This window comes from Pseudomonas sp. KB_12, from assembly GCF_052114545.1.
Taxonomy (GTDB): Bacteria; Pseudomonadota; Gammaproteobacteria; order Pseudomonadales; family Pseudomonadaceae; genus Aquipseudomonas; species Aquipseudomonas brassicacearum.
The window spans coordinates 1-110718 of sequence record NZ_JBFREY010000010.1 but is presented as its reverse complement, the minus strand read 5'-3'; the positions used below and the strand labels follow the sequence as shown (position 1 = coordinate 110718).

General features: G+C 60.9%; 111 protein-coding genes, 2 tRNA genes, 1 rRNA gene and 2 pseudogenes. 60 read left to right on the top strand and 56 right to left on the bottom strand.

What is annotated here, in order from left to right; all coding sequences use genetic code 11:
* Positions 1–123 precede the first annotated feature (123 nt).
* Positions 124–1143 (bottom strand): Glu/Leu/Phe/Val dehydrogenase family protein, encoded by a 1020-nt coding sequence (locus AB4Z20_RS10760; RefSeq protein WP_003205422.1) that lies wholly within the window; start codon positions 1141–1143, stop codon positions 124–126.
* Positions 1144–1330: 187 nt separating this feature from the next.
* On the opposite strand from AB4Z20_RS10760, the gene AB4Z20_RS10755 reads away from it, so the two are divergent.
* Positions 1331–2134, top strand: coding sequence for a SirB1 family protein (locus tag AB4Z20_RS10755; RefSeq protein ID WP_214512500.1), 804 nt, complete (start codon positions 1331–1333; stop codon positions 2132–2134).
* Between the two features lie 83 nt (positions 2135–2217).
* Here the strand turns inward: AB4Z20_RS10755 and maiA are convergent, their stop codons facing one another.
* The 3 genes from maiA to hmgA are packed head-to-tail and all read right to left on the bottom strand — an operon-like array spanning position 2218 to position 5476.
* Entirely contained in the window at positions 2218–2853 is a 636-nt protein-coding gene (maiA, locus tag AB4Z20_RS10750; RefSeq protein WP_258689324.1) for a maleylacetoacetate isomerase, read from the bottom strand.
* Between the two features lie 10 nt (positions 2854–2863).
* A complete protein-coding gene (gene fahA, locus AB4Z20_RS10745; protein WP_253478026.1) occupies positions 2864–4168 on the bottom strand; it encodes a fumarylacetoacetase in 1305 nt (434 codons plus the stop codon).
* Between the two features lie 3 nt (positions 4169–4171).
* On the bottom strand, positions 4172–5476 hold the full coding sequence (gene hmgA / locus AB4Z20_RS10740) for a homogentisate 1,2-dioxygenase (RefSeq protein WP_253478029.1): 1305 nt from the start codon (positions 5474–5476) through the stop codon (positions 4172–4174).
* Positions 5477–5627: 151 nt separating this feature from the next.
* Between hmgA and AB4Z20_RS10735 the strand changes: the two genes are divergently transcribed.
* Complete coding sequence (locus tag AB4Z20_RS10735) at positions 5628–6425, top strand: IclR family transcriptional regulator (protein ID WP_320389423.1); 798 nt, start codon at positions 5628–5630, stop codon at positions 6423–6425.
* 62 nt (positions 6426–6487) lie between these two features.
* Here AB4Z20_RS10735 and AB4Z20_RS10730 read toward each other — a convergent pair whose 3' ends face one another.
* The 3 genes from AB4Z20_RS10730 to AB4Z20_RS10720 all read right to left on the bottom strand — a co-directional run bounded on the left by AB4Z20_RS10730 (position 6488) and on the right by AB4Z20_RS10720 (position 12517).
* On the bottom strand, positions 6488–9037 hold the full coding sequence (locus tag AB4Z20_RS10730) for a LuxR C-terminal-related transcriptional regulator (protein WP_320389424.1): 2550 nt from the start codon (positions 9035–9037) through the stop codon (positions 6488–6490).
* A gap of 296 nt (positions 9038–9333) precedes the next feature.
* Positions 9334–10701 (bottom strand): DUF1329 domain-containing protein, encoded by a 1368-nt coding sequence (locus AB4Z20_RS10725; RefSeq protein ID WP_253478038.1) that lies wholly within the window; start codon positions 10699–10701, stop codon positions 9334–9336.
* Between the two features lie 22 nt (positions 10702–10723).
* Positions 10724–12517, bottom strand: coding sequence for a DUF1302 domain-containing protein (locus tag AB4Z20_RS10720; protein WP_253478041.1), 1794 nt, complete (start codon positions 12515–12517; stop codon positions 10724–10726).
* Positions 12518–13151: 634 nt separating this feature from the next.
* Here AB4Z20_RS10720 and AB4Z20_RS10715 point away from each other — a divergent pair.
* The 3 genes from AB4Z20_RS10715 to AB4Z20_RS10705 all read left to right on the top strand — a co-directional run bounded on the left by AB4Z20_RS10715 (position 13152) and on the right by AB4Z20_RS10705 (position 16409).
* On the top strand, positions 13152–15110 hold the full coding sequence (locus AB4Z20_RS10715) for an S-type pyocin domain-containing protein (RefSeq protein ID WP_442089864.1): 1959 nt from the start codon (positions 13152–13154) through the stop codon (positions 15108–15110).
* Entirely contained in the window at positions 15110–15376 is a 267-nt protein-coding gene (locus AB4Z20_RS10710) for an immunity protein (RefSeq protein WP_442089863.1), read from the top strand. The genes AB4Z20_RS10715 and AB4Z20_RS10710 overlap by 1 nt, the downstream gene beginning before the upstream one ends.
* Positions 15377–15644: 268 nt before the next feature.
* Positions 15645–16409, top strand: a complete 765-nt coding sequence (locus tag AB4Z20_RS10705) for an N-acetylmuramoyl-L-alanine amidase (protein ID WP_442089862.1) — start codon at positions 15645–15647, stop codon at positions 16407–16409.
* Positions 16410–16453: 44 nt separating this feature from the next.
* Here the strand turns inward: AB4Z20_RS10705 and AB4Z20_RS10700 are convergent, their stop codons facing one another.
* The 4 genes from AB4Z20_RS10700 to AB4Z20_RS10685 form a co-directional block, all read right to left on the bottom strand.
* The gene (locus AB4Z20_RS10700; RefSeq protein WP_427002419.1) at positions 16454–17365 is read right to left on the bottom strand and encodes an SDR family oxidoreductase; all 912 of its coding nucleotides are present in this window, start codon (positions 17363–17365) and stop codon (positions 16454–16456) included.
* A gap of 250 nt (positions 17366–17615) precedes the next feature.
* Complete coding sequence (locus tag AB4Z20_RS10695) at positions 17616–18518, bottom strand: alpha/beta fold hydrolase (protein ID WP_442089861.1); 903 nt, start codon at positions 18516–18518, stop codon at positions 17616–17618.
* Entirely contained in the window at positions 18518–19300 is a 783-nt protein-coding gene (locus tag AB4Z20_RS10690) for a class II aldolase/adducin family protein (RefSeq protein WP_320389427.1), read from the bottom strand. The genes AB4Z20_RS10695 and AB4Z20_RS10690 overlap by 1 nt, the downstream gene beginning before the upstream one ends.
* Before the next feature lie 136 nt (positions 19301–19436).
* Positions 19437–19892, bottom strand: coding sequence for a flavodoxin (locus AB4Z20_RS10685; protein ID WP_442089860.1), 456 nt, complete (start codon positions 19890–19892; stop codon positions 19437–19439).
* Positions 19893–20045: 153 nt separating this feature from the next.
* Here AB4Z20_RS10685 and AB4Z20_RS10680 point away from each other — a divergent pair, with 153 nt between their 5' ends.
* Positions 20046–20519 carry a PAS domain-containing protein gene (locus AB4Z20_RS10680; RefSeq protein ID WP_253478063.1) on the top strand — a complete coding sequence of 158 codons (474 nt, stop codon included), beginning with the start codon at positions 20046–20048 and terminating at the stop codon, positions 20517–20519.
* 54 nt (positions 20520–20573) lie between these two features.
* A complete protein-coding gene (locus tag AB4Z20_RS10675; RefSeq protein ID WP_018604184.1) occupies positions 20574–21179 on the top strand; it encodes a hypothetical protein in 606 nt (201 codons plus the stop codon).
* Here the strand turns inward: AB4Z20_RS10675 and AB4Z20_RS10670 are convergent.
* The gene (locus tag AB4Z20_RS10670; protein WP_258689341.1) at positions 21176–22135 is read right to left on the bottom strand and encodes a MerR family transcriptional regulator; all 960 of its coding nucleotides are present in this window, start codon (positions 22133–22135) and stop codon (positions 21176–21178) included. The genes AB4Z20_RS10675 and AB4Z20_RS10670 overlap by 4 nt on opposite strands.
* A gap of 220 nt (positions 22136–22355) precedes the next feature.
* Here AB4Z20_RS10670 and AB4Z20_RS10665 point away from each other — a divergent pair, with 220 nt between their 5' ends.
* The 7 genes from AB4Z20_RS10665 (at position 22356) to AB4Z20_RS10635 (ending at position 27084) form a co-directional block, all read left to right on the top strand.
* Entirely contained in the window at positions 22356–22916 is a 561-nt protein-coding gene (locus AB4Z20_RS10665) for an antibiotic biosynthesis monooxygenase (RefSeq protein WP_442089859.1), read from the top strand.
* Positions 22917–23133: 217 nt separating this feature from the next.
* Positions 23134–23844, top strand: coding sequence for a dihydromonapterin reductase (folM, locus tag AB4Z20_RS10660; protein ID WP_442089858.1), 711 nt, complete (start codon positions 23134–23136; stop codon positions 23842–23844).
* 20 nt (positions 23845–23864) lie between these two features.
* Positions 23865–24425 (top strand): GTP cyclohydrolase I FolE, encoded by a 561-nt coding sequence (gene folE / locus AB4Z20_RS10655; RefSeq protein ID WP_003205453.1) that lies wholly within the window; start codon positions 23865–23867, stop codon positions 24423–24425.
* Positions 24426–24806: a dihydroneopterin triphosphate 2'-epimerase gene (folX, locus tag AB4Z20_RS10650; RefSeq protein WP_014340149.1), complete on the top strand. Its 381-nt coding sequence runs from the start codon at positions 24426–24428 to the stop codon at positions 24804–24806.
* A 97-nt stretch (positions 24807–24903) separates the two neighbouring features.
* Entirely contained in the window at positions 24904–25200 is a 297-nt protein-coding gene (locus tag AB4Z20_RS10645; protein ID WP_003205454.1) for a DUF1244 domain-containing protein, read from the top strand.
* The gene (locus AB4Z20_RS10640; protein ID WP_442089857.1) at positions 25193–25531 is read left to right on the top strand and encodes a HopJ type III effector protein; all 339 of its coding nucleotides are present in this window, start codon (positions 25193–25195) and stop codon (positions 25529–25531) included. Before AB4Z20_RS10645 ends, AB4Z20_RS10640 begins: the two co-directional genes overlap by 8 nt.
* 302 nt (positions 25532–25833) lie before the next feature.
* Entirely contained in the window at positions 25834–27084 is a 1251-nt protein-coding gene (locus AB4Z20_RS10635; RefSeq protein WP_442089856.1) for a 2-aminoadipate transaminase, read from the top strand.
* 185 nt (positions 27085–27269) lie between these two features.
* Here the strand turns inward: AB4Z20_RS10635 and trxB are convergent, their stop codons facing one another.
* Positions 27270–28232, bottom strand: a complete 963-nt coding sequence (trxB, locus tag AB4Z20_RS10630; protein WP_003205459.1) for a thioredoxin-disulfide reductase — start codon at positions 28230–28232, stop codon at positions 27270–27272.
* A 311-nt stretch (positions 28233–28543) separates the two neighbouring features.
* Between trxB and cysZ the strand changes: the two genes are divergently transcribed.
* Positions 28544–29299, top strand: coding sequence for a sulfate transporter CysZ (gene cysZ, locus AB4Z20_RS10625; RefSeq protein ID WP_214512479.1), 756 nt, complete (start codon positions 28544–28546; stop codon positions 29297–29299).
* 40 nt (positions 29300–29339) lie between these two features.
* Positions 29340–30539 carry a glycosyltransferase family 4 protein gene (locus AB4Z20_RS10620; RefSeq protein ID WP_442089855.1) on the top strand — a complete coding sequence of 400 codons (1200 nt, stop codon included), beginning with the start codon at positions 29340–29342 and terminating at the stop codon, positions 30537–30539.
* A 137-nt stretch (positions 30540–30676) separates the two neighbouring features.
* Here the strand turns inward: AB4Z20_RS10620 and AB4Z20_RS10615 are convergent, their stop codons facing one another.
* The 3 genes from AB4Z20_RS10615 to AB4Z20_RS10605 all read right to left on the bottom strand — a co-directional run bounded on the left by AB4Z20_RS10615 (position 30677) and on the right by AB4Z20_RS10605 (position 33130).
* On the bottom strand, positions 30677–31780 hold the full coding sequence (locus AB4Z20_RS10615; RefSeq protein ID WP_442089854.1) for an NADH:flavin oxidoreductase: 1104 nt from the start codon (positions 31778–31780) through the stop codon (positions 30677–30679).
* Between the two features lie 260 nt (positions 31781–32040).
* Entirely contained in the window at positions 32041–32523 is a 483-nt protein-coding gene (locus AB4Z20_RS10610; protein WP_442089853.1) for a glutathione peroxidase, read from the bottom strand.
* Between the two features lie 121 nt (positions 32524–32644).
* Positions 32645–33130 (bottom strand): FKBP-type peptidyl-prolyl cis-trans isomerase, encoded by a 486-nt coding sequence (locus AB4Z20_RS10605; protein ID WP_018612607.1) that lies wholly within the window; start codon positions 33128–33130, stop codon positions 32645–32647.
* Here AB4Z20_RS10605 and AB4Z20_RS10600 point away from each other — a divergent pair.
* Genes AB4Z20_RS10600 through AB4Z20_RS10590 form a run of 3 tightly spaced genes read left to right on the top strand, consistent with a single transcriptional unit; the run spans position 33099 to position 36506 of the window.
* Positions 33099–33437 (top strand): DUF3565 domain-containing protein, encoded by a 339-nt coding sequence (locus AB4Z20_RS10600; RefSeq protein WP_018612608.1) that lies wholly within the window; start codon positions 33099–33101, stop codon positions 33435–33437. The two genes, AB4Z20_RS10605 and AB4Z20_RS10600, sit on opposite strands and share 32 nt — an antisense overlap.
* A 60-nt stretch (positions 33438–33497) precedes the next feature.
* Entirely contained in the window at positions 33498–35597 is a 2100-nt protein-coding gene (gene pta / locus AB4Z20_RS10595; protein WP_214512476.1) for a phosphate acetyltransferase, read from the top strand.
* Positions 35598–36506, top strand: coding sequence for an acyltransferase (locus tag AB4Z20_RS10590; protein ID WP_320389430.1), 909 nt, complete (start codon positions 35598–35600; stop codon positions 36504–36506).
* A gap of 162 nt (positions 36507–36668) precedes the next feature.
* On the opposite strand, the gene cysN is transcribed toward AB4Z20_RS10590, so the two are convergent.
* From cysN to AB4Z20_RS10575, 3 genes are all read right to left on the bottom strand, one after another.
* Entirely contained in the window at positions 36669–38567 is a 1899-nt protein-coding gene (gene cysN / locus AB4Z20_RS10585; protein ID WP_214512474.1) for a sulfate adenylyltransferase subunit CysN, read from the bottom strand.
* Between the two features lie 9 nt (positions 38568–38576).
* Entirely contained in the window at positions 38577–39494 is a 918-nt protein-coding gene (cysD, locus tag AB4Z20_RS10580) for a sulfate adenylyltransferase subunit CysD (protein ID WP_003178041.1), read from the bottom strand.
* Positions 39495–39764: 270 nt separating this feature from the next.
* A complete protein-coding gene (locus AB4Z20_RS10575) occupies positions 39765–40523 on the bottom strand; it encodes a Nif3-like dinuclear metal center hexameric protein (RefSeq protein WP_442089852.1) in 759 nt (252 codons plus the stop codon).
* 104 nt (positions 40524–40627) lie between these two features.
* Between AB4Z20_RS10575 and algW the strand changes: the two genes are divergently transcribed.
* From algW to AB4Z20_RS10560, 3 genes are all read left to right on the top strand, one after another.
* A complete protein-coding gene (gene algW / locus AB4Z20_RS10570) occupies positions 40628–41788 on the top strand; it encodes a Do family serine endopeptidase AlgW (protein ID WP_072344423.1) in 1161 nt (386 codons plus the stop codon).
* A gap of 144 nt (positions 41789–41932) precedes the next feature.
* Positions 41933–44038, top strand: a complete 2106-nt coding sequence (locus AB4Z20_RS10565) for a TonB-dependent siderophore receptor (protein WP_442089851.1) — start codon at positions 41933–41935, stop codon at positions 44036–44038.
* A gap of 13 nt (positions 44039–44051) precedes the next feature.
* Complete coding sequence (locus AB4Z20_RS10560; protein ID WP_057451817.1) at positions 44052–44771, top strand: DUF4198 domain-containing protein; 720 nt, start codon at positions 44052–44054, stop codon at positions 44769–44771.
* A 63-nt stretch (positions 44772–44834) separates the two neighbouring features.
* Here AB4Z20_RS10560 and AB4Z20_RS10555 read toward each other — a convergent pair whose 3' ends face one another.
* The 3 genes from AB4Z20_RS10555 to AB4Z20_RS10545 are packed head-to-tail and all read right to left on the bottom strand — an operon-like array spanning position 44835 to position 45952.
* On the bottom strand, positions 44835–45458 hold the full coding sequence (locus tag AB4Z20_RS10555; protein WP_214512471.1) for an SOS response-associated peptidase: 624 nt from the start codon (positions 45456–45458) through the stop codon (positions 44835–44837).
* Between the two features lie 39 nt (positions 45459–45497).
* Complete coding sequence (locus AB4Z20_RS10550; protein WP_253478109.1) at positions 45498–45758, bottom strand: putative signal transducing protein; 261 nt, start codon at positions 45756–45758, stop codon at positions 45498–45500.
* Between the two features lie 11 nt (positions 45759–45769).
* Positions 45770–45952, bottom strand: coding sequence for a CPXCG motif-containing cysteine-rich protein (locus tag AB4Z20_RS10545; protein WP_053181855.1), 183 nt, complete (start codon positions 45950–45952; stop codon positions 45770–45772).
* A 139-nt stretch (positions 45953–46091) separates the two neighbouring features.
* On the opposite strand from AB4Z20_RS10545, the gene AB4Z20_RS10540 reads away from it, so the two are divergent.
* Positions 46092–47258, top strand: coding sequence for a 1-acyl-sn-glycerol-3-phosphate acyltransferase (locus AB4Z20_RS10540; RefSeq protein WP_214512469.1), 1167 nt, complete (start codon positions 46092–46094; stop codon positions 47256–47258).
* A gap of 221 nt (positions 47259–47479) precedes the next feature.
* Here the strand turns inward: AB4Z20_RS10540 and AB4Z20_RS10535 are convergent, their stop codons facing one another.
* Positions 47480–47761, bottom strand: coding sequence for a hypothetical protein (locus AB4Z20_RS10535; RefSeq protein ID WP_253478112.1), 282 nt, complete (start codon positions 47759–47761; stop codon positions 47480–47482).
* A gap of 230 nt (positions 47762–47991) precedes the next feature.
* Between AB4Z20_RS10535 and AB4Z20_RS10530 the strand changes: the two genes are divergently transcribed.
* Complete coding sequence (locus tag AB4Z20_RS10530) at positions 47992–48198, top strand: hypothetical protein (protein WP_003185312.1); 207 nt, start codon at positions 47992–47994, stop codon at positions 48196–48198.
* 116 nt (positions 48199–48314) lie between these two features.
* Here AB4Z20_RS10530 and AB4Z20_RS10525 read toward each other — a convergent pair whose 3' ends face one another.
* The gene (locus tag AB4Z20_RS10525) at positions 48315–48899 is read right to left on the bottom strand and encodes a YajG family lipoprotein (RefSeq protein WP_003185314.1); all 585 of its coding nucleotides are present in this window, start codon (positions 48897–48899) and stop codon (positions 48315–48317) included.
* Positions 48900–49104: 205 nt separating this feature from the next.
* Between AB4Z20_RS10525 and AB4Z20_RS10520 the strand changes: the two genes are divergently transcribed.
* Complete coding sequence (locus AB4Z20_RS10520; RefSeq protein WP_072344449.1) at positions 49105–49338, top strand: hypothetical protein; 234 nt, start codon at positions 49105–49107, stop codon at positions 49336–49338.
* A gap of 738 nt (positions 49339–50076) precedes the next feature.
* The gene (mqo, locus tag AB4Z20_RS10515) at positions 50077–51585 is read left to right on the top strand and encodes a malate dehydrogenase (quinone) (protein ID WP_258689349.1); all 1509 of its coding nucleotides are present in this window, start codon (positions 50077–50079) and stop codon (positions 51583–51585) included.
* Positions 51586–51701: 116 nt separating this feature from the next.
* Here mqo and AB4Z20_RS10510 read toward each other — a convergent pair whose 3' ends face one another.
* Positions 51702–51989, bottom strand: coding sequence for a PA4642 family protein (locus AB4Z20_RS10510; protein ID WP_014340173.1), 288 nt, complete (start codon positions 51987–51989; stop codon positions 51702–51704).
* Between the two features lie 61 nt (positions 51990–52050).
* Entirely contained in the window at positions 52051–52536 is a 486-nt protein-coding gene (locus tag AB4Z20_RS10505; protein WP_442089849.1) for a hypothetical protein, read from the bottom strand.
* Between the two features lie 342 nt (positions 52537–52878).
* Here AB4Z20_RS10505 and dauA point away from each other — a divergent pair, with 342 nt between their 5' ends.
* Positions 52879–54621, top strand: a complete 1743-nt coding sequence (dauA, locus tag AB4Z20_RS10500) for a C4-dicarboxylic acid transporter DauA (RefSeq protein WP_442089848.1) — start codon at positions 52879–52881, stop codon at positions 54619–54621.
* A gap of 149 nt (positions 54622–54770) precedes the next feature.
* Here the strand turns inward: dauA and AB4Z20_RS10495 are convergent, their stop codons facing one another.
* Together AB4Z20_RS10495 and AB4Z20_RS10490 are read right to left on the bottom strand one after the other, a co-directional pair.
* Positions 54771–55244 (bottom strand): WbuC family cupin fold metalloprotein, encoded by a 474-nt coding sequence (locus AB4Z20_RS10495; protein ID WP_214512464.1) that lies wholly within the window; start codon positions 55242–55244, stop codon positions 54771–54773.
* Positions 55245–55247: 3 nt separating this feature from the next.
* A complete protein-coding gene (locus AB4Z20_RS10490) occupies positions 55248–55805 on the bottom strand; it encodes a hypoxanthine-guanine phosphoribosyltransferase (protein ID WP_053125250.1) in 558 nt (185 codons plus the stop codon).
* Between the two features lie 176 nt (positions 55806–55981).
* On the opposite strand from AB4Z20_RS10490, the gene upp reads away from it, so the two are divergent.
* Complete coding sequence (upp, locus tag AB4Z20_RS10485) at positions 55982–56620, top strand: uracil phosphoribosyltransferase (protein WP_018606486.1); 639 nt, start codon at positions 55982–55984, stop codon at positions 56618–56620.
* 2 nt (positions 56621–56622) lie between these two features.
* On the top strand, positions 56623–57897 hold the full coding sequence (locus AB4Z20_RS10480; protein ID WP_214512462.1) for a uracil-xanthine permease family protein: 1275 nt from the start codon (positions 56623–56625) through the stop codon (positions 57895–57897).
* Between the two features lie 134 nt (positions 57898–58031).
* Here the strand turns inward: AB4Z20_RS10480 and hemH are convergent, their stop codons facing one another.
* Together hemH and AB4Z20_RS10470 are read right to left on the bottom strand one after the other, a co-directional pair.
* Positions 58032–59057, bottom strand: a complete 1026-nt coding sequence (gene hemH, locus AB4Z20_RS10475; RefSeq protein ID WP_442089847.1) for a ferrochelatase — start codon at positions 59055–59057, stop codon at positions 58032–58034.
* Between the two features lie 13 nt (positions 59058–59070).
* Positions 59071–59970, bottom strand: coding sequence for a TIGR01777 family oxidoreductase (locus tag AB4Z20_RS10470; protein WP_442089846.1), 900 nt, complete (start codon positions 59968–59970; stop codon positions 59071–59073).
* A gap of 196 nt (positions 59971–60166) precedes the next feature.
* Between AB4Z20_RS10470 and AB4Z20_RS10465 the strand changes: the two genes are divergently transcribed.
* From AB4Z20_RS10465 to AB4Z20_RS10440, 6 genes are all read left to right on the top strand, one after another.
* A complete protein-coding gene (locus AB4Z20_RS10465) occupies positions 60167–61153 on the top strand; it encodes an NAD(P)/FAD-dependent oxidoreductase (RefSeq protein WP_063324394.1) in 987 nt (328 codons plus the stop codon).
* A 173-nt stretch (positions 61154–61326) separates the two neighbouring features.
* Entirely contained in the window at positions 61327–62289 is a 963-nt protein-coding gene (locus AB4Z20_RS10460; RefSeq protein WP_214512459.1) for a YbgA family protein, read from the top strand.
* The gene (locus tag AB4Z20_RS10455; RefSeq protein WP_320389433.1) at positions 62289–63236 is read left to right on the top strand and encodes a MerR family transcriptional regulator; all 948 of its coding nucleotides are present in this window, start codon (positions 62289–62291) and stop codon (positions 63234–63236) included. The genes AB4Z20_RS10460 and AB4Z20_RS10455 overlap by 1 nt, the downstream gene beginning before the upstream one ends.
* 12 nt (positions 63237–63248) lie before the next feature.
* Complete coding sequence (gene phrB, locus AB4Z20_RS10450; protein ID WP_442089845.1) at positions 63249–64700, top strand: deoxyribodipyrimidine photo-lyase; 1452 nt, start codon at positions 63249–63251, stop codon at positions 64698–64700.
* A 123-nt stretch (positions 64701–64823) separates the two neighbouring features.
* A complete protein-coding gene (locus tag AB4Z20_RS10445) occupies positions 64824–65597 on the top strand; it encodes an SDR family NAD(P)-dependent oxidoreductase (RefSeq protein WP_258689356.1) in 774 nt (257 codons plus the stop codon).
* 27 nt (positions 65598–65624) lie between these two features.
* A complete protein-coding gene (locus tag AB4Z20_RS10440) occupies positions 65625–65930 on the top strand; it encodes a YkgJ family cysteine cluster protein (protein WP_258689357.1) in 306 nt (101 codons plus the stop codon).
* Between the two features lie 63 nt (positions 65931–65993).
* On the opposite strand, the gene AB4Z20_RS10435 is transcribed toward AB4Z20_RS10440, so the two are convergent.
* The 6 genes from AB4Z20_RS10435 to hemA all read right to left on the bottom strand — a co-directional run bounded on the left by AB4Z20_RS10435 (position 65994) and on the right by hemA (position 71373).
* Entirely contained in the window at positions 65994–66512 is a 519-nt protein-coding gene (locus AB4Z20_RS10435; RefSeq protein ID WP_092149578.1) for an acyloxyacyl hydrolase, read from the bottom strand.
* A 114-nt stretch (positions 66513–66626) separates the two neighbouring features.
* A complete protein-coding gene (gene murI, locus AB4Z20_RS10430; protein WP_092149581.1) occupies positions 66627–67418 on the bottom strand; it encodes a glutamate racemase in 792 nt (263 codons plus the stop codon).
* Positions 67411–68166 (bottom strand): molybdopterin-synthase adenylyltransferase MoeB, encoded by a 756-nt coding sequence (locus tag AB4Z20_RS10425; RefSeq protein WP_003205517.1) that lies wholly within the window; start codon positions 68164–68166, stop codon positions 67411–67413. Before AB4Z20_RS10425 ends, murI begins: the two co-directional genes overlap by 8 nt.
* Entirely contained in the window at positions 68160–68990 is an 831-nt protein-coding gene (gene prmC, locus AB4Z20_RS10420; protein WP_258689359.1) for a peptide chain release factor N(5)-glutamine methyltransferase, read from the bottom strand. Before prmC ends, AB4Z20_RS10425 begins: the two co-directional genes overlap by 7 nt.
* A gap of 14 nt (positions 68991–69004) precedes the next feature.
* A complete protein-coding gene (gene prfA / locus AB4Z20_RS10415) occupies positions 69005–70087 on the bottom strand; it encodes a peptide chain release factor 1 (protein WP_018606464.1) in 1083 nt (360 codons plus the stop codon).
* Positions 70084–71373, bottom strand: a complete 1290-nt coding sequence (hemA, locus tag AB4Z20_RS10410) for a glutamyl-tRNA reductase (RefSeq protein ID WP_214512453.1) — start codon at positions 71371–71373, stop codon at positions 70084–70086. Before hemA ends, prfA begins: the two co-directional genes overlap by 4 nt.
* A gap of 172 nt (positions 71374–71545) precedes the next feature.
* On the opposite strand from hemA, the gene AB4Z20_RS10405 reads away from it, so the two are divergent.
* The 9 genes from AB4Z20_RS10405 (at position 71546) to AB4Z20_RS10365 (ending at position 78869) form a co-directional block, all read left to right on the top strand.
* Positions 71546–73270 (top strand): tetratricopeptide repeat protein, encoded by a 1725-nt coding sequence (locus tag AB4Z20_RS10405; RefSeq protein ID WP_442089844.1) that lies wholly within the window; start codon positions 71546–71548, stop codon positions 73268–73270.
* A gap of 4 nt (positions 73271–73274) precedes the next feature.
* Positions 73275–73892: a lipoprotein insertase outer membrane protein LolB gene (gene lolB, locus AB4Z20_RS10400; RefSeq protein ID WP_003205525.1), complete on the top strand. Its 618-nt coding sequence runs from the start codon at positions 73275–73277 to the stop codon at positions 73890–73892.
* Position 73893: 1 nt separating this feature from the next.
* Positions 73894–74745, top strand: a complete 852-nt coding sequence (gene ispE, locus AB4Z20_RS10395; RefSeq protein ID WP_253478150.1) for a 4-(cytidine 5'-diphospho)-2-C-methyl-D-erythritol kinase — start codon at positions 73894–73896, stop codon at positions 74743–74745.
* A 36-nt stretch (positions 74746–74781) separates the two neighbouring features.
* Positions 74782–74856, top strand: a tRNA-Gln gene (locus tag AB4Z20_RS10390).
* Positions 74857–74903: 47 nt separating this feature from the next.
* Positions 74904–75845, top strand: coding sequence for a ribose-phosphate pyrophosphokinase (locus AB4Z20_RS10385; protein ID WP_003205529.1), 942 nt, complete (start codon positions 74904–74906; stop codon positions 75843–75845).
* Between the two features lie 140 nt (positions 75846–75985).
* The gene (locus tag AB4Z20_RS10380) at positions 75986–76588 is read left to right on the top strand and encodes a 50S ribosomal protein L25/general stress protein Ctc (protein WP_018606432.1); all 603 of its coding nucleotides are present in this window, start codon (positions 75986–75988) and stop codon (positions 76586–76588) included.
* Positions 76589–76754: 166 nt separating this feature from the next.
* Positions 76755–77339: an aminoacyl-tRNA hydrolase gene (gene pth / locus AB4Z20_RS10375; RefSeq protein WP_003205533.1), complete on the top strand. Its 585-nt coding sequence runs from the start codon at positions 76755–76757 to the stop codon at positions 77337–77339.
* A gap of 22 nt (positions 77340–77361) precedes the next feature.
* A complete protein-coding gene (gene ychF / locus AB4Z20_RS10370; protein WP_060740647.1) occupies positions 77362–78462 on the top strand; it encodes a redox-regulated ATPase YchF in 1101 nt (366 codons plus the stop codon).
* A 173-nt stretch (positions 78463–78635) separates the two neighbouring features.
* Entirely contained in the window at positions 78636–78869 is a 234-nt protein-coding gene (locus AB4Z20_RS10365) for a GNAT family N-acetyltransferase (protein WP_442089843.1), read from the top strand.
* A 13-nt stretch (positions 78870–78882) separates the two neighbouring features.
* Here AB4Z20_RS10365 and AB4Z20_RS10360 read toward each other — a convergent pair whose 3' ends face one another.
* From AB4Z20_RS10360 to AB4Z20_RS10345, 4 genes are read right to left on the bottom strand one after another with little or no spacing between them, the layout of a single operon-like run.
* Positions 78883–79212: a hypothetical protein gene (locus tag AB4Z20_RS10360; protein ID WP_442089841.1), complete on the bottom strand. Its 330-nt coding sequence runs from the start codon at positions 79210–79212 to the stop codon at positions 78883–78885.
* A 24-nt stretch (positions 79213–79236) separates the two neighbouring features.
* Complete coding sequence (locus AB4Z20_RS10355) at positions 79237–79701, bottom strand: MarR family winged helix-turn-helix transcriptional regulator (protein ID WP_053180418.1); 465 nt, start codon at positions 79699–79701, stop codon at positions 79237–79239.
* On the bottom strand, positions 79698–80135 hold the full coding sequence (locus tag AB4Z20_RS10350; protein WP_253478156.1) for an EVE domain-containing protein: 438 nt from the start codon (positions 80133–80135) through the stop codon (positions 79698–79700). Before AB4Z20_RS10350 ends, AB4Z20_RS10355 begins: the two co-directional genes overlap by 4 nt.
* Positions 80132–80563 (bottom strand): SRPBCC family protein, encoded by a 432-nt coding sequence (locus AB4Z20_RS10345; RefSeq protein WP_320389437.1) that lies wholly within the window; start codon positions 80561–80563, stop codon positions 80132–80134. Before AB4Z20_RS10345 ends, AB4Z20_RS10350 begins: the two co-directional genes overlap by 4 nt.
* Before the next feature lie 312 nt (positions 80564–80875).
* Here AB4Z20_RS10345 and AB4Z20_RS10340 point away from each other — a divergent pair, with 312 nt between their 5' ends.
* The 6 genes from AB4Z20_RS10340 to AB4Z20_RS10315 all read left to right on the top strand — a co-directional run bounded on the left by AB4Z20_RS10340 (position 80876) and on the right by AB4Z20_RS10315 (position 84595).
* Positions 80876–81592 (top strand): TetR/AcrR family transcriptional regulator, encoded by a 717-nt coding sequence (locus AB4Z20_RS10340; protein WP_283552639.1) that lies wholly within the window; start codon positions 80876–80878, stop codon positions 81590–81592.
* Positions 81593–81597: 5 nt separating this feature from the next.
* Positions 81598–82044 (top strand): hypothetical protein, encoded by a 447-nt coding sequence (locus AB4Z20_RS10335; RefSeq protein WP_320389438.1) that lies wholly within the window; start codon positions 81598–81600, stop codon positions 82042–82044.
* A 45-nt stretch (positions 82045–82089) separates the two neighbouring features.
* Entirely contained in the window at positions 82090–83442 is a 1353-nt protein-coding gene (locus tag AB4Z20_RS10330; protein WP_442089840.1) for an ABC1 kinase family protein, read from the top strand.
* Positions 83435–83839, top strand: a complete 405-nt coding sequence (locus AB4Z20_RS10325) for a DUF6463 family protein (protein ID WP_258689368.1) — start codon at positions 83435–83437, stop codon at positions 83837–83839. The genes AB4Z20_RS10330 and AB4Z20_RS10325 overlap by 8 nt, the downstream gene beginning before the upstream one ends.
* Before the next feature lie 54 nt (positions 83840–83893).
* Positions 83894–84193 (top strand): antibiotic biosynthesis monooxygenase family protein, encoded by a 300-nt coding sequence (locus AB4Z20_RS10320; protein WP_258689369.1) that lies wholly within the window; start codon positions 83894–83896, stop codon positions 84191–84193.
* Positions 84194–84433: 240 nt separating this feature from the next.
* The gene (locus AB4Z20_RS10315; RefSeq protein ID WP_442089879.1) at positions 84434–84595 is read left to right on the top strand and encodes a DUF3224 domain-containing protein; all 162 of its coding nucleotides are present in this window, start codon (positions 84434–84436) and stop codon (positions 84593–84595) included.
* A 425-nt stretch (positions 84596–85020) separates the two neighbouring features.
* Here AB4Z20_RS10315 and AB4Z20_RS10310 read toward each other — a convergent pair whose 3' ends face one another.
* From AB4Z20_RS10310 to AB4Z20_RS10285, 6 genes are all read right to left on the bottom strand, one after another.
* Positions 85021–85161 (bottom strand): hypothetical protein, encoded by a 141-nt coding sequence (locus AB4Z20_RS10310; RefSeq protein WP_258691288.1) that lies wholly within the window; start codon positions 85159–85161, stop codon positions 85021–85023.
* 199 nt (positions 85162–85360) lie between these two features.
* Positions 85361–85738, bottom strand: a complete 378-nt coding sequence (locus AB4Z20_RS10305) for a c-type cytochrome (protein ID WP_253478176.1) — start codon at positions 85736–85738, stop codon at positions 85361–85363.
* Positions 85739–85844: 106 nt separating this feature from the next.
* Positions 85845–86432: a hypothetical protein gene (locus AB4Z20_RS10300; protein ID WP_214512448.1), complete on the bottom strand. Its 588-nt coding sequence runs from the start codon at positions 86430–86432 to the stop codon at positions 85845–85847.
* Between the two features lie 4 nt (positions 86433–86436).
* Positions 86437–86880, bottom strand: coding sequence for a DUF3592 domain-containing protein (locus AB4Z20_RS10295; protein ID WP_214512447.1), 444 nt, complete (start codon positions 86878–86880; stop codon positions 86437–86439).
* A 190-nt stretch (positions 86881–87070) separates the two neighbouring features.
* Complete coding sequence (locus tag AB4Z20_RS10290; RefSeq protein WP_442089839.1) at positions 87071–88132, bottom strand: ankyrin repeat domain-containing protein; 1062 nt, start codon at positions 88130–88132, stop codon at positions 87071–87073.
* Between the two features lie 79 nt (positions 88133–88211).
* Positions 88212–89429 (bottom strand): MFS transporter, encoded by a 1218-nt coding sequence (locus tag AB4Z20_RS10285; protein ID WP_442089838.1) that lies wholly within the window; start codon positions 89427–89429, stop codon positions 88212–88214.
* Between the two features lie 331 nt (positions 89430–89760).
* Here AB4Z20_RS10285 and AB4Z20_RS10280 point away from each other — a divergent pair, with 331 nt between their 5' ends.
* The 3 genes from AB4Z20_RS10280 (at position 89761) to ggt (ending at position 94021) form a co-directional block, all read left to right on the top strand.
* A complete protein-coding gene (locus AB4Z20_RS10280; protein ID WP_253478187.1) occupies positions 89761–91818 on the top strand; it encodes a methyl-accepting chemotaxis protein in 2058 nt (685 codons plus the stop codon).
* Positions 91819–91921: 103 nt separating this feature from the next.
* Positions 91922–91998 (top strand) — tRNA-Met (locus AB4Z20_RS10275).
* A 178-nt stretch (positions 91999–92176) separates the two neighbouring features.
* On the top strand, positions 92177–94021 hold the full coding sequence (ggt, locus tag AB4Z20_RS10270; RefSeq protein WP_442089837.1) for a gamma-glutamyltransferase: 1845 nt from the start codon (positions 92177–92179) through the stop codon (positions 94019–94021).
* A gap of 170 nt (positions 94022–94191) precedes the next feature.
* On the opposite strand, the pseudogene AB4Z20_RS10265 reads toward ggt, so the two are convergent.
* Both AB4Z20_RS10265 and AB4Z20_RS10260 read right to left on the bottom strand, forming a co-directional pair.
* Positions 94192–94626: pseudogene (locus AB4Z20_RS10265) on the bottom strand (methyl-accepting chemotaxis protein); the annotation flags it as partial.
* A 105-nt stretch (positions 94627–94731) separates the two neighbouring features.
* Positions 94732–95418 (bottom strand): annotated as a pseudogene (locus AB4Z20_RS10260) (PAS domain-containing protein); the annotation flags it as partial.
* Positions 95419–95725: 307 nt separating this feature from the next.
* On the opposite strand from AB4Z20_RS10260, the gene AB4Z20_RS10255 reads away from it, so the two are divergent.
* The 3 genes from AB4Z20_RS10255 to AB4Z20_RS10245 all read left to right on the top strand — a co-directional run bounded on the left by AB4Z20_RS10255 (position 95726) and on the right by AB4Z20_RS10245 (position 99124).
* Positions 95726–97144, top strand: coding sequence for a short-chain fatty acid transporter (locus AB4Z20_RS10255; protein ID WP_258691271.1), 1419 nt, complete (start codon positions 95726–95728; stop codon positions 97142–97144).
* Positions 97145–97256: 112 nt separating this feature from the next.
* A complete protein-coding gene (locus tag AB4Z20_RS10250; RefSeq protein ID WP_442089835.1) occupies positions 97257–98417 on the top strand; it encodes a hypothetical protein in 1161 nt (386 codons plus the stop codon).
* A gap of 179 nt (positions 98418–98596) precedes the next feature.
* Positions 98597–99124, top strand: coding sequence for a lysine methyltransferase (locus tag AB4Z20_RS10245; protein WP_253478211.1), 528 nt, complete (start codon positions 98597–98599; stop codon positions 99122–99124).
* 10 nt (positions 99125–99134) lie between these two features.
* On the opposite strand, the gene can is transcribed toward AB4Z20_RS10245, so the two are convergent.
* Positions 99135–99779: a carbonate dehydratase gene (gene can / locus AB4Z20_RS10240; protein WP_058546018.1), complete on the bottom strand. Its 645-nt coding sequence runs from the start codon at positions 99777–99779 to the stop codon at positions 99135–99137.
* A gap of 5 nt (positions 99780–99784) precedes the next feature.
* The gene (locus AB4Z20_RS10235) at positions 99785–99913 is read right to left on the bottom strand and encodes a hypothetical protein (protein ID WP_258689375.1); all 129 of its coding nucleotides are present in this window, start codon (positions 99911–99913) and stop codon (positions 99785–99787) included.
* On the opposite strand from AB4Z20_RS10235, the gene AB4Z20_RS10230 reads away from it, so the two are divergent.
* Entirely contained in the window at positions 99912–100316 is a 405-nt protein-coding gene (locus tag AB4Z20_RS10230) for a hypothetical protein (RefSeq protein WP_058546017.1), read from the top strand. The genes AB4Z20_RS10235 and AB4Z20_RS10230 overlap by 2 nt on opposite strands.
* 187 nt (positions 100317–100503) lie before the next feature.
* On the opposite strand, the gene rimI is transcribed toward AB4Z20_RS10230, so the two are convergent.
* Both rimI and AB4Z20_RS10220 read right to left on the bottom strand, forming a co-directional pair.
* Entirely contained in the window at positions 100504–100956 is a 453-nt protein-coding gene (gene rimI / locus AB4Z20_RS10225) for a ribosomal protein S18-alanine N-acetyltransferase (RefSeq protein WP_214512436.1), read from the bottom strand.
* Positions 100949–101728, bottom strand: coding sequence for a hypothetical protein (locus AB4Z20_RS10220; protein ID WP_018604593.1), 780 nt, complete (start codon positions 101726–101728; stop codon positions 100949–100951). The genes rimI and AB4Z20_RS10220 overlap by 8 nt, the downstream gene beginning before the upstream one ends.
* Positions 101729–101909: 181 nt before the next feature.
* On the opposite strand from AB4Z20_RS10220, the gene mksB reads away from it, so the two are divergent.
* The 3 genes from mksB to mksF are packed head-to-tail and all read left to right on the top strand — an operon-like array spanning position 101910 to position 106718.
* Complete coding sequence (gene mksB, locus AB4Z20_RS10215) at positions 101910–103190, top strand: Mks condensin complex protein MksB (RefSeq protein ID WP_063325220.1); 1281 nt, start codon at positions 101910–101912, stop codon at positions 103188–103190.
* Entirely contained in the window at positions 103180–103881 is a 702-nt protein-coding gene (gene mksE / locus AB4Z20_RS10210; protein ID WP_024618905.1) for an Mks condensin complex protein MksE, read from the top strand. Before mksB ends, mksE begins: the two co-directional genes overlap by 11 nt.
* Positions 103878–106718, top strand: a complete 2841-nt coding sequence (mksF, locus tag AB4Z20_RS10205; RefSeq protein WP_258689376.1) for an Mks condensin complex protein MksF — start codon at positions 103878–103880, stop codon at positions 106716–106718. The genes mksE and mksF overlap by 4 nt, the downstream gene beginning before the upstream one ends.
* 184 nt (positions 106719–106902) lie before the next feature.
* Here the strand turns inward: mksF and AB4Z20_RS10200 are convergent, their stop codons facing one another.
* The 4 genes from AB4Z20_RS10200 to rrf all read right to left on the bottom strand — a co-directional run.
* The gene (locus tag AB4Z20_RS10200; protein WP_320389458.1) at positions 106903–109209 is read right to left on the bottom strand and encodes a PqiB family protein; all 2307 of its coding nucleotides are present in this window, start codon (positions 109207–109209) and stop codon (positions 106903–106905) included.
* The gene (locus AB4Z20_RS10195) at positions 109202–109825 is read right to left on the bottom strand and encodes a paraquat-inducible protein A (RefSeq protein WP_253478274.1); all 624 of its coding nucleotides are present in this window, start codon (positions 109823–109825) and stop codon (positions 109202–109204) included. Before AB4Z20_RS10195 ends, AB4Z20_RS10200 begins: the two co-directional genes overlap by 8 nt.
* Positions 109812–110471, bottom strand: coding sequence for a paraquat-inducible protein A (locus AB4Z20_RS10190; RefSeq protein ID WP_253478277.1), 660 nt, complete (start codon positions 110469–110471; stop codon positions 109812–109814). The genes AB4Z20_RS10195 and AB4Z20_RS10190 overlap by 14 nt, the downstream gene beginning before the upstream one ends.
* A 148-nt stretch (positions 110472–110619) precedes the next feature.
* A 5S ribosomal RNA gene (gene rrf, locus AB4Z20_RS10185) occupies positions 110620–110718 on the bottom strand; the annotation flags it as partial.

The window sequence follows — 110718 nt, the reverse complement described above, 5'->3', positions numbered from 1 at the left end:
CAGTCTGTGAGCACCAGAAAAACCTGTGGGAGCGAGCTTGCTCGCGATAGCGGTGTGACAGTCGATGAAGACATTGAATGTACGGCCGCTATCGCGAGCAAGCTCGCTCCCACAATTGGATTTTCAGCGGTACAACAAACGCTCCGCCAGCTCATCGGCCACCCGGGCCGGTGAGCGCTTCTCCGCCTGGGCGTGAGCGAATACTTCTGTGAGCCGGGCACCGATCTTCGACAGGTGCGCGGTGATCGTCGACAGTTCTTCGCCGCGATGCTTCAGGGCGACGTAGATCAGCCCGCCAGAGTTGATCACATAATCCGGCGCATAGAGAATTCCCCGTCTTTCCAACTGGTCGGCCACTTGCAGGTTGCTCAACTGATTATGGGCCGAGCCGGCAACGGCCGAGCAGCGCAGTTGTGCCACGCTTTGGCTGTTGAGCACCCCACCCAGCCCGCAAGGAGCAAGGATGTCGCAGGGCGTGCTGAGCAACGCGTCGTTGGCGATCGGATGGGCGCCCAGTTGCTCCATCGCCAATTGCACCTTGCCAGGGTCGATGTCGCTGACCAGCAACTCGGCACCGGCCGCATGCAGTTGTTCGGCCAGGGCATAACCGACATTGCCCAGGCCCTGGATGGCCACCCGCAGGCTTTCGAGGTTATCGCTGCCCAGGCGGGCCATGGCGGTGGCACGGATGCCGGCAAAAACCCCCATTGCCGCGTGCGGTGCGGGGTCTCCCGAGGCGGTGGTGCTGGTGACATGACGAGTCTGCTGGGCGATGCAATCCATGTCGGCCACCGACGTGCCGCTGTCGATGGCCGTGATATAGCGACCGTCCAACTGCTCGATACAGCGACCAAAGGCTTCGAACAACGCGGCCCGACTCTCGACATGGGCCGGGCGCATGATCACCGCCACCCCGCCGCCCACGGGCAAGCCGGCCAGCGCCGCCTTGTAGCTCATGCCTTGGGCCAGGCGTACGGCATCGGCCACGGCACTTTCGTCGTCGGGGTAGGCAAGATAACGACAGCCCCCCAGGGCGGGCCCCGGACGACTGCAATGAATGGCAATCACCGCCTTCAACCCGGTTGCCGGGTCTACGCTTAGGTGCAGCGATTCAAGGCGGGAGCTTTGCATGAGAGCAAACATCGAAAGGCTCCCGAATCACTTTGGTTTGTTTCGCCAGTATAGGCGTGCAGTCGAAATTTGCTGGAGCACGCCGGAATAAGTCGCCGGGGTGGTCAGTCTTTTTCGGCATAACCTGTTACCGCCTCTGTCCGAGACTGGACGAAAATCCACGGCAGAGCTAAAACGGGAGCATAGCCCGGAGAGTTTGATGAAACCGCGCCAAGCCTTTTTTGATTGTCTGCACCGCTCGCCACCGGCGCTGTTCGAAGCGGCGCTGTGGATCGCTGCCGAACATGATCGCGAGGTCGACGTACCGGCCTTGCTGAAAGATTTCAAGGAGCTGCAACAGCGGGTCAGCCATGGCCTGCCGATGCTGCCTGTCAGCGAACTGGGCCAGCCCTTGCTGCGACGGCTCAATGACTTGGGCTTCGCCCAGGACGACTTCACGCCTCTGCGACCACGAGCAGCGTTGCTGGACAAGGTCCTGGCACGCAAACGCGGGCAGCCCCTGGCCCTCGGCCTGATTGCCCTGGAACTGGCCCGAGGCCTGGAAATTCCGATGGTCGGTGTCAATTTCCCCGGGCATTTCCTGTTGAAGGTGCCCGGCGCCGATCACCTGCTCGATCCGTGCGGCGGCCGCCGGTTGTACCCCAATGACTGCCGGGAACTGCTACAGCGCCAATACGGCGCGAACATGCCGCTCAAGGCTGAACACCTGGTCAATGCCGAGCCGATGCAGATGCTGCAGCGCCTGTCGCGCAACCTGCGTCAACTGCATCTGGCGAACGACGATTACATCTCGGCCTTGATCGACGCCGAACGGGTACTGGAACTGGGCAACGCCAGCGCCGCCGACTACCTGGCTCGCGCCAGCCTGTATCAGCGACTCGATTGCCCCAACGCTGAACGCTTCGACCTGGAGCATGCCCTGATGCTCAGCGACGATCCGATCCAGCGGATCCGGCTGACGGAGCGGCTGGGGCATTTGCCGCCAAATTCGATTGTGCATTGAGCTGTCGTAGGGCTGCACATCGTTGTCGACGGTGAATCGCCTTCGCGAGCAAGCTCGCTCCCACAGGGACAAGTGACGAGCCCTTATGGAGTATCCGGCTGCTTCGCCGGGTGCGCCTGTTGGAACGCCGCATGCCCGGCCGCCAACGCCGCAACGCGACGGATCCGCGGATACGCCAGCAACGAAACATTAAATCGCTCGGCCGCGTACAACTGCGGGATCAGGTACACATCCGCCAGCCCCGGCGCTGCACCGAAGCAATAGCCGTCGTCGCCAATCAACTGCTCCACCGCCGCCAATCCCTGGCTGATCCAGTGCCCGATCCACTCCGCCACCTGCGTTTCATCGTGGCCCCACTGCCGCAATTTGTTGAGCACGCTGACGTTATGCAGGGGATGAATATCACAACCGATCAGCGCGGCGACGCCACGCTCATGGGCGCGTACCGCCAGGTCGGCGCTGAGCAGCCGCACCTGTGGATAACGTTCTTCCAGGTATTCGATGATGGCGGGCGATTGCACCAGCAGCGCGCCCTCATCGGTACGCAACGTCGGTACCCGACCCTGGGGGTTGATCGCCAGGTAGGCCGGCTGGCGATGCTCGCCCCCGGGCGCAGCGATCAGGTTGACGGGCAAGGCCTGGTAATCCAGCCCCTTGAGCGCCAACGCAATGCGCACCCGATAGGACGAGGTGGAGCGGTAATAGGTATAAAGTTCCATGCCCTGCCCCTCAACGCGCCGGCAGGATCTTGCCCCGGCACTCGCCGAAGCCGATGGACGCGAAACCTTCGCGGCGGCAACGGGCCCGCAAGATGATTTCGTCACCGTCCTCGAGGAATCGGCGCACTTCGCCAGACGCCAGTTCGATCGGTTTTTTACCGCCTTCGGTGATTTCCAGCAGACTGCCGAATTGATGGCTTTCAGGGCCCGACAGGGTGCCCGAGCCAAACAGGTCGCCGGCCTGCAACTGGCAACCGTTGACGCTGTGGTGCGCAACCATTTGCGCCACGGTCCAGTACATGTACTGGGTGTTGCTCAGGGTCAGGCGCTGGGCCGGCAGGTTTTGCTCGCCCATGGCCTCGGTCAGCAACAGGACTTCCAGTTCGATGTCGAAGGCACCGCCGGCCTGGTCACGCTTGTCCAGCAGATACGGCAGCGGTTGCGGATCGCCTTGCGGGCGTGCCGGTTGCGGACGACGGAACGGTTCCAGGGCTTCGGCCGTCACCACCCACGGCGAAATACTGGTCAGGAAACTCTTCGACAGAAATGGTCCCAAGGGCTGGTATTCCCACGCCTGGATATCCCGGGCCGACCAGTCGTTGAGCAGGCAGAACCCGCCAATGTGCTCGGCGGCATCGCCGATGGGGATCGGGTCGCCCAGGGCATTGCCCTTGCCGATCCAGATGCCCAGCTCCAGCTCATAGTCCAGCCGCGCACACGGGCCGAAGGTCGGCTCGGTCTGGCCGGCCGGCAGGGTCTGGCCCTTGGGGCGGCGCACGTCGGTGCCGGACGGGCGAATGGTCGAGGCGCGACCGTGGTAACCGATGGGGACGTATTTGTAGTTGGGCAGCAACGGATTGTCGGGGCGGAACAGCTTGCCCACATTCTGCGCGTGCTCGATACCGACGTAGAAGTCGGTGTAGTCGTTGATCCTGGCCGGCAGGTGCATCTGGCAGTCGGCAGCGAGGATCAACAGTTTCGCGCCCTGGGCTTCGACCTTGCCCCGCAGGGGGCTGTCCTCGCGCAGCAGTTCCAGCAGTCGTTCACGCAGGGCAACCCGGGCGTCTCGGCCCAGGTCGAAAAATGCATTCAACTGGCCGTCGGCCATGGCTTCGACAGCCTGGCGTGCCGCACCGTCAAACAAGCCCGCGTGCAGCGCCGCCTGCAGATCGAAAATCCGCTCGCCAATCGCCACGCCACTGCGCAGGGCACCGCCATCGACACTGAAGATACCCAAAGGCAGGTTCTGCAACGGGAAGTCCGTATGGCCGTTGGCGCAGGCGACCCAGCTACGGGCAGGGGAAAGTTGAGTCATGGGTTATCTCCGGGTCGGGTCGAACGTGACAGGCAGCGAGGCCCAACATGCATCGTAGTCGGTTTGCAGTTGCGGGCAGTCCAGGGCGAAACGGCTTGGACGCAGCACCTGGCTGGTCTCGAACATGAACGCCATGGTGTTGTCGATTTTCGCCGGCTGCAGTTCAGCGTTGATCGCCTTGGTACAAGTCTCGCCGTCCGGGCCATGGGCACTCATGCAGCTGTGCAAGGACGCGCCGCCCGGCAGGAAACCTTCGGCCTTGGCATCGTAGGCACCCTGGATCAGGCCCATGAATTCGTTCATCAGGTTGCGGTGGAACCACGGTGGACGGAAGGTGTTCTCTGCCACCATCCAGCGTGGCGGGAAAATCACGAAATCGAGGTTGGCCAGGCCGTGGACGCTGGTGGGCGAGGTCAACACGGTGAAAATCGACGGGTCCGGGTGATCGAAGCTGACCGTGCCGATGGTGTTGAAGCGGCGCAGATCATATTTATACGGCACGTTGTTGCCGTGCCAGGCCACCACGTCGAGGGGCGAATGATCCAGCTCGCAACCCCACAACTCGCCGAGAAATTTCTGCACCAGCGGGGTCGGTTGCGCGAGGTTCTCGTAATGGGCGACCGGCGTCAGGAAGTCGCGCGGGTTCGCCAGGCCATTGCTGCCGATGGGCCCGAGATCCGGCAGGCGCAGCGGCGCGCCATGGTTTTCGGCGAGGTAACCACGGGCCTGCGGGTCGAGCAGTTCAATGCGAAATTTCAGGCCCCGGGGCAGCACGACGATTTCCAGCGGTGCCAGTTCCAGCACGCCCAACTCCGTGATGATCCGCAGCCGTCCCAGTTGCGGCACGATCAGCCATTCACCGTCGGCATTGAAAAACACCCGCTCCATGGAGCGGTTGGTCCGATACTGATAAAGGCTGATGCCGGCCGGTTTGTCCGCACCGGCATTGGCCGCCATGCACACCAGCCCGTCGATGAAATCGGTGGGCTCGGCGGGGATCTCCAGCGGGTTCCAACGCAGGCGATTGGGCGTGACGTCGCCCAATGGGCCCCCCGCCAGTTGCCGTTCGAGCTTGGTGAAGGCCGGGTGATTGGCCGACGGCCGGATGCGATACATCCAGGTGCGCCGCGCTTCGCTGCGGGCCATGGTGAACGCCGTGCCGGAGAACAACTCGGCATAGAGACCGTACGGGGCTTTCTGCGGCGAGTTCTGGCCGACGGGCAGTGCGCCGGGTAAGGCTTCGCTGGCAAATTCGTTGCCCAAGCCTGATTGGTAAGCCAGGTCCGACGCTGGGGAATCGAGGTTCATGGAGCCTCCAGGAATGCGGCCCGTCACTCAACGGAGTGGTTGAGGCGCACCGGGTTATTTTTATCGTAATTCGATTACGCATAACGTAATTTGCTCGACAGCGACCGTCAAGCTATAAAGACGCCCATTCGCCTCTGGACCCAGCGCCTCCATGGAAACCCCGCTCAGCAACGGTAAACAGAAAGTCCGCTCGGCCGAAGTTGGCACCGACATACTCAAGGCCCTGGCCGAACTGTCGCCCTCCACGTCGCTGTCGCGGCTGGCCGAACACGTGCAAATGCCGGCGAGCAAGGTTCATCGGTATCTGCAGGCCTTGATCGCCAGCGGGTTTGCCGAGCAGAACGCCGCCACCAACCACTACGGCCTGGGCCGCGAGGCCCTGCGCGTAGGCCTGGCAGCGCTCAACGGCATGGACGTGCTGCAAGTGGCCGCCCTGCCCCTGGCCGAATTGCGCGACGACTTGAACGAAACCTGCTTCCTGGCGGTGTGGGGCAACCATGGCGCGACCGTGGTGCGCATCGAACCCGCGGTGCGGGCCGTGACCGTGGTGACGCAACTGGGCTCGGTATTGCCACTGCTCAGTTCGTCCACCGGGCTGGTATTCAGCGCTTATCTGCCGGAGCGCGAGACCATCGGCTTGCGCGAGCAGGAAGTACAAGGCAGCGAGCACCACGCCCTCGCCGATGACCGCGCTTATGCCGCGTTGTGCGAGCAGATTCGCAGTCGCGGCCTGCACCATGTACATGGTTTGCTGATGCCGGGCGTGGATGCCTTGTCCGCTCCGGTATTCAATGCCGTCGGTGAGGTGAAAGCGGTGATGACCATCGTTGGTCCGACCTCGCTGTTCCACGCCGACGAAAACGGCCCGGCGGCGCAACGCCTGTTGACGGCGACCCGGGCCGTGAGTTGGCGGATGGGGTATGAAGCGGGTCCGGGATCAGCCCAGTAAATCCGGGACAATCCTGATCACTAAATCATTGAGATGAGGGTGATCAGTTGCCGATGGGGACATTAGCCCATCACCCCCATGACCTTGGCTTTTGCCACCGCCTGCGTACGCCGCTGCACCCCCAATTTGCTGTGGATTCGCCGCGCATGGGTTTTCACCGTGTGCAACGAAATGAACAGTCGTTCGGCAATCTGTTGGTTTGAATGACCTTGCGCAATCAGCTCCAGGACCTCCAGTTCGCGATGACTGAGCAAGGTGTCCTCGGCGCAGGCAGGCGGCTCGACCTGCTCTGCCGATTGCGCCCAACGCACCAACTCGGGCTGGCGCAAGCGCAGCTCGCACAAGGCTTGCTGGGCCCGCCAGCAAGTGACTCGCTTGAGCCCTTCTTGCAGGAGTGTCCGGGCCTGGGAACGATCGCCGGACAACCAGACAACCTCCGTCAACACCAGGTGCAGTTCGGTTTCCAGGCTGTGCATTTCACTCTGCTGCGCCCGGGTGATCATGGCTTGCAGGCACGCCTGCGGCTCCTGTGCCCGTTGCAGGTAGACCTCAGCCAGCACCAGTAGGTATTCAAGTCGCGCAATCAATTCCAGCGTCGCGGGAGGCGCGTGCTTGGCCTGCGGCCCGCGAAAATGGCGCAAGACACGGGTCAAGGCTTCATGGGCCAGTTCCGCCCGCCCCTGTTGCAACCAGAACTGACAGCTGGTTTGCAGCAACACGCCACGGTAAACGGTGTCGGGGATGTGCCGCTGCTGCATGATCCGTTCGGCATCGCGCAGTTGCATGAAGGCCTCGCCATAGTCGCCCTGGTTGGCAGCCAGGCTGGCCTTGCCGAGAAATCCGTAGAGCACCTGTTTGTCCAGGCTGTGCAGGCCCGTTTCCAGACCCGCTTGAAACTGCTCGGCGGCGCGCTCTTCAAACCCCATGCGCAATGCCAGGCGCCCGCGCCGCAGGGCAATACGCCCCAACAACGGGGAAAAGTCCTGGCCTGGTTTATCCAGCAGCGCCTGGACGGCGGCCAGCAGATGATCGGCCCGGTGAGGCGCGCCACGTTGCTCCAGGACTTGGGCGTGGTCCAGTTCCAGCAATCCTTCGAATACCAGCGAACCCTGCGCACGCGCCAGGCACAGTGCCTGGCGGTTGATCCGATGCGCAGAAGCCAGTTCGCCTGCAAGCAGCGCCTGCTGCGTCAGCCCACCCAGGCACAGCACCCGTTGGGCCCAGGCCTCAGGGTCCAGGCTGGCCTGGGCCTGGAGGAAGTGCTCGCGCGCCTGTTCGCCATCGCCCGAGAGGTGCAGCAACCAGCCTTGCAAGACCTGCCACCTGGCCAGCACCTGTCGCTGCCGGCAGGCCGAAGGCTGCGGCATGAACCTGGCCAACTGCTCAATGCATGTCGACGCCTGGTCGAAGCGTCCGGCGAACAACAGCGCAGCGGTGACCAACCCCACCGATTGCGGCGTACAGAGGGTCAGCGCTTCGCCTTGTTGATCGTGCAGGCCCAGCAACAGCACCACGTTGCGACGCTGCAAGACGTGCTCGAAGCTCAAATGCTGCAGGAAACTCACGGCAGTCTCGAACTCCTCGGCCAACATGGCTTGCTCGAACGCCATTTGCCAGTCCTGCTCGGCAGCAAACCACTGGCAGGCCCGTCGATGCCAGGAACGCCCCTGCGGCCAGGGCTCTTCACGTACCAGCCGGGCCAGGGCCGGAAAAATCTGCAACCAGTCCGACGTCTGCTCCCATGGCTCGATGAAACATCCCAGGTCCAGCAGCAAGGGCAGGCATTGCACGCCCACGGTGTCGCCGAACAGGTGCTCGCATAGCCGGGCATTGAAGCGCGGCAGGTGCGCCAGCACACGCCAGGCCTGCGCCAGGTCTGGCGTCAGCGTGCTGAACAGTTCGTACTCCAGGTAGTCGACCAAGGTCCCCGGCCGTCCCGGCGTTGCATGACTGCGCGCCCATTCGCAACGCTCCAGCAGCGTGATGCGCACCCCGGCACACCAGCCGCCACTGCGCTGGATCACCTCGTGGGCAGTGCGGGCAGCCTGGGGACCGGGCAGGTGACGCAGCAATGGCAGGACATCGTCAGGGGTGAAGAACAACGCCTGCGCATCGAACTCGTGCAGCTCGTCATCGAGCAACAGCCGCGGCCAGTTGCAGTGGGGACGGCGGCGGCTATTCAGCCACAGGTGCAACGCTGGACTGCTGGTGTTCAACAGACGGTCGAGCAACTGGTCCAGTTCGGGATTCGGCACCCGGCAGTAGTCATCCAGGAACAACCACGTGGGTGTCTGCAAACGCGCCAGGTGGGCCAGCAGTCCCGCTTCATCGAGCATCGGCAACCCGAGGGCCTGGGCCAGGCGCTCGCACATTTGCACCGCGCTCAACGCCGCGCCGCCCAATGGCAACCAATGCAGCCGACACCCGGCGGGAGCCTGCAGGAAGCACTCGGCGAACAACGCACTCTTGCCGCTGCCCGCTGGCGCGCAAAGCAGCTTTACCCGCGCTTCGGACGTCAGCAAAGGCTCACTCAGGGACCGCCGCGGCACGTGCGTCGAGGACAGGCGAGGCAACAATCCTGGACGGTCCGGACACGGGGTCATGGCGGTCATGTGGGCAGATCCTGTTTATTGTTATCTCACCACCCTAGTCCTGTGTCGCCGAGCTTTGGAGAAGTATTCAGCGCGCTGATTGGCGCCCATAAAAAAACGACCGGCAGGGGCGCTGCCGGTCGATCACGATGATCAAGTCAGGCACAACCTTGTGGGGAAAGGATTCACTGTGGGAGCAAGGCTTGCCCGCGATGAACGATAACGCGGTTCAGCTTTCAGACCGCGGTGCAGCCATCGCGGGCAAGCCTTGCTCCCACAGATAAATCCCTTCGCCACAGTTACCTTTCAGTCAGGCCTTACCGAACCCCGGTCGAACGCAGCGCTGCCGGTGTGTAGTCGGCGGCCCGGGCTTCGAAGCCGTACTCGTAGCTGTGTTTCTCTTCGTTCTTCATGCCCAGCGCGATGTAGCGGCCGGCAATGATGTCGTAGAGCGCCTCGAGGGTGTAGCCCGGGTTCTGATGGTCGTAGTAGAACTGGGCATGACCTTCGGCCACCCGCCACAGCTGGCCGCGACCGTCGTAGTGATCCACCAGCGCCGCCTGCCAACTGTCCTCGTCGAAGTACATGTGGCGCTTGGCATAGATGTGCCGCTCGCTCGGCTTGACCGTGCCAACCACCTCCCAGACCCGGTGCAATTCATAGCGAGTCAGGTCCTGGTTGATATGGCCGGCCTTGATCACATCGTCGTACTTGAGGCTTGGCGAATCGAGCTTGTAGCTGTTGTACGGGATGTACATTTCCTTTTTGCCGACCAGTTTCCAGTCGTAGCGGTCCGGCGCACCGGAAAACAGGTCGAAGTTGTCGGAGGTGCGCAACCCGTCGGCGGCGGTGCCCGGGCCGTCGTAAGCCACTTGCGGGGCACGACGCACCCGGCGCTGGCCGGCGTTGTAGATCCAGGCCAGGCGCGGTTCCTTCACTTGGTCGAGGGTCTCATGCACCAACAGCACGTTGCCGGCCAGGCGCGCCGGCGCAGTCACCTCCTGCTTGAAATAGGTCAATACGTTGCCGGCCTTCTCCGGGTCGGCATCCTTGATCAGGAACGGCACGGCAATTTCTTCTTCAAAGCGGATCGGCGTGAAGCTGCCATTGGTCTGCGGCGTAGCCTGGGTGATGATGCGCCGCAGGTTGCCGCCGTGATAACGGGTGACGTGGTTCCACAGCACTTCCACGCCGCTCTTGGGAATCGGGAAGGCGTAGTAGCGGTTGCCGGTGAAATTGGCCAGGCCATTGCCGTCGTTGATGGCGTTCACGTTGAGGGCGCTGCGCTTGGCCGACTCGTAGATTTCCGGCGGCAGGCCCACGCTGCGGTGGGTCGGATAGACCGGGATCTTGTAGGTTTGCGGGTAGCGCTTGAACATCGCGACCTGGCCTTCGGACAGCTTGTCCTTGTACTTGTCCACGGTCTCGGCGGTGATGGTGAACAGCGGTTTTTCATTGGCGAACGGGTCGGCCAAAAAGCCCTTGCTGTCCACCGCACCGGCGTTTTTCGGGATGCCGCCGGTCCAGGCCGGAATCGAGCCATCGGCATTGCCGGCTTTTTCCGCGCCCAACGGCGTAAGGCTAGTACCCAGTTTATTCGCTTCATCCGGCGAGACCGCCGCCATCACGTTCGCGGCCAGCAGGCTCAGGGCCAGGGCACCGCATTGCAGGATCATCTTGCGCATTGGGTTTTCCTTGTCAGCCAGATCAGAAGTTCACGCCGAAGCTCAACGCGAGGAAGTCGCGGTCTTCGAGAACGTTGTAATCGCCGCCAAAAAAGTCGGTGTAGCTCAGGCTGGCGGTGTAGGTGTTGCGGTAGTCGGCATCGACACCGACGCTGATAGCCTTGGCGCCTTCGTTGAACAAGCCGTTGGGACCGTAGCCGGCCACATCGTGAGACCAGGAAACGTTGGGCTTGAAGTTCACACCACCGATCACGTTGGCGTAGTCGAGAATCGCCCGGGCGCGATAGCCCCAGGAAGTCGAGGTAACGAAGCCATCGGTGTCGCCATTGAACCCGTACTGGCCGTAGACCGAATCGCGGCCGTAACGCAGCTTGTCCTTGGACTCCAGCCCGCCGACGTGCACCACCGCCGCCTCGCCCACCAGCGTCAGGCGTTCGGCGCCCAGTACCTGATCGACAAAATGCGTCAGGGTGCTCTGGACCTGGGTGACTTCCTTGCGCCGGTAGCCGGTGTTATCCGCCCCGGCCGAGGTGGCGATGGGTGAAGCCGCACCACCGGCAATCGGGTTGAGCAGGGCCAGGGTCAGGTCGTTGGTATTGACCTGCACCGGTGCGTTGGGGCGGTAGCTGATTTCCCCGGTCCATGCGGTGCCGGTGGGCAGCGTGGTGGAGAAACTGGCACCGTACAGGCGAATGTCTTCCGGGTATTCAAGGTAATACTGGCCGCGTCCCAGCATGACGCTTCGCGCCAGGCCCGCACCGCTGCCGGGGGCCAGGCCGTTGGCAATCGTGACCATTCCCGGCAATGCCGCCAGCGTCGAGAGCCCCGCCGTGGTGGTCCCGACGGTAGGCGTACGGCTGTGGTAATTCATGAAGTACAGGCCGTACTCGGTGTCATCGCCGAGCCAGCGCAACGCCGTGCCCCACTGGCCGGAATCCCGCGCGTCGCGGTCACCGCCACGGGGAATAACCACCCCTTCGCTGGACACCTCAATGCCTTGGCCAAAGGCCTGAGTCAATGGCACGAACGGCGCAATCGCCGGGCTGCCCACGGTGTAGCCACTGGTGCAACCATCGGCCACCACATCGTTGCCGAAGAAGGTGCCGCAGTTATCCACCACGGTCTGGTCCCACTCCAACTGGTAGAAACCTTCGACGGTGAGCTTGTCGGTCAGGCCCTGGGACGCGAACAGCATGTTCACCGGGATCAGGCCTTCCTTGATCTCCGCACCGGGGCGACGGAACGCGGACACGTCCACCGGGTTGATGCTGTTGATCGAGTTGCCGATGAAGGTACTTTCCCCCCAACTGACCACCTGCTTGCCGGCGCGCACGGTGCCCGGCAAATCGGCAATGGAATAGTTGTGATAGACGAAGGCATCGAGAATCTGCGCCCCCGAGGACTTGGCGCCTTCCTTGCGATTGCTGTCGCTGATGTCCTTGAACTCGCGGCCTTCATCCTTGAGCTCGAAGTCATACCAGTACTTGCCGCGCACGAACACGCCGGTATCGCCGTACTTGAGTTCGAGGTCGTGCAGGCCTTTGAAGATTTTGGAAAAGGTCTCGCCCTTCTTGAAATTCAGCCGCCCATCATCACCGGTGGAGGATTGGCCCCGACCGCCGTTGACCGTGCCAACCAGGTCCTTGTCGGCATCGCGCATGCCCCAGCTTGCGCCCACGGACAACGACGAATCGAACTGACCCTCGATCTCGCCAATGTTGAATGAAACGGCCTGCGCCTGGGCACAGCAGCCCAAGGCCACCGCGACGGCCAGCGCCTGCGGCTTGAAGATGGCGCGCATTGTTATTGTTGTCATGCGTCTTCCCCGGTGAGTGACAGAGGCTTCACCCTACTGCCGCACGCCAAGGGCGATAAGCGCACCAAGGAGGTATTCGCGCTGTACCTAAAAAGGATTACAGCCCATGCAGTGCGGGCCTTTGCGCCGTGCATGGATGGACTGGATGATGGGTCATCAGCGCCGCGCATACTCATGCCCGGCCTTCGACTGTTACGCGCCCTGCAACGGTGCATGTCCGGATCCGGGCTGTTTCCCGCAAGGCACGATGCCTATGCTGGCCGGGCTTTCAGGGCAACGGGCCTGCAAGCACAAGCCTCACGGCATCCCTCCTGCCTGCCTGGCACACCGTCTTCGGATGGATTGGCGTATCGGTCCATCATCCCGTGTTTACCGACGTTGGTTTGTAGCTCCTTTGCAACGTCACGCTTAGGCCGCTGCTTTTTGCAGCGGCCTTTTTTATGTGCGGCTATTTCCGAGTTAAAACTTCTTGTTTCCTACGTTGTTGTCGGAAAGGCTCACCTGCCTGCATTGAGAGTTCGAACTTATAGTTTCCTTGGTCGCCCGGGATGGGTGATTACGCAAATAGCCGTGAACGACCGCATGTGTTGAATGACGGCGTGGCTATTCAGATTCGATTCGAAAGGAACTCGATATGCAGCAAGAAAAAAATATCCTTGTGAATAGAGGTATACCTCGCACGCCACCTTCTTCTTCACCATCTCCCAACCATGGACATGGCGGCACGCCGGATCGTTCGGCAGGCAGGGCTCATATAGGCACCGATGGTGACAGTTCAGCTTCGCCGAGCTTTTCTGACTATAGCCATGCAGGTTTTGAACCTGCGATCGGTATGGTTTTGCATACGTTGAAGAGCACGACCAAAACTGCAGAAAGCACGTACCAAACCCAGCTCAGCAAGCTGCCGCAAACCATTGAGAACGATCTGGCGGCGATTAGGCTTGAGGGATCGACACGCTCTCTTCCCCCCGCAGCGGCAATCGCTCGCGAATTGAGCGTTCGCAATACACTGTTGGCGCGAAAAACCGCCCAATTCCATCAAAAAACAGCGCTTGCCAATAGTTTCTACGGCGTCGATCCAATCGGTAAGCCATTACAGGCGTTCTATCCGAAAGCCCTGACCCTAGAGAGGCTAGTCCCCCCAAACGGTATTGCGATAAAAGCCTGGGCCACATCGCTCAAGGCAGCGTACGAGGCAAGGCTGCTGTCCCAAGCCATCAATATGCTGAATCAGCAGCAAGTCGAAGTACTTAAATGGCTGGCTGCGGTACAGGCTCAGGAGCAGGTGCAAAAAGAAGTACAGCGTTTGGCCGCTGAAAAAGCACAAAAGGTGGCTCAAGCTCTACGTGAAGCGGAAGAACGGGCAAAGATTGCAGCTGTCGCGGCGACAAAAGCCCGACAACTGGCAGAAGCGGAAAAGGCGCGTGAAAAAGCCTTCGCCGCTCGTACATTTCCCGTATCAGCCCCTACCGTCGCTACTGCTCCAGCATTCAGCTTTTCGAAGGGCGAGCTCGCCATAAGTCCGACAACCGCCCTGACAATCAACACGATGCTACGTACGGCAATTCCGGCCGTCATCGAAGCTATATCTGCCGTGGCAACACCCGTTATCGGAGGGTTTGCTGCGCTGCTTTATCCATCACAATTGGGCAACGGAGACCTCTACGCCCTGAGCGTCCCGCTGTCGGAACTCCTATCTGACAATAGTGATGATTTGTACGCTATCGCAGCGACACAGGGTGAAATCAAACTGCCTGTCGTTATCGGCTCCAGAACCACGGTCAATAAAAGGGAGTTTGTGGTTGCTGGCAGTACTGGACCCTCGGTACCTTCCAAAGTACCGGTCCGGCTAGCCACGCTTGATCCGCACGGTGATTTCTACTGGTCCCGCAGCCCGGATACCGAGTCGATCGGGATGACCTGGACCCCCATTACAAGACCAGGTAATGCATCCACATACCTACCGGCGAACGCACCAAACCTTGCAGCCTACAGTGGTGCGACTCCAGTGGCTGTAGACGGGCGAATCGATACACATCCGGAACTGGATAATTACAGTTTTGGTGGATTCATTACGGTATTCCCAATTGAGTCGGGTATCCAACCGTTCTATACCGTTTTTAGCAGTCCTTATGAAGGGGCAACGACCAAAGGTGAGCACAGTGGACGCGATTTCAACCCGGAGCAGGCTGGTGGGCCTATTCTGGAGTTGGATTGGAGAAGCGCGACGGTCACTCAGGAGGGAATTGATGCTGTGAAGCTGCACATCGCTCGGCTCGATCAGTCTGATGCCAATGACGTGATGATCGAGCGGCTTGAGAGAATTTTGAAGGAAGAGATTGCTATAACCGATGTCGACAAACGCTTTTACACTCACGAGACAAGAGAGCTGGAGAGATTTAGGGCCCAAGGCCTCACAGATGACTTCATTCCGAGCAACGGATCGGCCGAATGGAATAATGCCCATACTGCGACGTTAGAGGATTATAAACTTGGCAGTAGTGAATCATTGCTATATTCCTTGGAAGCACTCGAGGCGGCTGAAAAGCAGACGAAAGAAATATACAAGCGACTTTTGAAAGGAGAATTCTGATGAACACTATCGAGCAGCTCGTAAAAAACGAATCGATCACAGACATCGTATCTGCTTTCGGTATCGGCTTAGCATATCCGTCACTCGACAGAATGATCGCTCGCTATCGATTTGAGGCTGTAGCAAATGGAGAGCTACTAATGACCTATACAAGGTTATTTGAGGAAGGGGTACTAGCAAATGGCGACGGGCCCGTCGCTATCAAAGGTCCGAACTGGAAAGCACCGAAATTCGTACTGGAGAAGAGGTACACTGAATCTAGTTGATCCAACCAGGCATCAGGCCGCGGCTCATCAAAAAGATCTTTACCCTAAGTTTTTTGAAATTCCGTATAGTCGCTGCACAGTTTGCAGCGGCTATTGGACATCGCCTTACGCACCTTAACGCTCATCCAATAGACTTAATCCCATCCATCAAAACGCCCGTTCCTACAACAAAGCCAGAATCCAACTACGCGCACATAAAAAATCCAYTGTTACGCTGAAATCAATCGCAGCACTTCGCTTCGATTTATTAACCAGCGAGTTACAGAGAATGCAAATAAACAACACAAGCTATCGTTCAAAAAAAGGTTTTAACAGTCGCGTTCGCTTTTTAATTTTCCATTACACCGCCGGCAACTTCGCATCGTCCATCAATGCACTGATAGGCCCGTCGATCAGCGCCCATTACCTGATCCCCGACTTTAGCGACCCCACCTATCTGAAAGCAGGTTTCAAGGAGCCACAGATTTTCAACCTGGTGGACGAAAGCCAGCGGGCCTGGCATGCGGGTGTGAGCAGCTGGGGGAACCGCAGCAACCTGAACGACAGCTCGATCGGCGTGGAGATTGTCAACCTGGCGACCGATAACCAGGGCCAGTTTACCTTTCCCCCCTATAAGGCTCAGCAAATCGAGGCGATCGAATATCTGGCGGCGGATATTCTCAAGCGCTACCCGGACATCAGCCCGGTCAACGTGGTGGCGCATTCGGATATAGCCGCTGGGCGAAAGAGTGATCCGGGGCCGATGTTCCCTTGGCACGCGTTGTATCTCAAGGGCATCGGTGCCTGGTTCGATGACACCACCCAAAAGACTTTCTTGCAGGCTTACCAAGCCAACGGAGTCCCCCTTCGCGACCAGTTGCTCGGCCTATTCAAGAAATATGGCTATGACACGTCGGCGGCCACGACAAGTACCGGTTTCCAGCGCCTGGTGCGGGCTTTCCAGTTGCACTTTCGTCCGGCCAGATATGACGGGGTGATGGACATCGAGACCGCCGCGAACCTGGCGGCCCTGGTGAAAAAATATTTTCCATGAGCACGGTTACCGCGACTGACGGCAACCGGCCCGGGCAATGAGGCTTAGATGGCGTGGCGTTGCAGGTTCGCCATCATTTCTTTCAAGGCTTCCAGGTTGTCATTCGGATGTACCGCATCCTGGAAATCGCAGATCTGCTGCCAATGGGCGGCGACGTCTTCGGGCGAAAAGCCTTTGCGCGGATCGAAGCCCGCCCCCAGGCTGCGTTCCCAGCGCACCTTGCCCATCCAGCCGCCGCCCACTTCGAACAGGCCGGAGGTTTCCTGGCAGGTCTCACTGGCCAGGTACACCACCAGCGGGCTGACGAGTTCGGGCTTGAGTTGTTCGAATACCTGCGGCGGGATCAGGCCTTCGGTCATGCGCGTGCCGCCGGTGGGGGCGATGGCATTGACCAGGATGTTGTTCTTGCGGCCTTCGATGGCCAGGGTCCGAGTCAAACCATAGAGGCCGAGCTTGGCCATGCCGTAGTTGGATTGGCCGAAGTTGCCGTAGATGCCCGAGGTAGACGCCGTGAAGATCACCCGCCCGTAGTTTTGCTCACGCAAGTGCGGCCACGCGGCCCGGGTCACCTTGTAGGCGCCCTCGACGTGGACGCGGTAGACCAGGTCCCAATCGGCGTCGTCCATTTTGTGGAACGTCTTGTCCCGCAGGATCCCTGCGTTGTTGACCACCACATCGACGCGACCGAACGCGTCGAGGGCGTTTTGTACCAGCTTGTCGCCATCGGTCACCGAGTCGTGGTTGGCCTCGGCGATGCCGCCCGCCTCGCGAATTTCGGCGACCACCCGGTCTGCTGCCGAGGCGTTGGCCCCTTCCCCTTGAGCCGAGCCGCCAAGGTCGTTGACCAGCACTTTCGCGCCTTGCCTGGCGAACAGCAGCGCATGGGCGCGTCCCAGGCCACCGCCGGCTCCCGTGACGATCACGACTTTATCTTCGAAGCGCACAGACTCACTCATGACAGAACTCCAGCAGGCGGACAGGACAATGGGCACGAGTGTCCGGCACAAGTCGGCCGGTCACAATCAACACGGTTGCCAGTGAATGGTGGGCGATAAGGTGAGGGGATGATGCAGGCCCAGGCCACGGCGGCACATTCAATTTCCGGCGCTGCCATCGCGAGCAAGCTCGCTCCCACAAGGGATTTTGTTACCCACAAATTCCGTATTCACAATCGCTCCCACACAAGCTAGCCCCCACAGGGTGTCGTCATGAACAGGCCATTTGTCTGCTCGGCGCGGTGATGGCTTCGCGAAACGCCAGGTAATGCTTGAGCACCTGCACCGGCGCCTCGATGTGCGGGTAATGACCAATGTCGGGCAACAACACCGTGTCCGGGTTCGGGATCAGGACCTCGTAGCGCGCCACCATGTGCTCACCGGAAATCGGGTCGAGCGCGCCGTCGATCACCCGCAACGGCACGTCGCCGCGCTGCATCGCCTGCACCCAGCGATCACGCTGCACACGGCGTTCGGGAATATAGGCGATGAGCTTGTGCATGATCCTCGGACCGTGATGGGCTTGCACCAGGCTCCAGAAATCATCCAACTCGCTTTCAGTGGGGGTGGTCCTGGGGCCGAAAATCTGCCGAAAGCTGCTGACCAGGCTTTCCCGGGAGAACGCCCGCCCCAACAGCCACCCCAGGGGGCTGAGCAAGAGTTTCTGGGCCCAGACTGGGCGGTGGGTTTCCGGGAACAGGCCGCCATTGAGAAAGACGCAACTGGCGAGATGGATGCGCGCTTCGTAATGCCGCGCCAGCAGTTCCTGGGCCACGCTGTCGCCGTAATCGTGGGCCAACACATGCAGCGCGCCCCGCACATTCAGGTGCGCGAGCAGGGCCTGTTGCAGATCGGCTTGCTCCAGCAGGCTGTAGACGTGATCCGTCGGTTTGGCGGAGTCGCCGAAACCGAGCATGTCACACGCGATCACCCGGTAGCGTTGCGCCAGCGGTTGCCACAGGTAATGCCAATCCCAACTGGCGGTGGGAAAACCGTGGATCAGCAGCAGCGGCTCGCCCTGCCCGGCCACCCAGTAACGGATGGCATGACCACGGAACATGAAGATCTGGCTGCGCTGGCGCCAGATACGCAGGGGAATCTGGGCCAGGGGCATCAGCTTCTATACCCGGCGTCTTGTTGATCGAGCTTGCGCAACAACGCCGGCCAGGCCAACGCGCCGCCCATGCCCTGGGCGCTTTTGGTCACCCCGGCGATCATCGCCCGGGCGCCAGCCAGGATCTGCGGCTCGATGGCAATCAGTTCGGCCCCGCCGCTCTGCGCCAGGACCTGGATGTCACAGGCCCGCTGAAAGGTGAACATCATCAGGAAGGTATCGGCGATGGTCCCGCCGCAGGTCAGCAAGCCATGGTTATGCAGCATCAGGAAGTTGCTCTCGCCCAGGTCCACCTGCAGGCGAGCCTTTTCTTCGTGATTCAAGGCCACACCTTCGTAGGCGTGATAGGCCAGGCTCGACAGCACGAACAGCGATTGCTGGCTGATCGGCAGCACCCCCTGCTTCTGGGCCGATACCGCCACGCCAGCAGCGGTGTGGGTGTGCAGCACACAGGCCACATCATGGCGCACTTCATGCACCGCGCTGTGGATGGTGTAGCCGGCCGGGTTGATCTCGTAGGGGCTGTCCATCAACTTGTTGCCGGCCTGATCGACCTTGACCAGGCTCGAGGCGGTAATTTCATGGAACATCATCCCGAACGGGTTGATCAGGAAATCCTCGGTACCGGGAACCTTTGCGGAAATATGGGTGAAGATCAGGTCATCCCAACCATGCAGCGCGACAAGCCGATAACAGGCGGCAAGGTCCACCCGGGTTTGCCATTCGGCCGCACTGACCTGATCCTTGATGCTGAGTGTCGTTTGGACGGGCGCTACGCTCACGGCTCTGACCTCTGGTTTCTTGTTATATGTCTCGATCGAAACGTCGTACGCAAGAAAATCAGTCTAGTCAGCTCTTTCAGAGGCGGTAGTTGCGTTGGCAGCCAGCTTACTGGCCGAACGAGTCAGCGCACCCGCGTCAAGCGCGCAACGTGTCGATCAACTCAGCGAGCCATGGCTCGGCGTCGGCTTCCGGCGTGACACTTTCGCTGGCATCCAGACGCAGCATCGGCAGCACCTCGCGTACGCCCAATTCGACGAACAGCTCGCACATCTGCTCGCCACCGGCGCAGAAGGTATCCCCATAGCTGGCGTCGCCCAGGCCGATCACCGCGCCAGGCAAACCACGAAAGAACCCGGGCAACTGGTCGCGGATGACCGAATACAACGGCATCAAATTGTCCGGCAACTCGCCCATGCCGGTCGTGGAAGTCACTGCCAGCAAGGCCTCTGGGGCGAATGCCTGCACATCCGCCAGGGTCGCACGCGGGTCGTGCCAGGTTTCAAAGCCTGCCTCGCGAAGCAGTTTGGCGGCGTGCCGGGCGACTTCTTCGGCGGTGCCATACACCGAGCCGGAAAGAATGGCGACTTTCATCAATCTGATCCTGAACCTGAAAAAAGAGCCGGAATAGTACCAGTTGCGCCTGTCAGGCTGCGAATGGCTCTCAACGGCCCTAATGGCCAGTGGACAGCCTGTCGATTTCTTTTAGAATGCTGCTTCGACAAGGATGTTCAAAGGGTTCTCCCCATGATCAACGCTCAACTGATGCAACTGGTCATCAATGCTTCGAACGACGGGATTGTCATCGCCGAAAAAGAAGGCGAAGACAATATCCTGATCTACGTAAACCCGGCCTTCGAACGATTGACCGGTTATCACCGCGACGAAATCCTCTATCAGGATTGCCGGTTCCTGCAATCGGGTGATAGGGACCAGCCCTCGCTGGAGCTGATTCGCAAAGCCTTGAAAGAGGGTGGTACCTGTCGTGAGGTGCTGCGCAATTACCGCAAGGACGGCACGCCGTTCTGGAATGAGTTGTCACTGTCCACGGTAAAAAACCAGGCTGACGGACATACCTATTTCGTGGGTGTGCAAAAAGACGTCACGACCCAGGTCAAGGCTCAACAACGCGTCGCACAGCTGGAAAAGGAGCTGGCCGACGCGCGGGAGACAATTGCCCGGCTCGAAGCGACGAACGGTTCAAACAAAACCACGAATTAATGGTCAGTCACTACAATCACCAGTGAACACGTAAATAATCATTTCGAGCAGATCATGCAGCGCGATGCCCTTCTGACGCAGGATGAACTGGATTTCATCCGAACCATGCAACACAACCCGCAACTGAACGAGCGGGATGTCACGTCGAGCTTGCTGGTAAACGGTGGGTCGCAGATCCGTGACTTGCTGACACGTCTGGCGGCAAATGAGCAGGTTACGCTGCAAGCCAATTTCGAAAACCAGCAAATGACCTTTCCGCTGCATCTGGTGGAAGACGAATTCCATGCGATGCACCTGCGCTTGGGTGTACCGAGCATCTACGAGGACGGACCGAAGATACGCCCATGGCGTCTGGCGCTCGAAGAGCCGGTGGCGCTGGAAAATATCAAGGGTCAGCCGGGACCGCTGTGGGTCCACGAAGTCTCCTGCAAAGGCGTATTGCTGGAAAACCGCAGTCGAACCAAACCGCCGAAGCAGTTTGCCTTGTGGTTCAGCCCATCAGGCTACGAGAGAATTTCCTTGCGAGGAACCTTCGAACGGGAAACCGATCGCGGCCTGTTTGCCTACCACCTGAGCCAGAATGACCAGGACGAGACGGAGCGCCTGCGCCAGTACATCCTGCAGCAACATCGCCTGACCCATCCCTCCATGCATCTCTAGGTGTCGAGGTTGCCTGCCAGAAATTGACGCAGGCGCTGGCGCATCACCGCTCCTTCATTGCCCAGGCAACCGATCGACGATCCAACCAGGCTCTCCTGTGCCAGATCGGATGCATCACCAGCCAGCATCAACGGGCAATCCAGGCTCATTGCCAACTTCCCCAAGCGTTTAGGTAAATCGACCGCTGGCGCATGATTGGAAACCAGCACCAATGCCACCGGCTGGACCTTCTGGCACACCAGGGTCAATTCCTCGAACGGCAGGCCGATCGACAACAGCCTGACGCCCACTTCCTCCTTGGACAGGAACAGCGCCGTGACCAGCAACTCCAGTTCATGGCAATGATCGGCAATCGCGCAGACCAGGACACGCGGCGACGCACCTTCGCGCTTGAGCAAGAGCCGCTGGGCGATGCGCGAACGCAGGAAACCATCAAGAAACACCCATTCGCTGGCTTGCCCGAACGTCTGCTGGCGCTGCAATAGCTGTCGCCAAAGCGGCATCAGGATTTCCTGGAATACGATCGGCACGGTGTAGGTGGAAAAGACCTGCCCGTAGACGCGATCCAGTTCTACATCGTCAAAATTGCTAACCGCGTCCGCCACCTGTTGTTGCCAGCGGGCGTGATCGGTCCTGACCAGATCGGATGAGATCAGCGTGGAGACCGGTTGCACCGACTCGGTCTTCGCCAGGATCTTTCCCACTTTGCTGACGGCCACCCCGCGCTCGAGCCAGGCCAGGATGCTGCGCACCTTTTCGATATCGCTCAACGAGTACAGGCGATGCCCGCTTTCGGTGCGGGTAGGCTGGATCAGACCGTAGCGCCGCTCCCAGGCACGCAGGGTCACGGGGTTAACGCCGGTCATGCGCGCGACTTCGCGAATGGGAAACAGGTCTTCCCGCTTCAACGCACCTGATCCCTGGAAAACGAAGCCATCCTCGGTGATTACACTCATTTTGGCAGACAATTCCGGCTGGCAAATTGGCCCCTAGTTTACCCCTCCCAGGACATGTCATGACAAGGATAAACATACTCGATGTGCGGTTTTGTTGTTTTATGCGCAATCGGGAATAATTCTTGCCTGTTTTTTGGCGACCAGACGCTACCCACCACCCCGGGGCGTCCCCCGCGAACCTCCTACCCGGAGTACCGCGCCTGTCTTACGGAGATACATAATGTCTACCTCTCCCGTCACCCTGATGGTTGCCCGCCGCGTTGCCAATGGACGTTATCAGGACCTGATCGCCTGGTTGCGCGAAGGCGAACAACTGGCAACCGACTTTCCCGGCTACCTGGGTTCCGGCGTGCTCGCTCCACCGCCCGAGGACGATGAATTCCAGATCATCTTCCGTTTTGCCGACGAGCAGACGCTGCACGCCTGGGAACACTCTGCTTCTCGCACGGCCTGGCTGGGACGGGGCAGCGATCTGTTTGCCCATCCCTCCGAACATCGGGTGCGTGGCATCGATGGCTGGTTCGGTGCGGTCGGCCAGCGTCCGCCCCGTTGGAAACAGGCCGTGGCCATCTGGCTGGCGTTCTTTCCCGTGTCGCTGTTGTTCAATTTCCTGTTGGGGCCGCTGCTGGGCGAACTGGGCCTGTTGAGCCGGGTGTTCATCAGCACGCTGATCCTGACGCCACTGATGGTCTACCTGTTTATCCCGATGTCGACCCATCTGCTGGCGAACTGGCTCAACGGCGCGCCACAGCGGACGTTGCCGGCGACGCAGAATCATTGATGTCGCCAGCCTGCACATTGATCCGTGTGGGAGCCTCAAACCTGTGGGAGCGAGCTTGCTCGCGATGAGGCCGGTACATCCACACCAAGTGTTGCCCGTCAGTCCGCTATCGCGAGCAAGCTAGCTCCCACAGGGGAACTCTGGATTCACCTTTGGACATAGGACGCGCACCGCGTCGCTGTTATAGTTTTGCTCTTGCCGTGAACCGAGCCGTCCTATGTCCAGCGCCATCGCCCCGATCCTGATCACTGGCGCAGCCCAGCGCGTCGGCCTGCATTGTGCCCGGCGATTGCTGGAAGACGGGCAACCGGTGATCGCGACCTATCGCACCGAACGCCCTGGCGTGCAGACGCTGCGGGACCTGGGGGCGGTGGTGCTGTTTGCCGACTTCTCCAGCGAAGCGGGGATCCTGGCCTTCATCGAACAACTCAAGCAGCACACCGACCGGCTGCGGGCCATCGTGCACAACGCCTCGGCCTGGCTGGCCGAGGACCCGGGCAGCGAAGCAGCGGCCTTCAACGCCATGTTCGGCGTGCACATGCTTGCGCCTTACCTGATCAACCTGCACGGCGCCGAGCTGCTGCAGCGTTCAACCCCGGCGGATATCGTGCACATCAGCGATGATGTGACCCGCAAAGGCAGCGCCCGGCATATCGCCTATTGCGCCACCAAGGCCGGCCTGGAAAGCCTGACCCTGTCGTTCGCGGCGAAGTTCGCCCCGGCGATCAAGGTCAACGGCATCGCCCCGGCCCTGCTACTGTTCAACCCCGAGGACAACGCGGCTTACCGCGCCAAGGCCCTGGCCAAGTCCGCGCTGGGCATCGAACCCGGCAGCGAAGTGATCTACCAGAGCCTGCGTTATCTGCTGGACAACCCTTATGTCACCGGCACGACCCTGACCGTCAACGGCGGGCGGCACGTCAAATAGCCTTGTTTCGAGGATGCACCATGACGCTATCCCTGCCCCAGAACTACCGCGAGATCCTTATAGGCCTGGGGGAAAACCCCGAGCGCGAAGGTTTGCTCGATACCCCGGTGCGTGCCGCCAAGGCCATGCAGTACCTCTGCCATGGCTATGAACAAAGCGTCGAGCAGATCGTCAATGGCGCGCTGTTCGCCTCTGACAGCGATGAAATGGTGATCGTCGCCGACATCGAACTCTATTCACTCTGCGAACATCACCTGTTGCCCTTCATCGGCAAGGCCCATGTGGCTTATATTCCTACGGGCAAGGTCCTGGGGCTGTCGAAGATCGCCCGGCTGGTGGACATGTTCGCCCGCCGCCTGCAAATCCAGGAGAACCTGACCCGGCAAATCGCCGACGCGGTGCAGCAGGTCACCCAGGCCGCCGGCGTGGCGGTGGTGATCGAGGCCCAGCACATGTGCATGATGATGCGCGGTGTCGAAAAACAGAACTCGACCATGAACACCTCGGTGATGCTCGGCGCCTTTCGCGATTCCAGCACCACGCGCCAGGAGTTCCTGCAATTGATTCGACGGAGCAATTAAATGCCACAACTTCAGCCAGCCATGGCACGCATCAAGGTCAAGGACCTGCGCCTGCGCACCTTCATCGGCATCAACGAGGATGAAATCCTCAACAAGCAGGATGTGTTGATCAACCTGACCATTCTCTACGCTGCCCAGGAAGCTGTGCGCGACAACGACATCGACCACGCGCTGAACTACCGCACCATCACCAAGGCGATCATCGCCCACGTGGAAGGCAACCGCTTCGCCCTGCTCGAACGCCTGACCCAGGAATTGCTCGACCTGGTCATGGCCAACGAATCGGTGCTGTACGCCGAAGTCGAAGTCGACAAACCCCACGCCTTGCGATTTGCCGAGTCGGTGTCGATTACCCTTGCGGCAAGCCGGGCGGCTTCGTAGCCGCTACTGGCTTCAAGCGGTAAACTTCAAGCCTGATCAACGCCATCCAATTTGCAGCTCGAAGCTCGCCGCTTGCAGCTGCCCGTCAGGGAACACCATGAACGACCAACAACGCCTCGAACTCGAAGCCGCCGCTTTCCGTCGGCTGGTTGCCCACCTGGACAGCCGCAAGGATGTGCAGAACATCGACCTGATGAACCTCGCCGGCTTCTGCCGCAACTGCCTGTCCAAGTGGTACAAGGCCGCCGCCGATGAACGCCAGGTCGAGGTCAGCCTCGACGACGCCCGCGAAGTGGTCTACGGCATGCCGTACGCCGAGTGGAAAGCCCAATACCAGAAAGAAGCCAGCGCCGAACAACAGGCGGCGTTCGCCAAAGGAAAACCTGATGCCTGATCTCAATACCCTGCGTACCCGTCTCAAGAGCGGCGAACATGCCTTCGCCGACACCCTGGCCTTTATCGCCGCCGGTTACGACTACCAGCCCCAGGCCTTCGACAACGGTGGCGTGCACAACGCCGCCGGGCAGAACGAAGGTTCGTGCAAGACCCTGGGCCTGGCGCTGCTCGAAGGCTTGAGCGATGAAGAAGCGCTGCTGGCGTTTGGCGAACATTACCGTTCGGTGCTGGTCACGCCCGAAGGCAGCGATCACGGCAATATCCGCGCGCTGATGGCCCATGGGCTGGCCGGTGTGACGTTCGAGGCACAGCCGCTGCAACGGCGCTGATCGTCCCGCTTTTGTGGCGAGGGCTCCCGCAGGACTCTGTAGGAGCTGGCGAAGCCTGCGATCTTTTGATCTTTCACTTGAGACTCAAGTGTACGGGCAAAGATCGCAGCCTCGCTTCGCTCGACAGCTCCTACAAGCCCAGCGGGAGCAACCTCCCTCGCCACGGGTTGCCCCCCCCAAGTAAGCGGCACCTCACCACATCCCGACTTTTAAGATTGACCCGGCAACTTTATTTCGTTTGCCGGGCCCCTCTGCTCGCGGCTTAGATAACGGAAATTTCTCCATCGTCCGGGCCGTCATCCATGAGCAGCGAAACCATCAGCCAATCGATCTCCATCGTGCACCCCGTCAGCCTCAGCCACGGCAAGAATGCCGAGGTCTGGGACACCGACGGTAAACGCTACATCGATTTCGTCGGCGGCATCGGTGTGTTGAACCTCGGCCATTGCCATCCGCGCATTGTCGAGGCGATCCGTGAACAGGCCACCCGGCTGACGCACTACGCATTCAATGCCGCGCCCCACGCCCCCTACATTGAATTGATGGAGCGCCTGGCGGCGTTTGTCCCGGTGGATTATCCGGTCAGCGGCATGCTCACCAACAGCGGCGCCGAGGCAGCGGAGAACGCCTTGAAGATCGTACGCGGCGCCACGGGCCGTACCGCCGTGATTGCGTTTGATGGCGCCTTTCACGGCCGCACCCTGGCGACCCTCAACCTCAACGGCAAGGTCGCGCCTTACAAGCAGAAAGTCGGCGTACTGCCCGGGCCGGTGTATCACCTGCCGTACCCCAGCAAGGACAACGGCGTCACCGGCGAAGAAGCCTTGAAGGCCATGGAGCGGCTGTTCAGCGTCGAGATCGACGTGAATGACGTGGCCTGTTTCATTGTCGAACCGGTGCAGGGCGAAGCCGGTTTCCTGGCGATGGATGTGCCCTTCGCCCAGGCTCTGCGGCAGTTCTGCGACGACAAGGGCATTGTGCTGATCGTCGATGAGATCCAGTCCGGCTTCGGCCGCACCGGCCAGCGCTTTGCCTTCCCACGGCTCGGCATCGAGCCTGACTTGGTCCTGCTCGGCAAAAGCATCGCCGGCGGCGTGCCCTTGGGCGCGGTGGTGGGACGCAAGGCGCTGCTGGACAACCTGCCCAAGGGCGGCCTCGGTGGCACCTACTCGGGCAACCCCATCGCCTGCGCCGCCGCCCTGGCGACCCTGGATGAAATGACCGACGCCAACCTGCACGCCTGGGGCTCGCAACAGGAGGAGGCGATCGTCAGCCGCTACCAATCCTGGCGCAACCGTGGGCTGACGCCCTACCTGGGCCGCCTGACCGGCGTCGGCGCGATGCGCGGCATCGAGCTGACCCACGCCGACGGCACCCCGGCCTCGGCACAACTGACGCAACTGCTGGCCCTGGCACGGGAATCGGGCTTGCTGCTGATGCCCAGCGGAAAATCGCGGCACATCATTCGGCTGCTGGCGCCGTTGACGACCGAGCCGGCAGTGCTGGAGGAAGGCTTGGATATCCTGGAGGCGTGCTTGGCGAAGCTGGCCTGAACACGGTCCTCTTGACCACACAGAACCCTGTGGGAGCGAGCTTGCTCGCGATAGCGTCAGGTCAGCCAACATCGATGTTGACTGATACACCGCCATCGCGAGCAAGCTCGCTCCCACAGGGGTTCAGCAGCAGGTATCCAGGCATTAAAAAACCGGCCGAAGCCGGTTTTTTTGTGCCCGCTGAATCAGAACGAAGCGTTCTGCAGGCCATCCAGGTAGCGTTCGGTGTCCAGGGCTGCCATGCAACCGGCACCGGCCGAGGTGATCGCCTGGCGGTAGACGTGGTCGGCCACGTCGCCGGCCGCGAAGATACCTTCGACGCTGGTGGCAGTGGCGTTGCCGTCGCGGCCGCCCTTGACCACCAGGTAGCCGTCCTTGAGTTCCAGCTGGCCTTCGAACAGCGAGGTGTTCGGGGTGTGGCCGATGGCGATGAAGACGCCGTCAACCTTGATCTCGTCAAAGCTGCCGTCGTTATTCTTCAAGCGGGCACCGGTCACGCCCATGTTGTCGCCCAGCACTTCGTCCAGGGTCGCGTTGAGCTTGAGGATGATCTTGCCTTCGGCGACGCGGGCATTGAGCTTGTCGATCAGGATCTTCTCGGCGCGGAAAGTCTCGCGACGGTGGATCAGGGTGACCGTGCTGGCGATGTTGGCCAGGTACAGCGCTTCTTCAACGGCGGTGTTACCACCACCGACCACTGCCACAGGCTTGTTGCGGTAGAAGAAACCGTCGCAGGTGGCGCAGGCGGAAACACCTTTGCCCATGAAGGCTTCTTCCGACGGCAGGCCCAGGTAACGAGCGCTGGCGCCGGTGGCGATGATCAGGGCATCGCAGGTGTAGGTCGCGCTGTCGCCGGTCAGGGTGTAGGGCTTGGCGGCGAAATCCACGGCATTGATGTGGTCGAAAACGATCTCGGTCTCGAAGCGCTCGGCGTGTTCCTTCATGCGCTCCATCAAGGCCGGGCCGGTCAGGCCGTGGACGTCGCCCGGCCAGTTGTCGACTTCGGTGGTGGTGGTCAATTGACCGCCGGCCTGCATGCCGGTGATCAGCAGTGGCTTGAGGTTGGCACGGGCCGCATAAACCGCAGCGCTGTAACCGGCAGGGCCGGAACCGAGAATAATCACTCGCGAATGACGCACTTCAGACATGACCTGCTCCTGTTGACCGGACCTTGCGGGCCGGAACGCCGGGTGAGCGGCGCGAATAAAAAAGGACCGTTGACGCACTTGGGGAAGGCTTGGGTTCGACAGTCCTGGAAAAGAATGGGTGCAGCGTATCGAGGGAGCGAAGATTAAGGAAATACGGTTTAACAATCCAGCTCATAGGTGAGCTCTATCCCCAGCGGTCCTTTCAATAGGCGCCTTCGCCTCAAGAAACGTTGTTACACGCCATGTCGCCGCTTTCCCGGGCGAGGCAAAGCCGGTAAGGTCGGCGCGTTCACCTTCGCTCGGAGCCACCTATGCCCGCCCCCGTCCTGTCCGGCCCGCAATATTTGCGAGAGGGTCTCAAGCTGGTCTTGAGCCCGGGCCTGCGCTTGTTTGTACTCTTGCCCCTGGCGATCAACCTGGTGCTGTTCGTCGGCTTGATTTACCTGGCCGGCCACCAGTTCAGCCTGTGGGTCGATACGCTGATGCCGTCGCTGCCAGACTGGCTCAGTTTCCTCAGCTATGTCCTCTGGCCGCTGTTCGTGGTGCTCGTCGTGCTGATGGTGTTCTTCACCTTCACCATGCTCGCCAACATCATCGCTGCACCTTTCAACGGCTTTCTCGCGGAAAAAGTCGAAGTGGTCATCCGTGGCACCGACGACTTCCCGGCCTTCAGTTGGGCCGAGTTGATCGCCATGATCCCGCGGACCCTCGGCCGGGAAGCGCGCAAGCTCGGCTATTTCCTGCCCCGCGCCCTGGGGCTGTTCGTGCTGTCGTTCATCCCCGTGGTCAACCTGGTGGCGGCACCGCTGTGGCTGTTGTTCGGCGTGTGGATGATGGCGATCCAGTACATCGACTATCCGGCGGACAACCACAAGCTGGGCTGGAACGAAATGCTCGCCTGGCTGCGGGAAAAACGCTGGCAGAGCCTGGGCTTTGGCGGCAGCGTGTACCTGGTGCTGCTGATCCCGGTGGTGAACATCCTGATGATGCCGGCAGCGGTGGCCGGCGCGACGTTGTTCTGGGTCCGTGAGCAAGGCGCCGAGACCGCGCTGGCCCGCCAGGGCTGAGCCAGTCACAAATCCATCATCCTGGCGTCACAATGACGAAATGGCCCCGGTCGACACTGGGGTCATGACCACACCTCTGCACATTACCCTGATCACCGAAACCTTCCCGCCGGAAATCAATGGCGTGGCCAATACCCTGGGCCGCCTGTACGACGGCCTGCGCGCCCGCGGGCATCAGGTCGAGCTGATACGGCCGCGCCAGGTCGACGACCAACGCCAGGCCAGTGACGAGCAGTTGCTGCTGTGCCGGGGCTGGCCGCTGCCGGGCTATCCGGGTTTGCAGTGGGGCCAGGCGTCGATGCACAAACTGCTCAGGCGCTGGAAACGCCATCGTCCGGACGTGCTGTACATCGCCACCGAAGGGCCGCTGGGTTTGTCGGCGCTGCGGGCGGCACGGCGCCTGGGCATCTCGGTGGTCAGTGGTTTCCACACCAATTTCCAGCAATACACCCAACAGTACGGCCTCGGGCTGTTGAGTCGCGTGCTCACCCATTACCTGCGCTGGTTTCACAACCGCTCCAGCCTGACCCTGGTGCCCAGCCTCAGCCAGCGCCTGGAACTGGAGCGCCGACATTTCGAGCGCGTGGCGCTGCTGTCGCGCGGCGTAGACAGCCAACTGTTTCATCCGGTCAAGCGCTCGGCGAGCCTGCGTGAGGCGTGGGGCCTGGGCGACGATGACATCGCCGTGATCCACGTTGGACGCCTGGCTCCGGAGAAAAACCTCGGGCTGCTCAAGCGCAGTTTCGCCACGCTGTGCAGTGCTTTCCCAGGGCGACGGATGAAACTGGTGGTGATCGGCGACGGCCCGCAGCGGTCCGCGCTGGAGCAGGAGTTGCCCGAAGCGATCTTTTGCGGCCCGCAACGCGGCGAGGCGCTGGCCAGTCATTATGCGTCCGGGGATGTGTTTATCTTTCCGAGCCTGACCGAAACCTTCGGCAATGTGGTGCTGGAGGCGCTGGCGTCCGGGCTGGGCGTGGTGGCCTACGACCAGGCCGCGGCGGCCCAACATATTCGCCACGGCTATAACGGCGTGCTGGCGATGCCGGGGGATGAGGAGGCGTTCTGCGATGCGGCCCGTTGGCTGCTGGAGAAGCGCGAGACTTTGCGTTGTGTGCGGCTCAATGCGCGCCAGCATGCCAGCCGTCAGGGTTGGGCGTCGGTGATCGAGCAGTTCGAGGCGCAGTTGCGCGGGGTTTGTGTGGGTGAGCAGGTGATGCCTGCTGCGCCGACAGTGCGCTGAATTTTCAGTGAAGCTGAGGCCGCCATCGCGAGCAAGCTCGCTCCCACATTCGGTCCCCAGGGAACACATATCTTGTGTTCACCCTAGATCCACTGTGGGAGCGAGCTTGCTCGCGAAGGCGTCGGATCAGGCCCCGCTTAAACCAGGGTCATCAACGCCTCGCGACTGAACGGCAAGATCTCCTGCTCCCGACCTTCACGGACTTTCTGCGCCCAGTCCGGATCCACCAGCAGCGCACGCCCCACCGCCACCAGGTCGAACTCGTCGTTGTTCAGGCGTTCCAGCAGTTTTTCCAGGCTGGCCGGTTGCGCGATTTTGTCGGTGTTGACCATGAACTGCAGGAATTCGCCGTCCAGGCCGACGCTGCCGACGGTGATGGTGGGCTTGCCGGTGAGCTTGCGGGTCCACCCGGCCAGGTTCAGCTCGGAGCCTTCGAACTCCGGCTCCCAGAAGCGCCGTGTCGAGCAGTGAAAAATATCCACGCCCGCGTCAGACAATGGCTTGAGGAATTCGCCCAGGGCTTCAGGGGTCTGCACCAGACGCGCGGTGTAGTCCTGCTGTTTCCATTGGGAGAAGCGGAAAATGATCGGGAAACCCTCGCCCACCGCCGCACGCACGGCACGGATCAGTTCGATCGCAAAGCGCGAACGGTTGGCCAGGCTGCCGCCGTAACCGTCGGTGCGCTGGTTGCTGCCTTCCCAGAAGAACTGGTCCACCAGGTAGCCGTGGGCGCCGTGGATTTCCACTCCGTCCATGCCGATGCTTTGCGCGTCTTTTGCCGCCTGGGCGAACGCGGCGATAACCTCGTCAATGTCCGCCTGGGTCATGCCGTGGACCACCACCTGGCCGTCCTTGAGCTTTTCGGTCGGGCCATAGCCCGGCACGCTGGCGTCCGGCTCGGTGCCGATGCGTCGCACACTGCCCACATGCCACAGTTGTGGAACGATCTTGCCGCCTTCGGCGTGTACCGCATCAACCACTTTTTTCCAGCCGGCCAACGCGGCGTCGCCATAGAAATGCGGCACGTTCGGGTAGCCGTTGGAAGCCTTGTGCCCCACCGTCGTGCCCTCGGTGATGATCAGGCCGACCCCGGCCGCCGCGCGGCGACGGTAATACTCGATGACCTTGGCATTGGGCACGCCGCCCGGCGAAAAGGAACGGGTCATCGGCGCCATCACCACCCGGGTCGGCAACTCGAGCGCGCCGAGGTGGAAAGGTTTGAACAGGGCTTTTGCAGGCATGAGGCACTCCACGGGACGAAGTCACAGGTCGGATATGACGACGATAATATGGAGCATGGTAAGCGCTGGGTAGCACTATTGATTTGAATGATTAAGGATCAAAAGGGAGTGATGCGTACCGCAGCCTCAAGCACGTCCCCTGTGGCGAGGGAGCTTGCTCCCGCTCGGTTGCGCAGCAACCGCAAAAAAGCCAGGGCCGCTTCGCAGCCCAGCGGGAGCAAGCTCCCTCGCCACAAAGGGATCGCTACAAATTCTTGGGATCAAGCCAGCGCTTTTTCGATCGCCTGGATCACGGCAGGATCATCCGGCGCCGTGCGCGGCGAGAAACGCGCCAGCACCCGCCCGTCCTTGCCGAGCAGGAATTTTTCGAAGTTCCAGGTAATGTCTCCGGGAAACTCGGCCCCCTCGCCCGCCAGCAGGCGGTACAACTGGTGACGATCATGGCCGTTCACGTCCAGCTTGCTGGACAGCGGAAACGTCACGCCGTAGTTGAGGCTGCAAAAATCCTGGATTTCCTGCTCGGTCCCCGGCTCTTGCCCGGCGAACTGATTGCAGGGCAGGCCCAGCACGCTGAAACCCTTGGCCTTGTATTGCTGATAGAGATTTTCCAGCGCCGCGTATTGAGGCGTCAGGCCACATTTGGAGGCGACGTTGACCACCAGCACGACTTGCCCCTTGAACGGCGCCAGAGCAAGCTCCTGACCATCCAGGGCTTTGAGTTTAAGGTCGTGGAAAGCACTCATGACGAACTCCAGGTTTGCGGATCTTTTCGAAACAGCCATGGGTGATGCTAACAGCAACCGACTAAAAAGGCGCCGTATGGCGCCTTTCCAGTTCACTGGTCATTTGAGCGTAGCGCACAAATCAGTGGTGATGGCCGCCTTCGCCATGGACGTGACCATGGGCAATTTCTTCCTGGCTGGCGTCACGGATATCGACGATCTTGACTTGGAAGTTCAAGCGCTGGCCGGCCAACGGGTGGTTGCCGTCAACGGTGACGTCATCGCCTTCCAGGTCGCGGATGGTGACGATCTGCATCTGGCCATCGGGCGCCGAGGCGTGGAACTGCATGCCCACTTCCAGCTCATCCACGCCTTCGAACATGCTGCGGCTCAAGGTGCTGACCAGCTCAGCGGAGTATTCACCGTAAGCGTCTTCCGGCTCAACGGCCACTTTCAGCTCGTCACCGACGGCTTTGCCCTCCAGGGCCTTTTCCAGACCCGGAATGATATTACCTGCGCCTTGCAGGTAGACCAGCGGAGCGCCGCCGGCAGAGCTGTCGATGACCTCACCAGCGTCATTGGTCAGGGTATAGTCGATGGAGACAGCCTTATTGGCGGCGATCAGCATGGGGCGAGACCTTTTGCATAAGAATGAAGAACGGACAAGTCTAAACAAGGATTTGCCCGAAAGCGAACGGAACCCGGACAAACGGGCTAGCTCGAACAGACCGACGGTCACCGGTTTCCATCAGGACGAGGACGGGCACTGGGTGGCCGAGCTGTCCTGTGGCCACACTCAACACCTGCGTCACCAGCCACCGTGGCAGTCCCGGGCCTGGGTGCTGGACCCGGGGCAACGTATTGAAAAAATAGGCCAGCCCTTTGATTGCGGCTGGTGCGCTCAAGGCCCTGTTAGCGATAACCTTGGCGACTGAATTGTGGGTAGATGACCAGTCATAGGTCGCGCCATTGCCATGCTCCCTTAGAGAATCCGCATGCAAACTTTTTTTATCGCACCCACCGATTTTGGTGTGGGCCTGACCTCCATCAGCCTCGGGCTGGTGCGTACCCTTGAGCGGGCCGGACTGAAAGTCGGCTTTTTCAAACCCATTGCCCAACCTCACCCCGGCGACACCGGGCCGGAACGCTCCACCGAGTTGGTGGCCCGCACCCATGGCCTCAAGCCGCCGCAGCCCCTGGGCCTGGCGCACGTCGAGCGCATGCTCGGCGACGGCCAGCTCGATGAGTTGCTGGAAGAGATCATCACCCTTTACCAGCAGGCGGCCATCGGCAAGGACGTGCTGGTCGTCGAAGGCATGGTCCCGACCCGCAACGCCAGCTACGCCGCCCGGGTCAACCTGCACCTGGCCAAGAGCCTGGACGCCGAGGTCATCCTGGTGTCGGCGCCGGAAAACGAAGTGCTGACCGAACTGTCTGGCCGGGTAGAGTTGCAGGCGCAGTTGTTTGGCGGGCCGAAGGACCCGAAAGTTCTCGGGGTGATCCTGAACAAGGTCCGCACCGACGAAAGCATGGAGGCGTTTTCCGCACGGCTCAAGGAGCACTCGCCCTTGCTGCGCAGCGGCGATTTCCGCCTGCTCGGTTGCATCCCGTTTCGCCCCGAACTCAATGCCCCGCGCACCCGCGACGTGGCCGACCTGATGGGTGCGCAGGTGCTCAACGCCGGCGACTACGAAACCCGGCGCATGAGCAACATCATCATTTGCGCCCGCACCATGCGCAACACCGTGGAACTGCTCAAGCCCGGCGTGCTGGTGGTAACCCCCGGCGATCGCGACGACATCATCCTGGCCGTGAGCCTGGCAGCGATCAACGGCGTGCCGCTGGCCGGCTTGCTGCTGACCAGCGACACCCTGCCCGACCCGCGCATCATGGACTTGTGTCGCGGTGCCTTGCAGGCGGGGTTGCCGGTGCTGTCGGTGAGCACCGGTTCCTATGACACCGCTAACCTGCTCAACGGTTTGAACAAGGAAATCCCCATCGATGACCGCGAACGTGCGGAGATCATCACCGATTTTGTCGCCAGCCACCTGGACGCCAAGTGGCTGCACCAGCGCTGCGGCACGCCACGGGAAATGCGCCTGTCGCCAGCGGTGTTCCGCTATCAGTTGATCCAGCGCGCCCAGGCCGCCAACAAACGCATCGTGCTGCCCGAGGGCAGCGAACCGTTGACCGTCCAGGCCGCCGCCATTTGCCAGGCCCGGGGCATTGCCCGCTGTGTGTTGCTGGCAAAACCGGCCGACGTCGAAGCGGTGGCCCGCGCCCAAGGCATCGAACTGCCGCCGGGGCTGGAGATCCTCGACCCGGATTCGATTCGCGAACGCTACGTCGAACCCATGGTGAGGTTGCGCAAGAGCAAGAGCCTGAACGCGCCGATGGCCGAGCAGCAACTGGAAGACACCGTGGTCATCGGCACCATGATGCTGGCCCTGGATGAAGTGGACGGGCTGGTATCCGGCGTCATCCACTCCACCGCCAACACCATCCGTCCGGCGCTGCAACTGATCAAGACCGCGCCAGGATGCTCGCTGGTGTCCTCGGTGTTTTTCATGCTGTTTCCCGAAGAAGTGCTGGTCTACGGCGACTGCGTGATGAACCCGCACCCCAGCGCTGCGGAGCTGGCGGAAATCGCCCTGCAAAGTGCCGACTCGGCCGCCGCGTTCGGCATCACGCCGCGGGTGGCGATGCTCAGCTACTCCAGCGGTGAGTCGGCCAGTGGCGAAGAAGTGGAAAAAGTTCGCGAAGCCACCCTGCTGGCCCACGAGGCCCAGCACGGCCTGTTGATCGATGGTCCGTTGCAATACGACGCCGCCGCCAACGAAACCGTGGCACGGCAATTGGCGCCCAACAGCCAGGTGGCTGGCCGGGCGACGGTGTTCATCTTCCCGGACCTCAACACCGGCAACACCACCCACAAGGCCGTGCAGCGCAGCGCCGATTGCGTCAGCCTCGGGCCGATGCTGCAAGGCTTGCGCAAACCGGTGAATGACTTGCCGCGCGGCGCCCAGGTCGACGACATCGTGTACACCATCGCCCTGACCGCGATCCAAGCCGCCAACCGACCTTTGGACATTTAAATGCTGGACTTCCTGCCTGCCCCCTTGCGCGGCGTCATTGCCTCGCTGCTGTTGGCGCTGAACACCATCGCCTGCTGCACACCGCTGTTCATCGTGGCGATCTTCAAGCTGTTGCTGCCCTTCCCCGCCGCCCAGCGCTTCACCAACTGGCTGATGGGCCACATCCACGAAGCCTGGATCAGCAACAACAAGGCCTGGATGAGCCTGCTGCGTCGTACCCGCTGGCACCTCAGCGGCCTGGAGGGCCTGGACTACCAGCATTCGTACCTGATCACCAGCAACCACCAGAGCTGGGTCGACATCATGGTGTTGCAGTACGTACTGAACCGACGCATCCGGCCGTTGAAGTTCTTCCTCAAGCAGGAACTGATCTGGGTGCCGGTGATCGGCCTGGCCTGGTGGGCGCTGGGCTTCCCGTTCATGAAACGCTACTCCAAGGCTTACCTGGAAAAGCATCCGGAAAAGAAAGGCAAGGACCTGGAAACCACCCGCAAGACCTGCGCGAAGTTTCGCGACAACCCCGTGGGTATTTTCAATTTCGTCGAAGGCACGCGTTTCACCGACGGCAAGCATGCCCAGCAGCAGTCACCGTTTCGCCACCTGCTCAAGCCCAAGGCTGGCGGTATCGCGTTTGTACTGGATGCCATGGGTGAGCAACTGGAGTCGATCATCAACGTGACCATTCATTATCCGGGCGGTCGTCCGGGGTATTGGGATTTGCTCTGCGGCAACGTTGGAGAGGTGGTGGTGCATTTCCAGGAACTGAAGATCCCAGCGCAGTTCATTGGCAAGAACTACGACCAGGACGGCGTGTATCGCTTGGAGTTCCAGGGCTGGATCAACCAGTTGTGGCAGGACAAGGATGCGTTGCTTGCGCAGATGCATCAGGAGTATCCCGCCAAGTCTTGAGGCGGCTGCACAGGCCTCATCGCGAGCAAGCTCGCTCCCACATTGGCTCCACCGCTGACCATTGTGGGAGCGAGCTTGCTCGCGATGGCGTCCCTCCAGACAACAAAAAAAGCCCGCAGATGATCACTCATCCGCGGGCTTTTTTATTTACCGCAGCGAGACTTAGATCGCCCCACGCTTGCGCAGCAGATCCAGCACCTGCTTGACACTCTCTTCCAGTGTCAGCGCCTGGGTGTCGATCACCAGGTCGGCATCCAGCGGCACGTCATACGGGAAGGACTCGCCTGGGATGTTGTCACCAGCGGCGGCATACAGCCCTTGCGGATCACGCTGGGCGCACACCGCTGGCGAAGCCTGGACGTAGACCGTCAGCAGACGCTCCTTGCCGATCAGCGCCTTGGCCTGTTCGCGGCCTTCGGCATCCGGGGCGACAAACGCGGCGAGGGTCAGCAGGCCGGCTTCGTTGAACTGACGGGCGACATGAGCCGCACGGCGCCAGTTCTCGGTACGTCCGGAGCGATCCTGCGGCAAGCCCTTGTTCAGGTCATGACGCAGGTTCTGGCCATCGAGGACAAAGACCGCACGGCCCGAGTCGAACAACTTGCGCTCGACCGCATAGGCCAGCGTGCTTTTGCCAGCGCCCGACAGGCCACTGAACAGAACCGTGGCCGGCTGCTGGCCGAAGCGCTGGGCGCGTTCTTCCACCGACACATGGGCCAGCTTGCCGTGGTGCGTGCTGCTGCCGTGAGCCAGCGGCTGGGCGACGATCATGCCGGCACCGACCGTGCCGTTGGTCAGGCGATCGATGACGATGAACGCACCGGTGGTGCGGTTGCTCTCGTAACCGTCCAGGGCAATCGGCGCATCCAGAGCGATCTTCACCTTGCCGATTTCGTTGAGCTGCAACGCGCTGGCCGGACCTTCTTCAAGGGTGTTCACATCGACCTTGTTGACGATGCTGGCAATCGAGCCCGGCACGTAGCTGGTGGCGCGCTTGATGTCGTATTTCTTGCCCGGCAGCATCGGCTCTTCGGCCATCCACACCAGCATCGCTTCGAAGCTGTCGGTGACCGGTGGCACGTTGTCGGCATGCACCAGCAAGTCGCCACGGGAGATGTCGATTTCGTCTTCCATGGTCAGCGTTACCGCCTGGCCAGGACCTGCATGCTCCAACTCGCCCTCGAAGGTGACGATGGATTTCACGCGGCTGCTCTTGCCCGACGGCAGCACCACCACTTCGTCGCCCTTGTGCACGATGCCGCTGGCGAGGGTGCCGGCGAAACCGCGGAAGTTCAGGTTCGGACGGTTGACGTACTGCACTGGGAAACGCAGGTCGGTGAAGTTACGGTCGCCCGCCACTTCCACGGTCTCGAGGATTTCCATCAGCGACTGGCCGGTGTACCACGGCGAACGCTCGGACTTGTTCACTACGTTGTCGCCCTTGAGGGCAGACATCGGCACGAAGTGCATGGTGGTGGGCTTCATCTTCAAGCCTTCGGCGAACTTCAGGTAGTCGGCCTTGATCGACTCGAACACGCCCTGGTCGAAGTCCTTGAGGTCCATCTTGTTGATGGCCACGACGATGTGCTTGATGCCCAGCAACGAGGCAATGAAGCTGTGGCGACGAGTCTGGGTCTGCACGCCGTAGCGGGCGTCCACCAGGATGATCGCCAGGTCACAGGTGGAGGCACCGGTGGCCATGTTGCGGGTGTACTGCTCATGGCCTGGGGTATCGGCGATGATGAATTTACGCTTGGCGGTGGAGAAATAGCGGTAGGCGACATCAATGGTGATGCCTTGCTCGCGCTCGGCCTGCAGGCCGTCGACCAGCAACGCCAGGTCGATATCGTCACCGGTGGTGCCGACTTTCTTCGAATCGCGGGTGATGGCTTCCAGGTGATCTTCGTAGATCATCTTGGAGTCGTGCAGCAGGCGCCCGATCAGGGTGCTCTTGCCGTCGTCGACGTTACCGCAGGTCAAAAAGCGCAGCAGCTCTTTACGCTCGTGCTGGCCCAGGTAGGCGAGGATGTCCTCGCTGATCAAATCAGATTGATGCGACATGACAGCCCCTTAGAAATAACCTTGACGTTTTTTATCTTCCATCGAGCCTGCGCCATCGTGGTCGATGACCCGGCCCTGGCGCTCGGAAGTTCGCGTCAGGAGCATTTCCTGGATGATGTCCGTCAGGCTTTCGGCCTCGGACTCCACCGCGCCCGTCAACGGGTAGCAGCCAAGAGTACGGAAACGCACTTTCTTCTTGACGATACGGGCTTTGTCTTCGTCGGACAGGTGCTCGAGGATGCGCTCGTCGTCGATCATGATCAGCGTGCCGTTCTTCTCGATCACTTCACGCTCGGCGGCAAAGTACAGCGGCACGATCGGGATGCCTTCGAGGTAGATGTACTGCCAGATGTCCAGCTCGGTCCAGTTCGACAGCGGGAATACCCGGATCGACTCGCCTTTGTTGACCTTGCCGTTGTAGACGTTCCACAACTCCGGGCGCTGGTTCTTCGGGTCCCAGCGGTGCTTGCTGTCGCGGAACGAGTACACGCGCTCCTTGGCGCGGGATTTCTCTTCATCGCGACGGGCACCGCCGAACGCGGCGTCGAAACCATATTTGTCCAAGGCCTGCTTGAGGCCTTCGGTCTTCATGATGTCGGTGTGCTTGGCACTGCCGTGGGTGAACGGGTTGATGCCCTGCGCCACACCGTCCGGGTTCACATGGGTGATCAGGTCCAGGCCCAGTTCCTCGACCATGCGATCGCGAAACTTGTACATTTCCTGGAATTTCCAGCGGGTGTCGACGTGCATCACCGGAAACGGCAGCTTGCCGGGGAAGAACGCCTTGCGTGCCAGGTGCAGCATCACGGCGGAGTCTTTACCGATGGAGTACAGCATCACCGGGTTATCGAACTCGGCGGCCACCTCGCGGATGATGTGGATGCTTTCCGCCTCCAGCTGTTTCAGATGCGTCAGTTTGTCGACCATGGCTACTCACGAAAACTTTCTTATGAACGGCCAGCGGGCCGTGTTCGAGCGGGGAATCCTAGCACAGCGACCTCTTCTAATCAGGGCGCCAACTAGATCGAAACAGCATATGGATATGCCCAGTGGTTCGGGCATTGCGGTGAGTTCTGGGGGAGCCAGTGAACTCTGCGGGAGCAAAGCTTGCTCGCGATAGCGGCGTTGCATGTGCCGACGTCATCGCGAGCAAGCTTTGCTCCCACAGGCCCGCTTCCACAGTTGGTTCAGCGCTAGTCAGATGGGATTCGGGCAATCGATGAAGATGTGCTCCAGGGCAAAGCGTCGCGCCAGGTAATCACCCAGCGCCTGGACGCCATAGCGTTCGGTCGCATGATGGCCGGCGGCGATGAAGCTGATGCCGTTTTCCCGCGCGCTGTGGAACGTCTGCTCCGACGCCTCGCCGCTGAGGTACAGGTCGACACCAGCCAACACCGCCTGATCGATATAGCCCTGGCCGCCACCGGTGCACCAGCCAACCCGGCGGATCATCTGCTCGCCTTCGATCAACAACGGCTCACGCCCCATGGTTTCCTGGACCTTGCGCGCGAAATCCCGCGCCGTCATCGGTTCGGACAGGGAGCCGACCAGGCCGACGATCTTGGGGTTGTCCGGATCCAGCGGTCCCTCGACGGTGATGTCCAACTGGCGGGCCAATTGCACGTTATTGCCCACCTCCGGGTGCAGGTCCAACGGCAAGTGATAGGCCAACAGGCTGATATCATGCTTGAGCAACGTCCTGAGACGACGCTGTTTCATGCCGGTGACGCAAGGGTTTTCGCCCTTCCAGAAATAACCGTGATGCACCAGTACCAGGTCGGCCTCGGCCTCGACGGCAGCGTCAAGCAAGGCCTGGCTGGCGGTGACACCACTGACGATGCGCATCACCTGGGGCGCACCTTCGACCTGCAGGCCGTTGGGGCAATAATCGGCAATCCGGCTGCTGGCCAGGTAACGGTCCGCTTCTTCGACCAGGGTGTTCAGGGCTACGGCCATGAAAAGACTCCTAAATATCCCGTTCAGAGGCACGCGCGGCCTCGTATAATGCGCGACATTATGGGCGGTCTCATACCGCCTGCAACCTCTGTAGGACGTGCTTAATGCTCAAGGCGCTGCGTTTTTCCGGCTGGCCGCTGTTGGCCGGCGTGCTTGTCGCTCTACTGATTATCCAGCGCTACCCGGAATGGGTGGGCCTGCCGAGCCTCGACGTCAACTTGCAGCAGGCGCCGCAAACCAAGGCGGTGCAACAGGGGCCGGTGTCCTATGCCGATGCCGTGACTACCGCGGCGCCAGCCGTGGTGAACCTGTACACCACCAAGGTCATCAACAAACCCAGCCATCCGTTGTTCGAAGACCCGCAATTCCGGCGCTTCTTCGGCGACAACTCGCCCAAGCAGAAGCGCATGGAGTCGAGCCTGGGGTCGGGCGTGATCATGAGCCCGGAAGGTTATATTTTGACCAACAACCACGTCACCAGCGGTGCCGACCAGATCGTGGTGGCCCTCAAGGACGGCCGCGAAACCCTGGCCCGGGTGATCGGCAGCGACCCGGAAACCGACCTCGCGGTACTGAAGATCGACCTCAAGAACCTCCCGGCCATCACCATCGGCCGCTCCGACAGCATCCGCATCGGCGACGTGGCCCTGGCCATCGGCAACCCGTTCGGCGTCGGCCAGACCGTGACCATGGGCATCATCAGCGCCACCGGGCGCAATCAGTTGGGCCTGAACAACTACGAGGATTTCATCCAGACCGACGCCGCGATCAACCCCGGCAACTCCGGCGGCGCGCTGGTGGATGCCAACGGCAACCTGACCGGGATCAATACGGCGATCTTCTCCAAGTCCGGCGGCAGCCAGGGCATCGGTTTCGCCATTCCGGTGAAGCTGGCGATGGAGGTGATGAAGTCCATCATCGAGCACGGCCAGGTGATTCGCGGCTGGCTGGGTATTGAAGTCCAGCCGCTGACTCAGGAACTGGCGGAGTCCTTCGGCTTGTCCGGGCGGCCCGGCATCGTGGTGGCGGGGATTTTCCGCGACGGCCCGGCGCAGAAGGCCGGCCTGCAACTGGGCGATGTGATCCTGAGCATCGATGGCGAGCCGGCCGGCGATGGCCGCCGCTCGATGAACCAGGTGGCGCGGATCAAGCCCACCGACAAGGTGACGATCCAGGTCATGCGCAACGGCAAGGAGCTCAAGCTCACCGCTGAAATCGGCCTGCGCCCACCGCCGGCACCGGTGGTGCTCAAGGAAGAGCAGTAAGGCGCGCCAAGCCTTCCCCGCCTGTGGCGAGGGAGCTTGCTCCCTCGCCACAAAGAAAGGCGCTCGATTGGCAAATCAGCAATAGCATGAATTCTCATCGGTAGTGTTATATTGTTTCAATTCTAAAAATTGGAACAATATAACATGCCGCTTTTGAAACGGATTTCCCTCGCCGGCCTGGCTTTGGGCCTGCTGGGCGATCCGGCCTACGCCGAAGACATCCAGCCTCTGGAACTGGACGCCGTCAACGTGACGTCCGACTACGAATCCCCCACCGGGCCCGTCACGGGCTATCGCGCCACCCGCTCTGCCAGCGCCACCAAAACCGACACGGCCCTGCGCGACATCCCGCAATCGATCAGCGTGATTCCCGCCAGCGTGCTCAAGGACCTGGGCAGCACCAACGTCGAACGGGCATTGGAATATGCCGGCGGTGTATCGAAGCAGAACAACTTCGGTGGCCTGACGCTCTACGAATACAGCGTGCGCGGCTTCACCACATCGGAGTTCTACAAGGACGGCTTCAGTGCCAACCGTGGCTATCCGAGCACGCCGGACACGGCGAACATCGAACGCATTGAAGTGCTCAAGGGCCCAGCCGCCAGCCTGTATGGACGGGGCGATCCCGGCGGTACGGTGAACATCGTCACCAAGAAACCCCAGCCCGAAGCCTTCACCACCTTGCAAACCAGCGCCGGCAGTTGGGATCGCTACCGCACCGCGCTGGACGTCAACACGCCACTGGATACCGAAGGCAACCTGTTGTCGCGGGTCAACCTGGCGATCGAGGACAACCACAGCTTTCGCGATCACGTCGACAGCCAACGCGTCTTCGTCGCGCCTTCCATCAGTTGGCAATTGAACCCCGACACCCGGTTGCTGGTGGAAAGCGAAATCGTGCGCCACAGCTCGACGTTCGACCGTGGCATCGTCGCCCCGAACAACCGCTGGAGCGGCGTTTCCCGCTCGACCTTTTTGGGCGAACCCAACGACGGCGACATCGACAATCACAACAACATGCTCCAGGCCGCCCTCGAACATCAGCTCAACGACACCTGGCAACTGCGCCTGGCCAGCCATTACAAACAGGGTGAACTCTGGGGCTTCGCCTCCGAAGCGCGCCCGCTGAATGCCGACGGCCACACGGTGAACCGCCGCTATCGCGAGCGCGACAACAATTGGCACGACAGCATCACCCAACTGGAATTGCGCGGCCTGTTCGACCTCGGGCCCTGGCAGCACGAACTGCTGATCGGCAGCGAATACGAGGATTACCGCAAGAATGAACGCGTGACCACCATTGGTGGCAGCACCTACCCCATCGACATCTATCAGCCGGTCTACGGCCAGCCAAAACCCAATGGCGCTCGGACCGGCACCGACTTCTTCGAACATGTGCAAAGCCGCGCGCTGAACCTGCAGGACCAGATCGTCTTCACCGACAAGCTGCGGGGCATGCTCGGCGTACGTTATGAGCATTTCGAGCAGAGCATCGACGATCACACCCGCAATCGCACCAACCGCCAACGTCACGATGCCCTGACGCAGCGGGCCGGCCTGCTGTATCAACTGACGCCCGAGGTTGGCCTGTTCGCCAACGCCTCCACCTCGTTCAAGCCCAACAACGGCCTGGATGCCGGTGGCAAAACCTTCGATCCCGAGGAAGGGGTTGGCTATGAAGTGGGGATCAAGAGCGAGTTGTTCGACGACCGCCTGAGCACCACCCTGGCGGCGTTCCATATAGAGAAGGAAAACGTCCTGGCGCAAATCGCCGGGACTGATTTCTACAGTGCCATGGGTAAGGCCCGCAGCCAGGGCATCGACCTGCAATTCACCGGGCAGGTGACCGACGCCGTGCGGGTGATCGGCGCCTATGCCTACATCGATGCCGAAGTGACCCAGGGTGACGAGCAAATCCCCACGGGCAGCCGGATCCTCGGCGTCGCCAAACACAGCGCCAGCCTGCTGGGCGTCTACGAATTCCAGGACGGGCACCTGCGCGGTTCGGATGTTGGCGCGGCGTTCACCTACGTCGGCGATCGCTCGGGCGAAGCTGGCAAGGATTTCGAACTGCCGGCCTACCACACCGTGGACCTGCTGGCCCATTACAAGGCCAGCGATGACGTCACCGTGGGGCTGAACCTGAACAACGTCTTCGACGAAAAATACTACGAGCGCGCCTACAGCAACTACTGGGTCACCCCCGGCGAGCCGCGCAACTTCACCGTCAGTCTCACCCTCGCTCTGTAAAAGGAAAATCCGCATGAAATACCCCAAGACCTTCGCCCTGCTCGGCCTGCTCCTGGCCACACAGGCCTCGGCCCATGGCCTGTGGACCGAACAGCGTCGCGGCAACATCGAAGTGATCTACGGTCACGGCGCCGAAGACAATGCCTTCAAGGCGCAGAAAATCAGCGGTGCCTGGGCCTATGACCTGGGCGGCAAGATGATCCCGGTCACCGTAGAGCGCCTGCCGGACCACGCCCGCCTGCAACCGCTCAAGCCGCCCGCGGTGCTGGCCGTGGCGCTGGACAACGGCATGTGGTCCCAGACGGCCGACAAGAAGTGGATCAATGAAGGCCGCAGCAAAGTGCCCGGGGCGATCGAGTCGACCCACACGTTCAAGTACAGCCTGGCGATCTATGAGCCGGGAGCGAAACTGCCGACGCTTGCACCGATCAAGTTCGTGATCCTGCCGGAAGTCGACCCGCTGACCGTTGGCCCGGGCCAGTCATTGCCGGTACGGGTACTGCTGGACGGCAAACCGGCGGCCGGTGTGAAACTGGTGGGCGACTACCGCAGCGCGCCGAACACCGTATCGACTGAAACCGACGCAGAAGGCCGGGCCAAGGTGCTGGTGCGCAACGAAGGCTTGAATGTGATCGCGGCGCAGATGGAAATTGCACTCAAGGACAACAAGGACGTGGCCACCCGCGGCGTGTTCACCTCGTTGACCTTCCTGGGCGAGCCACATCACGAGTAACGCCCAGAACCTAATGTGGGAGCGAGCCTGCTCGCGATGGGGCCAGCACAATCACCGCAACACTCAAGCCGGAGTCAAGCACTCCGGCCCATTGAGTTTCGGATCATTGACCATGTTGGCCAGCACTCGCTCGCGCAGTGCTGCCGGCTCGCTTGCCAGCAGCCCTTGCAAGGCATGCAGCGGTGTCTCGGGGTCGAGCCACAGGCGCTGGCCTTCTTCGTCCAGGATCAACGGCCGGCGCTGACCCGCCGCCGGTTGGGTGATGACCGCCGTGCTCAGCCACACCTGTTCCTGTACCGGATACGCCTCCCAGATCGCGGCAAAAAACAGTGATGAACCCTCCCCCGGCGTCAACCAGTACGGACGCTTGCGCGTGCCGCCGCGCCACTCATAGAAACCATTGGCCGGCAGCAGGCAACGGCGCAGGCGCAAGGCCTCGCGGAACATCGGTTGTTCGGCCACGGTTTCAGCCCGAGCATGGGCCGGGGTGCGGGACAGGTCGGTCAGCCACGGCGGCGTCAGGCCCCAGCGCGCCCGGGCCAGTTCGCGCTGGCCCTCGGCGCCGGCCCGCAGGATCAGCACCGAATCGTTGGGCGAAATATTCCATTGGGCCTTCTGATCGGCGGGGAAACCGGGCAGGGCCGCGAAGCTGGGGTTCCAGCGAAACAGGGCAAAACGTCCACACATGGGGCAACACGACTCTTGATCGAACAAACGACCGCCAGCCTAACAGACCAGAGTGCCGGGGTAGCTGTCCGGTTCATCGCCGGGCAACGGCAGTGCGGCATTGTACGCAGCGATCAACTCCCGGGCGTATAGCGCCTGGTCGTCCTCCACCGCCAGTCCCAACAGGCCTTGCATGGGCAACTCCCCCGCACCGCCCAGCAAATCACGTCCCACCAGATGCGCCGTGATGCCTTCGCTCGCCAGCATCCCTTGCAACAACTCACCTTCCATCAGGTTTTCCAGCTCGTAGATTCGCTGCATGGGCGCCCCCTTCACTCGTTTTCGCTGCGGACCTCGAGATGCCACTCATCTTCATGGACCTGCAGCACGAAGGTTATCGGTCGGCAACACACCGGACAGTCCTCAATATAGGTCTGGTCGCCGCCGGACAAATCCAGAACCGCTTCCGCTGGTTCGCCGCAATAAGGACATTCGTAGCGTTCGGTTTCCAGCATCGCGGTCTCCCAGGTGACTTGTGCGTATAATCGCCGGTCTATTTGCAGGGCTATTTTTGTCTGGCTTATCTTCCAGACCGTGCCCTGTCGTTTTTTCGTTAGAACCTTTACTTACCCTAGCCGTTTCCAACAAGAGAGCATGATGGGCGAATTCGATGCCATCCGACCTTACGACGACAGCGAAGTCCCAGCGGTGCTGGCACGACTGCTTGGCGACAAGGCGTTTCTAGATATCCTCACCCACTTCCGCTTCCCACGCTTGGCCGGCGCCTTCGGCTGGATGCTCAAACCTCTTATAGCGCAAAGATTGCGCCGTGAGTTCGCCGGAGTGACGTCGGTTGCCACGTTGCAGGACAAGGTGGAGTTCTACGTCGACCACACCATCGAGCGCGCCACCGATGGCGTGACCTACACCGGCGTGGAGCAATTCAAGTCCGGCAGTGCGTACGTGTTCATCGCCAACCACCGCGATATCGTGATGGACCCGGCCTTCGTCAACTACGCCGTGTACCACGCCGGCCTGCCGACCCCGCGCATCGCCATTGGCGACAACCTGCTGCAAAAGCCTTTTGTCAGCGACCTGATGCGCCTGAACAAGAGTTTCATCGTGCACCGCTCCATCACCGGGCGACGGGAAAAAATGGCGGCGTACCAGTTGTTGTCGGCGTACATCAACCATTCGATCCGCAACGATTGCGCCTCGATCTGGATCGCCCAGGCCGAAGGACGGGCCAAGGACGGTGACGACCGGACCGAATCGGCGATCCTCAAGATGTTCCACATGAGCCGCAAGGACGAGCCGTTCGGCGAGGTGATCCAGTCACTGAACCTCACACCGGTGTCGATCAGCTACGAATACGACCCGTGCGACCAGGCCAAGGCCCGCGAGTTGTACATCCGCGCCACCACCGGCACCTACACCAAGGCCCCGGGCGAGGACGACGTGAGCATCGCCAAGGGCATCACCGGCTACAAGGGCCGGGTCCACGTGAACTTCGCCGCGCCCATCACCGAGCTGTTCGAGGACACCAAGCAATTGGCCCAGGAGATGGACCGGCAGATTCTCGGCGGCTACCGCCTGTTCCCGGTGCACTACCTGGCTTACGCCCAATGGGCCGACGCCGACCCGCAGTTGCAGGTGCCTAAGGCGGCCGAGGTGTTCGGTGCCGAGGAGCTGGCCAAGGCCCAGGAAGAATGGCAGCGCCGGCTGGACGCTTGCCCGCCGGAGCACCGGCCGTTCCTGGTGCTGCAATACGCAACGCCGGTGCGCAATCAGTATCGGGTCAAGGCGGGGTTGGCGCTTTAAAGCCGGGCTTGCGAGGGCCTGAAGTGGCCTCTGTGGCCTCTGTGGCGAGGGAGCTTGCTCCCGCTCGATTGCGCAGCAATCGCAAAACGGGATTGGGGGTTATGACCGTTCGAGGGGGGCTGCTGCGCAACCCAGCGGGAGCAAGCTCCCTCGCCACAAAAAGCGTCTTTGCCTGGCAACCTCCTTTGCCCCCTGCAAACGCTTTTGCCGCAGCGACTTCATCAGAACTGCGTACTGATCCACGACACCAGCAACGCCAACGCCAGGCAACCAAAGCCAAACCGGTAGAAAAACCGGTTCATCCGCTGAGTGGCCAGGTCCAGCAGCGCCTCGAATCGTTCGTTGCCATCGCGATTGCGTGCTTCAAGGCACGCCCGCGCCCGTTGTTCACGGCGGCGCGTCGCATGCAGCACCCAGCCGCCCGGGCAGGCAAACAGCAACGCGAACAGGTTGATCAGTTTGGCGGGGTGGGCGGCGAACAACGAAAGCAGATGCAGCGACATCACGAACCTCAAGCGAAAAACGGACAGGACACGCCCGTGACCTACGAACAGGGCGCGGATTCTACCGAAAGCCTGCCGCCCTGCACCGTTTTTTCCGACCAGTAACGATCCCGCCGCAGCGCTGGGTTCTTTCATGACGAAGGAGCAAGCCCAGGGTTAATTTCACCCGTCACGGTTTCGTCATCTGATTAGGCCACTCTGTCGCCCTTCAAACCTGCACGGAACCCCTCATGTTGCACGCCGAAAACCAGGATCGCCTCTATCTCATCAGCCCAAGCGACGAACAACAGAACCTCGTCGACAGCCTGTCCTTCAACGTGCAGGACCGACATTGGCTGGTGTATTGCGCCCTGGGCGGCCATCAACATGCCGACCTTCCGGAGACAGACCTGCTGACCGGGATCAGTGTGCTGGAGTTCTATTCCCAGGCCGCCTGAAAAAACTGTGGGAGCGAGCTTGCTCGCGATGGCGGTGGATCAGCCAACATTGAGGTGGCTGACACTCCGCTATCGCGAGCAAGCTCGCTCCCACAGGGTTTATGAGGCCTTGTTACTTACTCGGCCAGCACCTGGCCAATGGTCGGGTCCTTGAACAGCCGGGTCAGGGCATCGCTCAAGACATCGCTGACCAGCTTGGTGTTGGTGTCCTGGTTAGGCGCCATGCCGAAGCGCTGGTCCAGGGAAGCACCGTAACGACCGCTGTAGCGGCGGCTGGCGTTCTGCACGTCGGAGCGGAAGGTCGCACCGATGGTGGCTTCGGTCACGTACATGCCTTCCTTGGGCGACTGGTACTTGAGCTCGGCCAGGGTCACGGTCAGTTGCGGCGCATTCAAGGCATTGGCGGTCGGCGTGAAGCCCAGCAAACGCACGGCGGCTTCAGCCTGGGCCTGCAGTTTGGGCAGGATCTGCGCGCCCTGCACCGTGATCACACTGGTTTCCGGATACAGGCCGCCACGGGTGCCGAGCGTCGGCGACGGACGACCGTCCACCACCCGCACCACCACCGGCTGGCCACGACCCACAGGCGCCAGCTGGGCATTGAGCTTGGGCTCCGGGTTAAGTTGTTGCGGGCTGTGGGCGCAGCCGACGAGGGTCAGACTGGTCACAGCGATCAAACCGAACAACAGGCGTTGCAACATGCTCTTCTCTCCAGAATCGGGCACAAACAGGCCGGCAGTATAGCGGTGCGCCATCGCCGTGAACTAGCGTCGCACGATGAATACTGAAATGTCTGACACGGGCCGTGGTTGCCGGTTCCTGTCACCCCATTGTCACGGTCCTTACACCGGCATGTCATGGGCCGCTGTCAGGCTTATCCCAAGCTCCCTGACCCGGTATCCGATCATGCGCTTCCTTATTTCCCTGTTCACCCCTCGCCCTCATCACCGCAGCTTCGCCTTGCTCGATCGCAACGGCCGTTGCCAGGCATTCAAGCAGTGCAGCCTGCAACCCATGGGCGAAGGCTGGGTGGAAATCGAAGAGATCCGTCTCAACTGGCTGCACCAGCCATTGCCCGCCAGCGCCCGCGTGCAACCGCTTCCTGCCCGCGCACGTAACCGGCAGCTGTTGACCATCTGACCGGACGGCTAATAAAAGTCATTAAACACGACCATTTCCCTGCGTTTCTTCGATACAATCTCCCCCCGATTATAAGGACGTCTCCTGATCGGGCCTCGCAACACCGCTGATGCGCTGGTATTGGCACCCCGCAACGCCCACAGAGAGCCGCCCACACAGATAGAGTGAAGCTGGCGTGCTTGCTGTTCCTCCAGGCAAATCACCACTTTTCGCGAATCTGCAGAGCTGTCATTACGCTCGGTCACTGAGCTGTCTGCCCGTTTTGCCTGTCATGTACTACATGGGGGCAACCAAACCGGGCGCAGTGCCAGGCTGGGACAGCCCTTTTTTGAGGTTCACGTCTTCAAAAGAGCGTGAAAAAACGGGTTTTCACAACTTCACGAGAGTGTGGCGAGCAAATGAAGAGTTTTGCGTCTGAACAAGCACCATTAGCGTCTGAAACAGCCCAACGACACAGGACCGGATATCGCTCAAGAACCGGCGCCTGAAGCCTGTCCGCTACGGATTTGGTTGCACGAACGGATGTCTCGGCCATAAGTCGAATTGCCTGCCCGGCGCTTAAATGAGTTCATGTGACTCTTGAGGCCAGGCTGCATGCATCCGCAGTAGGTGCGAAAAATTGCGAAGATTCGGACATGGCGATCCTGGCCATGGATAACTGGGGCGCAACTGACCTGCCCCGCCACTCCTGGCCGCTATGCCGACAATTTGGTGCTGCAGATTTTGGAGACGCGTTAAATGGCGCATAACGAAGCAGTCGATGTAGTTCTGGTAGGGGCCGGTATCATGAGTGCCACCCTGGCCGTACTGCTCAAGGAGCTCGACCCCGCGATCTCGCTGGAAGTCGTCGAGCTGATGGATTCCGGTGCCGCGGAGAGTTCCAACCCTTGGAACAACGCCGGCACCGGTCACGCCGGGCTGTGTGAGCTCAATTACACGCCCCAGGCGGCCGACGGCAATGTCGACATCAAGAAAGCCGTGCACATCAACACCCAGTTCGAGGTGTCAAAGCAGTTCTGGACGTACCTGACCAAAAAAGGCACGTTCGGCTCCTCCAAGTCCTTCATCGCCTCGGTGCCACACCTGAGCTTCGTGCAAGGCGAGAAAGGCGTGTCGTTCCTGAAGAAGCGCTTCGAGCTGATGCACCAGCATCACGCCTTCGCCGACATGGAATACACCGAGGACAAGGCCCGGATGGCCGAGTGGATGCCGCTGATGATGCCTGGCCGGCCGGCCGATGAGGTCATCGCCGCCACCCGCGTCATGAACGGTACCGACGTCAACTTCGGCGCCCTGACCAACCAGTTGCTCAAGCACCTGACCAGCGCCCCGGACACCCAGGTCAAATACTGCAAGCGCGTCACCGGCCTCAAGCGCAACGGCAGTGGCTGGACCGTGAGCATCAAGGACGTCAATTCCGGCAGCAGCCGCGATGTCGACGCCAAGTTCGTATTCCTCGGTGCCGGCGGTGCGGCGTTGCCGCTGCTGCAAGCCTCGGGCATTGAGGAAAGCAAGGGCTTCGGCGGCTTCCCGGTCAGTGGCCAGTGGCTGCGTTGCGACAACCCGGAAGTGGTCAAGCACCACCAGGCCAAGGTCTACAGCCAGGCCGCCGTGGGCTCGCCACCGATGTCGGTACCGCACCTGGACACCCGCGTGGTCGATGGCAAGAAATCCCTGCTGTTCGGGCCATACGCCGGTTTCACCACCAAGTTCCTCAAGCACGGCTCGATCATGGACCTGCCGCTGTCGGTACGTGCCGGCAACATCGGCCCGATGCTGGCCGTGGCCCGGGACAACATGGACCTGACCAAGTACCTGATCAGCGAAGTAATGCAGTCCATGGAACAGCGCCTGGAATCCCTGCGTCGCTTCTACCCCGAGGCGAAAGCCGAGGACTGGCGCCTGGAAGTGGCCGGCCAACGGGTGCAGATCATCAAGAAAGACCCGAAGAAAGGTGGCGTCCTGCAGTTCGGTACCGAACTGGTGGCGGCCAAGGACGGCAGCCTCGCCGCCCTGCTCGGCGCGTCGCCGGGTGCTTCGGTGACCGTGTCGATCATGCTGGAACTGATCGAGCGCTGCTTCCCGGACAAAGCCAAGGGCGAGTGGGCTGCCAAGCTCGCAGAGATCTTCCCGGCCCGGGAAAAAGTGCTGGAAACCGACGCGGCGCTGTATCGCAAGATCAATGCACAGAACAACATCGCGCTGGAGCTGGTTGAAGAAAGCAGCGAGACCCAAAGCTACGCTTGATTTGATCGCATAAAAAAACGCCCCGTTCTCCATGAGAGCGGGGCGTTTTTTATGGGTGACGCTTTCGTGGCGAGGGAGCTTGCTCCCGCTGGCCTGCGAAGCAGGCCCAGGATCAATCAGCCACGCGCCTTCTCGATCAATTCGATGTAATCCTCAGCATTACGCTGGTCGCGAACCAGCGCGACGAAATCATTGCCGTGCTCATCCTTGCCGTTGAGGTCATGGCCGGCCTCGACGAAGAACGTCAGGAAGCGTTCAAAGTCATCGACCCGCAGGCCGCGGTAGGCCTTGATCAGTTTGTGCAACGACGGCGACGTGGCATCGACCGGTTCGAAATTGAGGAACAGCTTGATCTGTTCATCGCCAATCTCGTCGCCAATCACTTGTTTCTTGTCTTTACGCATTGCCGGCTCCAGCTCGCACAGTTCACGGGGCGGGCAGTTTACCCCCGGCAGGCCTCGGGGCTCAACGCGGGCGTTCGGTACCAGTGTGCAGGTCCGCCCAGATATGGCCGTTGGCGTAAGTGAGAAACTGCACATAGACCGTGTTGTTGCGCAGCAGATCGATGACCACCCGGTACTGGGCCTGTGGATAAGACAGCGTCAGGGTCTTGCTCGCCTCGTCGAAAACCGGTTTCTTCAGGCTTTTGCTTTCACCATCGAAGTTAAGGATCACCTGGCTGAGGGTCGCGCCCTTGTTCATCGGCTTGCCCTTGAGGCGGACCAGCAGCGGCGAAGTGACCGGAATCGGTTGCTGATTGGACTGACGCTGGTTACCCAGCACCACCGAATACTCGGTCACTTGCAGCAACTGCTGCTGTTCAGGCTGCTCCTGGCGCACCACCAGGTCATCAGGCGGCAGGAACTGACTGTGCATCGGCGCAGCCTCGGCCGCCAGGGGCAGGCTGGAGATCAACAGCAAAGTAGCGCAGCGGCGGATCGATACACGCATGACAAGCTCCAGGGTCTTGGCCGGGCACTCTAGCATGAGCCTGGGCGGTAAAAATAACGATCCAGATCAATACATCCGCGCAACGAGCACGGCATACTCAAAGAGCCATCAGCCCCGGTCTAGCGACGCATGCCTTTGTGGCGAGGGAGCTTGCTCCCGCTGGTTTTGTGTAGGAGCTGCCGAAGGCTGCGATCTTTTGATCTTTCGCTTGGGACTCAAGTGGCTGGGGAAAGATCGCAGCCTCGTTGCACTCGACAGCTCCTACACAGCTCCTACGGGCCCAGCGGGAGCAAGCTCCCTCGCCATAGGGCCAGTGCCAGCCCCACCTTGCGAGGAGTATCCATGTCTTTCTCCGCCCCACCATTGTTTGCCGCCTGGCGCCAAACCTGGCGCGCCGGTTACACCCTGGAGCGCCTGCGTGGCGACCTGGTGGCCGGGCTGACCGTCGGCATCATCGCCATCCCACTGGCCATGGCCCTGGCGATTGCCGTCGGCGTGCCGCCGCAACATGGCTTGTACACGGTGTTGGTGGCCGCGCCCTTGATCGCCCTCACCGGCGGCTCGCGCTTTAACGTCAGCGGGCCGACGGCGGCGTTCGTGGTGATCCTGCTGCCCATCACCCAACAATACGGCCTCGGCGGCCTGTTGTTATGCACCATGCTCGCCGGCCTGATTCTCGTCACCCTGGGATTGATGCGCGCCGGACGGCTGATCCAATACATCCCCTACCCGGTGATCCTCGGCTTTACCGCCGGGATCGGTGTGGTCATCGCCACCTTGCAACTCAAGGATCTGCTGGGGCTGACCACCTTCGGGCAAGCCAAGCACTACATCGAACAGGTGGGCGAACTGATCGTGGCACTGCCCAGTGCCCGGCTCGGCGATGGCATCATCGGCGTCACGTGCCTGGCGGTACTGATTGCCTGGCCACGCTGGGTACCGCGGGTTCCCGGGCATTTGGTGGCCTTGCTGGTCGGGGCGCTATTGGGACTGGCGCTGGAGCGCGGCGGTTGGCCGGTGGCGACATTGGGTGAGCGTTTCAGCTACGTGGTCGATGGCATCAGCCACCCCGGTATCCCGCCGTTTTTACCGAGTTTCGAGTGGCCATGGAACCTGCCAGATGGCCAGGGTCATCCCTTGACGCTTTCCTATGACCTTATCCGCCAACTGCTGGGCCCGGCCTTCGCCATTGCCATGCTTGGCGCCATCGAATCGCTGCTGTGCGCCGTGGTGGCGGATGGGATGACCGGCAGCAAGCACGACCCCAATGCCGAGCTGATCGGCCAAGGCCTGGGTAACCTCGTGGCGCCGCTGTTCGGCGGTATCACCGCCACGGCGGCCATTGCCCGCAGCGCGACCAATGTGCGCAGCGGCGCTTCTTCACCGCTGGCCGCGATCATTCACAGCCTTGTGGTGCTACTGGCGATGGTGCTGCTGGCGCCATTGTTCAGCTACCTGCCCATGGCCGCACTGGCGGCGCTACTGGTGATAGTGGCCTGGAACATGAGCGAAGCCGGACACGTGTTGCATACCTTGCGCATCGCCCCGCGCAGCGACGTACTGGTGCTGCTGACCTGCCTTAGCCTGACCGTCCTGTTCGACATGGTCATGGCCGTCGCCGTCGGCCTGCTGCTGGCCGCCGGGCTGTTCATCAAGCGCATGAGCGAACTGACCGACAGCGCCGAACTGCCCCGCCACTTCCACCAGGCCCTGCTGGACATGCCCGAGCATGTACGCTGCTATGCAATTCGTGGGCCGCTGTTCTTCGGTGCGGCAGAAAAAGCCCTCGACGTGCTGCGCAAGTTCGATCCGGGGGTGCGCGTGGTGGTGGTGGAAATGAGCGCCGTGCCCATGCTGGACATGACCGCGCTGGCTGCGTTTGAAAACATCCTGAAGGATTACCGCAAGCAGGGCATCGGCCTGATCCTGGTCGCGACGGCACCAAGGGTGCGCCTGAAGCTGCGCCGTGCCGGTATCCATCGCGAGCAGCGGCAATTGGCGTATGTGCAGACCCTGGAGCAGGCGCGGGTCAAGAGCGAGCAATGGCTGGCTGCTGGCAGCACCGCTCACGCAAGCCCTGCCTGATCTGTGGCAAGGGAGCCTTTGTGGCGAGGGAGCTTGCTCCCGCTGGGCTGCGTAGCAGCCCCCTGGGTGGAGTTGTGCCATTGCAGGTGGGTGCTTCGCACCCAAGCGGGAGCAAGCTCCCTCGCCACAAAAGCCTCCTCGCCCACAGGTCAGTCGAACTGGGCGCGCATCCAGGCGTGGTATTGCGCCACGCCGGCCTCGCCTTCACGGGGTGCCCAGTGGGCCAGTTCGCCCTCGCCCACGGGCCGGTAGGGGCCGGCCTTGCATTCGAACATCAGGCTGTCGGCTTCCAGCACCACCAATCCGTGATACACGCCGGCCGGCAGGTCGACGCCGAGGCAATCGCCACCGGCCTGCAAGATGCGCTTGTCCACCACCGCGCCGGCTTCATCAAAGATCAACACCCCCAACCGCCCCTTGAGCACCAGCAAGGTTTCCGCCTTGTCGGCGCTCAGATGGCGGTGCGGCGGGATGTAGGTCGAAGGCTGCAAGCCCACCGCCATGCGGTGGCACGGCTCATCCATCTCGTGGAAGTTATGGTGCTGCCGCCCACGAGGGCTGGCCGCAGCTTTTTCGGCCAATTCATCGAACAGTGCATGGTCCAGAAAGCTTGGCCGGGTCATCGATTACATTCCCTTGACGGCGAAAATGCCATTGGCGTTGCGCCAGTAACCTTTGTAGTCCATGCCGTAGCCGAAGATGTAGCGGTCGATGCACGGCAGGCCGACGAAATCGGCTTTCAAGTCCGGACGGGCCTTGCGGTCGTGGTCCTTGTCGATCAGCACGGCGGTGTGCACGGCGCGGGCACCGGCGTGTTTGCAGAAGTCGATGATCGCGCCCAGGGTGTGACCTTCGTCGAGGATGTCGTCGATGATCAGCACGTCGCGATCGATGAACGAGACTTCCGGCTTGGCTTTCCAGAACAGGTCGCCGCCGCTGGTTTCGTTGCGATAACGCGTCGCGTGCAGGTAGGACGCTTCCAGGGGGAAGTTCAGGTAGGTCAGCAGCTTGCCGGAGAAAATCAGCCCGCCGTTCATGACACAGAACACCACCGGATTGGCATCGGCCAGTTGCTCGTTGATTTGCGCACCGACACGGGCGATAGCCGCTTCGACTTCGGCTTCGGTGTACAGGCAGTCAGCCTCTCGCATGATTTGACGGATATGCTCGAGATCAGCGGACATGGCGCTCTCCAGGGGAAGTTGAGGGGAGGGACGGGTTCGGAAAAACGGGCAAAGGTACGCATCCCGCCCGGCCAGATCAAGCGTTTGTGGACTAACGTTCTGTATTGTCTATAGGACAACACCCTCGGATAGATTAATCTAGACCGGTTTTTTTGCCCGCCGTCGGAGCCTTCCCCATGCCCATCCTCGAGATCCGCCATCCGCTGATCAGACACAAACTCGGCCTGATGCGCCGCGCTGACATTAGCACGAAGAACTTCCGTGAACTCGCCCAGGAAGTCGGTGCCCTGCTCACCTACGAGGCCACCAAGGACCTGCCGCTGGAGTCCTATGAAATCGACGGTTGGGCCGGTACGGTCCAGGTCGAGAAAATCGCCGGCAAGAAAATCACCGTGGTGCCGATCCTGCGCGCCGGTATCGGCATGCTCGAAGGCGTACTGAGCCTGATTCCAGGGGCCAAAGTCAGCGCCGTGGGCGTGGCTCGCAACGAGCAGACCCTGCAGGCGCACACCTACCTGGAAAAACTGGTGCCGGAAATCGACGAGCGCCTGGCGATGATCATCGACCCGATGCTCGCCACCGGCAGTTCCATGGTCGCCACCATCGACCTGTTGAAAAAAGCCGGTTGCCGGGACATCCGCGCCATGGTGCTGGTCGCGGCCCCCGAGGGCATCAAGGCCGTGCACGATGCCCACCCGGACGTGACCATCTACACCGCGTCCATCGATCAGAAACTCAACGAACACGGCTATATCATCCCGGGCCTGGGCGATGCCGGCGACAAGATCTTCGGCACCAAGCAGAAGGACGCTTGAGCATGCAGGATGAGTTCAACGATCCGCTCTGGCGCCAGGTGCTATCCGGCGCGCAGATGCTGTTCGTCGCCTTCGGCGCGCTGGTACTGATGCCGCTGATCACCGGACTGGACCCTAACGTGGCGCTGTTCACGGCCGGCCTGGGAACGATCCTGTTCCAAATCGTCACCGGGCGCCAGGTGCCGGTGTTCCTGGCTTCGAGCTTTGCCTTCATCACCCCGATCATCCTCGCCAAGGGCCAGTTCGGCCTGGCCGCGACCATGGGCGGCGTGATGGCGGCAGGTTTCGTCTACACCTTTCTGGGCCTGGCGGTGAAGATCAAGGGCACCGGGTTCATCGACCGGCTGCTGCCGCCAGTGGTGATTGGCCCGGTGATCATCTCCATCGGCCTGGCCATGGCGCCGATTGCCGCCAACATGGCGATGGGCAAGGCCGGCGACGGTACCGAGCTGATTCATTATCAAACCGCGATGCTGATTTCGATGCCGGCCCTGCTCACCACCCTGATCGTGGCGGTGTTCGGCAAAGGTATTTTCCGCCTGGTGCCGATCATTTCCGGCGTGCTGGTGGGCTTTGCCATGGCATTTTTCTTTGGCGTCGTGGACACCGCGAAAATCGCCGCCGCGCCGTGGTTCGCCCTGCCGCACTTCACCGCACCGGAGTTCAACTGGCAGGCGATCCTGTTCATCGTACCGGTCGCCCTGGCGCCGGCCATCGAGCACATCGGCGGCGTGATAGCCGTGGGCAGCGTGACCGGTCGCGACTACCTGAAAAAACCCGGCCTGCACCGCACACTGCTCGGTGACGGCATTGCCACCACCGCCGCCGGCCTGTTCGGCGGCCCGCCCAACACCACCTACGCCGAGGTGACTGGCGCGGTGATGCTGACCAAGAACTACAACCCGAAGATCATGACCTGGGCGGCGATCTTTGCCATCAGCCTGGCATTCATCGGCAAGTTCGGTGCGCTGCTGCAAAGCATCCCGGTGCCGGTGATGGGCGGGATCCTGTGCCTGTTGTTCGGTTCGATTGCGGCAGTGGGCATGAACACCCTGATCCGCCACAAGATCGACCTGGGCGAAGCGCGCAACCTGGTGATCGTTTCGGTCACGCTGGTGTTCGGCATCGGTGGTGTGCTGGTGGGCACCGGCACTGGGCCGGACGACTTCGGCCTCAAAGGCATCGCGCTGTGCGCAGTGGTGGCGATCGCGCTGAACCTGCTGCTACCGGGCAATGACAGCTGGAAGCAGAAGCAGGCGGATGAGCCGCTGATCTGAAGCACTTTGTTGTCAGTCAGAAAGTCATCGCGAGCAAGCTCGCTCCCACAAGGGGATCTGTTGTGAACACAAATTTTGTGATCACTCGAGATCCACTGTGGGAGCGAGCTTGCTCGCGATGAGGCCCTTGAACCTCACAAAGCTATCGGCGCCCGTTCGCAGAGAGTGCTCAACGCCTGCGCCCACTGCCGCTCATCATTGAGGCAAGGCACCAGCACCAACTCCTCCCCCCCCGCCGCACGGAACTGCTCGCGGCCGCGATCGCCGATTTCCTCCAGGGTTTCAATGCAGTCGGCCACGAACGCCGGGCACATCACCAAGACTTTCTTCACGCCGCTTCTGGCCAGTTCCTCCAGGCGTGCTTCGGTATAGGGTTCGATCCACTTGGCCCGGCCCAATCGCGACTGGAACGACACCGACCACTGGCCAGCCTTGAGCCCCATGTGTTGGGCGAACAGCTCGGCAGTGCGAATGCATTGCGCACGGTAACAGGTCGCCATGACCTCCGGCGGCGCGTTCTTGCAGCAGTCGGCATCCTTGAAGCAATGGAACCCCGTGGGGTCGAGCTTGGTCAGGTGTCGCTCCGGCAAGCCGTGGAAACTCAACAACAGATGATCGTGCTCCTGCATCAGGTACGGCTTGGCACTGGCCACCAGGGCGTCGAGGTATTCGGGCTGGTCGTAGAATGGCTGGAGAATCGAGAACTGCACATCGAGTTTCTTTTCCCGCACGACCCGCTTGGCCTCCTCGATCACCGTGGTCACGGTGCTGTCGGCGAACTGCGGATACAACGGCGCCAACGTGATCTTCTTGTGACCCTGGCTCGCCAGCCGCACCAACGCCGACTCAATGGACGGCTCGCCATAACGCATTGCCAGCTCTACCGGCCCCTGGGTCCACTGCGCGGTCATGGCCTGTTGCAGCCGGCGGCTGAGCACCACCAGCGGCGAACCCTCCTCCCACCAGATCGAGGCGTAGGCATGGGCCGATTGCTCGGGACGCTTGATCAGGATCAGCGACACCAGCAAGCGCCGAACCGGCCATGGCAGGTCGATGACATACGGATCCATCAGGAATTGATTGAGGTAGCGGCGCACATCGGCCACCGAAGTGGAGGCAGGCGAACCCAGATTCACCAGAAGCAACGCGTGATCGGTCATGCAACGTCCTATTTCAAAGGCGGCTGGACAAGTCTTCCAGGGCCGCAGGCAAATCAGTGAACCGGAATGTGAAACCCGCCGCCTGCAATCGGGCCGGCGTGGCGCGCTGGCCGCCGAGCAACAGCAATGACAACTCCCCCAGCGCGACTTTCAACGCAAGTTCCGGCATCGGCACCACGGCAGGCCGATGCAATACACGCCCCAGGGCTTTGGCAAAATCGCGGTTGCGCACCGGGTTTGGAGCGCACGCATTATAAGGACCGCTGGCCTCAAAGCGGTGCAGAAGAAAATCAATCAGGGCGATTTGATCGTCAATATGAATCCACGGCATCCACTGCCGACCATTACCGATACGCCCGCCCAGCGCCAGTTTGAACGGCAGCAGCAGCCGCGACAAAAAGCCGCCCTCGGCAGACAGGACCAGACCGGTACGAACCAGCACCACGCGTATGCCCAACGCCTCGGCCCGTTGCGCGGTTTCTTCCCAGGCGATGCACAACTGGCTGGCGAAATCTTCACTCACCGGCCCCGATTCCTCGGTCAACTCACGCTCGCCACCGTCGCCATACCAGCCCACCGCAGAACCGGAAATCAACACCTGTGGTTTCTGCTCGCAACGCTCCAGCCACGCCAGCAAAACTTCCGTCAACGTGATGCGACTGCTCCACAACAACATCTTGCGCTTGTGGCTCCAGGGCCGGTCGGCAATCGGCGCTCCCGCGAGGTTGACCACCGCGTCCACCGGCTCGACAACTTCATCGAGCCTGGCAACGCCTCGCACGTCTGCCCCACAGATTTTCGCCACCTCTTCGGGTCGGCGACTCCATACCGTCAAGCGATGTCCCTGCCCCAACCAGAGGCGGCAGAGCTGACGTCCGATCAAACCAGTACCGCCGGTCAGCAATATGTGCATGAGATGTTCCTCGTATCGCGTTTTACCCGGCCCATTAGTCTATTTTTATAAGCAGGGATTTTTCGTATCGGACAGGGTCTGTGTTTAACAATAGGACAAGCTGTCCAAACGCGAACGGTAAAACTTATACCAAAAACCAGAATTGTACAGGTTTAAACGACGGCGTAGTCTGTACAGAAAGGTAAACGAGGCCCTCATGACTGTACCTATCGCAATCATCGGCACCGGCATCGCCGGACTTTCAGCCGCCCAGGCCCTGACGGAGGCCGGGCATATCGTTCAACTCTTCGATAAAAGCCACGGCAGCGGCGGACGCATGTCGAGCAAACGCAGCGACGCCGGCGCATTGGACATGGGCGCGCAATACTTCACCGCCCGCGATCGCCGCTTTGTCACCGAGGTCCAGCGCTGGCAAACCAACGGCTGGGCGGCGGAATGGAACCCGCAACTCTACAACTTCCAGAACGGACAACTGAGCCCATCGCCGGACGAACAGACCCGCTGGGTCGGCACGCCGCGCATGAGCGCCATCACCCGCGCCTTGCTCGACAAGTTGCAGGTGCAGTTTTCCTGCCGGATCACCGAGGTGTACCGCGGCCAGGAACACTGGCATTTGCAGGACGCCGAAGGTTTCACCCACGGCCCCTTCGGCCAGGTGGTGATCGCCACGCCCGCGCCCCAGGCCACCGCATTGCTGGCGGCCGTACCGAAGCTGGCCGCAGTGGCCGCCGGCGTGAAGATGGACCCGACCTGGGCCGTGGCGCTGGCCTTCGAAACACCGCTGGATACGCCCATGGAAGGCTGCTTCGTACAGGACAGTCCCCTGGACTGGCTGGCGCGCAACCGCAGCAAGCCGGGACGCGACAACACGCTCGACACCTGGGTACTGCACGCCACCAGCGACTGGAGCCGGCAGCACATCGACCTGTCCAAGGAAGCGGTGATCGAACATCTGCACGGCGCCTTCGCCGAACTGCTGCACAGCGCGATGCCCGCACCGAGCTTCAGCGTGGCCCATCGCTGGCTCTACGCCCGCCCCGCCGGCAACCACGAATGGGGCGCCTTGGCCGATGCCGACCTGGGCCTGTATGTGTGCGGCGACTGGTGCCTGTCCGGCCGGGTCGAAGGCGCATGGCTCAGCGGCCAGGAGGCTGCACGCCGCCTGCACGCAAGCCTGCAGTAAAGCGCGTCACCCATCGCTATCCGCTGCTGTCGAAAGAGACAGCAGCCTGCCTGCGACACAGACTGACGTCGCCTCGCCACATAATCCGGTTGACTTGCGCACGTTCGGACCTATGATGAAAATATTGTACATAAATACAAAACTGTACAAGATTTAGCAATCAGAGGTCGCCCATGCCCAGCACAGCCATCGCCAAACCCAGAATCGCCATCAGCGCCTGCCTGATGGGGGCTGAAGTTCGCTTTAACGGCGGGCACAAGCAATCGCAGTTGTGCAGCCGCACCCTCGTCGACTATTTCGATTTCGTGCCGGTGTGCCCCGAAGTCGCCATCGGCCTGGGTATCCCCCGGGAGCCGATTCGCCTGGTGGGCGACCCCGAACATCCCGAGGCGCTCGGCACGGTGAATCGTGACCTCAACGTGACCAGGCCACTGGCCGACTACGCAAAGCAAATGGCTGGGGAACTGGATGATATCTGCGGCTATATCTTCATGCAGAAATCGCCGTCCTGCGGACTGGAACGGGTCAAGGTCTATGACCACAACGGCGTGACCCAGGACGGCGGCGGGCGCGGCATCTATGCCCAGGCCTTCTGCGAACGCCACCCCGACCTGCCGGTGGAGGAAGACGGCCGCCTCAACGACCCGGTGCTGCGCGAGAACTTCCTGACCCGGGTGTTCGCCTATGCCGCCTGGCAACCTTTGCGTCGCGACGGACTGACCCGTCGCGACCTGATCGAATTCCACGCGCGCTACAAATACCTGCTGATGGCCCACAACCCGGTGCAATACAAGGCCCTGGGCAATTTGCTGGGCAACATGGGCAAGGCCGACCCCAATGAGTTGGGCCCACGCTATTTCAGCGCATTGATGGCCGCCTTGAAGAAATGCGCCACCCGCCGCACCCACACCAACGTACTGCAACACCTGAGCGGTTACCTCAAGCGCGCCATCGACGCCGATGACAAACAGGAAGTACAGCATCTGATCGAGCAATATCGCCTCGGCATCGTGCCCTTGGTGGTGCCACTGACACTGCTCAAGCATCACTTGCGCCTGCACCCCGATCCTTACCTGGCGCAGCAGGTCTACCTGCAACCACACCCGGAAAACCTCAGCTTGCGAAACGCTATTTGATGAAGATCGAACCCGACTCCAGCGCCAGCGAAGACCTGGGGGCCGACTTTGCCAAGGCCTTGGCGCAAGGCTGGCTGCCCATACGCGAGGTCGCCCGGCAAACCGGTGTCAACGCCGTCACGCTGCGAGCCTGGGAACGCCGTTATGGCCTGATCGTGCCGCACCGCACGCCCAAGGGCCACCGACTGTTCAATGCCGACCATGTGCAACGGATCCTGAGCATTCTCACCTGGATCGACCGTGGCGTTGCGGTGAGCAAGATCAAGCCGTTGCTGGACACGCCGCAGCCAACGAGCGAACCCGCACCGGTGCCGGAGAATGACTGGCAGCGTCAGCGCCACGCCCTGGTGCTGGCGGTGACGCAACTGGCCGAGCGCCAGATCGATGACCTGGTCAACCAGGCGATGGCGCTGTACCCACCCTGGACCGTGTGCGAGCAGTTGCTCTTGCCGTTGCTGGCCGAGCTGCACCTGCGCTGGCAAGGCCAGTTCGGTGCGCAGCTGGAACGGATCTTCCTGTTCTCGTGGCTGCGCAGCAAGTTCGGCAGCCGGATCTACCACAACAACCGTCAGTTGCGCGGCGCGCCACTGTTGCTGGTCAATCATTCGGACTCGCCCCAGGAGCCGCACTTGTGGCTCACCGCCTGGCTGGCCAGCAGCGCCGACTGCCCGGTGGAAGTGTTCGACAGCCCGCTACCGGCGGGAGAACTGGCCCTGGCGGTCGAGCGCCTCAAGGCCCGCGGCGTCCTACTGTATGCCAGTCACGCACTCAACCTGTCCCAACTGCCCAGGCTACTGGGTGGAATCGATTGTCCGATCGTCATTGCCGGCCCGGCCGCGTCGATCCACCAAGCCAGGTTATCCACAGGCGTGTCGATGATTGACGTCTCTTGGGCCGAAGACCCGTTATCGGCTCACCGCGAACTGAGTCGCCGAGAACTCCTCTAGATGGAAGACAGCATGCAACTGATCTGGCTGCGCAACGACTTGCGCCTGCACGACAACACCGCCCTTGCGGCGGCCGCAGCCCAAGGCCCCTGCGTGGCGGTGTACCTGACCAGCCCCGAACAATGGCGCGCCCATGACGACGCGCCGTGCAAGATCGATTTCTGGCTGCGCAACCTCGGCGCGTTGAGTGCGGTCCTGGCCGAATTGAATATCCCACTGCTGATCCGCGCCGCTGCGCATTGGCATCAGGCACCGCAGGTACTGCTCAAGCTGTGTCGTGAACTGAACGTCGGCGCCGTGCATGTCAACGAAGAGTACGGCCTGAATGAAACGCGACGCGACGCCGAAGTCGCCCGCGCGTTGAATGACCTGGGCGTTGAGTTTCACAGCCACCTCGATCAATTGCTGTTCAAGCCTGGCAGCGTACTGACCAAGACCGGCAACTATTTCCAAGTGTTCAGCCAGTTCCGCAAGGTCTGCTACAGCCGTCTGCACTTTTCATTGCCGAGCCTGGTCGCCACGCCTGCCCGGCAGGCCCCCACCGGCATTGCCCGTGACCCGGTGCCGACGCAAGTCGATGGGTTCGCCCCGCCCAGCGAAGCGCTACGAGCGCTCTGGCCCGCCGGGGAAATCGAAGCCTGTCGGCGCCTGGACGCCTTTGTCGAGCAGCACATCGACGATTACCAAGGCGAACGGGATTATCCCGCCAGGCCCGGCACCAGCCAGCTATCGGCCTATCTGGTGGCCGGCGTGGTGTCGCCGCGTCAGTGCCTGCACGCCGCGCTGCAAGCCAACCAAGGTGAATTCGAGAGCGGAAGTGCCGGTTCTGTGACCTGGATCAATGAATTGCTCTGGCGCGAGTTTTATAAACACATATTAGTGGGCTATCCACGCGTGTCGCGCCATCGTGCGTTTCGCCCCGAAACCGAGGCGCTAGCCTGGCGCAAGGCCCCAGCAGAACTGGAAGCCTGGAAGCAAGCACGCACCGGCCTGCCGATTATCGATGCAGCCATGCGTCAATTGCTGGAGACCGGTTGGATGCACAACCGCTTGCGGATGGTCGTAGCCATGTTCCTGACCAAGAATCTGTTGATCGATTGGCGCGAAGGCGAGCGCTTTTTCATGCAGCACCTGATCGACGGCGACCTCGCCGCCAACAATGGCGGCTGGCAGTGGAGTGCCTCCACCGGCACCGATTCGGCGCCCTGGTTCCGCATCTTCAATCCGTTGAGCCAGTCGGAAAAATTCGACCGCGAGGGCCTGTTCATCAAACGCTGGCTACCTGAACTGAACGATCTGGACAGGCAACAGGTCCATAGCCCAAATACCCAGGGTGGCTTGTTTGGTGCCGTGGATTATCCGGCACCGATTGTCGACTTGAGCCAATCCAGGGCTCGCGCGCTGGCAGCGTTCAGAAACCTGCCGGCGCGACAGGACGCAGCCTTTGAAGGCATGGGCGATTAGCGAACATGAAATTACCAGCCTGCGGGATGCATTGTTTACCCGATAACATATAGTCTTACTAGTCGTACGGACTCTACTGAAAAGCTGCGAATCAGTGCGCTGTCCAATCGAAAGGAGCAGGGAATGGGTCTAAGACTGCCACGGCGCTATTGGCTCACCGGGGCTGGCAACGGAATCGGCGCTTCGTTGGCTGAAGCGATACTGCAGACGGGTGCATACCTGGCCGTCAGTTCGCGCTCGACCCAATCATGCGAAACCCTTTCGGTACGTTATCCAGGACAAGTGCTGACCGTGCCCGGCAATTTGACCGACAGCCAGGCCGTGCGCGAGATCGGCGAACAGATCGCCCGGCAATGGGGCGCCCTGGATCAGGTGATCGTCAATGCCGGGACGGCTGAGTACGTTGACGGGCAGCCGGCTGATCACACATTGATCGAGCATATTGTGCGCAGCAATCTACTGGCTGCCAGTTTCTGCATCGAAGTGGCCATGCCCTTGCTGCGCGCCGGGACCGAACCTCATCTTGTGGGTATTGCCAGCCCGGCAACTTACCTGCCCCCTTCACAAATAGAAGCGGGTGGCAGCGGGATGCGTCATCTGTTCGAATCGGCTCGGGCAGACCTGGCATACGCGGGTGTCGATGTGACGTTGGTACACCCTGGCTACGACGCCCCATTGCTGGGGCCCGACGATTGCCCCCAACCCCCGATTCACTGGTCGGCGGACGAAACAGCGCGGCACGTGCTGAATCAGTTGGTCGAGCGCCCGCGGGAAGTCGCGCTTCCCATCGCGTCCATGACCGCACTCTGGCCTTTGCCTTCGTCGACCGAATGCGTGCCGACCGATATTGGCTCATGCCAGGCGAAAAACGGCTATCCGATCAAGGGACAACCCTGAGCCGCTGATTGCCTTACACTGCGCGCCATGAAAACCATCCCTGTCCGTGAAATCCCGACACCGGCCGTCACGTGTTCGACGTGCGCGGCGTGCTGCTGCCAGTTGGAAGTGATGCTGATCACCGACACCGGGGTCCCGGAGCGCTTTATCGACACGGACGACTGGGGTGGAGAGGTGATGCTGCGGCTGGATGACGGTTGGTGCGCGGCCCTGGATCGCGACAGCATGATGTGCACCATCTACGAAAAGCGCCCGCTGATCTGCCGCGAGTTCGAGATGGGCGCGCCGGAATGCCTGGAAGAACGCCAAGGGATTGCGACGGCGTATCGATAAAGCGCTGGCCTGATCTACTGTGGGAGCGAGCTTGCTCGCTCCCACAGTTCTCAAACTGTTTTGTTACAGCGGCATCGTGTAGTGCAGCGAGTAGCTTTCTACACCGTCGTTGGTCGACTTGATGCCGGCGTTGGAGTAATGAGTGGCGCGAATGCCCACTTCATGTCCACCGTTGAAGCGCAGGCCGAAGCCGATACGATCTTCAAATTGGAAAGCCGTACCGAGCTTGTTGTCTTCCACTTCGGTATTGGCGAACAACGCCACCCCAACACCCGCCTCGATGTAAGGCTTAACGTTCTGGCCGGAAAATTCATAGACAAACACAGGCGAAAACGAAAGGCTGTGATTGCTGGATGTCTCGTCCCCTTCCCAATAGGTGTAGGCGCCGCTCCAGTAGCCGGTCAGGCGACCGACATCACTTTGCAGCCAACTCTTGTCCCAGTCGAACTGCATGCCCAAGCGATAGGTCATGGTCGAATCGCTGGTCTGGCCAACCCCAAATTCCACACCCGCTGCTTGTGCAGTGTAAGTGTGCCCCAACAATGCAGCCGCAAACGCGGCAAAGCAGAATAAGCGCTTCATTAGAAACATCCTTTTCCGAACAGACTTAGTTAGTTTTGTTACAAACAGACAAAGCTATAGAAATCCGTACCCAAACAGAAGTTCAGCCCGTTTCACACGGTTTTCACATTCTTCTTACAGATCGAAGCTTCGCACAACGCCGGACGAATGCCATAGCGTCGGTAGGATTTTTCTTAAATGTATCGGGTCTGCACTCGTCCAGAAATACGTTTCGCCGGCTGGCCCCTCAGCCAGCAGCTCTCGCTCAGCCAAAAGGCGCTGAAGTTGCCGGGCCACGGCGGCACCGGTGTCGATCAGGCTGATGTGCTCCGGAATCATCCGCGCGAGCAATGGCTTGAGGAACGGATAGTGCGTGCAGCCCAGGATCAGCGTATCGCAGCCGGCTGCCAGCAAGGGGTCGACGTAATGTTGCAGCAATTGATACAAGGCCGGGCTGTGCAAATCACCCGTCTCGATCAGTTCAACCAGGCCCGGACACGGTTGCGTGATGACTCGCACATCGGTGGCGAAACGGTCGAGCAAAGCGGCGAACTTGGCGCTCTGCAAGGTGCCGGTGGTGGCCAGCACACCGACAATACCGCTGCGGGTCGCGGCAGCCGCCGGCTTGACCGCCGGCTCCATCCCGACGATGGGCCAATGGGGGAAATCACGGCGTAGATCGGCAACGGCAGCAACCGTTGCGGTGTTGCAGGCTACAACCAGCGCCTTGGCACCCTGGCCCAGGAGAAAGTCGGCAATGATCGCGCAGCGTTGTCGGATGTATTCCGGGGTCTTCTCGCCGTAGGGAATATGCCCACAGTCGGCCACATACAACAGCGACTCATTGGGCAGCAACTGGCGAATTTCCCCCAGCACCGACAACCCGCCGACACCCGAGTCGAGCACACCGATCGGCGCTTCACTCATGTTGGCCACCGCAGACGCTGCAACCTGGGTCGCGCTTGACCCGCAGCTCACGGAATCGCGTACCCAAGGCATCGATCAACAGCAGGCGCCCCACCAGCGGCTCACCGAAACCGGCCAGCAACTTCAAGGCTTCAAGGGCTTGCAGGCTGCCCACCAATCCCACCAGCGGTCCGATCACGCCGGCCTCGCTGCAGGTCAGCTCGGCTTCGCTGCCGTGGCCGTAAAGGCAGTGGTAGCAAGGGCTTTCGGGGCGGCGTGGGTCGAACACCGACAACTGCCCTTCCAGGCGAATCGCCGCGCCACTGACCAGCGGTTTACCCGCCGCAACACAGGCCGCGTTCACCGCTTCGCGGGTAGAGAAATTGTCGGAGCAGTCGAGCACCACATCCACTGCCGCGACTGCCGCGGCCAGGCTGTCTTCGTCCATGGCCGCCCGGTGAGGCACCAGCCGAACCTCGGGGTTGATCGCCCCCAGGCGTCGCATCGCCGAATCGACCTTGCTCAGGCCGACGCTGTCAGTGTCGTGAATGATCTGGCGTTGCAGGTTGGTCAGGTCGACGGTGTCGAAATCCGCCAGGTGCATTTCACCCACCCCGGCGGCGGCCAGGTACAACGCCACCGGGGCGCCGAGACCGCCAAGGCCGATGATCAGCACGCGGCTTTGCTTGAGACGTAATTGGCCGTCGATGTCGACGTGCTGCAACAGAATCTGCCGGCTGTAGCGCAACAACTCCTGATCGTTCAGCACGGCAGGCACCCCAGGCTGATGCGCTCATGACCGCCCAGGTCCTTGCGGCTGTGGACTTCGACAAAGCCTTGGCTGCGCAGCAAATCGCGCACCGCTTCGGCCTGGTCGTAGCCGTGCTCGAGCATCAGCCAGCCGCCCGGCTCGAGATGAGTCGGTGCCTGGGCAACGATCTGGCGCAAATCATCGAGCCCGTCCGGCCCGGCAACCAAGGCACTGGCCGGCTCGAAACGCACGTCACCCTCGGCCAGATGCGGATCGCTGGCTGCAATGTACGGCGGGTTGCTGATGATCAACTCGAAACGCGTGTCTTCCAGCGCACTGAACCAGTGGCTGCTCAGCACCGTGACGTTGCGCAGGTCCAGGCGCTGGCGATTGCGTTCGGCCAGGGCCACGGCCTCCAGCACCCGGTCGACCGCGGTGACTTTCCAGGCCGGGCGCTCGCTGGCCAATGCCAGGGCAATCGCGCCGCTGCCGGTGCCCAGGTCCAGGACCCGGGCCGGTGTGGCCGGCAACAAAGCCAGCGCGGTTTCCACCAGCAGCTCGGTGTCGGGACGCGGGATCAAGGTATGAGGCGCGACTTCCAGGTCGAGTTTCCAGAAGCCCTGTTGCCCGAGGATGTACGCCACCGGCTCGCCGGAGCGACGCCGCCGCAGGTATTCGGAGAACAGCAACGCTGCTTCACTGGGTACGATCCGCTCGGGCCAGGTGTGCAGGAAGCTGCGGGGCTTGCCCAAGGCTGCGGCCAGCAACAACTCGGCGTCCAGCCGTGCCGTGGGCGAATCCGGTAACTCGGCAGCGCGTAACAGACTGGCGATGATGGTCATTTGTTCACCTGTGCTTACTCGCCAATCGCAGCCAACTGGTCGGCCTGGTATTCGGCCAGCAACGGCTCGATTACCGCATCGACACCACCGGCAAGGATCTCGTCCAGGGAATACAGGGTCAGGTTGACGCGATGGTCGGTGACCCGGCCCTGGGCGAAGTTGTAGGTACGGATCCGCTCGGAACGGTCGCCCGAGCCCACCAGCAATTTGCGCTCGCTGGCGATGGCATTGGCAGCGGCGCTGGTCTGCTGGTCGTTGAGCTTGGCCGACAACCAGGCCATGGCCCGCGCGCGGTTCTTGTGCTGGGAACGTTCTTCCTGGCACTCGACCACGATGCCCGAGGGCAAGTGCGTGATGCGGATCGCCGAGTCAGTCTTGTTGACGTGCTGGCCGCCCGCGCCGGAGGAACGATAAGTGTCGACCCGCAGGTCCGCCGGATTGATCTCGATGGCTTCCTGCTCGTCCGGCTCGGGCAATACCGCCACGGTGCAAGCCGAGGTGTGGATGCGCCCTTGGGATTCGGTGGCCGGCACGCGTTGCACGCGATGGGCGCCGGATTCGAATTTCAGCTTGCCGTAGACATTGTCGCCTTCGACCCGGGCGATGACTTCTTTATAGCCACCGTGTTCGCCTTCGTTCTCCGAGAGGATCTCCACCCGCCAACCGCGACGTTCGGCGTAGCGCGAATACATGCGAAACAGGTCACCGGAAAAAATCGCCGCCTCATCGCCGCCGGTACCGGCACGGATCTCCAGGAACACATTGCGCCCGTCATTCGGGTCCTTGGGCAACAGCATGCGCTGCAGGCTGCTTTCCAGTTCAACCAGTTGATCCTTGGCTTCGCGGACTTCCTCCACGGCCATTTCGCGCATGTCCGGATCGCTGTCCTTGAGCAGCGCCTGGGCGCCTTCAAGGTCGCCCTGCACTTTGAGCAACTGTTTATAGGCGGCGACAATCGGCTCGACTTCCGCGTATTCCTTGGAATAGGTGCGGAATTTGTTCTGGTCGGAAATGACTTCGCCGTCGCCCAGCAAGGCGGTCAGTTCTTCGAAACGGTCCTGGAGGATATCCAGCTTGTTGAGCAGTGACGCTTTCATTGCGGTTTTTTATCCGAAAAGCTATCCGGTGAGCCCTCACCGAGGGCGAAGAGTTCCTGGGCCATGGCCAGCGCATCGAGGCGGCCTTCGGCGGTCAGCTTCTTGAGCTGGACACTGGGGGCGTGGAGCAATTTGTTGGTCAGGCCGCGGGCCAGTTGTACCAGCACCTCTTCGGCACTGCCGCCGTTGGCCAGCAGGCGCTGGGCTTTTTGCAGTTCCTCGTCGCGCAGGCGTTCGCTCTGCTGACGATACGCCTTGAGCACATCCACCGCCGCCAGCTCGCGCAGGCGCACCATGAAGTCGTCGGCACCGACGGTGATCATCTCTTCCGCCGCCTGGGCCGCGCCCTGTCGGCTCTTGAGATTCTCGGCGACCACCTCGTGCAGATCGTCGACGCTGTAGAGATACACGTCGTCCAGCTCGCCGACTTCAGGCTCGATGTCCCGGGGAACAGCAATGTCCACCATGAAAATCGGCTTGTGCTTGCGCAGTTTCAGGGCACTTTCCACGGCGCCCTTGCCAAGGATCGGCAACTGGCTGGCGGTGGAACTGATGACGATGTCGCTGTGCACCAGCTCTGCGGGAATGTCCGACAGCAGCACCGCATGGGCGCCGAACTGCTCGGCCAGGGTACTGGCCCGCTCCAGGGTCCGGTTGGCGACGACGATGCGCTTGACCCCCAGGTCGTGGAGATGGCGGGCGACCAGGGTGATGGTCTCACCAGCGCCGATCAGCAGCGCCTGGCTGCGTTGCAAATCACTGAAAATCTGTTTCGCCAGGCTGACAGCGGCAAACGCCACGGACACCGGGTTCTCACCGATAGCGGTGTCGGTACGCACCTGCTTGGCGGCGTTGAACGTCGCCTGGAACAGGCGCCCCAGCAGCGGGCCGACGGTGCCGGCCTCGCGGGCCACGGCGTAGGCCGATTTCATCTGGCCGAGAATCTGCGGCTCGCCCAAAACCAGCGAATCGAGCCCCGAGGCGACCCGCATCATGTGACGAACGGCCGCATCGTCTTCGTGCACATAGGCACTGGCGCGCAGCTCTTCAAGGCTCAGGTTGTGATAGTCGGCCAGCCAGCGCAGGACTGAATCGGCCGAAACGTGATCCTGTTCTATATAAAGCTCGCTGCGATTGCAGGTGGAGAGGATCGCAGCTTCGCGGCTGTCGGTCAGTCGGCAGAGCTGCTGCAAGGCCTCAACCAGCTGCTCAGGCGTAAAGGCCACGCGCTCGCGGACGTCTACTGAAGCAGTCTTGTGGTTTATACCGAGTGCAAGGAAGGCCATTCAAGGTCGCTGATAGTGACGTGAAGCCGGCAATTGTCCTACTTCGTCAGATTCAGAACAACCACTCGATCTCTATCGCCCTGCCCTGGGTTGTAAATCGACGGGGCGGTTATGTTTGACCGAAGGCTTGTGTCATGATGATCCGACCGCAGGTTAGTCGTCCTCTTCCTATATGAATAGATCTTCCGCGTTGCTCCTCGCTCTTGCCTTGCTCAGCGGCTGCCAGTCCATGGCCCCCGTTTCGACGGACGGTACGCCGCCGGTCGAAGACAGCGTGCAGGCACCTGAAAAACCCAAGGTCTACGGCTCGTTCAGCGAAGAAACCATCTTCAGCCTGTTGAGCGCCGAACTGGCAGGCCAGCGCAATCGCTTCGACATTGCGCTGGACAACTACGTGACCCAGGCCATCAATACCCAGGACCCGGGGATCTCCGAGCGGGCATTTCGCATTGCCGAATACCTGGGCGCCGACCAGCCCGCGCTGGATACCGCGCTGATCTGGGCCAAGAATGCCCCGGACGACCTCGAAGCACAGCGCGCCGCCGCCGTGCAACTGGCCCGGGCCGGGCGCTACGACGACTCCATGATGTATATGGAGAAGGTCCTGCTGGGCAAGGGCGACACCCATTTCGACTTTCTGGCCCTGTCCGCCGCCGATACCGACCAGGAAACCCGCAACGGCCTGATGAAAAGCTTCGATCGCCTGTTGCAGCGCCACCCGAACAACGGCCAGCTGATTTTCGGCAAGGCCCTGCTGCTGCAACAGGATGGGGACACCCAGGGCGCCCTCACGCTCTTGGAAGACAACCCGCCGGAAGCTGGCGAAGTGGCGCCGATCCTGCTGCGCGCACGCCTGCTGCAAGGCTTGAACCGTGGCGACGAAGCGCTGCCGCTGCTGGAAAAAAGCATCAAGAAGTACCCGGACGACAAACGCCTGCGCCTTACCTACGCCCGCATGCTGGTGGAAAACAACCGCATGGACGACGCCAAGGTGGAGTTCTCCAGCCTGGTCCAGCAATACCCGGAAGACGACGAGCTGCGCTATTCACTGGCACTGGTCTGCCTGGAAGCCAAGGCCTGGGAAGAAGCCAAGGGTTACCTGGAAGACCTGATCGCCCGGGAAAGCCACGTCGACTCGGCCCACCTGAACCTGGGACGCATCGCCGAGGAACGCAATGACCCTGAGAGCGCACTGATCGAGTACGCCCAGGTTGGCCCGGGCAACGACTATCTGCCGGCGCAGTTGCGCCAGGCCGATATCCTGATCGGCAATGGCAAGACCGCCGAGGCCCAGAGCCGCCTCGCGGTACAACGCGACTCCCAACCGGACTACGGCATCCAGTTGTACCTGATCGAAGCCGAAACCTTGTCGGCCAACAATCAGGGCGACAAGGCCTGGAACGTGCTGCAAAAAGCCTTGAAGCAGTACCCGGACGACCTGAACCTGCTGTATACCCGCGCCATGCTGGCGGAGAAACGCAATGACCTGGCACAGATGGAAAAAGACCTGCGCCTGATCATCCAGCGTGACCCGGACAACGCCATGGCTCTCAACGCCCTGGGCTATACGTTGTCGGATCGCACCACCCGTTATGACGAAGCCAAGCTGCTGATCGAACAGGCCCACCAGATCAATCCGGAAGACCCGGCGGTGCTCGACAGCCTTGGCTGGGTGAATTTCCGCCTGGGCAATCTCGACGAAGCCGAACGCCTGTTGCGCCAGGCCCTGGAGCGCTTTCCCGACCAGGAAGTCGCCGCGCACCTGGGCGAGGTCCTGTGGGCCAACGGCAAACAACGCGAAGCCCGGCAGATCTGGAGCCGATTCCTCAAGGATCAGCCTGACAGCCCAATCTTGCGCAGCACCATCAAACGCCTGACCGGATCCGAGACTCTTTAAGATTATGTTTTTGCGCCATCTCATCGTTTTCAGCTTCATTGCCCTGCTCGCCGGTTGCGCGGGCTTCGGCGCCCGTGAATCCGTCCAGGGCCAGGGCAACCAGGCCCAATGGCGCGAGCACAAGCAACAACTGAGCGGCCTCGACGGCTGGCAGATCGACGGCAAGATCGGCATTCGCGCCCCGAAAGACTCCGGCAGTGGCACGCTGTTCTGGCTGCAACGCCAGGACTACTACGACATTCGCCTGTCGGGCCCATTGGGTCGCGGTGCGGCCCGCCTGACCGGCCGGCCGGGCCAGGTGTCGCTGGAAGTCGCCAACCAGGGACGCTACGAGGCGCCCACGCCCGAAGCGCTTCTGGAAGAACAACTGGGCTGGAAGCTGCCGGTCTCCCACCTGACCTGGTGGGTTCGCGGGTTGCCGGCACCGGACAGTAAAAGCCGCCTGACCCTCGACGCCGACAGCCGCCTGTCCAATCTGGAACAGGATGACTGGCAGATCGAATACCTCAGCTACGCCCAGCAGAACGGCTATTGGCTGCCCGAACGCATCAAGCTGCACGGCAGCAACCTCGACGTCACGCTGGTGATCAAGCAATGGCAGCCGCGCAAGCTGGGGCAATGACATGAGCGCCGCACGCCTGACCCTGCCCTCCCCGGCCAAGCTCAACCTGATGCTGCACATCCTCGGTCGTCGCCCGGACGGCTACCACGAGTTGCAGACGATTTTTCAGTTCCTGGACTACGGCGACGAAATCACCTTTGCCGTACGCGATGACGGCGTGATTCGCCTGCACACCGAATTCGACGGTGTTCCCCACGACAGCAACCTGATCGTCAAGGCCGCGAAAAAACTCCAGGCACAATCCGGTTGTCCGCTGGGCATCGATATCTGGATCGAAAAAATCCTGCCCATGGGCGGCGGCATCGGTGGCGGCAGCTCGAATGCGGCGACGACTTTATTGGGCCTAAACCACTTGTGGCAGCTTGGCTGGGACATCGATCGCCTGGCCGCCCTGGGCCTGACACTGGGCGCCGACGTGCCGGTTTTCGTGCGTGGCCACGCCGCTTTCGCCGAGGGCGTCGGGGAAAAACTCACCCCGGTGGACCCCGAAGAACCCTGGTACTTGGTACTGGTGCCGCAAGTATCTGTAAGTACAGCAGAAATTTTTTCAGATCCACTGTTGACACGTAACTCTCCTCCCATTAAAGTGCGCCCCGTTCCCAAGGGAAACAGTCGAAATGACTGCTTACCGGTGGTAGCAAGGCGTTATCCAGATGTTCGTAACGCTTTGAATTTGTTAGGTAAATTTACCGAAGCAAAACTCACCGGAACTGGAAGTTGTGTGTTTGGGGGCTTCCCAAGCAAAGCTGAAGCTGATAAAGTCTCGGCCCTTCTGACAGAGACCCTTACAGGGTTTGTAGCAAAAGGAAGCAACGTTTCGATGTTGCATCGCAAGCTGCAAGACCTGCTCTAAAGGAATCGAGTGCTGGGCACTCGCAGCAACAGATACAGGGGCGTCGCCAAGCGGTAAGGCAGCAGGTTTTGATCCTGCCATGCGTTGGTTCGAATCCAGCCGCCCCTGCCATTTTCCTATACTCATCCAGGTATACCCTCAGCCTTCAGGTACTGCGCGTGTCCAAGATGATGGTCTTTACGGGGAACGCTAACCCCGATCTGGCTCGGCGTGTCGTACGTCAGCTGCATATCCCTCTCGGTGACATTTCTGTCGGTAAGTTTTCCGACGGCGAGATCACTGCCGAGATCAATGAAAACGTTCGCGGTAAAGACGTCTTCATTATTCAGCCGACTTGCGCTCCGACCAACGATAACCTGATGGAACTCGTCGTGATGGCTGATGCCTTCCGTCGCTCCTCGGCTACTCGTATCACTGCTGTTATTCCTTACTTTGGTTATGCCCGTCAGGATCGCCGTCCGCGTTCCGCACGTGTGGCAATCAGCGCGAAAGTCGTGGCTGATATGCTGACCGTAGTCGGCATCGACCGTGTCCTCACGGTTGATCTGCATGCTGACCAGATTCAGGGTTTCTTCGATATTCCCGTGGATAACATCTACGGCTCCCCGGTCCTGGTGGATGATATTGAAGATCAGCGCTTCGAAAACCTCATGATCGTGTCCCCGGACATTGGCGGCGTCGTGCGTGCACGAGCGGTTGCCAAATCCCTGGGCGTGGATCTGGGTATCATCGACAAACGCCGTGAGAAAGCCAATCACTCCGAAGTGATGCATATCATCGGCGACGTCGAAGGGCGTACCTGTATTCTGGTCGATGACATGGTCGATACCGCCGGCACCCTGTGCCACGCGGCCAAGGCCCTGAAAGAGCATGGCGCTGCCAAGGTCTTTGCCTACTGCACACACCCTGTGCTGTCGGGTCGAGCGATCGAGAACATTGAAAACTCCGTGCTGGACGAGTTGGTGGTCACCAATACCATCCCGCTGTCCGCTGCAGCACAAGCCTGTGTGCGTATCCGCCAACTGGATATCGCACCGGTTGTTGCCGAAGCGGTTCGCCGCATCAGCAACGAAGAATCGATCAGTGCGATGTTCCGCTAAGGGCCCTGCCCTTTCCAGGAGATCTCGTTGACGAAAAGCGCCCCGCCCCAACACTCATGTTGGGGCGGGGCTTTTTTGCCCATACCGCTTTGGCGTCGGTCGCAGACGTCATTCGGAAATGGCTATTTTGGAGATACAACATGAACGATTTTACTCTGAATGCTGAAGTGCGTTCCGACCTGGGGAAAGGTGCGAGCCGCCGCCTGCGTCGTCTCGCAAGCCTGGTTCCAGCTGTAGTCTACGGTGGCGAGAAAGCCCCTGAGTCCATCAGCATGCTGGCCAAAGAAGTTGCCAAACTGCTCGAAAACGAAGCGGCCTACAGCCACATCATCGAGCTGAACATTGGCGGCACCAAGCAGAACGTCGTGATCAAGGCCCTGCAGCGTCACCCGGCTAAAGGCCACGTGATGCACGCTGACTTCGTACGCGTAGTCGCTGGCCAGAAACTGACCGCTATCGTGCCTGTGCACTTCGTTGGCGAAGCTGCTCCGATCAAGAAAGGCGGCGAAATTTCGCACGTTGTTTCGGAAATCGAAGTGACCTGCCTGCCGAAAGACCTGCCTGAATTCATCGAAGTCGACCTGGCTGACGCCGAAGTCGGCACGATCATTCACCTGTCCGACCTCAAGGCTCCTAAAGGCGTTGAGTTTGTTGCTCTGGCACACGGCGATGACAAGGCTGTTGCCAACGTCCACGCTCCACGTGTTGCTCCAGAAGCCACTGAAGAAGGCGCTGCAGAGTAATTTCACTCTGTCGCCGGAGTGACTGGAAACATCGCGGACTGGAACGTAGCGAGACAGCGGGCGAGAACGCGAAGTTTACTTAACGGTAAATCCGCCATTTTCGTCCACTGTCGCAACACCGCCTGATTGCGACATCGTTATCCACACTCCAGGAAGGGCCCCTATCGTGACTGCCATTAAACTGATCGTTGGCTTGGGAAATCCAGGCGCTGAATACGAACAGACCCGGCATAACGCAGGGGCCCTTTTTGTTGAGCGCATCGCGCAGGCACAAGGCGTCAGCCTGGCAGCCGATCGCAAGTATTTCGGCCTGACCGGTCGCTTCTCGCACCAGGGTCAGGATGTTCGTCTGTTGATTCCCACCACCTACATGAACCGCAGCGGCCAGGCCGTAGCGGCATTGGCCGGCTTCTTTCGCATCAAGCCTGAAGAAATCCTGGTGGCCCACGACGAACTCGACCTGCCTCCGGGCGTCGCCAAGCTCAAGCAAGGCGGCGGCCATGGCGGTCACAACGGGTTGCGCGACATCATCGCGCAACTGGGTAATCAGAATACCTTTCACCGCCTGCGGCTCGGCATCGGCCACCCAGGCGTTGCCAGTATGGTTTCAAACTTTGTCCTGGGTCGTGCGCCTCGCGCCGAACAGGAAAAACTCGATGCCAGCATCGACTTTGCCCTCGGCGTGCTGCCGGATATCCTCGCCGGTGAATGGAACCGCGCGATGAAAAACCTGCACAGCCAGAAGGCCTGACACTCATCCGAGGGGAAACACCATGGGATTCAATTGCGGCATCGTCGGCCTGCCTAACGTCGGCAAGTCCACCCTGTTCAACGCCCTGACCAAATCCGGTATCGCGGCCGAGAACTTCCCCTTCTGCACCATCGAGCCGAACAGCGGCATCGTGCCGATGCCCGATCCGCGCCTGGAAGCCTTGGCAGCTATCGTCAATCCCAAGCGCATCCTGCCGACCACCATGGAATTCGTCGACATCGCAGGCCTGGTGGCCGGTGCGTCGAAAGGCGAAGGCCTGGGCAACAAATTTTTGGCCAACATCCGTGAAACCGATGCCATCGCCCACGTGGTGCGCTGCTTCGAAGACGAGAACGTGATTCACGTCTCCAACAGCGTCGACCCGAAACGCGACATCGAAATCATCGACCTGGAACTGATTTTCGCCGACCTCGACAGCTGCGAAAAACAACTGCAGAAAGTTGCCCGCAACGCCAAGGGTGGTGACAAGGACGCAGTCGTCCAGAAAGGCCTGCTGGAGCAGTTGATCGCCCACTTCACCGAAGGCAAGCCTGCGCGCAGCCTGATGAAGAACATGAGCACCGACGAGAAGCTGGTGATCAAGGGCTTCCACCTGCTGACCACCAAGCCGGTCATGTACATCGCCAACGTCGCTGAAGACGGCTTCGAGAACAACCCGCACCTGGACGTGGTCAAGGCCATTGCCGAAGAAGAAGGCGCCATGGTCGTTCCGGTCTGCAACAAGATCGAAGCGGAAATCGCCGAACTGGATGACGGTGAAGAGAAAGACATGTTCCTCGAGGCCCTCGGCCTGGAAGAGCCTGGCCTGAACCGCGTAATCCGTGCCGGCTACGAGATGCTCCACCTGCAGACCTACTTCACCGCCGGTGTCGAAGAAGTCCGCGCCTGGACCGTCCGCGTCGGTGCCACCGCACCGCAAGCCGCTGGCGTGATCCACACCGACTTCGAAAAAGGCTTCATCCGTGCCGAAGTCATCGCCTACTCGGATTTCATCCAGTACAAGGGTGAAGCGGGCGCCAAGGAAGCGGGTAAATGGCGTCTTGAAGGCAAGGAATACATCGTCAAGGATGGTGATGTGATGCACTTCCGCTTTAACGTCTGAGTGGACTAGCTGCTTTCGTGGTGTTTCATGAAACACCACGAAAATGGCAAAAAACCTTTAAAGCCGCGCATTCGCGCGGCTTTTTCGTTTCATAATGTCCCTAAGTGTTTCGGCGCGGCCGACTATGTCGGTCCAAACCAGCCCAAGCCCGACTTTTTTCGCCCGAATAGCCGATGGTACGGTTGATGTCAGTTGTGCCAAAAGCACGGGGCCATGGCGTTGGCCAGACTCTACTCGACGAATGCATCAACCGCGCGAAGCGCGATAGCACGACGTTAATCGCATTACATAGAACCCCGATAATGGAAGCTGCGCAGTACTTATACCAGCGAGCCGGCTTCGCGGTGGTGCGCAATCTGCCAGACATGTTTGGCGTGCCTTATGTGCTGATGACCCGACTGTTTTAACCAGTTGGAATAGTCACGAAGCAGGCAAAAACGGCACGCTGCAAGATCCGCAAGAGTCGACTGCAGCCCTTCGCGACTTGCTCAGAATGCACATGCGGCTTAGCGGCGATTCAGTCGCGCAACTCAGAAATTGTGCGCCAAAGGACAGGAAGCTAACTGCCAATTGTCTCGCCCATCCATGCAGCGAAGATTCGATGAAATGAAAGCGCGAGAAATCGGCAACGTCGACCAACTGCACGCCATCCAAAGAATGATCCAGATGAGCATCGATGTAGTTGAGCATGCGGTTCATGCGCCGCGTGTACTCGGCGCGCGATGCCTGGGCGCAAGGTTTGGTGGTCATAGTGCCTGGAATCCAAAGCCGTCTTTATTCTGTCAATGATTTCTTATCGAGCAGTTTTTGGAAAAGAAAGACGAGGCTGGATTGCTGCTCACCCAGAGCTGCAAAGAATTTGCGATCGACTTCCTCCACTACGACGATTGCCTTGTGTGCGATATCACGCCCCGCTTCGGAGACTGAAATAATCTTGGCCCGCGTGTCGGTAGGATGAACATCTCTTACAAACAGCCCGTTTGCAAGAAGCGCCCTGACCACCTGAGAGGTGGTCATCGGGTCGCTGCCAGTCAGTTGCGAAAGGCGCGCCTGGGTAAGCGGCTCTTGTGAACCGAACCAGGTGGTGACTGCAAGCATGACAAACTGAGTATGGGTCAGGCCCAACGGCTGCAAAGCGGCGCGTTGCTCGCGCTGCCAGGTGTTGGAGATGCGCCAGAGCAAAAAACCTGGACTATCTGACGGTCCGCTATGGCTGGTTGGCAGCGGTTTCGACTTCATCGGTTACGCCTCAGCTCAGCCAGATCTACATCCATTGCGCTGGCAATCAAGCGAATATCTTTTTCGGTCAGTGGAATCAAACCGCGTCTAAGCACAATGCCCCAGTTTGGCGGGAAACACAGGTCCAGATCTCCACGCAATTTTTCCAGGGGTACTTCTTGTGCCACGGCATATCGAACCCGGCGACGAAACGGCACGAACCCCTCGCCCATATCGAATTCGAACACCTCATCGTCCTGGATTTCCCCCAAGGCTGTGAAGGCTTTCAGCGGCGCACCGTGCATCTCAACAGTCGGGGAGTAATAAACGAAAATATCGCCCTTCTTCATCTTGCGTAGAGGCTGGACCTTGCCGTGACAGACCTGCGCAAAGCCGCCCTCCACACCTCGCCAGACGTGTGAGCGCGATACAACACCCAGCCACGCCTGGCTCATACGCTCACCGTACTTTCTGCGCGGGCCACCAGTGCACGCAGGACTTCAGGAAAGTCGGAAGACACTTGCGCGCAGATATCCTCGGCGCCCTCTCCCGCGACATCAATCGAATAGGCGATTGAGTGGTTGCCATTCGGGAGCGCAATGATTTCGTGCTTGACGCGAACGGTTACATCGCCAAGCAGGGTTTCATCCGTAAACCCAATCGGCGCATTGACCTCGACCAGCTGCGACTTGATAACCTCCTGGTCAGGCAACACCATCGTCATCCACACACCCTCGACGAACGGGCCGTCAAGCACGCATGAATAGACACCTGCGTTCCAGTCCTTCCATAGGTGAACGGCTTCAAAAAAATCCCAGACTGTTGCCGCAGGTGCGCTGGTTTCGTGACGGTATGAAGCACTGGCGTGCATGCGATTGGACATGTCGACTCCTTTTTGTAAGTGAACTTATCATAAGCGCACATACAATAATCATCAACCGAATAACGCACATGAGGAAGCGCGCTAGCGGTCGCTATCCGACGCAAAGCATCGTGGGCCGATCTTCCGGGCCTGTACCCAGCGATGCCACCGACAGCAAAGAAGCGACTTTCACGCGCGTCGGTGGGGCCTGCGCAGCCTTGAGAAACATCGTCTGCAGAGTGTGATCCGCGCTTGGCCTTTCAGATAAAACGATACAAACTATCGATAATCACGTGTATATTCTCGATTAAATGATAGTGAGTATATAAATCTATGAAACCCAAGCAGCAGCAAAACCAGCGGCTTCTCCTGCAGGCCGCTGTCGAGTTGATGTCGGTGCACGGCTTCGACGGCACCAGCATGAAGCAGATCGCCCGTGCTGCCGGCCTGGGCGATGCCACCATCTACAAGTACTTCTCCACGAAGGAAAAGCTGGTACTGGGCTATTTCGAGCAGGCCCTGGCCGACGCCCTCGCCGAGACCCTGGCCACGGCTGGGTTCGACAGTTTCAGCCTGCAAGAACGCCTGCAGCGTCTCGTCGATGCGCTGTTGGAACTGTTGCTGCCCGATCGCGAGTTCGTGGCCCTCGCCCGAGCCCTGGTGGGTAAGTCGCCGATGTTATTGATGGGCGATACCCTGCCGGGCAAGCGCGCCATCAAGGAGGCCGTGACCGGGTTTCTCGAGGCCGCCGAGGCCGACGGCAGCATCGCCGCCTGCGACTTCAAGCCGCTTATTGGCGGCCTTTTCGCCGACTACCTGTTCACGGTGGTGGTCTATTGGCTCAACGACAGCTCGGACGAGTTCTCCGACACCACCCGGCTGGTCGACCTCACCCTGGCGGTGCTGGCGCAGACCCTGGAAAGCGGCCTGCTCAACAAGCTGTCGGATCTGGGCGGGTTTCTGCTGCGCAGCCAGTTCTCGCGCCTGATGCAGAACGGCTCGTCGCTGATCGAATTGGTCAAGCTCGCCCGTCCGCTGGTCAAGCGCTGATGGACATGGGAAATCCCCTCAATCCGATGCTGGTGCTGGCCGCCGGCCTCAGTGCAGTAGCCTCGTTGCTGCATCTGATGATCATCCTCGGTGGCGGGCCCTGGTACCGGTTTTTCGGCGCAGGCGAACGTTTTGCCCGTGCGGCAGACGCCGGCCGGGTGTATCCGTCCCTGGTGACGGCCGGCATCGCGGCGGTGCTGGGGCTGTGGGCGGCCTATGCCCTGGCGGCAGGTGGACTCCGTCTGGCGCTGCCTTGGGTGCCCCAGGTGATGTGCGCGCTGACGGCCGTCTACGTGGTGCGCGGCCTGGCCATAGTTCCGCTGATACTGTTCAGCCGGGCCGCTGTCACGCCGTTCCTGCTGTGGAGCTCGGGGGTGTGCATGCTGGTCGGGCTGGTGCATCTGGTCGGGTTGTACCAGGCCTGGCCACGGATGATGGGGGCTTCTGTATGAGCTGCCGTCGCCCCCTCACTGACATGCCGCACCGAAGGAAGTCCCATGGCCACTGATCCCAAACTCCGCACCGGGCGTATGGCCCGGGGCGCCATCACCGGCCTGGCCGTCGCCCAGGCCGGCGTGGCCCACCTGGGTCACCTGGTGCGCCGCAAACCGGCACCGGGTGAAGTCGATGCGCGCCAAGCCGAACATGAAGCCGAATTGGGTCGCATCTTCTTTGGTGCCCTCAACCAGCTCAAGGGCACGGCGCTCAAGGCCTCGCAACTGCTGAGCATGGAAGCCAGCCTGCTGCCGGAGGGGGTGCGCCGCGAGTTGGCGCGCGGCTTCCACCAGGCCACGCCACTCAACCGAGCCCTGGTGCATAAAGTCTTCCGCCAGGAGTTCTCGCGGGACGCCGACGACCTGTTCCAGCGCTTCGACCCGCAGGCCTTCGCCGCGGCCAGTCTCGGCCAGGTCCACCATGGCGAGCTGCACGGTGGCGAACGGGTGGTGGTCAAGGTGCAATACCCCGGCATCGCGGCCTCCATCGGCAGTGACATGGGCCTGATCCGCCACCTGCTGCAGGGCCTACGGCTGACGTCCGACCTGCTGCCCGGCCACGACATCGTCGACCGGATCATGACCGACATCGAACACAGGCTGGCCGAGGAAGTCGACTACACCCATGAGGCCGGACAGTTGCAATGGTTCGGCGAGCATGCGCAGCTGGCGGATGTGGTGGTACCGCAGCCGGTGCTCAGCCACACCACCCGGCGCGTGCTGACCATGCAGGCGGTGGGCGGCCTGCACCTCGATGCCTGGCTGGCCACCCAACCCGCCCAGGCGGCGCGCAACCGTGCGGGCCAGTGCTTATTCGACTGGTTTATGCACAGCGTGTTCGGATGGCATCGGTTGAATGCCGATCCTCATCCCGGCAATTTCCTGTTTATGCCGGATGGCCAGTTAGGGGTGATCGATTTCGGCTGCACCAAGCCGTTGTCGCCGGCCTTTACCGACAGGATCGCCCGGGTCTGGTGTATAGGCCTGAGTGAGGCGGCGGGTGGCGACAGCACACCGCTGCGCCAGGCCTATGTCGATCTCGGCCTGATCTCGCCCAGCCTGTCGGATGCCGATTTCGAACAGCAGCTGATGCCGGCCCTCGCCGCGATACGGACCTGGCAGATCGAGCCGTTCCGGCAGGCCCGCTTCGACTTCGCGAACCGCTCTGCCTTTCCGGTCTTGACGGCCGCACATCGCCAGGTCCTCACACGAGCCCTGATCGCCGTGCCACCGGAGCTGCCGTATTTCGACCGGGCATTCCTGGGCATCAACCAGCTGCTGAAAACCCTGGGCGCCGAGGTGGTCACCATAACCCCCTGGATCCATTCATCCTTCAAGGAGTCACGTCATGTCTGAGCGCTCTCACACCCCCAGGGCCTGGATTGGCCATTGTTTGATGGGGGTTGCCGTCCTGCACACCTTCGCCGCCGGATTCATGTTTGCCGACCCACTGCTCGACATCCTCCACCTTGGGATTTTCGACAGCATCAACCGCGATCCGCGCAAGGGAGTGGCAGTGTGGTTCGTGATGTTCGGTGTGCTGCTTGCCCTGCTGGCGCTGACCGTGACCTCGCTCGAACGGTGCGATGACACGGCCACGCTGCATGCGGTGGGTGTCGGCATGCTGCTGCTCGCGGCCCTGGGCATCGTGCTGATGCCCATGTCCGGCGTCTGGCTGGCCATCCCGCCGGGTATCGCCTTGCTGACGAGACGTCGCGTCGAGGCGGCCGGCGTGTCGCCGAGGGGTGCATGAGCAAGTTTTTTTGTATCTCAGTCATTCATTTTTCAACTTCACAGGAAATCCAACATGTTCGCCAGAGTCATGACTATTCAGATCCAATCCGGGAAGCTTGAGGAAGCCACCGCCGTCTACCGCGACTACGTGCTCCCGGTAGCCAGGCAGCAGAAGGGTTTCGTCAGCGCCTTGCTGTTGACCGATGCGAGGAGCGGAAAAGCCGTTTCGACCACTGTCTGGGAGACGGAGGCCAACCAGAATGCCGATGCGGCCAACGGCTATATCCAACGCGAGCTGGCCAGGATCGGCACCCTGATAGTCGCCCCGCCGACCCAGGAGGCGTTCGAAGTCAGCGTGCACACCTACAGCTGAAACCGACAATGCGAGGGGCTCCGGGGGTGGGCAGCCACCGGATATCTGTATGTTTATCTGGAAGATGTCCTTATGCGCCTGTCACGCACCAGGCTAGTGATATCGCGCAACTGCTGCCGCATAGGTGGCAACTGGTGTTATCAGGCGGAACGAGGTTCCCGGCGCATCAGACCACCACATTCCCTTACTACGATGAAAGAGCTAAATCCCCATGAAAACGACTGTTAGCTGCACGTTTAGATAACTGGCTGGGACGAGAAGTCGTCTCAAGAACTTGAGGAAACTCCGAAACTCTCACACGCCAAAGTCACGCAGTCCTATGCTGGCGCCATCGAGAGAACAAGTAGCGTCGAATACCTCATGTCTTATTACGTTGACGGCACAGCTCTTGGGACGGTCTGAAGTAGTCAGCGATTTTTAATGCCCTCCTTGGTTGAGGTTCAGGTAGCTTTGGATTCGAGCCAAAGATCGAGATCATGCTCAAACCAGCCCACTACCCCACCACCGCTTAATTGCACGGAAGCTGGGGTGACAGCCGACCTGGCTTTTTTGCGAACGCGTTTTTCCTGTGGGAGCGAGCCTGCTCGCGAAGGCGGTTTCACGGCCAATGAAGATATTGGATGTGCCGGCCTCTTCGCGAGCAAGCTAGCTCCCACAGTGGTTTTGTGTTGAACATAAATTTTTTGTTCACTGGAGATTGAATGTGGGAGCGAGCTTGCTCGCGATAGCGGTGGTTCAGTTGCAATGATGTTGGATGTGCCGACGTCATCGCGAGCAGGCTCGCTCCCACAGGGGAAACGCGGTCCCACCAAGAACCAGGTCGGCTATCAGGCCGCCTCGCGGTGGACGTTGATCTCGGGCGCCCCGTTAACCACGCTGGCCGAACGCAGGCATTGTGCAGTGGGCATCCCGGCATGGATGCCGGGATAGCCGCGCTGGGCCATGGATGGCCCTTCGCGGCGGCCCACGGAGCAATGCCTTCGTTCAGGCACACCGAGCCTAGGCGAGGTGCCGAGTGGTGGGGCAAAGCGCTTTTGGTTACTTTTGGCTGGTCCGGCTCCCGGCTCTTCCAAAAGTGACCCGCTGTAAGAGCGGAACCGCCAATAGCCATTACCGCAGCAACGGATATACACACCACCCCAAACCGTTTCTATCGCACTCAAGAGATCATCGACTCTTTGAAATCACACCCCCCATATACTGATTCAAATCGCGAAAATCCTGAACACTCCAAGGATGCGGCGATAGCTTCACACCATTCTCTCGCAAGGTCCTCGGAATCAAATCCCCATTGGGTCGCAGTATTATCGACGACACAATGACACCCGGATAATCACTCAGTCGTTTCTTGAAAGCAGACGTTGTAAGGTCAGGCGTAGGAGGATTGCTTTTATGAGCCAACGGCCCTGTCCCCTTGATATCTGCGCCGTGACACATGGCACATCTCTGTAAATAGAGATTTTTCCCATTGGCACTATCCGCAAAGGATAGTGATGTTTGAATGAGCGATAAAAACCCTAGCGAAGCGATGACTAATATTTTCATTATGCTTTCGGCACATGCCATTTTTTATGGGCGCAACGCCCTGCGGGAACAAACTCATTCCCACAGGATTTAGATGCCGGGATTGTTGTCTGTTCGCACAATCTGACTAGAACAGGTAGCCCATGTAGATCGCCGCGCCACCACCAGCCTGCAAGCCAGCGTTCATCCCGGCCATGACCACCGCGCCCTTGGCCGAACGCGCCAGTTGCCGGTTGACTGTGGTCGAAGCAATGAGCGAGGTTGCCGGGTTGGAACTCAGGACCACCGACAACGCCAGCAACTTGGGATCGAGCCCGAACAGCAGCGCTGTAGCCGAACCGCCGATCCCCAGGCCCAAGCCCACTTCGGTATACATGCAAGGGCCGGTGATGTCGTCACTGGTCAGGTCGCGATCGACCAGGGCGTCGCTGACAAACACTCTGCCAACGCTGTAAAAAGACTCCGCCGCACCGGCCGCACTGACGCCCTTCCCCTTGATCTGGATATTGATCTTGCCGAAACGCGGCAGCCTGGCGCCAAACCCGACACCCACGCCGACCCCGCCATAGCGGTAGCTGACGTCTTCGCCCTGGGGCGAGCGCAGGATAATCGAGCCACCACTGCCAGCCACCATGACCACGGTCAGGCCACCACCGCTAGCGGTCTGGTACTGCCAGCGACTCTCATTAACCGGAAGTGGGATGTTGTAGCTCATACGTTCAAAGTCCTTTATGTGAATGAACCGCATCGCGACCGCGTTGGCGGGTGGCTTTCAGCAGACCGACAAGGGTGAAGAACAGCCCCATGGCACCCAACATCACTGGCGTCCCCCACAGTGCACCTCGATCCACGACGAGGGGGTTGGCGGCCGGCTGCTCGGGCAAATAATAAACTCGCACCGGCTGCCCCGGCTCATAGCCGAAGATGAAGCCACCCTGGGGGTAGGAAATTTTTTCACCTTTGCCAGTGGTGAACGCGATTTCGGGGTGAGAACCACCGGCGTTCAGCCGACTAACGATGCCATCGGCGGTCTGTGCACGGGCGAGGAAGTCGCGACGGTCGAGGGTGAGATTGACGGCAATGCCCAGCAAGCCAATGCCAATCAGCGCAAAAAGCAGGCCCAGCAGTATCGTCCCGATGCGTGACGGGGTGTCGTTAGCCATAGCTTGTCCCGATATTCATCCATGAAAGAAGGCGGCGAGGATAACAAAAAGCCTGCTATGCCGTAATGCTGTTCATTCGAGGTTTGTGACCGCCGTGGCAAGGGAACTTGCTCCCTCGCCACGGACGCCCATTAGCCTCTTTTGACTTTGAAGCGTCCCAACACACGCTGCGTCTTGGGGCGCCGTCGCGTTATCGGCTGTAGGAGGGCATCGCCAATGGCACCGGCTGCGGGTTGGCGATAACCCAACGCACCGCCAATTCACAGAGACGATCGGTCTGCTCGGCGTTATCGTGACCACCCCGCAGAGCGGCAGCCAGCGCCCCTGCTTCAGCGAGTTCGGCCGCAGGCAAGGACACGGCGCTGCCCACGTGGCTAACCAGCGCCGCCAACATCGCTTTGAAATCGGCGTCCCAGTTGGCCGAGCCATTGTGGTGAATCTCTCGGGAGATACGGCCACTGACGCGAATCACCTCACCCTGCGCCGTCACTGCAGCGCCAGAGGATGGCACCAGCAGTTCCCACAATTGCTGATGCTGGTCACGCCAGTCACTGGCCGTTACGACGATAGCAGCCTGACCGTCGTGAACCTTGCGAGGGGCAACGGGTGTGACGTCGAAAAGACGATAAAGACTGGCCAGGGCTGCGTCCGTTGCCTCGAGATAGTCCGGATTGAAGGAGGCGCGGTGAAATTCGAATTCACGGCCGATGCGCTGCACTTCAGCGAGCATACCGTCATCGCATTGCAGCCCTGCCGCCAGCAGCGCCTGGACGATTTTCGCGGTAGCCTCGATATCGGCATTGCGAGCAGTAGCCAAGGCGATATGCAGGACACCCTGCCCTTGCCGACTCTTGGCATCGAGATTGGCGCCACGGCGGACCAGGGCAGCGATGGCCTCGGCCTTGTGACTGTTGGCCGCGGCATGCAACGGTGTGTAGCCCTGGTAATCCTGCGCCTCGATATCGGCGCCCAAATCCAGCAGCAGATCGACACCACCGATCCAACTCGAACTGCGATGATGCAGGGGCGTTCGTTGGTAGGTGTCACGGGCATTAATATCGGCGCCCTGCTCCACCAGCCAGCGGGCCAGTTCGTCGGGACAGTTGTAGAAACCCAGCGCGGTGCTCTTGCTGTAACCGCCGCAGGCTTCAAGCTCGCACTCATCGAACACGGCGACCAGCTCGGCAAACGAGGCCTGCTCCAGCAACTGACCGAAATCCTTCGGCAATGTCTTGCGTTTACGCTTACCCATCGCGGCGGTCACCGTTCTGATCAAAAAGTTTTTCAGCATGGATTTAAATATTCACTTGGAACGGCCATCTGGATTCGGATCAGACTTTTTTAGTCCTCGGCAAGAAAATCGCCAACACCCCGAACAGCGGCAGGAACGAGCACAACCAGTACACATACTCGATGCCACGGATGTCCGCCAGGTGCCCCAGCAGCGCGGCGCCAATCCCGCCGAAACCGAACATCAGCCCGAAGAACACGCCGGCGATCATCCCGACATTGCCCGGCACCAGTTCCTGGGCATACACCACGATGGCCGAGAACGCCGAGGCCAGGATGAAGCCGATGACCACGCTGAGGATGCTGGTCCACAACAGGTCGACATGAGGCAGGATCAGGGTGAACGGTGCCACGCCGAGGATCGAGAACCAGATCACCGCCTTGCGCCCGATCCTGTCGCCAATCGGCCCACCGAAGAAGGTCCCCGCCGCCACTGCCCCGAGAAACAGGAACAGGTGCAATTGCGAAGAGGCCACCGACAGGTCGAACTTTTCGATCAGGTAGAACGTGAAATAGCTGGTGAAACTGGCCATGTAGAAATACTTGGAAAACACCAGCAGCCCCAGCACCACCAGCGCACTCAAGACCCGGCCTCTGGATAGGCCATGTGTGGCCGCCTGGCCTTGCTTGAGCTTGAACAGGTTCAGGTGGTTGGCGTACCAACGGCTGATGCGGTACAGCACGAACAGCGCAAACAAGGCGAACAACCCGAACCAGGCCACATTGCCTTGCCCATAAGGAATGATGATCGCCGCCGCCAGCAGCGGGCCAAAGGCTGAGCCGGCGTTACCGCCCACCTGGAACGTCGATTGCGCCAGCCCGTAACGGCCGCCCGAGGCCAATCGCGCCACCCGCGACGCTTCCGGGTGAAAGGTCGACGAGCCAATGCCGATCAATGCCGCCGCCAACAGGATCAAGGCAAAACTGCCGACCATGGACATCATCACAATGCCGATCAGCGTGCACACCGTCCCGGCCGGCAGCAGCCAGGGCTTGGGGTGCCGGTCAGTGTGATAGCCGACCCAAGGCTGCAACAAAGAGGCGGTCAACTGGAACGTCAGCGTGATCAAGCCAACCTGAGTGAACGTCAGGCCATAGCTGTCCTTGAGCATTGGATAAATCGAGGGCAGCACGGCCTGGATCAAGTCGTTGATCAGGTGCGCCAGCGCCACGGCGCCGATGATCCGCATAACCAACGGGCTGCTTTGCGCAGTGGCGGCAATGGGTGGGATCTCGGCCTGGGTATTGCTGATAGCCATGGGAGTTTCCATACGACAGAGGGTGCACACGGGCAGGTGCGTCAATGTGCCATTTTTCGGTGCAGCAAGGCTATCCCCTTAGCTAGCTATCGACCTCGAAAAATTGTCGAAATCCAAGGTGATAGCCCTACGCCATGGTCTGAATCTTGCCTTGTTAATGGCCTACGACGCGGCTCCTTACAAAGGGGACCGAGAATGGGAAGTTTCGCTACAGAGCTGGCCTACTGAGCCGATTTGGACAAACTTTCGAGGCCTTTTAAAAGGGCACCTGTTTCGGCACTTGTGTAGAAAACGCACAAAAACAGTGCAGGGTGTTCAGGGGAGTATGGGCATGCAGGCTTTTTTATCACCGGGAATCAGATTGTTGGGGCATTTCGGCTTCGCCCGCAAATTCCAATTGCTGTTCCTGCTTTTTATCCTGCCGCTCATGGGCAGCCTGTGGCTCATCGGCCAGGACTATCGCGACAAACTCAGCCTGATTTCCGGGGAACGCGCCGGGGTGCGCCAATTGCTGGCCCTGGATAACCTGGACAACCTGCTCACCGCCCAGCGCAACCGCGCCGCCCGCTGGCGCGCCACCGAAACCAATCGGCAGCCGACACCCGCGACGCTGGCCGCCATGGCGGCGTACGACGCAGTGCAACCGGCCCTCACCCAGGCCGCCAGTGACCTGGGCAACGCCCTGCAAACCGAAGGGGCCGAAGCCGATACCCTCGCCCGCTATCAAGCCCTGCAAACCAGCCTCAACGGTCTGGATTCGAAAAGCCTGGGCAGCGTGGGCTGGTGGCCGGATGGCTACGACCGCTTCACCGCCGCCCTCAGCGCCCTGCAAGCCTTGCGCGAGCAGATGGTCATGGACAACCGCCTGACCCTCGCCTCCTGGCTGGAAACGTATTTGCTGACGCAGATTTCCACTCAGCAGACGCCAGACCTGATCGAACGGGTCGGTCGCCTGGCCAGCGTTGGACAGGCTTCCGTGGTATCAGGCCAGTTCACGTTGCAGAGCCGCCTGCAACTGCGGGACCTGCGCAGCCGTATCGGCGACGCGCGGGACCAACTGGTCAAGACCGGAGCGCTGCTGGAATCCCGCCTGCCCAGCGATCTGCAAACCTGGGCCGGACAATACCAGGGCAGCCTCAAGCACTTGGATGCCGGCCTGAAAGTGTTGGATGACGGGGTGTTCGGCGGTTCCATCAATCTCAAGCCCGAAGACTTCGAGAAACACATGGACGCCCTCCTCGCCGAGCTGGCGACCCTGCGGCAACAGTCACTGGTGGCACTGGATACGCGCCTGGACCACTACCACGGTTCGGCGATTCGCCAGTTCACCCTGGTAGCGACGGTACTGGGCTGCCTGCTGCTGGCGGCGCTGTATCTTTTTGTTTGCCTGCAAGCGTCGATCCGGCGTAGCGCCAGCGGCATCACCCTGCTGGCCGAAGCCCTGCGCGACGGCAATCTCAGCCTGCAAGTGCCGGTGCAAGGGCGCGATGAACTGGCGGCCATCAGCACCGCCCTCAACGTCGCCGTGGTGCAGTTGCGCAACAGCCTGCTGGGGGTCGACCACGAAACGTTGCAGTTGAGCAACGCCGTACGCACCCTCAATACCCACTCCAGCGGCGCCCTGGGCGAAGTCGAAGCCCAGCAGATGCAGATCAGCCAGATCGCTGCCGCAGCGACACAACTGGCCGCCACCTCCCAGGGTGTGGCGAAGAGTTGTGAACAGGCCTCCGATAGCGCCCAGCAGACCCGCCGCATCGCCACCGACAGCAGCCGCGACAGCCAACGCACCACGGCCAGCATCCAGCAGCTCAACCAGCGCCTCAACGAAACCGCCGCCGCACTGGGACGGGTCAGCGAACAGGGGCAACAGATCCAACTGGTGGTCGATACCATTCGTGGCGTGGCCGAGCAGACCAATCTTCTGGCCCTCAATGCCGCCATCGAAGCCGCTCGCGCCGGGGAACAGGGCCGTGGTTTCGCGGTGGTGGCCGACGAGGTACGCAGCCTGTCGCAACGCACCCAATCCTCCACGCAACAGATTGCCGCCACCGTCGACAGCCTGCGCGCCACGGTCAACGAAGCCGTCAGCCTGATGGAAGCCGCCTGCGGCCAGGCCCAGACCGACGCTCAAGCAGTCACCGGCCTTGGCGAACGGCTGGGAGAAATTGCCAGCGCGGTGCAAAGCGTCACCGACACCCTGGCGCAAATCGCCACTGCCGTGGATGAACAAGCCAGCACCGCCGACGAGGTCAGCGGCAATATCCAGCAGGTCGACCAGGCAGCGATGCGTTTGCTTGAAGGCGCACGGGCCGTGAATTTGGCGGCGGACACCCTGAGCCAGGGAAGCCGGGCCCTGAGTGCCAACACAGGGAGATTTCAGCTCGGTTGATAGCGATTTGCAGCGAGGATTGTTAAGCGGTTGAAAGCGCAGAGAAATATTTCAGATTTACGCTTGACACATCTTCGTTACCGGCGAATAATGCGCGCCACTTGGCTACATAGCTCAGTTGGTTAGAGCATAGCATTCATAATGCTGGGGTCCGGGGTTCAAGTCCCTGTGTAGCCACCAAGTACTAAAAACGGCCTATCGAAAGATAGGCCGTTTTTTTATGCCCCAGGAAAAGTGCCTGCCCTCTCAGGATTTGGTTGCACGCCCCCCCGTGGCAAGAAGCCTTGTTGATTTGCGCCCCACGCCTCGCGTCGCTACAGTCGTTCTCTATCTCCCTGGCCCACGGATGGAGCGACACGTGCTTATAGACCTGAAACCGAACCTTCATCGCCTGTCAGCCGTTTCGTTGCTGGCTGTCGCGCTAACGCTTAGCGCCTGCAAGGCCCCGCCCTCCTCCACTGCCACACCAGCATTACCTTCCCCGCCGGAAATCACGTCCGGCTACCGCACCGATGTGCAGACCCGTTACGCCGACAAGCACATGGCTGCCGCGGCCAACCCGTTGGCGGCCGAGGCCGGGCGGGAGATGTTGCGGCGCGGCGGCTCGGCCATCGACGCGGCGATTGCGATGCAAGCGGTGCTGACGCTGGTGGAACCGCAATCTTCAGGCATCGGCGGCGGCGCGTTCATTGTGCTGTGGGATGGCAAGGCCGTGCGCACCTACGACGGTCGCGAAACGGCACCGGCTGGCGCCACTGAAAAACTTTTCCTGCAAGCCGACGGCAAACCCATGCCGTTTACCGCCGCTCAGATCGGCGGCCGCTCCGTGGGTACGCCAGGGGTGTTGCGCGCCCTGGAACTGGCCCACCGCAAACACGGACGCCTGAAATGGGCGACGCTGTTCGAGCCAGCCATCGCGCTGGCAGAGCAAGGTTTCGCGATCTCGCCCAGGTTGCATTCGTTGATCGCGACCGATCCGTCCCTGCCGGGCTCGCCGGACATGGCCGCCTACTTCCTGAACGCCGATGGCAGCCCGAAAGCCGTCGGCACGACACTGAAGAATCCCGCTTTGGCCAGCGTCCTCAAGCGCATCGCCAACGAAGGCCCGGATGCGTTGTACAAAGGGCCCGTGGCCGAGGAGATGGTCGCCAAGGTGCGCGGCCACGCCAATCCCGGCAGCCTTTCGCTCAATGACCTCCAGGGCTACGCCGCCCGGGAGCGTGCGCCGTTGTGCTCCGACTACAAGCGCTGGCAAGTGTGCGGCATGGCGCCCCCGTCTTCTGGCGGGATTGCCTTGGCGCAGATCCTCGGGACATTGCAGGCCCTCGAACAGCGCGACAGCCACAATGCCCTCGCGCCGTTGAAACCCCTCAAGACCGATAAACCCGCCGGCCTCGAGCCCGCGCCCGAGGCGGCGCACTTGATCGCTGAAGCGGAACGCCTGGCCTACGCCGACCGCGCCCAGTACGTCGCCGACGCGGATTTTGTTCCCGTGCCGGTCAAAGGCCTGGTCGACCCGGGCTATCTGGCCAGCCGCGCAGGCCTGATCGGCCCACGCAGCATGGGCGTCGCCAAGCCCGGGACACCGCCGGGCATTCAGGTGGCCTATGCGCCGGACCGTTCGCCACTGCGCATTTCCACCTCGCAAGTGGTGGCGGTGGATGACCAGGGAGGTGCCGTGTCCATGACCACCACAGTGGAGTCGGCATTTGGCTCGCACTTGATGGTCCAGGGTTTCATGCTCAACAACCAGATGACCGACTTCTCGTTCATCCCTGAAGAAAACGGGCAAAAAGTCGCCAATCGCGTCGAACCCGGCAAACGCCCGCGCTCGTCCATGGCACCGACGCTGATCTTCGATCGTCAAAGTGGTGAGCTGCTCGCCGCCGTTGGTTCACCGGGTGGCTCGCAAATTATCGAATACGTCGCCAAGTCAGTGATTGGCCTGCTCGACTGGAACCTGGACCCGCAAACCGCCATCAACTTCCCCAACTTCGGCAGCCGCAATGGCCCCACCGAGCTGGAAAAGGGGCAGTTCAGCCCGACGCTGATCCAGGCGCTGAAAGACAAAGGCCATGCGGTGAGCGAGATCGACATGAACAGCGGCACCCAGGCGATCGTGCGAGTGCGTGATGCGCAAGGGAAAACGTCTCTGGCCGGCGGCGCGGACCCGCGGCGCGAAGGCGCAGCGCTAGGAGATTGAACGCTCGCCTATCAAATTGAGGCAGCTTGCTCGGGTGTTGAATATGCCGCCGCCATCGCGAGCAAGCTCGCTCCCACAGGGGGTGGCGGCGAACACAATATCAAGGCTATTCAGGGAGAACTGTGAGAGCGAGCCTGCTCGCGATAGCGGCGGCTCGCTCAGCAGGTTTCTCAGGTCGATAGCTGGTTGGCAAACTGGCTTACCGCATCGACCACTTTCTTCGCCCCGTCCTGGATCTCGACGATCACCGTCCCCGCCTCGGCGGCCAGGGCCAGGCCGTGTTCGGCCTGGTGCTGGCCGTCGGTCATCAGTGCCACGGCGTTACGGGCCATGTCCTGGTTCTGGCGGACCACGCCAACGATTTCATCGGTCGCCTGGCTGGTGCGCGATGCCAGTTGGCGCACTTCATCGGCCACCACCGCAAAGCCACGGCCTTGCTCGCCGGCCCGGGCCGCCTCGATCGCGGCGTTGAGCGCCAGCAGGTTGGTTTGTTCGGCGATGCCGCTGATGGTTTTGACAATGGTACCAATCACCAGGGATTGCTCGTTCAACGCCTCGATGCCTTCGCCAGCGGTTTGCATGTGCCGGGCCAAGTCGCGCATCACCTCCACGGCCTGGGTCACCACCGTCGTGCCACGCTGGGCGGTATTGTCGGTCTGCCGCGAAGTGCTGTAGGCGATGCCGGCCGCCTCGGCGACGGCTTTTTCCTGGTTGACCTGGTCGGTGATGTTGGTGGCGAACTTGACCACTTTATACAGTCGATCGTTGGCATCGACCACCGGGTTGTAGGAGGCTTCCAGCCAGACCTCACGACCATTGCTGTCGATACGCTTGAAGCGGCCGGCCACGAATTCACCGCTGTTCAGGCGCTTCCAGAACTGCTGGTAGGCCGCGCTGTTGTATTCCTCAGGTTCGCAAAATGTGCGGTGATGCTTGCCCTTGATCTGCGCAAGGCTGTAACCCATGGCGTTGAGGAAACGATCATTGGCCGTCAGCACGTGACCGCCCAGATCGAATTCGATCACCGCCGTTGAGCGCACCAATGCACCGATGAGGTTTTCATGCTCGCGAGAGGCCTCGATGGTGCGGGTCAGGTCATTGGAGTACATCGAAAAATAGCGGATCCGCCCGTCAGCCCCCCGTACAGGCTGGAGGATCGAACGCAGCCAGGCTTCCTGGCCATTGCTTCGCAGCAGGCGCACGGCACCGGAAAAGTGCTCGCCACGGGTCAACGCCGACTTGAAGCGAACCTGGAACTCATTGGATTTCAAATATGCAGGAACCAGTTCATCCACAGGCCGGCCAATCAAGTCCTGGCTCTTGTAACGCATCTCGTCGAGGAAATTCTGATTGACTGATTGAATCCGTCCATCGGCATCCAGAGTGAGGCCAAGCATCTCGCGATCCAGGCTTTCCTTGACTTGCGCAAGGCTGGACAGTTCTTGGCGAAGAGCCAACAGCTCCTGCTTCAGGCGGTTGTTGAACATGGGCAGCTCCGACAGCAGGAGAATGAAATGCTGTTCCCTAGCCATCGGCCCGGCGTTTTTTTTCTAAAGAGCAGCGCGAGCCCCGGGTGAAAATATTCCAGGACGCCCTCGAACCCGATAAGCCTCCCATGGTCACTGGATTGTTCTACTGTTGCGCCTGACCTTTGAAGCCTTTGCCGCCATCAATACCCATAACCATAAAAACGAGGTAATTGCCGTGACCACCGACATCGAAGACAGCCGTTCCGCCCGCTTCGCCTTGCGCTGTTCCAGTTTCGCCGAGCGCTGGTTCCCCGACTCCTGGGTCTTCGCCGCGCTGGCGGTGCTGGTGGTCGCCGTGGCGACACAATTCATCGGCGCCACGCCCACGGCGGCGGCCATGGCGTTCGGCGACGGCTTCTGGAGCCTGATCCCGTTCACTATGCAAATGGCCTTCGTGGTGATCGGCGGATACGTGGTCGCCAGCTCGCCACCGGCCGTCAAATTGATTGACCGCCTGGCACGGATTCCGACCAACGGCCGCTCCGCCGTGGCATGGGTGGCGCTGATCTCCATGGTCGCGTCGTTGCTCAACTGGGGCCTGTCGTTGGTGTTTGGCGGTTTGCTGGTGCGCGCCCTCGCCCGGCGCACCGACCTGAAGATGGATTACCGCGCCGCCGGCGCCGCCGCGTACTTGGGCCTGGGCGCAGTGTGGGCCCTGGGGTTGTCTTCGTCGGCAGCGCAATTGCAAGCCAACCCGGCCAGCCTGCCGCCCTCGATCCTGTCGATTACTGGCGTCATTCCTTTCACCCAGACGATTTTCCTCTGGCAGTCTGGCGTGATGCTGCTGGCGCTGATCGTGATCTCGTTGATTGTCGCCTACGCCACCGCTCCCGGGCCGAACAGTGCCCGTGACGCCGCCGCTTGTGGCATCGACCCGAGTTTCAGCATGCCGGCGTTGCAGCCCCGTACCCGCCCAGGGGAATGGCTGGAGCACAGTCCGCTGCTGACCATTGCACTGGTGCTGCTGGCAGCCGGCTGGCTGTTCCACGAGTTTTCGACCAAGCCTGCGATCAGTGCCATTTCCGGGCTCAACACGTATAACTTCCTGTTCATCATGCTGGGCGCCTTGCTGCACTGGCGGCCGCGCAGCTTTCTCGACGCCGTCGCCCGCGCGGTGCCGACCACCACCGGCGTGTTGATCCAGTTTCCGTTGTACGGCTCGATCGCCGCACTGCTGACCACGGTCAAAGGCGGCGATGCCCAGACCCTGGCCCACCACATCTCGACCTTTTTCGTACAAATTGCCTCCCATGACACCTACGCCTTGTTGATGGGCGTCTATTCGGCGGTCCTGGGCTTCTTCATTCCTTCTGGCGGCGGCAAGTGGATCATTGAAGCGCCCTACGTCATGCAGGTGGCCAACGACCTGAACTATCACCTGGGTTGGGCGGTGCAGATTTATAACGCCGCCGAAGCGCTGCCGAACCTTATCAACCCGTTCTACATGCTGCCGTTGCTCGGGGTCTTGGGGCTGAAGGCCAGGGACCTGATCGGTTTTTCCTTCGTCCAGTTGCTGGTGCATACGCCGCTGGTGCTGGCGCTGCTATGGGCACTGGGGACGACATTGAGTTATTTGCCGCCAGTGATGCCATAAAGCCATAAAAAAGGGCCGATATTTCCATCGGCCCACTTCTTCTTCGGCCCGGTCTGTTTCAGTATGGATGCGCCCTGTTTCGAGGGGCCCACACGCTGAAAAGGATCTGAGCATGTCCAAACTCGCCGCACTTTCTTTTGCCGCCCTGGCCTTCAGTGCCACCGCCCACGCCACCGACATTGACGTACAACTGGGCAGCACCGAACGCGTCACCCGCCTCTTTGCCTACCCCAACAACTGCAACGTCATCTGCTTTCGCGACTGGACCCTGGAACAGACCGTCGAGCACTACCTGACCCAAAGCGTGCAGCGCGACGGCTACGGCACGGCCAAGGTCCACGTCAAAATCGATAACGACAAGGTCTATGCCAACATCAGCGGCGTACCGAAGAGCTATGGCCAACCGCTCAAGGCCCTGCTTGACGCCGGGGACCTGGCGTACAACGGTGCCTCGAAACTCAACAGCGAAAAAAAATGGTCCTACAACTGGTACCTGTTCCTGCCGCTGGGCATGGCCCTGGAAAACCGCAAGAGTGTCGAGTTGCTGCACTTCCCGCCGGACTACTCCCTGACCCAGGCCCAGGACTATCTGGAGTCGGCGACCACCGATCGTTGGGCCACGCTGCTGACCGTCAACGGCATTGCGGTTGAACAGACGCCGGCCTACCAGACCATCATCGACATCGCGCCCATCGCAGCGCCGTCCAATGCTGGCAGCACATTGGAGGGACTCTATAGCTACTTCAACGATTACCAAACCACCATGGTCACACAGGTCACCCAAACCGCCAGCGGCGCCGCGTTGCCGATGGTGGCCTTCGGAGCGCCCGTTCGGAACTGGATCAAGACCCAGTACGGCCAGACCGTGAATGTGCTCGGCTTGGCGACCATCACAACCGGCAGCGGGGTCCAGGTTCCGGTCCTGGGCTCCAACCATCCGAGCTATATCTGGTACGCCGCCGACAAGGACAGCTACGACGGTGACGAAGCCAAGGCCGATGCCGCTGGTTTGAAAGTCATGGGCCAGGACCTGAGCGCTGCATGCTGGCAGGCCGGTATGGGCAGCAAGCCGGGCACCGACCCGAACACCCTGCTGAACCAGTGCACGCAGACCTGGCAGGTCACGCAGAAGGAGAAAACCTGCGAGTTGTTCTACACCTCGATCCGCAAACTGAGCGAGGAAGACGCAGAGAAACAATGCGAAACACCGGCGATCAAGTCGCAACTTCCGCAACTGAAGGTACCGATGCCGCTGCCAGCCGAGGCGGTCTAAACCTTGAGGCGCTTTCCCGCGCAGGCTGGCGCTGACGCGGGAAAGCGCCTTTGGCACCTGTCAGAGTCGACAGTAGATGACGCCCCCGACTTGGGCGAAGCTATCAGGGTTTTTTCAACGACCGCCGGCAGGATCGCCAGCGCCAGAAAGTCGAGTGTTTAGCACCGACAAGGACTGTCATGACCACGTTCATTACAGATCGCGCCTGTTCACAGCACCGGGATTGCATCTACCCGGAAAAACAACTCGGCACCCGCCTGGGCTACCCTTCTGTGCGCGATTTTGAAGTGCACCAGACGACCGACGGGCGCGGCCACGGCATCATCGCCCGCAAGCCTTTCGCGCCCATGACGCGGATGTGCAGGGTGTCGGGGTTGCTGGTGAGCCGACGGCGCCTGCACACGCTGCAGATCCTGCCGGACGTCCACATGTATGACCCACGCTTCGCGGGATTGCTGCTGCATTCCTGCAACCCGAATGTCTTCCTCGACATGAGCGAACTGTGGCTGTGGTCACTGGCCCGTATCGATGAAGGTGACTCCCTGACGATGGACTACGCCAGTACCGAACAGAAACTGTATCGACAGTTCGCCTGCCGGTGCGGCTCATACAACTGTCATGGCTGGATTACCGGCTATGACGAGCCGCCCAATGAGCAGGGAATGACATTTCTACGGCACTGGCGTCGTCAGTGTCACCGCGACTGACGAGCCGACGTCAGGGCGCGCCGACCGGACGCAGCCGATACTGCGGCGGCAATTGCTCGAAACCGCTGATCGTGGTGTCCAGGCTCTTCCAGCGTCCGTCCTTGATGCCGTAGATGCAGCCATGAATCGACAGTTTCTGCCCGCGGTGCCAGGCGTTCTGCACGATGCTGGTATGGCCGACGTTGGCCACCTGCTGGATCACGTTCAGCTCGCACAAGCGGTCGACACGTTCCTCCTCGGTCGGCAATTGGCCCAACGCCTCGCGATGCTCGTAGTACAGGTCGCGAATCGAGCGCAGCCAGCCGTCGATCAGGCCCAGTTGCCGGTCCTGCATCGAGGCTCGCACGCCGCCACAGCCGTAATGGCCGGTGACCAGGATGTGTTTGACCTTGAGCACGTCCACCGCGTACTGGATCACCGACAGGCAGTTGAGGTCCGTGTGCAGCACCACGTTGGCCACGTTGCGGTGTACGAACAGATCGCCCGGCAGCATGCCGACGATCTCGTTGGCCGGCACCCGCGCATCGGAACAGCCGATCCACAGGTATTCCGGGGTTTGCTGACGAGCCAGCTTGGAGAAGAAGTCAGGATCTTCCTGCTTGATCGCATCGGCCCAACGCGCGTTGTTATCAATCAGATCTTGTAATTCGTTCATGCTGTCTAGCCTCGATTGAGAGTGCGCAACTGTGACAAACGACCGTCGGTCGAGGTCACGTCGGCGATGCATTGGAATTCCTGGATGCGCTGCCGGTCGACACCAGTAAGGCCCACAGTATGAGGAATTGCCATGAATGATTCACGACGTCCCTTCGATGCGACGCAACCGGAACCCATTGACGACAATGAGGATCGCATGGGCTCGATGCATGAACTGGAGTTCGACGAAGAAGAACCCAGCGCGAAGATCGGTGACGAACTGCCGGAAAACGAACGCGAGCACCTGATGCCTCGCGAACGCGTCCGAGAAGCCGGGCTGACCGGGGCTTCGACGGATGATCACGAATCGACCGACGACGACATGAGCCCGGAAACCCTCATTCGCGAAGACGGCGCCCGGGACGCCCACGAGACCGGGGACGACGAACAGGCGGACTGGGACCTGAGCGTGGTGGATGAAAATGATATTGGCGGGGGCGATGGGCTGGACGAGGCGGAAATGGCCGATATCGATCCGCTGGATGGCAAGCGCTGACCCGACGATCGCCATCGCGAGCAAGCTCGCTCCCACAGTGGTTTTGTGTATGACCTAGGATTTAATGTACGCCACCCAGCCCTGTGGGAGCGAGCTTGCTCGCGATAGCGGTGGATCAGTTTGCATCAATGTCGCATGTACCGCCGTCTTCGCGAGCAAGCTCGCACCCACATGGGGTCACGGCGCTTCAGTCCACCAAGGTACAAGCCATGACCACGGCATCCTCACGCCCGCCCACTGCCGGGTAGTAATCCCGGCGCCGGCCAATTTCATTGAAGCCATAGCGCTCATACAGCCGGAACGCCGTGCGGTTGCTGTCGCGCACTTCCAGGAAGCACTCCCGGGCCTCGGCCTTGTAGGCAATCGACATCAAGTGCTCCAACAGGCGCAAACCCAGGCCACGGCCCTGGTTTTCCGGTTTGACGGTGATATTGAGCAGGTGCGCCTCATCCAGGATGATCTGCACCACGCCATGGCCCACTTGCTGCTGGCCTTCGAACATCAGCCAGATCTGGTATTTGCCCAGCCCGTCGAGAAATATCCCGCGGGTCCAGGGGTGGCTGTAGGCGGCGTATTCGATTTTCAGTACAGCGTCGAGGTCCGCCTCGGTCATCGGGCGGAACAATACAGCGTCACTCATTCGATTCTTTCCAACGCGCCATCAGCCGGCGCATGGCTTGCCAGACATCAGCCTTGCGCTGTGGCGTTTCCATTAACAGTTCCAACCCGGGCAACGCCCAGGCCGAGCCCAGGCCTTCGACCTGCAGTTCACGATTGAACGCCTCGGCATCCGCCTCGCCGGCAAACTTCACCGCCGGCAGGCCGATCAGCCACAGGCACACACAGGGCTCGTCTTCGAGGCGCGCCGAAACGAACCCCTGGACAAAATCCCGCGCCGCTTCGGGCCCCTGGTCCATGGTGCCGCGCGACAACAGCGGCCAGCGCACCGGCTCGCCGATGATCTGCGGGCTGTCCGGCAGACCGGCGGCGCGCAGCATGTCCTTGAGCAACAAGTAGGCTGGATCGCGGCTTTGAAACGGCTCACCCGTGGGCAACTCCACCAACAGCAGGCAACGCCCGGCCCGCAAAAGCTGCAGGGCGAAACGCGGCGGCGCGACGTAGGGCGCCTTAGGCGGCGCCTCGACAACCTCCTCCACCGGCTTGGCGTTGGTACGGGTCGAGGCCAGGCTTGGACGCGGCACTTCGATTTTCGGCCGCTCGGCCACGGGCGCCACCGGCTCGGCGACCGTCTTGGCCACAGGCGCGGTCACGACCGGCGCGATGTACTCGGGCTCGGGCGTTTCCAGCAGCTCGGGCCGCGACGGGGCGGCGAACGGCAATTCGGTACGCGGCAGCCAGTTGACCACCTGCATGGCGGTCAGATAGGCGCGGCGACGGGACTCGATAAGCAAGGGTCGGCCACTTGTGGATAACTGAAAGTGGGAGGGATTCTACCGCCCTTCGGCGCGGATCGCTTCCCTGTTGAGCCAATAGTTGATCGATAGCAAACGACAGTCCGTCCAAGGGGTGAATCGCAAGCGGCCCGATGCAGTACAATCGCCGCTTTTAATTGCCAACCCGACGGCCATTGCGATGATCGAACCCAAGCGCGTCTTGCGCGCCCTCGCTGAACACTGGGCATTGCTGGAACCTTTGTGCGAGCACTTCGACCAGGGCACCCTGAGCCTCAACGAATTGCGTTCACAGCTGGCCGCCCAACAACTGGATAGCACGCCCCAGGACATCACCAGCCTGCTGGATGTGTGGATCCGCCTGGACATTCTCGTACCGGTGGCGAAAAGCCCGAACCGCTTCGAGCTCAACGCCCAGATCCATGACTTCCTCGCCTACCTGCGCCGCGAACACCGCCTGGGCCTGTGCCTGGAGATCGAAGCCTACCTGCGTCACCTCGAGCGCCTGGCCGGCTACATCCAGGACGCCTTCGACATTCGCGACGGCAACGACCTGGCCCGCCAACTGCGCCTGCTGGACATGCGCGTGCGCGATGTGCTCAAGAAACTCGCCAACGACGAACAGGCCCTGGTGGCCGTGGCCGAACGGGCCAAGACCAGCGACCGGCAGATCCCGCTGCGCCAGCGCTACGCCGAAGTGCTGGCGACCTGGGACGAATACGTCGAGCCGATGATCCAACTGGTGAATGCCGACGGCGCCTTCGAGCAGGGCGTGCGCAAGGTCGAGAACGTGCTGTTGCGCATGCTCACCGAACAACAGCGCCTCGGCCACCTGGTGGACGACGACATGCTGCTGCGCACCCATGCGCGCATCCTTGAGATGCAGACCAGCGCCCAACTAACCTTGCGGCACGCCCGTGAACTGCTCCTGCCACTGCGCGAAGAGGCTCGCCGTCACAACGCCGTGACCCGTGGCGCCGCCCTGGCCCTGGCCGCCATTCGTCGCAAAGGCATCGATGCCGTGCCGCAGGCCGCCATGCCGCTGTTCACCCGGCCGCAAAGCACCTTCCTGGGCAGCGCCAGCCAGGTCGAAGCCTACGTCTATGCGCTGGCCCGTTTCGAGCCGAAACCGGCGCGCTTCCCCAAGTCCCACAAGACCCACAAAGGCGGCGAGGCACCGCGTGCGCCACGCACCGTGCGCGAGATGGTCGAGCGCTGCGAAGACGCCCTGCCGATGCCGGACCTGATGACCTGGCTGCTGGAACAGGAACCGGACGGCGCCACCGACGAATTGCTGTATTGGTTCTCGCGCCTGTCGCGGGAAAAACGTTTCAAGCGCGAGCGTCTGGAACGCCGCGACTATCACACTCACGAGCATCAGGTCAGCCTGCGCTCCTTCGCCCTGCTCTCGGCCGGCGACACCGCCGCCGAGGATTCTGCGAGCATCCCCCATGCATCTTGATCTATCCGAACTGTCCCAGCTGGCGCCGATCTTTCGCGAGCTGTTCAAGGGTTACCACGTCAGCCGCCGCGACCCGGAGCTGTACGCGCAACTGTCGAACTTCCAGGACCAGTACCGCACGCTGTTCAAGGCCCTGGGCTTCGAACTGGTGTGCGACACCCGTGGCTTCTATTACTTCGTACCGGACCTGGCCGCCGCGGCAGTCAACAAGACCGCCCAGCGCCTGGCCCTGTTCACCTTCATTCTGGTAGAGCACCTGGCCGACCAGGGTCGCGACCCGATTGCCGTGCTGGACGGCGGCAGCCTGGGCCGCGATGAGCTGCCTTCGTTGCTGGAAAAATACCGCGACCTGTTCATCCAGGCCGAAGTACAGACCCAGGAAGAGCTGGAAGAAAAAATCATGCGGCGCATGACCCAACTGGGTTTCGCCAACGAAGAAAACGGTGTGTACCGCTTCCTGCCGCCGATGCATCGCTTCCTCGACGTGTGCCTGTCGGTCCAGCAGGACCGCGACCTGGCCGCCAGCCTGCACAGTGTGTTGCCGTTGCCAGTGCCGGTGCTGATCGACGAAGACAGCGACGAGAAGCTGCTGCAGACCGACGATCCGCTGGACCTCAGCCCCTTTGATGCCGAGAGCGAAGAAGACGCACTGGCCCGCGCCATTGCCGAAGAACAGGAGACCGACGCATGAGCAAGGAACGCTACGGTATCCGCCGCTTTGCCCTTTTGAACACCGCCGGCTACAGCCTCGGTCTGTTCCCGCTGGAAGAACCGCTGTCGGTGTACGGCGCGAACAACCTCGGTAAATCCGCCTCGATCAACGCCTTGCAGTTCCCGATCCTGGCGCGCATGTCGGACATGAGCTTCGGCAAGTACAGCCTGGAGCAATCCCGGCGCTTCTACTTTGCCTCGGACACCAGCTACATCCTGGTGGAAGTCGCCCTGCCCCACGGCCCGCACGTGATTGGCGTGGTCGGTCGCGGCCCTGGTGGCGGTTTCGGTCACCAGTTCTTTGCCTACGCCGGCAAACTGGACCTGGCCCACTATCAGAAAAATGACACCTGCCTGCGTCAGAAAGAGCTGTTCACCAACCTGGAGCGCGAAGGCCTGAAAGCCTACGAACTCAAGCCGGATGAACTGCGACGCCTGCTGGTGGGTGGCCACACCTCGATCCCGCTGGACCTGACGCTGATCCCGCTGCGCTCCACCAGCGAACAAAGCCTCAAGACCTTCCGCGCGCTGTTCATCAACCTGCTGCACATGCGCGAAATCACCGCAGCCAAGCTCAAGCAACTGTTCCTCGACGCGTTCGAGCACAGCCTGCGCTCCGGTAGCGTGGACTACATCGCCGCGTGCGAAGAAGCCTTCCGCGACGTACGCCGCATGGAGCAGGACTACAACTCCCTGGTGGCGGCCGGTCCGCTGGTGGAAGCCCTGGCCAATGGCGTGAAGCAGCGCGATATCCTGCGCGGCAAATTGCATCGCCTGTCGCCATTGCTCGATTCGTTGCTCGGCACCTGGTCGGACTACGCCAGTGCGCGCAAGGAAGAGCTGACCATCCAGGCCGAACACTACCGCAACGAACAGGATTCGCTGCAGAACGACCAGCGCGGCGGCACTCAGGAGCTGATGCGCCTGGAACGGGAAATCAGCGGCATCCAGCGTTGGCTCGGCGAACTGTCGGTGCTCAAGCATCGGTTTGCCCTGGTGGATGACGTCAAGGTCCTGGAGCAACAACTGCTCGCCGCCAAGGACGCCCACGACGAACTGGCCGGCGCCCTGGCCCAGTCCCGGCAGTTCAGCGCCGAGGACTTGGAAGAGCGCCTGCGGGACCTGGAAAAACGCCTGAAGTCGGTCAAGCTGCAACTCGATCACGCCGACAACAACAGCTACGCCCGCCTGCGGGAAGAGTTCTCGCAGCAGGACGTCGAACGCCTGATGCGCCTGTTCAACAGCGCCCTGTTCAGCCTGCCACTGGGCGAACACGGCATCGCGCTGGACGAGAATGGCGAGTGGGTCAAATCCATGGAACTGATCCTCGACGGCTTCAAGGGCGAGCGTTTCGAAGTGCCGGGCCTGTCCATCGACCTGTCCCACATCGAGCCGCCTGCCCTGCAAGCCCTGGCCGACCGTGCCGCGTTGCGCGACCAGAAAGAACGCCTGGAAAAAGAACTCAAGCAGCTCAAGACCCAGCAAGCCGTGGCCGCCGACCGCGCCGCGAGCAAGACCCAGACCGAGGCGCTGTACCAGCAGGTCCTGGATGCGCAGAAAGCCCTGGAAGACTTCCGTCGCAGCCAGACCCTGAGTGCCGAAGAAGGCGAGAAGCTCGAGCAATTGGCGCAGATGGAAGCCGCCCAGGACGAACTCAAGCGCTCCAGCGATGCCTTCACCGAACGCGTCCAGCAGTTGTCCGCCAAGTTGCAGTTGGTGGGCCGGCAGATCGCCGACATGGAAGCCAAGCAACGCACCCTCGACGACGCCCTGCGCCGTCGTCAATTGCTGCCGGCGGACCTGCCCTTCGGCACGCCGTTCATGGACCCGGTCGACGACTCCATGGACAACCTGCTGCCGCTGCTCAATGACTACCAGGACAGCTGGCAAGGGCTGCTGCGGGCCGACGGCCAGATCGAAGCGCTGTATGCCCAGGTGCGCCTCAAGGGCGTGGCCAAGTTCGACAGCGAAGACGACATGGAGCGACGCCTGCAACTGCTGATCAACGCCTATGCCCACCGCACCGACGAAGCCCTGACCCTGGGCAAGGCGCGCCGTGCGGCGGTGACCGACATCGCCCGGACCCTGCGCAACATCCGCAGCGACTACGACAGCCTCGAGCACCAACTGGCGCTGTTCAACCGCGAGATCAACAAGCGTCAGGTGTCCAACCTGCAGAGCTTCCGGATCGTCCTGGCGCCGAACAAGGAAGCGCTCAAGCACATCGACCAGATCATCCACAGCGCCGGCCAGTACGAGGAAGGCGAGACTCTGTCGGTGTTCGACCTCAGCCAGAGCGCCGAGCAGGACAACAAGAACGAAGAAGCCAAGGAATACCTGGCGCGGCTGGTGGCGGCGAACCACAACCAGCTCGGCCTCAAGGACCTGTTTGAACTGGCGTTCGAGATCACCAAGGTCAACGGCCAGCCAGTGATCCACACCGACATCGACGGCGCGGCGTCCAACGGCACCACCATGACCATCAAGGCGCTGACCAACATGTACTTGTTGCTGCACCTGATGGACCGCGAACAGGCCGGCCGCGTGCGCCTGCCGTACTACCTGGACGAAGCCGCGGACATCGACGAGAAAAACCAGGCCGCACTGCTGGAAACCAGCCTGCAACTGGGCTTCGTGCCGATCCTGGCCAGTGTGAAGCCGCAAGTCTGCGCCAGTGTCGCCATCGACCTGGAAGGCGGCAGCGGGCCGAACGGTATCTACATCGACGAAGCGGACTGGAAGTACATCCGTCGTCACGATGCAGTGAAGGCCACGGTGAATGTCCAGGCCGACGAGCCGGAGCTGGATCCGGTGTGAGGTGAATAGCCGGACATGAAAAAGGCCGCGATCCATTGGATCGCGGCCTTTTTTATTGCGCTGGTTTTGAGTCTTCAATGCGAGGATGGCCTCATCGCGAGCAAGCTCGCTCCCACATGGGAATGCTTTGGATGAACGATCCTGCATCCCTGTGGGAGCGAGCTTGCTCGCGATAGCACCACAACTACTTGTTGCCAAGACTGATCTTCGGCGCCCAGGTCAGCCATTCATCTTCAAACTTGTCGAACAGCGGGAAAGTCTGCTCCGGTCGAGCCGGATTGCCCATTCGTTCGCCATCCGGCGTTGCAAACGCAATGCCGCCCTGGATAAGCGTTTCAAGCGACTCGGTGCGCACCGTCGCGCCCTTGAACAGACCGAAGTCCAGACCGAAGCCACTGCTATTCCAGAAACGTGTGCCACTGCGCACCAGCGGCGCATACTTGGACTCGATCAGGATATGGATCAGCACCCGGTCCGCGGTCTGGCCCAGTTCATAACCAGTGACCTTGCCCACCGTAATCTCGCGGTAGGTCACCGGTACGCCGATCTTCAACGAACCACGGCGGGCCGCGCTCAGCACCAGGCTCAATCCCGCTTCGGGCACAGCGCTTTCCGGTGGGTTGGCCAGGGCCACGAAGCTTTTCTGCGGCCCGAGGTTTTTCGCCGAAGGCTGCACCTCAATGTATTGGCCGGTTACCAGCGTTTCCAGGTTGGAGGTCTTCATCAACCCCAACTCCGGCTTGACCACCCAGAATTGGGACCCGACCCGGGCGATGCGCTCGGGCACTTCGGTGATACGCGCCGTGAGTAGCACCGATTGCATATCGGCGCTGAGATCAACATCCTCGATCTTGCCCACATCCAACCCTTTGAACCGGATCGGCGTACCACTGCGCAAACCATCGGCGCGATCGACCTTGATCGTGATCTCAGTGCCGCGCTGTTGTGCGGCTTCGTGATCGGCGAACAGGCGGAAACGTGGAATACGTCTTTTCAGCGGCACATTCGGTTCCGGAGTTTCGAAGGCAATCCCGCCGGCCATCAGGCTTTGCAGGGACTCGCTCTTGACCTGGATCCCGCCCGTCAAACCGCCCGTAAGGGTGATGCCACTGGCGTTCCAGAAACGTGTCGAGCCGTTGACCAGCCCTTCGTATTCTTTCTCGATGTGCACACCAATGATCAGCTGCTTCTTCTTGCGGGAGAACTGATAGCTCTGCACCGACCCGACCTTGACCTGCTTGTAGAGAATCGGACTGCCGACCTCCAGCGATCCGAGGTTTTCGGTCAGCAGGACCAAGTGCAGCCCCGGGGAACGCAAGTCCAGCGGTGGAGCTTTTGCCCGGGCTTCGAACTCGCGTTGCGGCGCGCCGCCCTTGTCACCCGGTCGCACGGCAATGTAGTTGCCCTTGACCAACGCTTCCAGGCCGGTAATACCCGCCAGCGAGATCGATGGCTTGACGACCCAGAACTGCGTGCCGGTTACCAGGTAATCTTCGGCCAAGGGGTCCAGGGTCAATTCAGCCGTGGCGCTGGCCAGGTCCGGATCGACCTTGAGATTCTTCAGGCTGCCGACCTGGATACCTTTGTACATGACCGGCGTACGACCGGCCTGCAACCCTTCGAAATCGCTGAGCTTGACCTTCACTCGAATGCCCGCCGCGGCGGCGTCAAAGTCTTCGTAAAGACGGAACGGCAGGCTTGGGTCCGTCGGCGGGCTATCCTGGCGGCTTTCCGGCGTGGCGAAGGCAATCCCTCCGGCCACGATGCTGGCCAGGGACTCGCTGCGCACTTTGACGCCCGAGAGGTTGGCATCGATGCTGATGCCACTGGCGTTCCAGAAACGCGTGTGTTTGCGCACCAGGTTGGCATAGGTCGGCTCGATGAAGATTTTGATTTCGACCTTGCTCTGATCCTCGGACAGCAGGTAGCTCTTCACCTGACCGACCTGGATCTGTTTGTAGAACACCGGGCTGCCACGGTTCAGCGACCCCAACCGATCAGCCTTGAGGGTCAGGTGCAAACCCGGCTTGGCGTCCGACAGCGGCGGCTCTTCGGCCAGGGCCTTGAATTTACGGGTCGACTCCCCTTCTCCTGGGCTGATAGCCACATAGTTACCCGATACCAGGGTTTCCAGACCCGTGATCCCGGCCAGGCTCACGCTCGGCTTGACCAGCCAGAAACGTGTTCCGGTCTTGAGGTATTGCTCGACGTCCTTGTTCATCTCGATGGTCGCGACCACTCCCTTGGAGCTGCCTTCGTCATCGAGGGTAAGGGCCGTCACTTTGCCGACCGTCATCCCTTTGTAGACGACTTCGGTTTTGTTGACCTGGATGCCTTCGCCGCTCTCAAAGCGCACATTGATCTCGATTCCGGTCTCGTTATAAGCCCGCCAGCCGAGCCAGCCGCCGATGATCAAGGCAATCAACGGCAGGACCCAGATGGCCGACCAGTTCGAAGCCGGTCGAGTTTTAGCGGTAGGCAAATCAGTCATGGTCGTCATCCGACTCCGTGTTATCCCAAATCAGTCGGGGATCGAAGGTTACTGCGGCAATCATTGTCAAAATCACTACGCTGGCGAAAGCGATCGCGCCGAGACCGGCTTCGACACTGGCGAGCCGTCCGAAATTCACCACGGCCACCAAAATGGCGATCACGAAAATATCCAGCATCGACCAGCGACCAATGAACTCGATGAAACGGTACATAAGGATGCGTTGCTGCGCCGACATAGGCTGATGCCGCTGAACGGAAAACAACAACAAGGCGATGCCCACCAGTTTGAAAGTGGGTACAACGATGCTGGCGATGAACACCACGGCGGCAATAGGAATCATGCCGTGTTGAACCAGCTCGATGACGCCAGCCATGATGGTGCTCGGGGCGCCCTTGCCCAGCGAGTTGATAGTCATGATCGGCAACATGTTGGCCGGAATATAAAGAATCGCGGCCGTGATCAACAATGCCCAGGTCCGCATCAAGCTGTTCGGGCGACGGGGGTGAACCAGCGCGCCGCAGCGAGTACAGGTTTGGTTGTCGGCCTCAGCATCCTGCCGATTCAACTCGTGGCACTCCGTACAGATCAGAATCCCTGCATCAATCGCCCGCATGGGCATCTTCTCCTGATAACGCCTGCCAGATCTGATGGGGTGACATCACCACCTCCAGCCAGACCTGGACCAGCAACAAACTGATGAAGCACACCAGGCCAAGGCCTATGGTCATGGCCGCCATGTCTGCCAACTTGACGATGGCCACCAGCACGCCCATGAGGTAGACCTCAAGCATTCCCCAGTCTCGTAGATGGTGATAAATGCGATACAGCAACAAACCGTAACTACGGCCAAAGTCCAAGCGAATGGACAACAGCACCACCAACTGACAGAGCAACTTGAGTAGTGGAATGCCCATGCTGCATAGGAACACCACTGCCGCGATGCCTTGCATGCCGGTATCAAACAGGCCGACCACCCCACTCCAAACGGTGTCCTGGGAGGACTGCCCGAGCAGATTGAGTTCCATGATGGGTAAGAAGTTGGCCGGCACATATAACAGCAGGGCCGCGATAACCAAGGCAAGGCTGCGTTCAACTACATTGTACCGGTGAGCATAGAGCTCATAGCCACAACGGGGGCACTCGGCTTTTTCACCATGGGCCAGCTGAGGCTTGCGCATCAACAGGTCGCACTCATGACACGCCACCAGATCGCTCAGGGGCAGATCTGACAACCTATCAATGTCTGACGGATCGGGCATAAACAGCTCTGGCTCAGCTAAGGTGGGGCTATTCTAGTGCTCCGGCTCGGAAATAACTGTGCAAATTTATCACGAGCTTTCGCAGACTTTCCTGGGGATAAAAACAAAACCCCTACCTGCATCAGCAGATAGGGGTTTCGGAATTTAATCTTGACGATGACCTACTCTCACATGGGGAAACCCCACACTACCATCGGCGATGCATCGTTTCACTGCTGAGTTCGGGATGGGATCAGGTGGTTCCAAT

What these genes read in the sequence shown, in the direction of transcription:
- AB4Z20_RS10760 (WP_003205422.1), bottom strand. Translation starts at nt 1,143, where the DNA reads ATGTTTGCTCTCATGCAAAGCTCCCGCCTTGAATCGCTGCACCTAAGC.
- AB4Z20_RS10755 (WP_214512500.1), top strand. Translation starts at nt 1,331, where the DNA reads ATGAAACCGCGCCAAGCCTTTTTTGATTGTCTGCACCGCTCGCCACCG.
- maiA (WP_258689324.1), bottom strand. Translation starts at nt 2,853, where the DNA reads ATGGAACTTTATACCTATTACCGCTCCACCTCGTCCTATCGGGTGCGC.
- fahA (WP_253478026.1), bottom strand. Translation starts at nt 4,168, where the DNA reads ATGACTCAACTTTCCCCTGCCCGTAGCTGGGTCGCCTGCGCCAACGGC.
- hmgA (WP_253478029.1), bottom strand. Translation starts at nt 5,476, where the DNA reads ATGAACCTCGATTCCCCAGCGTCGGACCTGGCTTACCAATCAGGCTTG.
- AB4Z20_RS10735 (WP_320389423.1), top strand. Translation starts at nt 5,628, where the DNA reads ATGGAAACCCCGCTCAGCAACGGTAAACAGAAAGTCCGCTCGGCCGAA.
- AB4Z20_RS10730 (WP_320389424.1), bottom strand. Translation starts at nt 9,037, where the DNA reads ATGACCGCCATGACCCCGTGTCCGGACCGTCCAGGATTGTTGCCTCGC.
- AB4Z20_RS10725 (WP_253478038.1), bottom strand. Translation starts at nt 10,701, where the DNA reads ATGCGCAAGATGATCCTGCAATGCGGTGCCCTGGCCCTGAGCCTGCTG.
- AB4Z20_RS10720 (WP_253478041.1), bottom strand. Translation starts at nt 12,517, where the DNA reads ATGACAACAATAACAATGCGCGCCATCTTCAAGCCGCAGGCGCTGGCC.
- AB4Z20_RS10715 (WP_442089864.1), top strand. Translation starts at nt 13,152, where the DNA reads ATGCAGCAAGAAAAAAATATCCTTGTGAATAGAGGTATACCTCGCACG.
- AB4Z20_RS10710 (WP_442089863.1), top strand. Translation starts at nt 15,110, where the DNA reads ATGAACACTATCGAGCAGCTCGTAAAAAACGAATCGATCACAGACATC.
- AB4Z20_RS10705 (WP_442089862.1), top strand. Translation starts at nt 15,645, where the DNA reads ATGCAAATAAACAACACAAGCTATCGTTCAAAAAAAGGTTTTAACAGT.
- AB4Z20_RS10700 (WP_427002419.1), bottom strand. Translation starts at nt 17,365, where the DNA reads ATGAGTGAGTCTGTGCGCTTCGAAGATAAAGTCGTGATCGTCACGGGA.
- AB4Z20_RS10695 (WP_442089861.1), bottom strand. Translation starts at nt 18,518, where the DNA reads ATGCCCCTGGCCCAGATTCCCCTGCGTATCTGGCGCCAGCGCAGCCAG.
- AB4Z20_RS10685 (WP_442089860.1), bottom strand. Translation starts at nt 19,892, where the DNA reads ATGAAAGTCGCCATTCTTTCCGGCTCGGTGTATGGCACCGCCGAAGAA.
- AB4Z20_RS10680 (WP_253478063.1), top strand. Translation starts at nt 20,046, where the DNA reads ATGATCAACGCTCAACTGATGCAACTGGTCATCAATGCTTCGAACGAC.
- AB4Z20_RS10675 (WP_018604184.1), top strand. Translation starts at nt 20,574, where the DNA reads ATGCAGCGCGATGCCCTTCTGACGCAGGATGAACTGGATTTCATCCGA.
- AB4Z20_RS10670 (WP_258689341.1), bottom strand. Translation starts at nt 22,135, where the DNA reads ATGAGTGTAATCACCGAGGATGGCTTCGTTTTCCAGGGATCAGGTGCG.
- AB4Z20_RS10665 (WP_442089859.1), top strand. Translation starts at nt 22,356, where the DNA reads ATGTCTACCTCTCCCGTCACCCTGATGGTTGCCCGCCGCGTTGCCAAT.
- folM (WP_442089858.1), top strand. Translation starts at nt 23,134, where the DNA reads ATGTCCAGCGCCATCGCCCCGATCCTGATCACTGGCGCAGCCCAGCGC.
- folE (WP_003205453.1), top strand. Translation starts at nt 23,865, where the DNA reads ATGACGCTATCCCTGCCCCAGAACTACCGCGAGATCCTTATAGGCCTG.
- folX (WP_014340149.1), top strand. Translation starts at nt 24,426, where the DNA reads ATGCCACAACTTCAGCCAGCCATGGCACGCATCAAGGTCAAGGACCTG.
- AB4Z20_RS10645 (WP_003205454.1), top strand. Translation starts at nt 24,904, where the DNA reads ATGAACGACCAACAACGCCTCGAACTCGAAGCCGCCGCTTTCCGTCGG.
- AB4Z20_RS10640 (WP_442089857.1), top strand. Translation starts at nt 25,193, where the DNA reads ATGCCTGATCTCAATACCCTGCGTACCCGTCTCAAGAGCGGCGAACAT.
- AB4Z20_RS10635 (WP_442089856.1), top strand. Translation starts at nt 25,834, where the DNA reads ATGAGCAGCGAAACCATCAGCCAATCGATCTCCATCGTGCACCCCGTC.
- trxB (WP_003205459.1), bottom strand. Translation starts at nt 28,232, where the DNA reads ATGTCTGAAGTGCGTCATTCGCGAGTGATTATTCTCGGTTCCGGCCCT.
- cysZ (WP_214512479.1), top strand. Translation starts at nt 28,544, where the DNA reads ATGCCCGCCCCCGTCCTGTCCGGCCCGCAATATTTGCGAGAGGGTCTC.
- AB4Z20_RS10620 (WP_442089855.1), top strand. Translation starts at nt 29,340, where the DNA reads ATGGCCCCGGTCGACACTGGGGTCATGACCACACCTCTGCACATTACC.
- AB4Z20_RS10615 (WP_442089854.1), bottom strand. Translation starts at nt 31,780, where the DNA reads ATGCCTGCAAAAGCCCTGTTCAAACCTTTCCACCTCGGCGCGCTCGAG.
- AB4Z20_RS10610 (WP_442089853.1), bottom strand. Translation starts at nt 32,523, where the DNA reads ATGAGTGCTTTCCACGACCTTAAACTCAAAGCCCTGGATGGTCAGGAG.
- AB4Z20_RS10600 (WP_018612608.1), top strand. Translation starts at nt 33,099, where the DNA reads ATGGAGACAGCCTTATTGGCGGCGATCAGCATGGGGCGAGACCTTTTG.
- AB4Z20_RS10605 (WP_018612607.1), bottom strand. Translation starts at nt 33,130, where the DNA reads ATGCTGATCGCCGCCAATAAGGCTGTCTCCATCGACTATACCCTGACC.
- pta (WP_214512476.1), top strand. Translation starts at nt 33,498, where the DNA reads ATGCAAACTTTTTTTATCGCACCCACCGATTTTGGTGTGGGCCTGACC.
- AB4Z20_RS10590 (WP_320389430.1), top strand. Translation starts at nt 35,598, where the DNA reads ATGCTGGACTTCCTGCCTGCCCCCTTGCGCGGCGTCATTGCCTCGCTG.
- cysN (WP_214512474.1), bottom strand. Translation starts at nt 38,567, where the DNA reads ATGTCGCATCAATCTGATTTGATCAGCGAGGACATCCTCGCCTACCTG.
- cysD (WP_003178041.1), bottom strand. Translation starts at nt 39,494, where the DNA reads ATGGTCGACAAACTGACGCATCTGAAACAGCTGGAGGCGGAAAGCATC.
- AB4Z20_RS10575 (WP_442089852.1), bottom strand. Translation starts at nt 40,523, where the DNA reads ATGGCCGTAGCCCTGAACACCCTGGTCGAAGAAGCGGACCGTTACCTG.
- algW (WP_072344423.1), top strand. Translation starts at nt 40,628, where the DNA reads ATGCTCAAGGCGCTGCGTTTTTCCGGCTGGCCGCTGTTGGCCGGCGTG.
- AB4Z20_RS10565 (WP_442089851.1), top strand. Translation starts at nt 41,933, where the DNA reads ATGCCGCTTTTGAAACGGATTTCCCTCGCCGGCCTGGCTTTGGGCCTG.
- AB4Z20_RS10560 (WP_057451817.1), top strand. Translation starts at nt 44,052, where the DNA reads ATGAAATACCCCAAGACCTTCGCCCTGCTCGGCCTGCTCCTGGCCACA.
- AB4Z20_RS10555 (WP_214512471.1), bottom strand. Translation starts at nt 45,458, where the DNA reads ATGTGTGGACGTTTTGCCCTGTTTCGCTGGAACCCCAGCTTCGCGGCC.
- AB4Z20_RS10550 (WP_253478109.1), bottom strand. Translation starts at nt 45,758, where the DNA reads ATGCAGCGAATCTACGAGCTGGAAAACCTGATGGAAGGTGAGTTGTTG.
- AB4Z20_RS10545 (WP_053181855.1), bottom strand. Translation starts at nt 45,952, where the DNA reads ATGCTGGAAACCGAACGCTACGAATGTCCTTATTGCGGCGAACCAGCG.
- AB4Z20_RS10540 (WP_214512469.1), top strand. Translation starts at nt 46,092, where the DNA reads ATGATGGGCGAATTCGATGCCATCCGACCTTACGACGACAGCGAAGTC.
- AB4Z20_RS10535 (WP_253478112.1), bottom strand. Translation starts at nt 47,761, where the DNA reads ATGTCGCTGCATCTGCTTTCGTTGTTCGCCGCCCACCCCGCCAAACTG.
- AB4Z20_RS10530 (WP_003185312.1), top strand. Translation starts at nt 47,992, where the DNA reads ATGTTGCACGCCGAAAACCAGGATCGCCTCTATCTCATCAGCCCAAGC.
- AB4Z20_RS10525 (WP_003185314.1), bottom strand. Translation starts at nt 48,899, where the DNA reads ATGTTGCAACGCCTGTTGTTCGGTTTGATCGCTGTGACCAGTCTGACC.
- AB4Z20_RS10520 (WP_072344449.1), top strand. Translation starts at nt 49,105, where the DNA reads ATGCGCTTCCTTATTTCCCTGTTCACCCCTCGCCCTCATCACCGCAGC.
- mqo (WP_258689349.1), top strand. Translation starts at nt 50,077, where the DNA reads ATGGCGCATAACGAAGCAGTCGATGTAGTTCTGGTAGGGGCCGGTATC.
- AB4Z20_RS10510 (WP_014340173.1), bottom strand. Translation starts at nt 51,989, where the DNA reads ATGCGTAAAGACAAGAAACAAGTGATTGGCGACGAGATTGGCGATGAA.
- AB4Z20_RS10505 (WP_442089849.1), bottom strand. Translation starts at nt 52,536, where the DNA reads ATGCGTGTATCGATCCGCCGCTGCGCTACTTTGCTGTTGATCTCCAGC.
- dauA (WP_442089848.1), top strand. Translation starts at nt 52,879, where the DNA reads ATGTCTTTCTCCGCCCCACCATTGTTTGCCGCCTGGCGCCAAACCTGG.
- AB4Z20_RS10495 (WP_214512464.1), bottom strand. Translation starts at nt 55,244, where the DNA reads ATGACCCGGCCAAGCTTTCTGGACCATGCACTGTTCGATGAATTGGCC.
- AB4Z20_RS10490 (WP_053125250.1), bottom strand. Translation starts at nt 55,805, where the DNA reads ATGTCCGCTGATCTCGAGCATATCCGTCAAATCATGCGAGAGGCTGAC.
- upp (WP_018606486.1), top strand. Translation starts at nt 55,982, where the DNA reads ATGCCCATCCTCGAGATCCGCCATCCGCTGATCAGACACAAACTCGGC.
- AB4Z20_RS10480 (WP_214512462.1), top strand. Translation starts at nt 56,623, where the DNA reads ATGCAGGATGAGTTCAACGATCCGCTCTGGCGCCAGGTGCTATCCGGC.
- hemH (WP_442089847.1), bottom strand. Translation starts at nt 59,057, where the DNA reads ATGACCGATCACGCGTTGCTTCTGGTGAATCTGGGTTCGCCTGCCTCC.
- AB4Z20_RS10470 (WP_442089846.1), bottom strand. Translation starts at nt 59,970, where the DNA reads ATGCACATATTGCTGACCGGCGGTACTGGTTTGATCGGACGTCAGCTC.
- AB4Z20_RS10465 (WP_063324394.1), top strand. Translation starts at nt 60,167, where the DNA reads ATGACTGTACCTATCGCAATCATCGGCACCGGCATCGCCGGACTTTCA.
- AB4Z20_RS10460 (WP_214512459.1), top strand. Translation starts at nt 61,327, where the DNA reads ATGCCCAGCACAGCCATCGCCAAACCCAGAATCGCCATCAGCGCCTGC.
- AB4Z20_RS10455 (WP_320389433.1), top strand. Translation starts at nt 62,289, where the DNA reads ATGAAGATCGAACCCGACTCCAGCGCCAGCGAAGACCTGGGGGCCGAC.
- phrB (WP_442089845.1), top strand. Translation starts at nt 63,249, where the DNA reads ATGCAACTGATCTGGCTGCGCAACGACTTGCGCCTGCACGACAACACC.
- AB4Z20_RS10445 (WP_258689356.1), top strand. Translation starts at nt 64,824, where the DNA reads ATGGGTCTAAGACTGCCACGGCGCTATTGGCTCACCGGGGCTGGCAAC.
- AB4Z20_RS10440 (WP_258689357.1), top strand. Translation starts at nt 65,625, where the DNA reads ATGAAAACCATCCCTGTCCGTGAAATCCCGACACCGGCCGTCACGTGT.
- AB4Z20_RS10435 (WP_092149578.1), bottom strand. Translation starts at nt 66,512, where the DNA reads ATGAAGCGCTTATTCTGCTTTGCCGCGTTTGCGGCTGCATTGTTGGGG.
- murI (WP_092149581.1), bottom strand. Translation starts at nt 67,418, where the DNA reads ATGAGTGAAGCGCCGATCGGTGTGCTCGACTCGGGTGTCGGCGGGTTG.
- prmC (WP_258689359.1), bottom strand. Translation starts at nt 68,990, where the DNA reads ATGACCATCATCGCCAGTCTGTTACGCGCTGCCGAGTTACCGGATTCG.
- prfA (WP_018606464.1), bottom strand. Translation starts at nt 70,087, where the DNA reads ATGAAAGCGTCACTGCTCAACAAGCTGGATATCCTCCAGGACCGTTTC.
- hemA (WP_214512453.1), bottom strand. Translation starts at nt 71,373, where the DNA reads ATGGCCTTCCTTGCACTCGGTATAAACCACAAGACTGCTTCAGTAGAC.
- AB4Z20_RS10405 (WP_442089844.1), top strand. Translation starts at nt 71,546, where the DNA reads ATGAATAGATCTTCCGCGTTGCTCCTCGCTCTTGCCTTGCTCAGCGGC.
- lolB (WP_003205525.1), top strand. Translation starts at nt 73,275, where the DNA reads ATGTTTTTGCGCCATCTCATCGTTTTCAGCTTCATTGCCCTGCTCGCC.
- ispE (WP_253478150.1), top strand. Translation starts at nt 73,894, where the DNA reads ATGAGCGCCGCACGCCTGACCCTGCCCTCCCCGGCCAAGCTCAACCTG.
- AB4Z20_RS10380 (WP_018606432.1), top strand. Translation starts at nt 75,986, where the DNA reads ATGAACGATTTTACTCTGAATGCTGAAGTGCGTTCCGACCTGGGGAAA.
- ychF (WP_060740647.1), top strand. Translation starts at nt 77,362, where the DNA reads ATGGGATTCAATTGCGGCATCGTCGGCCTGCCTAACGTCGGCAAGTCC.
- AB4Z20_RS10365 (WP_442089843.1), top strand. Translation starts at nt 78,636, where the DNA reads ATGGTACGGTTGATGTCAGTTGTGCCAAAAGCACGGGGCCATGGCGTT.
- AB4Z20_RS10360 (WP_442089841.1), bottom strand. Translation starts at nt 79,212, where the DNA reads ATGACCACCAAACCTTGCGCCCAGGCATCGCGCGCCGAGTACACGCGG.
- AB4Z20_RS10355 (WP_053180418.1), bottom strand. Translation starts at nt 79,701, where the DNA reads ATGAAGTCGAAACCGCTGCCAACCAGCCATAGCGGACCGTCAGATAGT.
- AB4Z20_RS10350 (WP_253478156.1), bottom strand. Translation starts at nt 80,135, where the DNA reads ATGAGCCAGGCGTGGCTGGGTGTTGTATCGCGCTCACACGTCTGGCGA.
- AB4Z20_RS10345 (WP_320389437.1), bottom strand. Translation starts at nt 80,563, where the DNA reads ATGTCCAATCGCATGCACGCCAGTGCTTCATACCGTCACGAAACCAGC.
- AB4Z20_RS10340 (WP_283552639.1), top strand. Translation starts at nt 80,876, where the DNA reads ATGAAACCCAAGCAGCAGCAAAACCAGCGGCTTCTCCTGCAGGCCGCT.
- AB4Z20_RS10335 (WP_320389438.1), top strand. Translation starts at nt 81,598, where the DNA reads ATGGGAAATCCCCTCAATCCGATGCTGGTGCTGGCCGCCGGCCTCAGT.
- AB4Z20_RS10330 (WP_442089840.1), top strand. Translation starts at nt 82,090, where the DNA reads ATGGCCACTGATCCCAAACTCCGCACCGGGCGTATGGCCCGGGGCGCC.
- AB4Z20_RS10325 (WP_258689368.1), top strand. Translation starts at nt 83,435, where the DNA reads ATGTCTGAGCGCTCTCACACCCCCAGGGCCTGGATTGGCCATTGTTTG.
- AB4Z20_RS10320 (WP_258689369.1), top strand. Translation starts at nt 83,894, where the DNA reads ATGTTCGCCAGAGTCATGACTATTCAGATCCAATCCGGGAAGCTTGAG.
- AB4Z20_RS10305 (WP_253478176.1), bottom strand. Translation starts at nt 85,738, where the DNA reads ATGAAAATATTAGTCATCGCTTCGCTAGGGTTTTTATCGCTCATTCAA.
- AB4Z20_RS10300 (WP_214512448.1), bottom strand. Translation starts at nt 86,432, where the DNA reads ATGAGCTACAACATCCCACTTCCGGTTAATGAGAGTCGCTGGCAGTAC.
- AB4Z20_RS10295 (WP_214512447.1), bottom strand. Translation starts at nt 86,880, where the DNA reads ATGGCTAACGACACCCCGTCACGCATCGGGACGATACTGCTGGGCCTG.
- AB4Z20_RS10290 (WP_442089839.1), bottom strand. Translation starts at nt 88,132, where the DNA reads ATGGGTAAGCGTAAACGCAAGACATTGCCGAAGGATTTCGGTCAGTTG.
- AB4Z20_RS10285 (WP_442089838.1), bottom strand. Translation starts at nt 89,429, where the DNA reads ATGGCTATCAGCAATACCCAGGCCGAGATCCCACCCATTGCCGCCACT.
- AB4Z20_RS10280 (WP_253478187.1), top strand. Translation starts at nt 89,761, where the DNA reads ATGCAGGCTTTTTTATCACCGGGAATCAGATTGTTGGGGCATTTCGGC.
- AB4Z20_RS10250 (WP_442089835.1), top strand. Translation starts at nt 97,257, where the DNA reads ATGTCCAAACTCGCCGCACTTTCTTTTGCCGCCCTGGCCTTCAGTGCC.
- AB4Z20_RS10245 (WP_253478211.1), top strand. Translation starts at nt 98,597, where the DNA reads ATGACCACGTTCATTACAGATCGCGCCTGTTCACAGCACCGGGATTGC.
- can (WP_058546018.1), bottom strand. Translation starts at nt 99,779, where the DNA reads ATGAACGAATTACAAGATCTGATTGATAACAACGCGCGTTGGGCCGAT.
- AB4Z20_RS10230 (WP_058546017.1), top strand. Translation starts at nt 99,912, where the DNA reads ATGAATGATTCACGACGTCCCTTCGATGCGACGCAACCGGAACCCATT.
- AB4Z20_RS10235 (WP_258689375.1), bottom strand. Translation starts at nt 99,913, where the DNA reads ATGGCAATTCCTCATACTGTGGGCCTTACTGGTGTCGACCGGCAGCGC.
- rimI (WP_214512436.1), bottom strand. Translation starts at nt 100,956, where the DNA reads ATGAGTGACGCTGTATTGTTCCGCCCGATGACCGAGGCGGACCTCGAC.
- mksB (WP_063325220.1), top strand. Translation starts at nt 101,910, where the DNA reads ATGATCGAACCCAAGCGCGTCTTGCGCGCCCTCGCTGAACACTGGGCA.
- mksE (WP_024618905.1), top strand. Translation starts at nt 103,180, where the DNA reads ATGCATCTTGATCTATCCGAACTGTCCCAGCTGGCGCCGATCTTTCGC.
- mksF (WP_258689376.1), top strand. Translation starts at nt 103,878, where the DNA reads ATGAGCAAGGAACGCTACGGTATCCGCCGCTTTGCCCTTTTGAACACC.
- AB4Z20_RS10200 (WP_320389458.1), bottom strand. Translation starts at nt 109,209, where the DNA reads ATGACTGATTTGCCTACCGCTAAAACTCGACCGGCTTCGAACTGGTCG.
- AB4Z20_RS10195 (WP_253478274.1), bottom strand. Translation starts at nt 109,825, where the DNA reads ATGCGGGCGATTGATGCAGGGATTCTGATCTGTACGGAGTGCCACGAG.
- AB4Z20_RS10190 (WP_253478277.1), bottom strand. Translation starts at nt 110,471, where the DNA reads ATGCCCGATCCGTCAGACATTGATAGGTTGTCAGATCTGCCCCTGAGC.